Genomic DNA, 114,112 nt, shown 5'->3' on the forward strand with positions numbered 1-114,112 from the left:
CTATTTAGCTTTTATAAATAGAACTGAAAACTTTAAAAAATATCTATCGAATATAGCTAAGACTAACTATAAAGGCTTAATTTATAATATAAAAACATATATGAAAGATTGGCAAGATATGCAAGGTTTTAATAAGCTAAAGGAGCGTTATAGAACAGATAAGATATATCTAACAGAAGATCATATATTATTTGGTTCACTAAAAATAACAAAGCAAGAGCTATACGATCAAGGACTTGATAAGAATTTTGGAGTAGAGCAATCAAAACAACAATCAAATGAGATAGAGGGCAAAGAGCAAAATGTGAAGTCAGAGTATGATGGTTTGGGAAGGTAGATTATCGTAAGCTGTTATAGAAGACAAATTATTAGCATTGTATCTTCTTGTCCTTCTCTCATCCCATAAAACCAAACGGCAATGCAAACATATCATCATCTAGCTTCATAGCCGTATCTCCAGCATAAAAAACTATGCCTTTATCAAATTTGCTTTGTAAATTTTCTTTTAGATGGTAGATATGCTTAAAGTCATCTTTACTGATAGTTTTTGAGGACTTGACCTCTATGGCTATGAGTTTGCCTGATATCTCAAGGATAAAGTCTATCTCTTTTTGATCACTCGTTCTATAGTAGTATATATTTGCTCTTTTTTTGCTACTGGTATTTGCTTTTAGTAGCTCATCAAATACAAATGTCTCATATATGGCGCCTTTATAAGGAGAATTCGCAAGCTCTTGCGCTGATGAAATTTGAAGTAAATGTGCCAGCACCCCTGTGTCGGTAGCAAAAATTTTAGGAGTTTTTATAAGTCTTTTTAGGGCGTTATTAAAATACGGCTGAAGCTTTTGGATCTGGTATGTATGCTCCAGCACGCTAAAATAGCTATCAAATGTCTTATTATCAAGCCCAGACTCTAGACATAGCTCGTTTTTGTTAAAGATATTGCCGCTTCTTAGCATACATAGGCGGTACATAGTGATAAATTTATCCATATTTCTGATGTTGCCTATCTCTTTGGCATCTGATTCTATATATGTTCTTATATATGAGCTAAACCAGAGATATTTTGATTTCTCTGAGTCTATCTTTGTGATCTCCGGGTAGCCGCCGTTTATGATCTTTTCAGATAAGCCGTCGTTGTCATACTTCTTTAGCGCTAGATGGCTTATATCGCCACTTAAAATATCTATCAAATTTTCATCACTATGGCTTAACTCTTTTTGAGAAAGCGGATAGAGTTCCACTATGCCTATCCTACCAGCCAAAGAGTCCGAGATATCTTTAAAGCCTTTTAAATTTGCAGAGCCAGTTAGTATAAACTGCCCGTTTGTTCTATCTTTATCTACAAATTCTTTTATTGCTAAAAGCAGTATGGGCACTCTTTGTATCTCATCTATCACGATAGGCTTCTCGCAATGCTCTATAAAGCCTTTTGGATCGTTTCTTGCGGATTCATATATATTAATATCGTCAAGCGTTACGTAATTTGGTATATCTAAATTTAAAGCAAGGGTTGATTTGCCAACTTGTCTAGCTCCGCTTATCAAAAGCACAGGAAAGCTTTTCATATACTCTTTTATTTCGTCGCTTATGGCTCGTTTGATGTACATAGTATTTTATCCTTAAATATTTAGGAGTATAATACTATGATTTATATAAATTTACAAGGATGGTTTGGTTAAGATAATTGTATATTTAAATTTAATTCGAACTAAAACTGGCAAGATTAAGTCAGTCACTGTGATTTTCCATCACACTGAGTATTTTATTGGTAGAGTTTTAAGCAATATCACCTCAGATTTTCATATTGACAAATGGCAGTCAAATTTTACCTCAAAAGGAGCAGCACAATAACCATTTTTGGAATATTGCACAGGCTCTTTTATACTGCGACCTAACTTCCCAATAAATTTTTACCTCATAACTTTATCCAGTAGTGATTTATAGCTATCCACTACGTCATAGACCACGCTATCGTTGCTTATAGCCTTAAAATGCTCCTTTGCGCAGTGGATTTTGGACTCTTCGACTTGGCGAAGCTGCATAGAGTTCATAGACCCTTTAGTCTCCGCGACAAAATAAATATGCTTAATATCTCCCTCATAAAATGCAATCGCCCTAAAAAGACAAACCTCTCCAGATACATCAGTCATATATATAGACGAATTTAAAGGAAATATAGAAAAAGAGAAATATCAGCTAGCGATGTATGATAAAAACCGTAAACTAGTAGATATATTAAGAAATAGACATTCACAAACAATAAAAAATATAATAAACGAATTTGAAATACAACCACAAGTAGTTGTAATGGATATGTTTAAGCCATTTAGAAGCATAATAAATAGTAATATAGTTCAGGCCCAAATAGTAGCAGATAAATATCATGTAATAAGACAAGGGATATGGGCATTAAGAGATTTAAGAGTAGAATTATTTAACAAAGACAATGAAAAGTATAAGAAGTTAAAAAAATATTGGAAAATACTAAGTAAAAGCCCAATAAGTCAGTTTAGTCAAAGACAAAAAGAAATATTAAAAGAGATATTAAAAGTAGATAAGACATTGAAAAAGATGTATAGAATAATAAAAGAATTTTACAAGATGTTTGAGAGCAAGACAGTAAAGACAATGAGAAGGAGAATAGAGCAATTAATTGAAAAATTGAGAGTATTTAATATAAAGCAAAGTATAAAACTAGCAGATACAATAACAAGTTGGAAAAAAGAGATAATAAATATAGTAGAATATAAAATAAACAATGGGTTTATAGAAGGAAATAACAACAAAATAAAAGTAATAAAAAGAGTATCTTATGGACTAAGAAACTATGAAAGATTTAGAAAATTGATATATTTACGTCTTTGCAATAGATAGAGGTGTTTTTACACCCCCACTATTGACAAAGAACCATAATAAATTTTATCCGCTCTATAAATTTAAAAATTGAATACCCTTTTTACATACATTTAAAAGAAAAATTTATATATAATCCTAAGATAAAAAATTAATAATTATACTTAAGGAGCAAACGTGCAAATTCCTATTCGCTACGGCAAAGATGATATCATCGACCTAAGCGTTCCGGAAAAAAATTTACTGGGAGTTTTTAACCCCAACCCCGTGGCTAAATTCGACGAAGCAGCGCTTATCGCAAAGGCTTTAGCAAATCCAATAAACCAAAAGAGCTTTGATGAGTTTATCGCTGGCGATGAAAAGATCGTTATCATCGTAAATGACGGCACAAGACCTACGCCAACTGCTAAAATTTTAAAGCAAATTTACCCAAAGCTTCGCGATAAAAATAAAATTTTCATCATCGCCACTGGCTGTCACAGAGAGGGCACGCTAGATGAATATAACATGATATTTTCTAAAGAAATTTACCCAGAGATCAGAGCTAAAAACGAGGTTCACGACCACGACTCAAAGCACGATGAGATGGTCTTTTTAGGCGAGAGCAAAAACGGTACGCAGATGTATTTAAACAAGATCGTGGCTGAAGCTAAAAAAGTGATCGTCATAGGTTCAGTCGAACCCCACTATTTCGCAGGCTACACCGGCGGTAGAAAGGCCTTTTTGCCAGGCACTGCCTCATACGAAAGCATCACGCAAAACCACAAACTAGCACTTAGTCCTGACGCTCAGGCGCTGCGCCTTGAGGGCAACCCTGTGCATGAAGATATGATCGATGCGATGAAAGTTCTTTCAAATATCGACGTATTTTCTATACAAACCGTGCTTGATAGCGAGCACGGCGTCTATTATGCGAGTGCTGGCGATCTGAACGATAGCTTTTATGACTGCGTAAAAAAGGCCGATGAGGTATTTTGCGTAAATATCCCACAAAAGGCTGACATCGTGATCTCTGTGGCACCATATCCTATGGATGTCGATCTTTATCAGGCGCAAAAAGCCCTAGATAACGGCAAACTAGCGCTTGCAAAGGATGGAATTTTAATAATGGTCGCAAAATGCCGCACAGGCATCGGTCCAAAACCTTTCTTTGAGCTTATGGCATCGGCCGATACGCCAAAGAAAGTGCTAGAAAAGATAAATTCTGGCTTTAAGCTTGGTTATCACAAGGCTGCAAAAATGGCTGAAATTTCGCTTTGGGCGCAGACTTGGGCTGTGACTGATCTAAGCGACGATGAGATGAAAGCTGTGCATCTAAAGCCGTATCACGACCTACAAAAGGCCGTAGATGAGGCACTGGCACAAAAAGGCAAGGACGCAAAAATAATCATCTTGCCGTTTGGCTCTATGACCGTACCTAAGGTGTGAGTTTGGCTAAAATTTTATACTATGACGCTAGCTGCGGTATTAGCGGCGATATGAATTTAGGCGCGCTGGTGGATCTGGGCGCGGATTTTAGCTATCTTTGCGCCGAGCTTGCTAAGCTAAATTTAGCTAGCGAATTTTACCTACGCAAGCGCAAAGTGCTAAAATGCGGTATCTCTGCAACCAAAATAGACGTCGTTTGCGCGGCAAATCCGAGCCAAATTCCGCTTGGCCTCTTAGGCGCTAAATTTAGCCCGCGTCAAAATTTAAACGGCAAAATTCACGGCGCCGAATTTAGAGCGGATAAGCCCGCCCAAAACCATCCGCGTCCGCGAAATTTCACGCAAATTTTAGAGCTTATCGAGGGTTCTAGCCTAAGCGCTTTCGTAAAAAAAACGGCAAGCGAAATTTTTAGCGTTATCGCGCAGGCCGAGGCCAAAATCCACGGCACTAGCGCAGAGCAAGTACATTTCCACGAAGTGGGCGCCGCGGACAGCATCGCGGACGTAGTGGGTGCGGCTATTTGCTTGGAGGCCTTGGGTGCGCCGCAAATTTTTGCTTCGCCTATCGAGCTTGGCGGCGGTTTTGCGCACTGCGCTCACGGCAGGCTGACCGTACCGGCGCCTGCGGTTTGCGAAATTTTAAAAGGCGCTCAAGTAAGCCTAGGGCGAGCGAATTTCGAGATGACTACGCCCACAGGAGCGGCTATTTTAAAGGCCTGCGCACTAAATTTAAGGGAACAAGACCGCCGTGAGTCGCCGCGAAATTTTAAAATTTTAAGCACGGGCTACGGCGCTGGCGATAAAGACGTCGCAGATTTTGCCAACGCGCTTCGCGTGATACTTTGCGAAACGAGCGAGGATTTAGGCTTGAGAGATGAGCCAAATTTGAGCGTGCAGATCGGCTATGGCGAGCTTTGCGAGCGGATTTTAATCTCCACTAATATCGACGACATGGACGCCGAGAGCTTTGCCTTTGCGTGCGATATTTTGCGAGATAGCGGCGCGCTGGACGTATTTAGCAGGTCTATTTTTATGAAAAAGGGGCGCGCGGGCTTTGAGCTAAACGCGCTGTGCCGCAAGCAGGACGCCGCGCGGATAAAGGGGCTAATTTTCGCGCATACGACGGCGATCGGAGTTAGAGAGTGCGCCGTGAGGAAAACGGAGCTTGCGCGCGAGTTTTGCGAGGTAGAGACTAAATACGGCAAAATAAGGCTTAAAATTTCGCGCGGCCGAGTTTGCGGTTTTAACGCCGAACAAAATTTAACGGACGAAAATTTAGCCCGAAATTACCCCGAAATTTTAAAAATCAAGCCCGAATTCGAGGACTGCAAAAAAGCCGCGCAGAGATTTCAAACGACGATCCGCGAGGTTAGAAACGAGACTTTAAAAAAATATGACGAAACTAGAAATTCTAAAAAATGATATAAAAAAGCTAGGAAATTTAGCCGTTGCATTTAGCGGCGGCGTGGATAGCTCACTACTGCTAAAGGTTGCTGCGGACGTGCTTGGCGAAAATGTGCTAGCACTCACGGTAAAATCGCCCTATATGTCTTTGCGCGAGATAGATGAGGCGGTAGAATTTGCTAAATTTTATGGCATCAGGCACGAGGTATTTGAGGTAGGCATCGCTGATGAGATAAAGCTCAATCCGCAAAATCGCTGTTATCTTTGCAAAAAAGCAGTTTTTTCAAGGCTTCTTGCTCGTGTAAAAGAGCTTGGATTTACAAATTTGGCTGACGGCACAAACAAAGACGATCTTGGCGAATATCGCCCAGGTTTAAAGGCAAAAGAGGAGCTTGGTGTGCTTTCGCCTCTAATAAATTTACGCAAATTTGAGATACGCGAGCTCTCACGTGAGCTAAATTTAGCAACAGCAGACAAGCCAAGCTACGCATGCTTGCTAACTCGTTTGCCGCATGAAAAAGAGATAAGTGTGAGCGATCTAAATTTAGTAGAGGCGGCTGAAAATTTACTGATAAAAAGCGGCTACGCAAATGTGCGAGCAAGGCTTGATGATAAAAAAATGAAACTGCAAATGCCGTTTTCTAGCATGCAAAGCTTTTTAGACGACGTGAAATTTAAGTCTATCGTTAAGGAGCTAGTTGCACTTGGCGCGGCAGAGGTGACGCTTGATCTAAAGGGGCTTAGAGAGGATGTTTTGGCATGAGCGAGGCTGAAATTTTAGAATTTATCGCCAGTATAAAAAATGGCAAGATGAGCGAGCAAGATGCGCTAAAGTATCTAAAAAACTATCCATTTAATGACATCGGATGTGCTAAGATCGACACTCAGCGTGCTTTACGAAATGGTACTGGTGAGGTGATATATGGGGCAAATAAAACAGATGATGAAATTTTGCAAATTGCTAGTGCGATCGGCGAAAAAAATGAAAATATTCTAATCACAAGAACAAATGAGAATGTTTTTGAACGCATACGTGAGATCTTTCCGCAGGCAGATTTTAATGCTCGTGGCAGGGTGATTAGCGTCAAATTTAAAGAACTAGCACCCACAAAAAGCTACATCTCGATAGTCTCTGCCGGAACTGCCGATGGTGCAGTCGTGGAGGAGGCCTATGAGACGGCAAAATTCTTAGGCAACGATGTGAGAAAATTTACCGATGTTGGTGTGGCAGGACTACATAGGCTGGTCGCAAAGCTCGATGAGATACGTGGTGCAAAGGTCGTCATCGCCGTTGCTGGTATGGAGGGCGCGCTAGCTAGCGTGTTAGCAGGCCTTGTAAGCTCTCTAGTGATCGCAGTGCCTACCAGCGTGGGATATGGGGCAAATTTTGGCGGAGTTGCGGCACTGCTAGCCATGCTAAATAGCTGTGCAAACGGCGTCAGCGTCGTAAATATCGACAACGGATACGGTGCTGCGTATAACGCTAGCCTGATAAATCATCTATAAATTTATGCTTGCGTAGCGGCGGATAAATGAGCTAAATTTAAGGAAAAAACGTTGCAAGAGATAAATTTAGGCGATCAAATAAAAACGCAAAGACAAAGCGTACGAACAAGACTAGCCTTTTTAGTCGCGGCTGGCGTGATCTTGGCGGTCGAAATTTACATCGCAGTTTGCGTAAAGGGCGGCTTCGTGCGCCATTATCTGGGCGATGTTTTGGCGGTTATCTTGCTTTACGCGTTTGTGAGAGCTATATTTAGCGCGCCGCCATCAAATTTAGCGCTTAAAATTTTTGCCTTTGCGGCAGCTTTGGAACTTGTGCAGTATTTTGGCGTCGTGCAAATTCTAGGCGTAGAAAATAAAATTTTAAAAGTAATAATCGGCGGAACGTTTGATTTTACCGACCTGCTCTGCTACGCTGTGGGCTGCGTCCTGGCGAGCGCTTATGAAAAATTTGAAAGTAAAATTTAGCAAAGGAGAGGCGATGGATAAAGAAAAAGCCGTGCAAAAGATGACTGAGGTCATGGCGAAATTCGTCGGCTACACGGGCAAGGTGCTGCCAGACGACATGACGGCGAAGCTGCACGAGCTCGCTGAGCGTGAAACGCAACCACTGGCAAAAGAGATCTATAAAACGATGTTTGAAAACCAGCGCCTTGCAAAGCAGCTAGACCGCCCGTCCTGTCAGGATACGGGCGTGATCCAGTTTTTCGTCCGTTACGGCGCAAATTTTCCGCTAATTGGCGAGCTTGAGGAGCTGCTACGAGAGGCGGTGCTGCAAGCGACTCGTGAAGCCCCCACTTCGCCATAACAGTGTCGAGACGTTTTACGAGTACAACACCGGCAAAAACGTCGGCAAGGGCACGCCGAGCGTATTTTGGGAGATCGTGCCAAATAGCAGCGAGTGCGAGATACACACCTATATGGCGGGCGGTGGCTGTAGTCTGCTAGGTAAGGCAACCGTACTGATGCCCGGCATGGGCTACGAGGGAGTCGTGAAATTCGTCATGGACATAATGACCAGCTACGGCATAAACGCCTGTCCGCCGCTATTAGTGGGCGTTGGCGTGGGGACTTCGATCGACGTGGCATCCTTGCTATCTAAAAAGGCGCTGATGAGACCGCTTGGCTCTAAAAATTCAAACGAACGTGCCGCATTAATTGAAAAGTTGCTAGAAGATGGCATAAATAAAATAGGTCTGGGCCCACAAGGCATGAGTGGTGCAAGCTCCGTGATGGGCATACATATCGAAAACTGCGCCCGCCATCCAAGCGTCATAGCCGTTGCTGTAAACGTGGGCTGCTGGTCGCACCGCAAAGGGCATATCGTCTGGGACGCTGATCTAAATTTTGACGTAAAATCGCACAAGGAGTTTGCGCTATGAGTAAGAAAATTTTAACCACGCCTATAAGCGCCGAGGATCTTTCAAATATCAAAATCGGCGATGTGATCTATCTAACGGGGCACATCAGTTTGTAGATTTGGCTAGCACACAAAGAGAGCTAGCAGATGAATTAGGAGCTAAGTTTTTAGAATTTTGTAGTTCATACCTAAATTAAAAATGTGTTATTGCCAAAAGTGAATTTACTTACCAAGAATCTTTTTTGCCAGCAAGCCTAACTATCGAAGCCTACACTAAAAAACCGACTGCTAACACAACAATGGTAGATGCGTACATTGGTAATGTGCATTTTAGGTTAAATTATGATTATGTATATGAAGAGTATGATGATGATCATTTTAAAGATGAATATGCGTATCAATATCTTGACTTTCAAATATAACAAGTGCTATAATACAATCAAGTTACATTTAAAGAAATGAGGGTAAATCATGGCAAACGGAGATTATGAAGTAACTCATAATAGGATTCTTAATAGTGTAAAGAAAAAATATCATTCATACAAAGGTAAAGTAGGCAAGATTGCTGATAATATAATAGACAGAAATTTTAAAGCTGATAAGCCGTTACAAAAATGGAGTACTGATGTATCTCAATTTAACTTTTCATGGAGTAAATGCAACATTTCACCAATACTTGATATGTATACAAATGAAATAATCTCTTATGACTTATCCTTAAGTCCTAATTTAGAGCAAATATCTAAAAAAATTTTGTTAACTTCTTTATATTGAGGATAGGAGACTATATAAAAGATTTTTACTATTAATTAGAAAGAGTGGATAAATGGGGAAAGGTTTCTTTAAGAATAAAAAATTATGCATATTGGTTCTCTTTGTATTGCTATTGCTTTTAATACTAACTTGTATTTGTTTAGGAAGATATCAGGTTAGCCCCTATAAAGCATTTATGATTATATACAAAACAATAACCGGAGATGTTAGCGGCTTAGATGTACATGAAACTAGTGTAGTAATTGACATAAGACTACCTAGAATACTTATGGGAGTTTTAGTAGGTGCAGGGCTATCACTGGCAGGAGCAGCATATCAAACTGTTTTTTCAAACCCTTTAGTTAGCCCGGACTTACTAGGGGTGTCTTCAGGAGCAGGTTTTGGGGCGGCTTTATCTATATTATTATCCCTAGACATGATAGTGACTCAGCATGTTTCTTTGCTTCTGGGGCTTTTAGCAGTTTATATAGTTTTAAACCTATCCAGAGTAAAAAAACGAACAGATTTGTATGTGTTAGTTTTATCCGGAGTAATTGTAAAGTCACTATTTGATGCTTCAATATCATTTATTAAATATATAGCAGATCCGGAAGATAAGCTTCCAACTATCACTATGTGGTTGCTGGGAAGTTTAGCAAGTGTATCCTATAGAGATCTTGTTATTTGTTCAATAATAATAATACCTTGTATTTTCGGCTTCTTTCTATTAAGGTGGAAATTGAATCTTTTATCTCTAGATTCTGATGAGGCTAGGTCTTTAGGAATTAATGTAAAAAAATTACGTATTGTGGTTATCTTACTCTCAACATTGATAACTGCAACTACAGTTTCTGTATGTGGAATTATAGGATGGATAGGTTTAATAATTCCCCATTTGGCGAGAATGGTTATCGGAAATGATAATAGGTATCTTATTCCAACTTGTTGTGTTATGGGAGCAATTTATTTATTAATGATAGATACCCTTTCAAGAGCAGCTACAAGCAATGAAATTCCCATTTCAATATTAACAGCATTTATAGGTGCGCCATTATTCATAACTATACTTAGAAAGAATTCGGGAGAAAGAAGATGATACTCCAAGTTAAAAAAGGTACTTTTTCATATGACAAGAGAAAAATTTTAAAAGATATTTCATTTGATTTAAAAGAAGAAGAAGTAATGTCCATTCTTGGACCCAATGGGGTGGGTAAAACTACTTTCTTAAGGTGTCTTATGGGATTTTTAAAATGGGACACGGGAAAAGCCTTATTGTTCGGCAAAGATATAAATGAATATGCAGAAAAAGAATTATGGGAAAACTTAAGTTATGTTCCTCAAGTTAAGAAAAGTGTGTTTAGTTATGGGGTTTTAGAAATGGTTGTGATGGGTTTAGACAAGGAAAACAGTTTTTTCCATATCCCTACGAAGGAAGATTATGATAAAGCTTATGAAACTTTAAAAGAATTAGGAGTTGAAAAGCTATCAAATAGATACTGTGATGAGCTATCCGGAGGAGAGCTTCAAATGGTTATGATTGCGAGAGCTCTTGTTTCTAATCCAAAACTTCTTATTTTAGATGAACCGGAGTCAAACCTGGATATGAAGAATCAAATTAGAATCATAGAGGCAATTAAACATATAAATGTAAATAAAAAATCTGCTTGCATAATAAACACTCATTTTCCTAGTCATGCATTGCAGATATCTGACAAAACTTTGTTTATCGGTAGTGACTACAAAACAACCTTTGATGAAAGTTCGAAAGCCATTACTGAAGATAACTTACAAAAGTATTTTCAGATCAAAGCTAAAATTTTAATTTTTCAAGCAGAAGAAGTTGAATACAAAACAGTTGCACCTTATAAAGCCATATAGAACTGTTAGAAGGAGGTTAATGAATGGAATATAGAAAATTAGGATCTACAGGCATACAAATTTCAAGAATATCTATGGGAAGTCATCACTTAAAGAATCCCCAAGATATAGATAAACATGCAGAAAATTTCTTCTATGCATATAAACAAGGAATAAATTTCTTTGAAACCGGCGATACTTATGGAAACAATTGTTCAGAACTTATATTAGGTGCAGCCATAAAAGAAATGAAGAAGCATAAAAAACCATTTTATATTATGTCAAAGACACATGCCGGAGATTCTAAAACATTTCGAAAAAATCTTGAAAATTCTTTGAAGAATTTAGGAATAAGTTGTATTGACTCCTTTACTTGTCTTTGGGGTGTAAAATCTTTTGAAGAATGGAGAGGAGCTAAAAACTATGGAGCTATAAGAGAGATGGAAAAAGCAAGAGAAGAAGGACTTATTAAGCATATTACTTTTTCTTCACACTTACAAAATAAAGAACTAATTGAGATGATTGGGGAGTATAAATTTGATTATAGTTTACAGGGCTTTAATATAATTAATTCCAAATACAGATTAAAAGGAATAATGAAGACTCATGAAAAAGATATAGGGACAATAGCTATGAATCCGCTGGCAACAGGAGACTTGTTGCTTTATGAAGATATATTTAACGCTATTCGTATAAAAGAAGACCAAACTTTGGTTCAAGCGGCATATGCATATATTCTGTCCTTTCCTTTTATAGATTCTGTACTGGGAACCTTTAATTCAAAAGATGAAATTAATGAAGCTATTAAAACCCTATATCAAGAACCTTACTCTGCTAAAGAAAGGAGTGAACAAGAAGGAAAATTAAAAGAAAGAATTAATCAAGTTGATTTAGAAAGAAAGATAGAAGTTGGCAAAGCTCTTAGACAAAGACCTCATATATTAAGAGAAGAAGTTGCAGATTTGTTTGGAGTTTATCCACTAAGTGTATAATTTTCAAAGGAGGAAAAATGAAAAGAAGGATTAGTTTATTATTATTTTTAGTACTAGCATTAATTTTAAATGCTTGTGACGGCAGCTCTCAAAGTAATAAAAATGAAATCAGTGAAAACAAGGAAAAAGAAGCTAGTCAAGTGCGAGAAGTTAAAGAGGTAAAAGAAAGCGAATACTCGGTTACTGATGTTAGAGGAAAAACGATTAAATTTGAAAAAACACCGGAAAGAATTGCAACGGTGGACAAGCCTCTTCCGTCTATAATATATGCAATTGATGGAAAGACAGATAAAATTGTAGGATGCAACCCATCTTCTATTAAAGCTTTTGAAGAAAGTGTTTTAAAAAACATGTATCCACAACTAGCTAATGCGAATACTAAATGGTGTTCAAAAGACTCAGTTGTTAACGTGGAAGAGTTATTGAAGCTAAAACCGGATGTAGTGTTTATTTATTCGAATATTGAGAAAGAAATTGAAAAAATGGAAGCTGCAGGACTTAAGGTAGTAGCTTTAAAGAGGGCAGAATTTGACAGTATAAAAGAAAATATAAAAATGATATCTGAAGTACTTCAAAAGAAAGAACGTGGCGACTTATTAGTTGAATATATGGACAAAGGAATTAATGAAGTAACATCAAAGTTAGCTGAAATAAAAGATGAAGATAAACCAAAAGTTATAGAGTTTTATAGTGACATGAAAATAGCTGTAAAAACATACGACCATTGGATGAAACCAAGTGGAGCCTATAATCCGGCCCACGAGCTTAAGGGTAAATTGGCTGAAGTGGACATGGAGCAGATGATTGTATGGAACCCTGATATCATTTATTTAGGAAATCATTCAGACTTAATGCCGGAAGACTTTATTGAAAATAAGCAGGAAGGTAGAGACTGGTCAACAATTAAAGCTGTAGCTAACAAACAAGTATACAAAATTCCTATAGGTGTTTATAGGTGGGATCCTCCTGGGGTTGAAACTCCGCTTACAGTTAAATGGGCTGCAAAAATACAGTATCCACAATTGTTTTCAGATATGGACATGGAAGTAGAGTTAAAGAATTTCTTTGAATATGTATATGATTACAAATTATCAGATGATGAAGTTGCTACAATATTGAGGAAGTAGTTTTAACAAGAAAGGAAGAAACATGGATAAATAAAAGTATTAGAAATATGATTACAAATTATCAGATGATGAAGTTGCTACAATATTGAGGAAGTAGTTTTAACAAGAAAGGAAGAAACATGGATAAAATAAAAGTATTAGAAAAAGGACATGAATTAGAATATAGCTTTGATGATTTACTAAACTATCATGGTGTAGGTTATCCCGGGGGAGTAGCTCATGCATTTCAAGTCATGAGTAGAGCCTTTCCACTTTTAGATGATGGGAAATTATTAGAAAGAAGAGAGATATATCTTATTACAGCATTTCCGGGACCGGGAGGGCTAGATGCTTTTGAAATGGTAACAAGATGCGTAACAGGTGGTAGAATTTCCGTTGATATTAATTTAAAAGAAGCTGAAGAAGTCTTAGAAAGTCCCCATGGAAGATATTATTTTAAATTCAAGTATAGAGATAAAACAGTCGTTATAACCATAAAGCCAGGTTTTGTACTAAAAGAATTTATTGAATTATCAAGAAAAGAAGATAGAAGTGAAGAAGAAGAGACTACTTTGATTCAGATGAAAAAAGATATGGCAGCAAGACTATTGGCCGCTAAGCCCGAAGAAGTATATAACGCAAAAGTTCTATAAAAGAAAAAGAGAAGGGTTTTGATATGTGCCCTCTTTACTGGACAAACCAGTAAGGAGGGTATTTTTTTGAAAATAAAGATGCGTTTGAGTTATTAGTGTTTGGTTCTTATGGAAAAAATACAGTAATTTTTTAGGCTGTATAATAAATATGGGGTTTTAGGGACTATCCCTAACGAGGTATTTTTGTCTGACTTGTCGGACAAAAAGTATCCTCGCCCAGATGAAATACAAGATGGCTTTTTGATAGCAAATACCATATATAGAATATATATGCAAGCTGGTTCAGGTTATGCTTTTCGTTGTTTATTGATCCGTTTAAGATAAATAAAATAACATATAGCAAAATATTAAAAAGTCATAAAATTAAGCATAATTTCAGAATCTTAAATAACCTTAAATTATAAATCAACCTTTACTATTTATGTTAACAATCCCATCATTCTAAATAGTTTACTACGCTCACCCTTCCCCTCCTTGATAAAAATTTACCTCTTCAACTAGATCCTTTAGAATTTTCGGAGTTACTGGCTCCCCATAAGTATTCATAGTGATTTTGTATTGTTGTTCATGCCCTACAAGAGCAGCTATATGCTCGACCCTTTGACCACTTTGAATGAGCTTGTTTATGAAAGTGTGTCTAAATGAATGAAATGTCCTTGTCTTATCACCATCTTTTATAACTTGAGTATTGATCTTCTTTCTAAAATATTCAGAAAAGTCTTTATTGTCACAGCTAAATAGCCTAACTGCTTTGCCACATTTCCTAGCTAGCTTCTTTTTATTCTCTATAAATTCAAACAGCCCAATGCTATTTAACTTAGAATGGATAGGAACAATCCTTACAGAGTTTCTAGTCTTTAAAGTCTTGCTCTTACCTGTTTTTACATCTACTTTTGTATTTAAACTAAAGCATACTATGTTATATTTTTCGACTATGTCATCTGTGTTTAGCTGGATTATCTCATTTAATCTCATGCCAGAGTAAGCTGCTATATGAGTAACAAAAAATAGCTCATCCTTGCTTATCCTTTGGCTTTTAATATCCCCACTTGATCTGATCTTGTTCACAATATCCAAAAGTGCATTTACATCACTATCTTCATAAGGGTTTTATTTGTAACGTCATCTTGGTTTAAATTTATTTGTAGATCTGTAGCTGGATTCTTATCTATATAGTCGCTATCATAGCAGTATTTAAAAAACTCACTAACTCTAACAATATACTTCTTGATAGTTGATTTAGAAATTTTTGGCCTATCTTTTACTAAAGTTATGATCTCATCTAAGCTCTTATCTTTATAGAGACTATTTTGAGAGAGCTTGGTTGGTAGTTGCAGTAAGATATTTCTAAAATTTAGCAAGTCATCTCTTTTTATCTTTTTGATGTCTAGCTCATCGCCAAATTTCATAGACATTAGCCGTCCTACATATCTAACAAGGCCTAATGTGCTATCACTCCAGTTATTTGAAATGCTTGTGTTTGATATATAGTTTTTAAATGCGCTATTTAGCGTGAGCATGTCAGCTTTTATTTCGTTTTTAGCAGTTGAGCCTAGCTGTGATATAAAGCTTTTAGCTCTATTTGAGAATAGCTTTTGAAAGAAATTTATAGCTTCATTAAAAGTCATGTTACTAGCATCACTTGTATCATCTATCACAAGATCTTTAGCCTCAATGTCACTTAAAACTACACCCTTATCTTCATATTTATCTGCCTTATATAGCTTTACCTGACCACCAAAGGTAGGATCATTTAAATTTCCATATCCAAATTTTAGATCTTCACTTAGCTCATTGTCTCCATCTGGCAATAGCTCACAACCAAATATTCTTAGGATATCGTTTTGTGTGAGTGCTCCTTTTTGCTTGGCTAGCTCATTTATAGCATCTCTTAGCTCACAAACAGAGTGTTTTAAGGACTTTTTAGTAAAAGGGAGTACCAAATTCTGCTTTTTTAAAGTCTCTATGTAGTCTTGATAGCTATCTATGTTAGCCTCTTTAACACCTTTTGCTATCTTGTCTTTAGTATTATCATCTAAATTTACACTATTGTGTTTTTTACCAAGTGGTACAAATGCTTGTTGCTTATCATTTAGTAGCTTTTGGTTTTTGCACATCTTATATGATATGTGATTTATGTTATCTATCGTTGCCTCAAGCACTCTTTTACCAAGAAGCTTTTTGGTAAAAGAGTCAGTACAAGATAGCTTTTTGCAGATATCATCGACCTCTTTTGATATGACGCTGGGCAAGCTATCTTCTTTTAAACTCTGTTTTAAAAACAAATTTAGTGATAGTAGTCCATCTAAATTTATATATCTGCCAAGCATATCATGCTCTTTGATACTTTTGGCCTCCTTGGCTTTTAAAAGCATAAGCACCAAGTGCTCTATAAGTTCGCTGCTCAAATTCATCTTCCATGCCTTTTTGATCGCGTTAAAAATTATAGAGTAGATCTTAGCACGATTTTTTGCTGTATCAAAGCGTTTTGTGAGGAAGGAGGTTATGTATTCGGTTTTATTACCAAAATAAGGCCTCAAATATAGAGGAATAGCTACTCTAAAGTAGTATATGCCATTTCGTTTGACTAGATATTGCATCTTTGTTACCTATGCAATATAACTTTGTAGCAAAATGTAGCAGATATTTAGTGTGAAACTGGCTGTGTACCGTCTTTTTGGTGCTTACACAAGGTTTATTGTTAAACCCTCATAAGCCGGAGGTCGGGAGTTCAAGTCTCCCCCGTGACACCATAGATGTCCTACTTATCGATACTTTAACTGCCCTTTTTGCAGTTTCCCTTTCTTTAAAATTTCCTAAAAGTATGGTACAGTTTTTAGATATATTTTGGCTAAGTCTATAAAACAAGCTTATTGTACTGCATATTTTTACCTAATGTTATAAAAATTTAAAGTTAAAGTGATAAAGGATTCTTCATATTATTCGTAAAAAACATTTTTATAAGTTTTTTAAAGCTATTTATGGGGCTTATTGTAAAATAATATCTAATTACTGCCGCTTAGATTGGCTGCAAATTTAAATATTCTATTCTAGTCTTTTTAATATATTAGTATAAGATTTTCTTGGCAAATTTGACATAAATTTTTTCTTTTGCTTTAAATTGTTGATTATAATTAATTTCTTACCTTATAAAAGTTTCATTTTTGAAATATTTTGTATAAAAATTCTTTTTTCTCATTATATTTTAATATTAGATTAAGATTATATCCTTTATAATGTCACTAAATTATTTTAAAAAATATAACTTTATAGTTATTTCCAAGGAAGGTTAAGATGAGAACTCTCTTATCTTTAGGCATAGTGTGTGCTGCGCTACTTGCTAATGAGACTAATCTAAAAAACGAGTTAAACAACGAAGAGATTAGGGCGAATATGGCAAGCTCTTTTAACGAAAGCTCCAACATAAATTTACTTAACGAAAAACCAACTTCAGAAGGTAAGCTAAATTTAAACGAAACTCCATGCTTTAAAATAGATAAAATTTCACTTCTTAGTGAGAATGAAGTAGCTAGCTTTAACGCTAGTAGTGGTGCTGATGAGGCTATAATAAGAAAAGCTTATAATGCAAACTACTCTAAATTTAACTCTATTTTAGAGGCTAGCTTAAACAAGCTTGATTTTAAATCTGGCAGCTGCCTTGGCAAAAACTCTATCAATCTAATCATAAATTCTTTTAACAACGAGATAATAAAAAGTGGCTATATCACTTCAAGTGCGAGCCTAGTTACAAAGAGCCTAAAAGATGCCAAGCTAGAGTTTGTGATAAATCTTGGCCTAATAGATGACATAAGCATAAACGAGCTTGACAGCCAAAGAAATAGAGCGAGCTTATTTAGCGCATTTGGTGAGTACTCTCATAAAAATAAAGTGGCAAATATAAGAGATATCGAGCAGGCTCTTGAGTCACTTCAAAACGTCTCAAAAAATGACGTTAGCATTAAATTCTTACCTTCAAACAGAGCTGGCTTTTCAAACATAGTAATAACTAGAGTTGATAGCTTCCCGCTAAAGGCTGCTATAAGCATTGATAACCTTGGCTCAAAACAAAGCGGCAAATATCAGGGCATGCTAAATTTAAGCACGCTAAATTTACTTGGATTTAACGAAATTTTTAGCTTCTCACGTGGCAAAGATATATTTAAAAAATATGAGGTTACAAATAAATTTAATGGCGCCACTGATCACGGGGCTTCAAATAACTACTATTACGGCTTTAGCATCCCATTTGGCTACTTCATGCTTGAGTATGAAAAGAGTAAATATGACTACGCTCAGATCATAAACGCAGCCTACAACCTCTACACATATAAAGGTAGAAGCGAGAGTGACTCGCTAAGCCTTGCTTATACATTTTATAGGGACTCAAATTTTAAAAATAGCGCTTACGTAAAACTATTTAAGAGAAAAAATAAAAACTACTTAGAGGACTACGAGCTAGATAACCAAGCTAGAAGAAATGCTGGATATGAGGTAGGTGTAAAATCAAGCTGGAATTCTTACAACCAAGCTTTTAGCGCCAAGCTAGCTTACAAAAAAGGCACTGGTATATTTAGATCACAGCCTGATCCTTTAGAAGATAGCGGCGAAGCTACATCTAGGTTTGCTCTAATAAATTTAAACCTAAACTACAAATATAAATTTGAACTTCCACTAAGCTATGATCTAAATATCAACGCAAGATATGGCCTAAATAAGCTAAGCTTGCAAGATAAATTTAGCATCGGCGGATATCACAGTGTTAGGGGATTTGACGGGGAGAGCTCACTTGTTGGAAACCACGGAGTAAGCGTAAGAAATACCCTCTCATATAACTACTATAAGAGTAACTCCATCTATGCAGGGCTTGACGCTGGCATGGTAAGAGCAGCAAGTAGTGGCATAAAGGATAAAAACACCCTTGCAGGATACGCCATAGGTCTAAGAGGCAGCATAAAAGCCTACAACAACCTAAGCTACGACATATCTGTCTCAAAACCTCTTTATAAACCAAAGAGCTTTGAATCTAAATCAACAAATGTAAATTTCATCATAAGCTACGAATTTTAAGGATAAAATATGCTAAAGAACAACCAAATTTCAAATGTACAAAAACCTAGCCTTTTAACCATAGGCTTAAATTTCTACGTAAGTCTCTCTTTGCTACTTGGCACTATGCCTGCCCTTGCAAATGAGCCAAGTATCATAGCTGATCCAGGCGCTAGCAACCGCCCTGATATACTAAAAGCTCCTAATGAGACGCTAATAATAAACATCACAAACCCTGATAGTAAGGGCGTATCTATAAATGAATATAGCAGGTTTAATACGCCAACCACTGGCACTATCCTTAATAACTCTAATAAAAACATAGATACTAAGATAGCTGGCCAGATAGATGCAAACTATAGGCTAAATAAAGAGGCAAGCCTTATTATCAACAAAGTAAATTCGGCTGAGAAATCATCTCTAAAAGGAAATTTAGAGGTTGCTGGTAGTAGAGCTGATGTGGTCATAGCAAACCCAAATGGCATAAGTGTAGATGGTCTAAATATGATCAACTCTCGTTCACTCACACTAACAACAGGTAATATCAATAAACTAAGCCCTAAAGAGATAGAGCTAATATCTGATAAGTCAATCGATATCGTAGGGGACGGCCTAAACGATAAGAGTAGCGACTATACTAACGTGATCTCAAATGCCATAAATTTAAACTCAAATATCCACGCAAATGAGCTAAACATCATCGGTGAAAAGGCGCTTACTTCAAGCAAAGATAGACTTTATAACGACGTAAAAGCTAAAAACCAAGAAAACAGCTTTAGCCTAGATAGTAGCGCGCTTGGCGGCATGTATGCTAATAAAATCAAACTAGTTGGCACAAGTAACGGCGTAGGCGTAAATAATAATGGTCTAGTCATAGCAAATAACAACATAGAGATAAGCCTTGATGGTGATATAGTTAATGCCGGTGCTATCGCTTCTAACAAAGAGGCTAAGATAGAGGCAAAGACTATAACAAACAAAGATGAAGCGCTAATAGCAGCCAAAGAGAGCCTTAATATAAAAGCAGACACTTTGGTAAATACTTCAAGCCAAATTTATGCTAAAGATATAAATGTAGAGGCTAAAAAGCTGGTAAATAACTCAAGCTCGCAGGCTAGGGTGGAGAAAAGCTCATTTGCTAAAAATTTAGCTCTAAAGCAAAGTGGCGAGAATAGATTTAAACTTGAAGAGGTAAATTTAAAAGAGATAAAAGCAAAGATAGAGGCTAAATTTAAAAAACTAGGCAAAGAGCTAAATGAAGAGGAGCTAAATGCTGAAATTTTAAAAGAGGCTATAAGTAAAGATAGCACCCTTTATGCTCTAAATTTACATAAAGACTCATATCTATATGGCACATCGACAAAGGTATTTCATAATCTAAGACTAGACATAGACAAAAACGAAGTAGTACTTGATACTAGCAAAGCAAAAGACCGCGAAGTGCTAAAGAGAATCTACTACTCTATAAACAAAGAAATTTTAAATGAAGATGATAAAGCTAACTTCATCCCAGGTAGCATAGTAGCAAGCAATGATATAAATTTAAAAACAGATGAAGTGCTAAATGATAAGAGCTTTATCTACGCAGGCAACGACCTCGTGCTTGATAGCAAAGATATAACAAACGTAGCGCTAAATTTAAGAAGAGATGTTAGCAGCTTTAACGAATTTAAATGGAAAAAGCAAGAGTGGAAAGGTAAAAGAGGAAAAATCCTTGGTAAAAAAAGATGGGTGACTAAAGGTGGCAAAGGTGCTGTGTTTAACTTCTCATACACAGATGTTGGCTTGCCAGCAGTCTTTGCAGCGGGCAATAATATAGTAGGAAGCACACAAGACTTTTCAAGCTACGCACTAAATGATGATATAAAGCTAGCAAATGTTGATCTGGATAAATTCTATGAGCCAATATTTAATAGCCCAATAATTAAAAACCTAAATAGAAAGGCGAAAAACCAAGGGTATTACTACAGCCTTGATAGTATAAACTCTGCTTATATAGCAAATATCCTTGATGGCTTATATGAAGCAAGAAACGAGAGCATAAGTAAATTTAAAAAAGAGGCCAAAGATAAAAACGTAAAAGCCTCAGCTCTAGTAATGGCAAATAATATAGACCTAGACGCCAAAGGCAACATAAGCCTAGCTGGCAGCGTAGTGGCTGATAATGTAAATTTAAACTCAGAAAATTTAAACCTAAATCACCTAGAGCTAAACTCTAAAGATCTAAATTTAAAAGCAGACGCAGCAAACATCAACTCAAGTGAAATTTCAGCCAAAAATATAAACGTAGATGCAAACAATATAAGCTTAGACAAAGGGTCATCTCAGTTTAGCAAGGCTTCAAATTTAAAAGCAGACGAGAGCCTTAACCTAAACGCTAAAGAAAATTTAAATATCGCTGGCTCAAATTTAGAGGCTGACAAGATAAATTTAAGCGCAGATAATATAAATATAAACGCTAAAGAGTTTGCCTATAGCCATAGCGCAAAAGAGAAGGGCATAAGCTTTAAACAAAACATCCAAACACTAAATAGCGCAAACCTAGACGCAAAAGATATAAATTTAAACTCTAAGTCAAACACACAGATCAGCTCAAGTAACTTAAGAGCTACTAATAAGCTAAACATAGAAGCTGGAAATGATATATATGTAGTAGGCGCTAATACAAACGAGAGCACGCAAACTAAAGAGAAGTCAAAGGGCTTTTTCTCTAAAAAAGAGTCTCAACTAATGGCTATAAATCAAAAGGTCATTAGCTCAAATTTAAACGCAGGCGATATAAGCCTAAAAGCTGGCGGCAATGCAATAGTAACTGGCTCAAATTTAAGTGCCAAAAATGATATAAACATAGATGCGAATAATATAGGCCTAGCTCCAACAGCTTATAAAAATGATGAGGCAAGATCTAGTTCTAAGAAGTCATTTGGTGGATTAAAATCTAGCCTTGATATGCACTCTCTTGATAAGACAAACTTGCAAGGCTCATCTCTAAGCACTAGTCAAGGAGATATAAATTTAAATGCAAACAAAGACATCTCTATAATATCTTCAGATATTAAAGGTGGTAGAAATGTAAATTTAAATGCTGGTAATAACTTGTCTATACTAGCAGCCAAAGAGCAAATAAAAGAAAAAAGCGTTCATAAGAGCTCAAACATTAATATCATCTCATTATTGACATACCCAGGCATGCTGGTAGCTTCTGCGATAGATCCTATTGGGACTGGTTCAAATACATACTTGTTTGAGCAAATGTTTGGAGATACTCTGACTCAAATTTATCGCTCTACATATAACGAAAAGGGAAGTCTTGATGCACTAGCAAAGCTTTCAAATATATCTGCAGCCAAAGAGCTCAATCTAAAAGCAAATGAAGCTACTATAACTGCAAATTTATCAAGTAAAGATGATACTAATATAAAGGCAAATTCTATTGAGATATCAAATGCCAAAAACGAGCATAGTAGCTATGAGATATCTAAGAGCAAGGGTGTAAATTTACCAAGCACTAAAAATCTTACAAATGATCAAAAACCAAAACCTATAAAAGAATTTAAGTATGATACTAGCACTAAGACAAGAGTAGCAGACGCAGAGTATGAAAAATCTACCACCGATATAGCATCAACTAAAGCTATATCGTCAAACCTTGTTTCAGATAAAAATATAAATTTAAATGCAAACGAAGAGATAGGCATCACTGGATCAAATTTGATCGCTAAAGAAGATATAAATCTAATAAGCAAAAATGCAAATATCGATATACTAAATAGCACTGACACTACTGATATATCTAAAACACTAAAACAAGCAAAAGCAGCTCTTTCTATCACTGCCCAAAACGAATACGTAGAGGTGGCTCCTGCTAGTCTTGCTTTGATAGAAGCTATAAAGCAGCTTAAAAAGGTAAAAAAAGAGTATGATAGCTATAAACACACTAGAGATGATCTAAAAGATAAACTACATGAGCTAAAGCAAGCCTATAAAAGTAAAACTCCTGGCATAGATGGCTCAGATATAGAAGATCTATCAGATATCCTTGAAAATGTTAATGACGAAGAGAGATACTATAAGGCAAATATAGCTTTAGCTATGGCAAACGTAGAAGCTAAGAGCCTAGCACTTATAGCTCAAGTAGCAGCAGCTGCAAAGGCAGCATCTAACTGGTATACGTTTGGTTTTAGTGTAGGAGTAGCAGCTAGTGTAAATGGTCACAAGTCAAAATCAAACTCAAATGAAGTTATCTCTAATCCATCAAATTTAAGTGCAAATAACATCAAGATACAAACTCCAAATGATACAACTATCACTGGTTCAAATTTAAGTGCCAATAATCTAATAGATATAAACACAAATAACTTAAATATAAACTCTAGCAAAAACACCTATACATCAGAAAGTAAAGACAAAAGCATAGGTGGAACCATGAGATATACTATGTATGGTGGTGGCGGCGGAAGTGCTGGCCTAAACTACTCTACTAGTAGTAGTGACACAGAGAGCCTAACAAATAACAACTCTCATCTTTACTCAGCTAAAGATATGAATATAAACACAGCTAATGACGCAACCATCAAGGGAGCAAATTTAAGAGCTGATGAGAGATTAAATTTAAAAGTAGGAAATAACCTAAACTTAGAGAGTGTAAGAGACAAATACGCATACAACGAAAGAGGATATAGTGTAGGTGTTGGTATAGGATTTAGTAGTGATAAATCACCAAACTCAAGCTTTGCTAATCCATCTAGCACAAAAGCAACTAGCACCAATGCAAATTTCTCTAGATCAAGCTCAAATACAATAACTAAACAAACCGTACTCTCATCTATAACAGCTAATGAGCTAAACGTAGAGGTAGGCAAAAACACTCATCTAAAAGGATCACTTCTTGCAGCAGGAGAGTATGATAAAGATAATACCTTTATAGATAACCACAACCTAAATTTAAAAACAAATACCCTAAGCTATGAGAACCTATCAAATACAAGCTATGCTAAAGGAACAAACTTTAGTATAGGAGCTAACTATATCCTAGAAGATAAAAACAATAAAGATAGCAGATCAAATAACAATCAAGAAGATAAATTTACAGGTCTTAAATCAATAGATCTATCTAACCATAGAAATTTAAGCTACAGCTTATCTAAAAACCTAGCAACTCTAGGTAGTGGTAACATAGAGATAGCAGATAAAGAAAACTCTGATGATCTAACAAGACTAAATAGAGATACAACTAAACTAACAAAAGATCTAGTAAATACTAGCATAAGCTCAAATGTAGATGCTAGCATGGATTTAAGAGTGCTAACAAAGAGTGGGCAAAAGGATATCAAGGATGAGTTTAATACAGCCACTGCCATAACAAAAGCACTAAATGCCATTATAGAAACTGGTGAGTTTAATTTTAATAGTGAAGTAAAAGAAAATGTTGCACAGTATGAAGCTGGAAAACTATTAGGCAAAGAGCTTGCTCAAAAACTAACAGATGATAGTGTTACCATAGAAGAAAAAGAGGCCTTAGGAAATAAATTTATACAGCTATTTGCAAGTATGTCAGGTCTTGATCTAGATGGCATATCTTTAAGAATAATTGATGATAAATTCGCAAAAGGAAAAGACGATGAAAAATTTCTAGGACATTTTAATAGTGGCTCAATAATACTAAATTTAGCCCATATTAAAAATGTTGATCAGTTTGTGAGCACTCTAGGTCATGAGTTAAAACATGCTATGGATTATAAAGCTGGCAAATTTATACCAGGAGATAGTAAGCAAGATAGATATGCAAAACTAAAAGAAGATAGTTTTAGTGACTATCTAAGCAAAGCTCTAAATTTACAAGATAGTGGCATCAATGCCAAAGATGCAGCTATAAACTATATTAAAAATCAAAGTAGCTTAAATACACTTCTTTTAAATTCTTATATGTTTAATGGACTAGATAAGAGTAAGGGGGATAATAGACAATTTAGTCAGCCAGAAATAGACTGGTTAAAGGCTAATGGCAATAATTTTGCCAACTTCATTAGAGAGAGAACAGGTATAGACATTTCTCAAGATGAAGCCATTTCAAGACTTTCAGTGCAGGCACTAAAGCAAAGTGATAATGTTTGGTCTTTGATGTTTAATAAAGATGATGTCTTAGCAAAAGAGTTTTTGACAAAATCTGACAACAAAGATGGTCTATTTGTAGTTGATAAATTTGATAATAGAAATAATAGATTAAATTTAGATGTAGCAATTAATAATATAGATTTTTACAATAAATATATTCATCCAAACATAGACTCTTTACCACTAGAAACAGTTAAAAATAGTATATTAAACTTGGCATATAATGCAGATAAAATACCAAGCAACTTGCAAAACTGGTATAAAGATCAGACTTTTACAGCCTCTAGCTTGCGTGACGGTGCTATATCTTTGGCAAAAGATATAGCCGTAAACGGAGTAAGTGGCGTAAGAAATATGTACTATAATATATTTAACAACGATAAAAAGATTTTAGAAAAAGTTTATGACTATAATGGCATAAGCGATGATATAGCATTGATATCAGGATTTGATACATCTAGTTTGACTGGTGTAGCAGCAATAGGAAAAGGAGCGGGCGTTGGTCTTGGAAAAGGAGCTGTATATGTAGCTAATGGCCTAAAAGCTCCATTTGTAGAGATGGAAAAGAGAGTGGCTGCAAAAGTAGCAGCCAATACCCCAAAAGGTGGAACATTAGGTAGTGATGGTATACTAAGACACAATGGCAAAGAGTATGTAGCTCGCAGTCTTGATCTATCAGGAAATAAAGTGATATATGAACAAGTAATAAATAAAAAAGGCACTGGAAATTTTAAAACTACCAACGATAAAGGTTATTTCATAACAGTTCGTAAGCCAAAACTGGCTTCACCAGAAGCTCCAGAAAAGGATATTAAATTCTATGATATCTCAAAAACCCCAGGTATAGTAGCAGGTACCACTATAGGTGGAGGCATAGATCTTGGATCACAATATATAAATAATGGCTATAGCTTTAAAAATCTTGACTACACCGAAATAATAATAAACGCATTAGGTGGTGCTTATGGCGGAGCTGCTAGCGGTTTATTCTCGGCAATAGGTAGAGGCGCCTTTGTTAACTCATCTACTGAGCTATACTCTCAGCTTAAAGATAGATCAAAAGATGTAGATGCAGAGAGAGTGATCGGAAAAGGTTTTGCTGGTGGAACTTTTGGTGCATTCGGCAATATAGCAGGAAATTTTGGTAAAAATATAAAAGTCGGCAATGGGGATTTGCAGACCGCAGCTGAAGCTGTGGCAAGTATATTTACTGGAATAGCTCAGGCAGCAGCCGATAGCATGAATAGTAAGGATAGTAAAAACAACAAAGGCGATAAAAAATGAAAAATGGTTTTCTTAAATTTTTAATAATAATTGCTGGTGTGGCATTTTTGCTTATTTGTTTAAGAATATTAGTTTACTTTTTTGGGAAATACTATGTTGATGCCGTAGCCGCATTAATTATACTTACAAATGTATATTACATAATTAAAAACGGTATAAAAAAGAGTGACTTTCGGAAAAAGAATTTTAAAACAATGGACGTCACAATAGGTGGCGTCTCTTTGGTACAAGCCATATTTGTATTTATAATGTGGGTTGGTTACAATGCAACAAGAGGATAAACATAAAAGTAGGTTATCAGTTGTTACAGGAACGGGTCAAGCAGTAGCCGATAGTATAAAAAGCAAAAATGACAAAGACAAAAAAGATAACAAAAAATAAAAAAATTTCTAATTATTTTTTTTGGTAGCATATTATGTCTCGGCTTTATAGTAATCCTAAAACTTCTTTTTGGAGAACACTATATTGATGCCATGGCTGTATTGCTAATATTTGCCAATGTATGTTTTATAATAAAAAACGGTATAAAAAAGAGCGATTTTAAAAAAGAATATATACAAAAAATGGAAATAAAAAGAGGTGGTGTTGCTTTAATCCACTCTTTTTTAGTTTTTGTATTTTGGCTACTTTACAATGCCACAATGGGATAAACATAAAAGTTGACGTTTTGGATAAAACAACGTTTAAATCTGTTAAATTTAAGCAAGAGTTAAATGTATTAATAAAGCCAAACCTAAATTCTTTAGAATTTCTCGATTAAAAAGCCATAGGGAGAAATTTAGGAAATGGATATGATAGTAAATAAAAATGATAAGCAGCACCATCTAACAAATGGACAGTTGGTGTAAAAGTGAAAAATAAATGAATTATTTAATAGGTTTTATTATTTTTGCCGGAGGGCTGTCTATCCTAGTGGATCCGGCTCCACCGATAAATATTTTTGGTCTGCCAAAAGGAGATGTTATCCCTTATGGTCTAAATATACCAGTGGGATCTGTCATGGCGTTGCTTGGCTTGCTTTTTATATATAGGGAGTTAAAAAAATAGTTGAGGAACTGTAAATTTGACCCTTGTTGGCTTAAAGGTAATGAAAAATGAGTAATTTCTTTATATCTATTGGATTTTTGATAACTGCTATTCAAATTTTTGCTAGCAAGAAAATAGCAAGAGCATATGATAGTGCCGACTACTCTTTTATGGGATATTTCTACTTACTTTCTGGTGTAGCGGCATTAGTGGGCGCCATATTATTTTTTTGGCTTGGATATAGGTCTATTAAATTTAAAGATATCAAGAAAGAATTTGAATACAAGTGGTGTGATAACTGTGGCAAAGCCATTAAAGTTGGTAAAGATACCTCTTGGTGCCCAGATTGTGGCAAGCCGCTAACTAAATTTAACGACAAGCACGGTAAAAAAGCATCTAAAGTATAGTGTTCTTTCATTGGCTATGTAAATTTCATATAAATTCATTTAAAAATTTAGGCGATATTACCAAGATAGGAAGTAATATGGAGAAAAGTCAAAGAATAGCTGCGGGTTGTATATCATTTGTAGAGCTTGTTTTGTGTATGATATATGGGAAGTACTATATTAGAGGTTGGAGCGAAGCTAACCTTCTTTCGGTCTCCTTTTTTATTTGTGTTTTTGTATATTGCGCTATGCCCTTTTTCATCAAAGGTAATATTGCAAGTTCATTAATTAAATTTGATATTTTGTCAACAATTACACTTTTTTTAATATATTTGCTTGGTTTTAAATTTATCTATGATAGTTTTGAAGGATACATACGGTATATTGCTATTTTTATACTTATTATTATAGTTATAAAGACATCGCTTAAAATATTTAATAAAAATGGGCAAAAAGATGAATGATAGGCTAAAATACATGATCATCCTAGGGTATTTTTTAGTTATATACTCTGGGATTATAATGGTATATCTTGGCTATTCCTATAAGATTTCTCTACTATTATTTTGTTTATTTAATTTAATTGTTTTCTTAAAAATATTTTATATTATAAATTTTAGAGATGAGCCATTAAAAATTGTTACAGTTTTTCTTAGCATACTATTGTTTGCTGTTTTTATGGTTATTTTTGTATTTGTGGAAAGACTGATAATGAATGCAATTTTGTGCGGGATGGATGGATATGGATATTTGCGTAGGCATGGCTATATAGATTGTAGTTGCGCAGATCTATTGCCAGGCGATCATCTTTTTTGGGATATTTTATCAACTTTGTATTATCCGATATACATATTTATATTCATCAAACCTTTTGTAGGATATTTAAAAAAGAGCACACAAATATCTAAAAAAACATTATAAAATCAAAATTTATATAGAAATAGTAGAAAGTTAAAGCAAGAAAGTAGATAAAAATGAAAAATAATTTGTTAATACTTTTAAAAGTTTGGCTACTACTATTTTTTGTGTATCTTATTTTTAGGATATTTATTTATTTTTTTGGTGAACAAAGAATTTATATGTTGATTTTGTGCCCTATTTTGTTTAACGGATATTATGTGATAAAAAATGGCATTAAAAGAAGTGACATAACTTTGTATAAAATAAAAAACGATCAAGTAAAAAATAATGGATTTGTAGCATTTGTATGGTTTGTTTTTTGCATTTTTGTATTAGTGTTTTGGATAGTTGTTAAGTGAAATAGGTCAAATAATTTTTGTATTAGCATGGAATTTGGTAATATTTGTAGCGATTATTTTTTTGGTTTGTAATGTGGCCTTTAATTTATTTTCTGCTGTTTTTACCGTATATTTAGTGCTTTGCATAGTAAAAAACTGGTTTAATCAGTGCAAAACCAATAAATGGAAATGCAGATGAAATTTTTAAAGATATAACAAAGGGTGGTAAAATTCGCTCAAGTGGTGCTGTTGAAATGCCAGATGGAACAATTATAAATTTACATAAATCATCTAAGACACAAGAACATTTTCAAACAATAGATATTAATAAAAACGGAAAAATATATAAAATTAGGATAGAAGAATGAATAATTTCATAGAAGAAAATAGGTTTTATTCGGATAATGAGTATCTTACGCGAACAGCATATTTTAAAGCTGATGAAAATGTAAATTTGGAAAAATTAAATGAGATAAATTTCTATAAATTATTACAATATAAAGAAAAATTAAAAGATAAAAAATACTTAGGCTTATTGTTTAATTTTAAAAATATAAAAACCAGTGATTTTAGAGAATTTTCAAAAAATGAACTATTAAAATATGTTGAAAAACAGCTTATTGATCTTATTGATTTAGAAATGGAAGTGTATGAAATCGGTGATAAAGAATTAAAGTTTGATAATTTTGATGAAGTATTGAAATATTGCAAACATAATGTCAAACAAATACAACAAGAAAAAGATAAAATAGAAAAATGGTTTTTATATTTTAAAGATACTTTGATGCAGGCTGATAAATATTATTTGCTAGATAGAGAGTGGTTTAAATTTGGTGATGAGCGAGTATTTGAAATAGAATATTTATCGTATGTAATTTATATTTTTGTCATTTGTTTTAGTGAAAATAAGATTTTTACATATGAATTAAGCTGGGATTAATTATGGAAGAACACTACGGTACTTGTCTGTCATCGCCGATAAGACCAAATTGGAAATAAATTATGAAAAAATATTTAACTATAAATGAAGCGTACGTTTACGCATATAGGTTTTTAAGTGGTCTATATTTTTCAAAAATTTAGATGATGACTTAGGTGGTCTTTGAGTAGTATGCCGCCAGAAATTTGGATAGGAGAAAATTCGGCAGTATTTATATCATCAATAGGCTGGACTTAAATAGTCTAGGTGGATTTGCAGTAGGTGGGATTGAAGGACTTACTGATTTGGGAAATATTATCTTACACCCAGTAGATGCTATAAATGGTTTAGATAATGCTTTTTATCACCCTATCCTAACAGCCAAAAATGTAAATGCAAACATACAAGAATTTATAGCTAAAAATTTTGTAGATAGTGTCTTAGGTGATCAAAGCTCTATAAATTATAGAAATTATCACGCACTAGGTGAAAATATAGGTTCTCTTGGAGCAGCTGGTAAAGTAGGACAAATAGCAAAAAATAGTAGAAAACTAGCAAATATCGGTAAAAATGGCGACAATATAGTTAAAAACAATAAACCAAGCGATACTAAATCGGCTACTACAAATTCAAATAATAACGGGAACAATTGGAATAATAATGGCAATGACGGAATAGTTGTTGCTGGGGGAAGTGAGATTGAAAAATTAAATAATAAACTAAATCATATTTTCAATAAGAAAGAACATAAATTAGGTGATTTTTAAATAAATTTGAAAACAATCAACAACAAGCCTATAATGCAACAACTAAGGAACTTGAAAAAGATATGGCGAAAGATAAATTGCCAAATAATTTTACTAGTGGTTATAAAGTTAATATTAAAGGTTTTGAAATTACCGTGCGTGGAGTTATAAAAAATGGAAAACCAGAAATCGGAACAATGTTTATACCTTGATAAATTTACAAGTATTGTAGATATTGAAACTACAATTGTTAAATTGATAAGTGATGATTTGGGCGATTATGCACTTTACGAGCAATTTGAAAATTCAGAAATTATAAAAAGAGAGATTTCGACTGCTGGGTATTATTGTTATTTTGGCTTTAAAAAAGACGTGGAAAAAAGTAAAAACAATGGCTTTGTTGGCAATGTAAATTTAATACTTTCCAATGAAAATATTGGCGGTGCAATGGTATTTTTAGAAAATGGATTATTAAAAATGATAGAGTGCTATTTTTGGCAGAAAAATACTTTTTTTGAAGATATAAATAAGTTTTAGATATTAAACAAATGATGAAGGAGATTTGTGTATATAATAAAAAATTACGAGTTAGACATATAACTATGCAAATTAGACAAATGGTGGAAATTTTAATTAAAAATTCACAAAGTGATAATAAAGATTATAAATTTTCAGATGAAATTTTTTATTTTGAAGATGGTAAGATGGGAAGCTTTGGCTTTGTTTATGGAAGCAATGAGTATATCGGCGGTGGCAGGCATATTTCGGACATAGAGTTTTATGATATTGATGGAATACTTTGTGTGGCTACTATGTTTGCATACGATAATAATTTTGTTGATAGTGTTGATATTTGGAAAGTTGATTTTTCACCACTTATAAAGATACCAACAAATGAGAATGATTTTTTTATACCAAATGAAAAGTTAAAAATAACTACTGAGTAAGAGATTAAAATATTCAAATATTATATATAAGAAGGTGTAAAACCGCGGTTGAAAGTTCGATAAAAAACAAATAGATTTTCATGGTAAAAATAAAATGAGCAGTTATATAGGAATTGGTTTTGTATCTAAATGGACTACCAAAAATATTTTTATTTCAAATATTTTAAAAGCTTTTGATAATGAAATATCTTTATTGGGCTTTGCTAATCCAATTGATATTTTAAATCAATGTTTTGATAATTATGAAAAAGAATTTCGCTTTGATATAAAAATAGATGAGTTTGACTTTACGAATATTATTTTACAAATAGAAAAAATAGAGAACGATTGTATTTGCTTACAATTATGTATAGCTGAAGATGAACTAATAGGGGATAGAAATATTGATATAGTTGAAAATAAAATCATTTCCTTTATTATGAAAAAAGCACAATATTTTGATTTTATTTTTTGTGACAATAATGCTTATTTGGAAAATAATTTTAATGAAATTTGTAACGAACCCTTATTTTCTATATTAGTAATAAACAAAGGTGATAAAGTTGATATAAAATATGCAAATTGGAAAATAGATGGTTTGAGTGAAAGACAAAATATTTAAATAATAAGCCAAGTTAGGTTGTAAATACAGGAAATTAAAAATTAATTCAACATAATTGACAAAAACAAAAAGTCTTATTGGATGGTGATAAATAATGGATATAAAACTAACACCACAACAATTTAAATATCTAATGGAAAATTGTAAATTCTTAAATAGTATATCTGCTATTTGTAACAATGAAAATTCTGTAAAAATTAGTGTGGATATAAATTTGGCAGAAAATATTAGAGAGTGGGCTCTTAATGAATTAGAAATAAAAGGTTTTGATGAAAATTATGAGTTAAATTATCACGGAAAAATTATAGAAGCATTGGTGGATTTATTCCATGTTTAGCGTGCTAAATTTAGAAAATAACTTACAAAATAAAATACAAAATTTGCTAGATAATAGAAATTTGCCAAAACCAAAGGTAATAACAAATCCATTCTTGCAGGACACATTGATTGAAAATGATTTGCAAGGAAAGGATTTGTTTGAACTTGAAAAAGATAAAATAAAAATTTTATCTACTGATTTGCCAATCTTTAATGATGAAGCATTTAGGTATTATTTGCCACAATTTATCTATTTTTATTTGATGTGGTCAGAATTTATAGTCGAAGACATGTTTATACAAGTATTTTTTAAATCGAATTTGCTTAATGAAAAAAAGTATAGATTTTTGCAGTTTAAGATAGATGAAAAAGAGATAATTGTTGAATTTTTGCAAAAAATTTATGATGAAATTTACAATATAACCAAAACAAAAGAGTATAAAGAGCTTAAGGTTTGGGAGCAAGAAGAAGTTATAGTGCCATTTAAGGCTTATAAAACAGAGATTAAAGAAGCCATAGCATTGTGGAAAGTCACAAATTAGATAGTTCTCTTAATACTAAACAAGGTTGGATTTTAAGAATACAAGATACAAGTGGCAATTACTTAGATAATTTTGGAAATATTGGTGGTAGAAAAGAAAATAGAACGCATATACCAATTTATGGAAATCTTAATGCTATTACGGGAAAATAAAAATGTATCAACTAAAAAAATATTATTAGAAAGGCTATTTGAATTAGCTTCTACTGAGTATCAAAAAAAATATATAGACAATGCTACTACTGATAAATATACTTGGGGCGATGAATTAGTAAATGAGATAATTAATCCATTAGAACTTATACAAAGGCCAGAAAATAAGTACTTATTTGATAATAATGAGCTCCTAGCTATAAAAGAATATAAAAATAAACTTGATACTATTTGTAAAAATAATAATACGGATACAGATTTATATGAAATGCCAGAAATTTGGAATAAGATAATTATAAGTTCTGTAAGTTTACTAAATTTATTAGGTTATTCCATTAATGACTTTGATGAAGATGCTAAATTGATAGCCGAGCATAAAATTTAATAATATAGTATTGGTAAAAACCAATAAATTTACTTCCTTGCATTTACTATTTTTAAGATGGTGCTATATAAAACTAGATGAGGGTAAATTTGAAGCGATGACAAGCATTGATAGGCTAAATTTTATACTTAAAGTGGTGGAAAAATAATAGAAAATACGGCTGTAGAAATTATTGGGGATAGTCAAAAATGAGAGAACTTTATAAGATTTATTTAAAGGACAATGCGCAATTAGGGCAGACACCAAAAACAATTCACTATTCTGGCAGCACTCTTTTGCCAAAGCCATTTGCACTAAGTATCGTAAAGTATAGTGACAATGAAGGATATTATTTGCTTTATCTTGACAAATTTGGAGAAGAGCAGGCAGATACATATCATGAGACTTTAGAAGATGCCTTTGGACAAGCAGAATTTGAATTTGGTGTAAAAAAAGATGAGTGGTTTTTGGTAAAAAATCAATAATCTTGCAGGATAGTTCAAAAAAGAGTTTGGAGTGAATAAAAAGTTAAAAATAGTTTTACAAACAGAATTCGCATGTGATAGCGTATTTTGGATATATGATGAATTTGGTGAAAACATAAATGGCGGAACATGGGTAGAGCAAGAAGATGAAACATCTTGGGATAGCAAACTCCCAGACGAACTGTTATCTTGCCCAGATATAAAAAGGCTCTCGACGGAAATTATGAAGCAATACAATAGTCTTTTTATAAACAATGAAAAAGAATTTAGCTATAAGGGCTTTGCTAGTCCAAAATTCGAAGCAAAATATATACAAAAAATCAATGAGCTTAGAAAAATTTTATATGAAAAATGTGGCGACAAATACGAAATAGTAGATGATTTGCGTTAAAATAAACTTTTAAATTATTATTAATAAGCCCCAACTCTCAGGCTCAAATATCAGCGCAGATGATAGCCTAGATATAAAAGCTGATAATATAAATTTACTCCCAGCCTCATATAGCTTAGAGAACTCATCTAAATTTAAAGACTCAGGCTTTGGTGATCTAATAAAGTCAAATGGTGAAGAGAGTAGCTCAAACTATAACCTTGCTACAAGCACACTATTAGCAAAAGATATAAGCCTAAGCTCAAATACCATAAACGCTCTAGCTTCTGTCATAGAGGCTACTAATGTAGATGTAAATACAAAGCTTTTAAATTTAGTCTCATCAAAGAGCACATCTGTAAATACAAGTCTAAGTAACAACGCAGGAGTTTTAATAGCTACTGTAAAGACAAAAGGCAAGATAGAAGAGATAGAGATACCAGCTATCATCAAGGTAAAAGACAAATTTACACTAAATGGCAAGGATATAACTAATAAGCTAGATGCCACAACCTTTAAAGCGATAAATGACTCTTTAAACTCAGAGGAATTTAAAGAGGGAGTTATAAGAGAGTTAAGATCAAACTCAGATACTCCAATAGACGAAGAGACGATAAAACAAGTAAAAGCAGTTTTAGATTCTAAAGAGTGGGAAGATAAGACAACTACTCTTAGTGGAATGGGAGCGCTAATAATAACAGCCATCGTTACATTTCTAACAGCAGGAGCTGGTGGTGCGGTAGCAGCAGGTGTTCTAGGTAGTGCAGCAGCAGCTAGCTCAACCGCAGGTTTAGCCATATCAGCTATGACAACAGCTGTCATAGCAAACTCAACAGTCCAACTAACAAACAACCTCTTATCTCATGGTAAGGTAAAATTTGATGCATCATCCCTAGCTAAATCAGCTATTAGTGCAGGGGTAGGCTCATATGTTAGTAACTACATATCAAGCATAAGCACTCTAAGTAATACCAATATCATAAGCACACCAACTTATACTTTCTCTTATGCAGACCTACTAAGCTCTACATCAAACGCAGCAATAAACTCTGCCATCTATAAAACAAACTTTAAAGATGCACTACTATCAAATTTAATCTCTAAAGCAACAGATAATGCTTACAAGGCAGTAGGAAGCTACTCAAGCAATGAAGCAAATATAAACTCTAACCAATTATTTAAAGAATCAGGTCTAGGTAAGATAGCTCTTCACTCAGCCGTAGGAGCACTATCAGCAAAGCTATCTCATGAAAACGTTGCAGCTGGTGCATTAAGTGGGGCTGTAAATGAAGCAATCTCTTCTGCACTACATAAAGATACATCAAATATGAGCGCTAAAGAGATAGAAGCCTATAATAACAAACGCCTACTAGCATCTCAGCTAATAGGCATAATAGCTGGAGGCATAGCTAATGGCGATGAAGGAGCAAACACAGGCTATAAAATAACTACAAGTGCAGATACTTATAATAGACAGCTTCATCAAAGAGAGATAGACTTTATAAACTCTATGGCAGATGATTATGCTGCTAAAAACAATATCTCTAAAGAGCAGGCTGTTAAAATCAAATATACTGCTGCTAGTGTGCTAATAGATAAAGGTTCATATAATGATTTTGCTTCAAAAGAGAAATTTGAAGTAAGAGATGAAAATGATGAAATAAGTGTAATAAATTACAATGAGAAATTTTATAAATTTAATCAAGGAGATATAAATAACGCTAAAGCATATCTGCTAGTAAATTCTAAAGAAAAATCTTTTAGAGATATATAAAGAGGAATTTACTAAACAAGATTACTTTACTGCTACAAAAGAGCAGTATAATAACAGCGGTTATACGCCTGATAAGAGTGTGGGGCTAGAGGATGGAAGCTTATCATTCTTGCCAGCGCCTATTTTTTCAAAAAGTGCATTTGGCCTTTTTAAAAATACTGCGCTAAAAAACCCATTAGAAAATATAAGTTATACAAAAAAAGTTTTGACCCAAATGTCAAACAAAAGTGATTACTTTCATTCGTTTCCAAATGCAGTAGATGCTTTTGCTAAATATGGCAAAAAATCGGAAATTATCGGTAATGATGGGATTAAGAGAGTAAAGATTGAAATTCAAGGTAGCTACAAAAATCACGATGGAGTGTTTGAGTATATAATAGAGCCTGATAATACGGTTAATCATAGATTTTTTAAAATAAAGGAAAAATAGTATGAATTTAATAAATGATGTGATAAAAATAGAGGAATTCTTTTTTAGCAATATATGTGAAATTGCTTACGACTACGAAAATGCTATAAAGAAGATCGCGGTACTGAAAGCCAAGGGGCAAGTTATTGTCGGTGGTGATGTAATAAAGTATGATGGGCAAGCAGCTGAATATACTTATGACAATTGGAGCTTTAATTCTGAAGAATATACATATGATCTACATGAGTATTCTGCTAAAAAAGCAATTGATTACATAGAAAAATATCATAATATAGATAAAGACTGCTTTTATACTATATATACATCTGGTATGTTGTAGAAAATAATGTTGCTGAGTTTATAAATCATATACGGTTAAAGCAAGGATAAATAAGATGTTTAAACGCATAGGCTGGTCTTTTATTGGATTTATGTGTCTACTTTACTGTATCTCTATGCTAGCTAACAAAAATGTAAAAATAGGTGAGAAGTTTTTTAAATTTGACGATGCTGGCTATTTATATCTTTTGCCAGCACTTGGTTTTTTACTGTTAGGTATTTATGGTTTTTGGATGGCTTTTAGATCATATAAAAACGAAAAGCCAAATTTAAAATACATGTGGTGCAAAAAATGTAGAGAATTTTATCCATTGGGTAGTAAGAAATGCAGGCAATGTGGCGGAAATTTAAAAAAATACTATGTCAAGAATAAATACAAAACCAAATACCTCAAAGATGAAAAAGATAAATGGTCAAATTTTATAATGTGGATATTGGCATTTGCTGGACTTTGGAGTTTGATGATGTTTGTGGGTGGAAAATAAAATATGTTTGGTCGCATGGTCTGGGGCTTCATAGGATTTATGTGCTGGCTTGACTGCATCTCTATGCTGATACATAAAAACGTAAAAGTTGGTGAGAAATTTTTTAAATTTGACGATACTAGAAATTTGTATTTGTTGCCAGCACTCGGTTTTTTGCTCTTAGGTATTTATGGTTTTTGGATGGCCCTAAGAAAAGAGCCACCAGTCGTACAAAGACTAGTTGGCATGTGGTGCCCTGACTGCATGAAATTTTATCATATAGGTGAAACTACATGTGAAAAGTGCGGACAAGAGCTGCTAAAATGCTATAACACACACTATGAAACAAGACCAAAACCAAAGATAGAGCCGCTGTTTAGATCAAAGCCTAGAAATAAAAAGCGAAAGCTAAAGAGATAAATTTATTTTTTGACTTCTGTAGTAGCAATATAAAAAGCATGGGGTAAGTGTAGATAAAATAAAAAAATGTTCATAGAATAGTAGCCAGAAGCGACGGAACATATTATTACTCAAACAACCATTGTAGACAAAATGGAAATGGTATCCCTTTTTATAGAGTTGGTGTATTGCCTAAAGAAACGATAAATAAAATGTTTGGAGGTATTAAATGATAGAAGTTAGAATTGATTTTGATGAAATTGATAAGATTAGAGAATTGAACTATACTTATGGCAATCGTATTCCAGAAAATATAAAAGAAAAGATGCTATATTTTTTATCGCTAAAATTAAATTTACCTCCAACTCATAATTGGGATACATTTAAAGAATTCTATCAATATTTACATTTTAAGGAATTGCAAGAATTTAAACCAGAAGACGGCTGGGCTAGCTATGATGAATTTTTAATGATAAAAGAAGAAGATAATAAATGTGGAGTTAAAAATAAACAAGGCGTTAGGGATAATTTAAAGTTAATTTTTATAAATTTTAATAAATTTTACAAAGAACATAACGAATTAGCAAATAAATTATTGAATTTCATCAGCGATGTGAAAAGTGAAATGTTAAATTACTGTGATAAAAATAATAATGATTTTTTAAATATTACAGTAGTTATCGAAAGTTAAAAGATGAAAATAACTCAAAAAGAATAAGTGAAGTTATAAATTTTGAAGGTGTAAAAAAATGTAGCCTAGCTTAAATTTAAATAATTACTTGATAGATAGTAAGTTGTTTAGCAAATAACAAATCATGGAAGTATATGACTGGTCATTTTTAAATTATGTTAATTTTTTACGTGGTTGGACGTAAAATATTTTTTCTAAAAAGCTAGGACGAAAACCAACATATGAAGAAGTAGGTTTTTTATCTTTATTTAAACGGAATGATATTTGGCTATATCTTCTATTGATGGTGGACCTGAAAAATTTCAAGGTTATAAATTGTGGGATGTGTCATCTGATAAAATGGCGGAATTAGTAAAATTCATTATAAGGAGTAAAATGAAATACAAGATAATAAAAAGTGATAGTGATGGTTGGTCTTTTAATGATGATGTTGAATTGATTAGAAATTTTGGATTAGACGATGATGACACCTTTTTAAAATTTTTAATTCAAATTCCAAATATTACAAAAATTGATATTTTAGAATATTTTGAACTAGCAATTTTGGAATTATGCTATTTCTATGAACCAGATATATCTCGAAATTATTATATACACGAAGAATTAGATAAGAAATTTGGTGAAAATTCTCCCAATGCGACTTACGCAAGTGAATTTTATGCTGTTATGGGGCAACTATTTTTGGCTGGTTTTATTGATTTTGGTATAGAAGATGGTAATTTAGATGAACTAGGAACAGATTTTGATACAAACTTATCCAAAATAGATTTAGACATGACGCTTTATGAAAAATGGATTTATTTTAGAAATAATTATTTTTATAACAAGAAAATTTATAAAAGCGGATTTGATAAAGATGAATACGAAAATATTAAATTTCTTTTTAAAGATATGTGGCGACATCCTTGTACTTGGCTTGCATATATGCCTTGGATATGCATAACAAAAAATGGAGAAAAATATCTAAAAGAAGTTTTATATCCAAAAATTTATAATAAATACAAAAATATAGAAATCGAAATAGATGATAATGGAGAAATTTTATGGCAAGGAGTTACAGAGCTGGACCAAGAAACCACTTAAAAAAGGAGAAGGCGTGAGATATTATGATGGTAAAGGTGGTTCGTTTGAATTAAATCAAGGATATAAAAATCCAAAGGATGATATTCACGGTAATCCGTATCTTAAAGTAACAATCGGTAGTGAAATTGTTCATATTCCGTTAAAGTAGGCAAAAATGAAAAAAGACGATTTAATAGAATTTTTATCTTCAACTATTGAAGAAGATGCGATAATAAGTAGAATTTATAATCTATTTCATAACGAATGGAATTATTCATTAGATGAACTAAATGAAATAATAAATTTTGGTGTAAAAAACGGGGATTTGGTTATAGAAAATGTAAAAGACCCAGCTATACAATATGATACGATAGATTGGCAACTAGATAATGTATATCAAGAAATTTTAATGGTTGATATTTATAAATATATGCCGCTTTTATTTAACGAAAATCCACAAGTGCCAAATGAGTATGAAAAATTTATAAGCGAGTAGGTATTATGAACAGTTATATAGGAGTTGGTTTTATATCTAAATGGACTACCAAAAATATTTTTATTTCACTAGATTAAATGATGGTAGTTACAATATTGAAAGGATAACAATTGTCAAATAGTGCTAGGCATATTAAAAAATGAAAAATTATTGGTGGATGTTTTATTAAAAAAACAAAAATGATTTTTATAAAAATATAGATTTCATCTATTTGGATTTAATAGTAGAATGGGGTGACAAAAGTGACAGTTTTTGATTTTTTAGGGATAGTTCATTATAGTAAAATGGTGCGCAAATAGCGCCTAGCAAACCAAATTAAAATTGATAAGGATTAATTATGGACACCAAAATTCTATTGTCAACCAAAAGAGCACTACAAGGTGAAATTACACAAAATATGCGTGCGTTATATGTAGCGTTGGAAAATTTTACTATTAAACTATTGTTTATATATAATGGTGAAATAACAGACAATGATCAGGATAATATAGGATATATTAGTAGTTTGATTATCGCAGATTTTAACGAATATAAAATCGATGAAAAAGCAATTAGAATAGATTATCCAAAATCATTTGTGCTGTCAAAGAAATATGTTTTAGCATATGAAAGTCAAGAAAATATTGCATCAAATTCGGATAAAATTTTTGTGGATTTGGATAAATTAAAATTGGATAAAGATTGGTGCATTTACAAACTAGACGATTAGCTGTTGATATAAGATATACAAAAGAGCAAAATTCTGATTATATGGATAGACTAATTAGATTTGCCAACTATGGCTAATGGAAAATCAATTCTTTATAAAGAGTATAGGGTAAAACCGATAGTAAATGACAATAATGTTCATAGAATTGTTGTTGGTAGTGATGGCAGTTACTATTATACAAATACTCATTATGGTGATACTATAAGAAATAATAGTAGTAGCGGAATTCCTTTTTACAAAGCTGGCAAATTACCACAAGGAACGATAAAACAAATTTTTGGTGATATACAATGATAGATGTCAAAATTGATTTTGAAGAACTAGAAAAAGATGTAATATATGCTGATAAATTTGGCGAATATAAACTAAAAAATATAATTGAAAAAGTTTATGGCTATTTATCAAAAAAATTAAACCTGCCATTGCGTTTCGGACCAGATGGTTTTAAGGATTTTTTTTGGTTGATTAGATATAAAGAATGGGAAGAATATCGAGAAATAGATGAATGGGGGAGCTATGAAGAATATCTGCAAGAAAAATCAGAAAACTCACAATATGGTTTAAAAAATAAATTTGGTATTAGAGATGATATGACAATACATTTTTTAAATTTTAATAAATTTAAACAGAAATATAAAAATATAGCCAATGATTTATTGGTCTTGCTTAATGATGTCATTCGTGAAACAGCCAAATATTCAACCGATAATGGCAATGATTTATTAAATGTTACAATAGTTATTGAAAGCTAGAAGCCTATAATTCACCATGATTTTAGAGTTAATTAATAACATATCATATAATTAGGCAAAAACACTCATCTAAAAGGATCACTTCTTGCAGCAGGAGAGTATGATAAAGATAATACCTTTATAGATAACCACAACCTAAATTTAAAAACAAATACCCTAAGCTATGAGAACCTATCAAATACAAGCTATGCTAAAGGAACAAACTTTAGTATAGGAGCTAACTATATCCTAGAAGATAAAAACAATAAAGATAGCAGATCAAATAACAATCAAGAAGATAAATTTACAGGTCTTAAATCAATAGATCTATCTAACCATAGAAATTTAAGCTACAGCTTATCTAAAAACCTAGCAACTCTAGGTAGTGGTAACATAGAGATAGCAGATAAAGAAAACTCTGATGATCTAACAAGACTAAATAGAGATACAACTAAACTAACAAAAGATCTAGTAAATACTAGCATAAGCTCAAATGTAGATGGTAGTATAGATGCTAGGGTGTTTAGTAAAGAGGGTAGGAGGGAGATAGCTAAAGAATATAAAGACTTAAATAAAAATATGAATATAATAGCCTCTACATTACCTGACAAAAATGGTGATAACGTTATTGAAAAAGTATTCGGTCATATATTTGAAGGCTTAAATTATATAAGTCTTGGCATAATGCCATCAAAAGAAAATAAGGGTGGAATTTTGGCTAACATACCAGTTTTAACAGGTGTCTTTGATAATTCTAACAGACAATACTTAGTGGTTAATAAGGAAAGTGACAAATACTCTGAAAAAGATTTTGAGAAAATTCAAGATAGTAAATTTTTTAAATCTCTTAGTGATGCCGATAAGGAGAAATTTAAAGATCAACAAGACTTATACATATCAAAAAATCCGTATAAAATTACCAAAGAAACAGCAACCTTTCAAAATTTTACAAATGGTATGATGAATAATGAAGCAGAAGCTATAAAAAATGGTCTTCAGCAAACTGGATTCTGGAATGCTAAGAGTGGAAAAGTAGAGCTTACTGTTAATTATAATCCATCTTATGGTTTTTTGGGTGATTTGTTAGAATCTGCAGTAGATAAATTTGGTGGAACAACTGGAATAGCTAAGCAAACTGGCAATTTTTACAATGATGTAGTTGGTGCCAGAGGCGATGCTGGTAGCAACTTTGCAAACCATTCACAGGGAAATGCTTTGGCAAAAAGCGGTATAAAATGGAAAGTAAGAAATGGTGGGTTTTATACTAATAATGGCAAACATACTATTGTGTCCTTTGGCTCGCCAATAAGCCGTGAAGAAATGTCAAAAACTATTGACCTTGCAAATAGCAAGACAGGAAATGAGCAATTTGTATTTTCTGGCTCATATACTAAAAAAGGTGATTTTGTTGGAGAGGCGCTTGGTGGAAATAGTGAAAATAATAAAGATGCTAGTTTGACCGATAGGTTAAACATCTTAAATGCTATAAAATTATTTACAGATGATTCTCCACATAGTGAATATATATGTGAGTCATATGTGAAGACGGATAATGAAGGAGAAGTAATATGTGGCTACAGATAAGATTTTTATTTATTATCTTATTTTTGTCGGGATGCGGCATTGTTACGAGTGTAGATGATGACAATAAAGAGTCTAAAATTTTGAGTGTAGATCAAAGAATATCTACCAAAGAAGGATTGCTCTCTTTGATGGCACCTATACATAAGGATATAGGCGTTTTTTATGGAGTATATAAAGTAGGGGAAGGCATGGTATTGACTTGGGCTGTAAAAAATATGATGGCTTCAAAGCTTATTATTTCGACAGAGTCTTATCCTGGACATACTTTTGAATCTGCAAAATATCTCAATCCAAAAAATCTTAAAATTTTTGAAGAAGAGACAAAAACTAAAGAGAGTTTTTACAATACTACTACTAGTGCTATATATAAAAAAGCATATCTTGATTATATAGATGGAGTTAAATGCAGGACATTTGTCCATGCGGATTTGAGACAGATTTATCAAAATGTAATAGATGGTGAAAAGACTTATACACAATACTATGATACATATTGTTCATTTTATCAGCCAAAAAACATTAAAAAACCAACAAATATGGTTAGACTACAATATGAATATAGTTTTAATCGCAAATCAAAAGCTTTTACAGATAGCAACAAAACAGAGCAGGAAGTCTTAAATGATATACACAATATATTTAGGCAAGACATACAAGCAATATTTTCTACCATAAAGCTTGGCATGGATAGAGAGAAGATGAGAAAAGAGGGGCTTTTGTTTGATAAACCATATAGGGTTCAGTTTTAGATAAAATTACAACTGCAAACTATATGCAAAGAATTTGATAAAAATGGTGGCTATACATAAAAGAGTGTAGTAAGGTGAAGATACTAATAATTTCATTCTTAATAGCTTTCATAACAGGATGTAGTTTTGATAATACATATAAAAGTGATATATATGATCGCGACTATATAAGTATGGATGCAAATACTACACTTTATAGCTCAAATAAAACATTTTCAGTAAAGTCGCCGATAAATAGAGGCATCTTATTTGAGGGTTTAGACAAATATGATGATTTTACAGTGTTGCAGCGCCGTATTATTGGAGAGATAGTTGAGATGTTTTATCTTGAAATAGATAAGATAGATGTATTATGGGTTATTATTTAAAACAAAATCAGAGGAGATAAAATGGAAATAAAAAAATTAATCATGTTTGCTTTGTTGGCATTTGTTTTTACGGCTTGCGCAGAAAAAGAATATATATGTCAAGACCATGAAAAATATGGCGCAGTATGTGGCTATAGGCCATAAGTAGCCATAAATATTTAGAAACATAGAATTTAAATTTACAGGACGGACTCAATAAATCCTTGTTTTCATGGAAAGTTAGACAAAAAGCAGATATGGCAGATCGCATAAATGTGTTAAATATCCCTAAATTATTTATGGATGATTCACCACATAGTTCTTATGTATGTCAAGATTATGAAAAAGATGGTGCTATATGTGGTGTAAATTTTCAGTAATAAAGCTTATTGTTATAACTTTTATTGCGCTCTTTTCCGGTTGTCATGATATTCCAAATATAACTACAAAGCATCTTAAACCAGGTATTATGCTTTCATCTTTTCAAAATGAAAGCTTTACCTATGTGCTTCCAAGCAGTTTTGCTGATATTGATTGGTATTATTTTCTAGATGAAAAAAATGGCAGAAATGTTTTTGAACGCAATCTGCCGTCTATGTTCAATGAAGAATTTCAGATCAATACTTACAAATATAAAGAAAGAAAGATGTCACGAAGTAAGTTAGAAATTCGCAAGGATAGAGAAGAAAGCATTGATAGGAGTATTTATGATATTTTGACTGGTTGGCAACCTTACGAAAAAGGATTCTTTGCATATATTGATGGCATAAAGTGCGAAGCAGGTTTTTTGATAAGCTCAATAACTCAAATTGGCTCTTCAAACTATGGCATTGATTGTCTTTATTACGATACTAGTGGTGCTGTATCAACTTTAGTTATTGGAGGCACTTTTAGATTATTTTTTGATCCAGTTAAACATAAAAACTATAAAGCAGAAGATATGGCAATACTATTTAAAAATGATATGAGTGAATTTTTAAAATCGATAAAATTAAAAAATATGGATAGACAAAGAATGAAAAAAGAGGGCTTGCTTTTTGACAGAATATATAACCCTAGGGATGAATTTGATGAAATAATCTATGAGTGGTTTGATCCAAATAAATTTGACTGTACAAAGTACCAAAAAGAATATCAGATCTGCAAAAAATCACATCTTTGGAAAGAGATACGTAAAAATAAAAAATTTTTTGATGAGAAATACTATGAAACAGAAAGAAAGATAAGAGGTTAAGATGCTTAAATATAAAAAATTTATTTTTCTTTTTGTAGCTTTTTTGTTTATTGGTTGTTTTTCAGATAACTATCCTCAAGTGAATGAACGAAATGTAATATATAGCTATGATAGAAATTTAAAGGCCTATGCACCAGAAGCAAGAAGAGATAAAGTAAGGCTAGATACAGAAGGGCTAAAAAAAATTATAATAAATAAGATAGGACAAAACTTTGAATATAAAATCAGTGTCTATACTGAAGATGCTGATCATAGCAATGTAATAAAAGCAACAAGCAAAGAGGAGAGAATACAAGATAGAATGGAGTATTTAAAATCTCATGGCAAGATCTTTTCTCTTAAATCAAATAGATACATTAAACTAAGCGATGAGTATCTATCAAATTTATTATGTCTTGCAAAGACAAATATTAACAGTAGTACCTATGTGAATATTGAATATACTTGCCCCTTTTATAGCAAAAATGGTAAGAAGAAATTTCTAATAGCAAAGACGTCATTATCGGATTATGCAAGAGATAAAACTATAAAAACTAAAGAAGAGTTATATGAGTATAAGATAACTCAGGCTTATAGTACCCTTAAACAAGATATTAAAGTAGTAGCTGACTCTCTTTGGATAGATGAGATGGATATTGAAAGAATGAAAAGAGATGGCTTACTACATGAAAATGCCAAATATGGTGCTCAAGACGAAAATGCTGTCGAGTGGTTTAATCCGGACTTCTTTGAATGTAAAAGCATGAACGAAAAAAATCAAATTTGTGATGATAGGCTAAAGTTTAAAACTATACGAGATGAGTTATCAAAAGAAGAGTAGGTGAAACAAAAATTATATGATAAAAAGAAATTCGGAATATATAGATGACGAAATTGGAATTTTATTAGACTTGGTTCATTTTAAAAACAATATAGATACATTAAAAAACATGTTATCCCAGATTGGTTTTGATAGCGAAACTGAGCTCGTTTCTATGTCAAGAGATGATATAGTAGAAATTTTGCAAAGAAGCTTGGATAAAAAGATATCTTTTTTAGAGCTTGAAGAGTGGGCAAATTTGATAGAATGCCGTGAGGGCATAGGTTTTGAAGATAAAAAAATACAAGAAATGATCTTTAAACTAGCAAATCCTTATTTGCATGGAAAGTTAGATGAAAAGCAGGTGCTAAGCTATCTAAACGAATTAGATGAAAAATGTGGTGATAAATATAAAATAGTAGATGTTCTGCGTTAAAAAGTGATGAATTTTCGACCTCACCAGGAACTATTTTCCAAAAAGAAGAGTCAAATAAAAATGATAATATCCTCACTACACCGCAAACAGAGCAATATGATAAAATAACAAATGGCGGTGTAAATACAGACAATTCTTTTAACGAGCCTTATCTTGGTGGAATTGAGGGAAAAGAGCAGAATTTTAAGGATAATGTGATTTATGCAGATAATGATAATAAATTGTTGGGCAACTTTGAATTTACAGACAAAAAACATGCAAATAAGGCAATAGAAAGAGGTTGGAACGAAAAAAGTATAGAAAATGCGAAGCAAAATCCTATTAAAGTTGGAGAAAGTATAAATCGAAATACTGGTAATAAGTCTACCGTTTATTTTGTAGATGACAATCAATATATAGTTATCGATAATGTTACAAATACGATAGTTTAAACTAGTGATTTAAATGATAAAGATTGGAAGGTTGATAGTGGAATTAAAAACATTAGGAGTACAAAATGAAAACAGCAAATTCTATTCTTAATATATTAAATTCTTGGTTTGATAAATCGCCCAAAAAACCTGAAATTTGTGATATAAGAAAAAATAAACTATGGCTTTATTACGAAGATTCAATAAATTTTATTAATTTATTGAAAGAGTATGATATAAAAATTTTAGAAATACAGACTTATACCTATAAAGCCAAAAATGATAAAGAGTTAGATTTATCGTATGATTTTTGTAGAAATTATGATTATGAAATAGTCAAATCAAGATTAAATAATTCTGCGTATGATAAAGACAATATTTTTATGTATGAAAAATTTTTATTATTAGATAGTATGGCTCGTGCTGGTTATATTACATTATTTTCTGTAATCCCAAATTTATCAAATAATATAAATTCGGTAATCGACAATTTAAATTTATGGTTCAACAAATCTCCTAAAATTTATAAAGAAAAAGATATAACAAAGTGCGAATTATGGCTATATTATGAAGATGGTTTATCATTTTTAGGTTTGCTAGAAGAAAACAATATCAAGGTTTTAGGTTGCGAAGCTCTACTTTTTTATCCAGACAAAAAAGGAGTAGAGCCAAATCAATATCATAGCTTTTCACTAGAACACTATCCTTTAGTCAATAAAAATCTGACTTGGTATCCAAAAGAAGAAAAAAGTAAATATGATACTTGTAGAAATTTTTTTTATGATAGATTTGAAATAGTAAAAGAATTGAGAAAAATCGGATACGATATGTTGTTTCAAACAGAACTGGATTTATCTATTGCAAAAATTGATTAATTTGCAATCTAAGGAGACATCAAATGAAAACAGATAATATATGTGAGCAATATTCAAAAGAAAAAATAAAAATAAATACTTGGCTAGAAGATGATGTCTTTTTTATACAAGGAGATACAAAAAGTTTAATATTTTTATCTGACTTAATTAAAGCACAGGCAATGGAATTGAAAAATGATAATATTTGTATTGGTCCAAATTTAGCAGGAAATAAATTTTTTTCTAAAAAAGCTAAATTTGGAATTTTAATTCATAATACGGACAGTGCAAAATAAAAAATATTCTAATAACATCTGGAAAAACAAAAAGAAAGTAGCCTCGATAGTGCAGATAAAACTGGAAAGCATAATGTAGATAAAAAAGAGCTACAAAAACTTTTAAACCAAAAATTAAAATAGGATATATTTATGAGATTAAATAAAAATATAACCGAAAGATTAAATTTGCTAAAAGAAATAGTGAATTTTTTATCTGACGAAAAAAGTTTATCTACTTACTTAAAAATAGCAAATATATACACGGAAGAATGTAGATATAGCTCAGCTATCAAATTTTATAAAAAGGGATTACAAATTTCTAAAAGGTTATTTGGAATAAATAATGTCGAAGTAGCAAAATTTTATAATGATATAGGAAATGTGTTCTTGCTAAAAAAGGATTTTGAAAATTCTATAAAAAATTTTCAAAAATCTCTTGCAATAAGAATTAAAATCTTAGGAGAAATCCACCAAGACACAGCAGTATCATATTATAATCTGGGTGTCGCTTTTTTGAAAAAAGAAGATTATATAAAAGCTTTTGAGCTTAATAATAAAGCACTTGAAATTTATTTAAAGATATGTGGGGATAGCAGTACTAGCGTGGCAAAGTGTTATGCAAATATTGCAGCTATTTGTGAAGTAGCAGATGAGTATAAATTAGCATTAAAAAATTATAAAAAAGCCTATAAGATCAGCAAAAAATTACTGGGAAACAAAAATCCTATGACAAATTTTTACTTTAACAAAATAAGCGACATTTGTAGGACAATGCAAAGTTAACTTTGATTTTAGTGACTACTTAGAAAGCTCTAAATTCAGCAAAAGCTCACATCTTACACTAAGGACAATATCTACTAGTATAAAAAAAGTAAAAGGTGTTGATTTTTTACAATGCTTAGTTTTAGAGATGCTTTTGGTGTGCAGTTTGCATATCGTATATATTTTTCTGAAATTTGATCTATATCGCATCTTTGAGCGATTATTATATGGTTTATTGCAAAGATGAAAGCGAAGAGATAATAAAAAGAATGGCTATAAAATTTGGTCTTTATTTAAGTGGTTTGCCTAAATTTGTTGTGAACTAATAACATAAATATTTTAAAATTTGGAAAATCAAATTTTTAAAAAACATAAATGGAGCAGGCGATTGATGAAATTTGAAAATTTTTATAAAAATGTAAAAACAAGTAAGTATTTTGATAAGGATTCATTTATAGGACAAATAGTTCTTAACGGCATATGGTATGATGATAAATATTGGTGACTAGAAAAAGATCTGCTTGAAATTTATGATACATACAAATATGAAGTAAAAATTCCAAGAGAACTGTTTGCAGGGATAGTGTCTATATTGGATGTTTTTATTATGCATAGTACTCAAGAGCTTATATTTGAGAAAAAGTCTATCAAAAAGCCATATCTATCATTGGAATTTGACCCAAAAGAGAGACTGGAGGTGATAAGTAGCTACATATTTGGAATATATGATGGCGATATTAGAAGTGTTGATTTTGATTACATAGAGGACTTATGAAGTATTTTTATAAAAATTTAGCATATGAAAAATGCTATGATGAGAACTCATTTGTTGCAGGTCTTATGGATTATTTTGAGTGGAGTGATGAGAAGTATTGGCTATTAGAGAGCGACCTTATAGATATATATAAAAAATATCATAAAAAAGAGCTACCGATTAGGATAATGAGGGGTATAGTTTGGCTATTGAATACACCTTTATATCACTTTGGCCCATTCAAGGTAAAGACATGTGAAAGGTCTTTTAAAAAGAAAAGTAACTATCTAATCAGTCCTTTGAGACCCAGCATATCTGATAGAGTTAATAGGCTCAGGTCTTTAATCTTGACCGTGTCTCTAGATGATGATAAATTTTTCTATACAGATTTTATATATGCTCCAAAATAAAAGGTATGACGGTAATCTGATTAAAGGAGGTAAAATGAACTATTTAATAGGTTTTGTTATTTTTGTTGAAGGGCTGTCTATCCTAGTGGATCCGGCCCCACCGATAAATATTTTTGGTCTGCCAAAAGGAGATGTTATCCCTTATGGTCTAAATATACCAGTGGGATCTGTCATGGCGTTACTTGGCTTGCTTTTTATATATAGGGAGCTAAAAAAGTAGTTGAAGAGCTATAAATTTGGCTTTTATCGGCTTCAAAGTAATAGAAAATGAGTGATTTCCATATATATTTTTTAAAATTTAACAAAAATTTTGCTGTATATCGGAGATGATCTCCTCTCCATACTAGACAGAGAGGAAATTTGTGATTAAATTAATTTTTTACTTTTCAAACGCTTTTTGCAAGCTAAATGGAAACGCTTGATAGCCCATAGCATTTGTCATCTTTATCTCGATGCTAGGCTCTTTTGCGCCCCATTCAAACTCATCTATGTGCGGGCTAGGAAGTCCTACTGGGCGACCTTTTGCGATGTCAAACTGCATGCCAGCAACGGCTGAATAGACCATCACGCTATCAAGGTCATCTTGATACTGCGTAAGGCTAGTAACCGAGCTATACCACTCTTTACCGCGCTCTTTGCCGTACTCCCAGATCTGCTCAACGGTCTTTTTGTTCTCATCGATCTTATAAACAACCGCACGAGAGTACTTCATACCAGCGATGGCTGGTTGCTCCATGCCCCTTGTGTCGCCGTTGTCAAAGACGCTTAGATAAATTTCGCCTTTTTTAGACTTGCTATCTATCCTAAATGCTGTGTGCTGCGTCCATTGCCAGTCAAAGCCACCTTTGTCGCTCTCGTATCCTGGGCATTTTGAGTACTCATCTTCGCAGACGATCTTGTTGCCTTTGCTATCAACTGGCTGAAGTAGTTTATCTTTAAATTTATCGCTCCAGCCCTTGTGAGCGCCCATGATCCATTTTACTTGTTTGTCACGGCCGATCTTGATAACTGCGTCTTGGTGGCGGCTTGAGATGATGATGCTATCGTCGCTTGGATCGTAATCCACACTATTTACGTGTGCCCAGTTGCGTCCTGGACCTGCTCCTACGATATCGCCCCATTTATCATGCGTATCCATAGACTGAAGCTCATCAGAGCTTGCTGTGTGGCCTGCTTTTTTAGCGTCGATGTTTAAGCAAACTGCGCCTTGATCAAGCGTTTTTAGCACGATGTCGCGGTAAGGATCGAGGATTTCATATAGTCTAAAGTCATCAACTACGTTGCCATCTCTGTCAAGCTCAACGATCACATCGCGTACTGTTCTTACATTTTTGCCATCAGCCCTTTTGTAGTCGGCATTTGCCACGCGCAAGAAGTAGTGTCCGTTTTGTGCTACGTCCATTGAGTGGGAGAAGTCGTTGTAGCTAGCTGGTAGCTCGCGGTTGAAAATTTCTCTACCCATGATGTCGTATTTTGCGTATCTTTGACCGTAACCCCAAGTCATAGCGCCATCGTCATTTTGCTTAAAGCCCATCATGACGCCAGCGTGAAATGGCTGTTTTAGGTCGTAAATTTTACTTGGCTCAAGATACCATCTAACCTCGCCTTTTGTATCAAGGATGAAGTTATTTGGGCTGTAGTTCCACTCGATCGCACCGCCGGCTGGGTTGTTCCAAACGACTTTTGTGCCCTTGCCTGTTTTATTTACAAAGTTATTTACATAGTAGAGGCGATTTGCAAATTTAGCGCTTGCTGGCTTAGTAACCTCGATCTTGTCAAATAGCGCGCCCTTTTGATTTGGCGTGCCAGCGCTCTCTAGGTAGATAGCTGGAGCGTAAATTTTATAGCTCTCTTTTATATGCTCAGTCTTGCCCTTGTAGCTCTTGTCGTACTCGACCTCAACGGTGTTTTGATAGTCAGGATACATACCAAAAACTGGGATGCCGCCATGTGTGCGAAGATGCTTGTCAGCCACTTTGTAGCTTATAGTTTGACCACCTTGTTTTGGCACGATAGTGACCTTAGCGTTGCTTAGTGTGTAGCCGCCATTTTTGATAACTGCTGTAAGTGGCGCTGTGTCGTATGGATTTACCACTACTTCGCCGATCTGCCCAGTGATAGCGTAGTCAAGTTTAGCTCCGCTTGGACCGCCTATCGCAAAAGCGCTCGAGCAAAGCACAGAGGCTAGTGCAACACAACTCAAAGTCTTTTTCATAACATCTCCTTTAGATAAATTTTATAAACTCTACTCATAAAGCTTATAAAATTTAGAAAAGCCTTGGCAAAAACCAAGGCTTAAATCAGTAAAAGGAATAACAAAAATGATTTACTTTGTGTGTAATTGTAGTAAATCTTTATAACATAAATTTCACGCTAAGATTAATAATAGCTTAAAATTTAAAAATATATTTAAAATTTATTAAATAGCGTATTCAACCTCGTTATCTTCGCCATTTATGAGCAACTAATAATATTTGGCGATAGAGGTACTGGTAAAATTTGAACGAATTCTTTTTTTTAAATTTCAGCCAAAATTTATTCTAGCGTTAAAAGTGCGGTTGAGCTTGGTTGTAGAATAACTCAAAATAAATCATCCAAAGGAGAATATTATGAGTTTTCTATCTAAATTTAGCAAGGCTATCTTTGCAGTTGCAGTAGCTGGTGCGATCAGCGCTAGTGCATTTAGCGAGGGCGAGGACTACGTCAAGCTTGAAAAGCCACTAAGTGTGGGACAAAATACGCTAGTTAAGGTATTTAGCTATGCTTGCCCATTTTGCTATAAGTACGACAAGAGCGTCACTCCAAAGGTAGTTGAGAAAATTCCTGGACTAAAATACGAGCCATTTCACCTAAAGACAAAGGGCGAATACGGCGAGGTTGCGAGCAAGGTTTTTGCCGTTTTAATCGTTATGGACGAGGCAAAGGGAGTGAGCTTGCTTGATGAAAATTCACTATTTAAAAAGGCTAAATTTGCCTACTACAAAGCTTACCACGACAAAAAAGAGCGCTGGGGCGACGGAAAAGACGTTGAGGGCTTTTTAAAGACTGGACTTGACGCAGCTGGCGTTAGCAAAGCAGACTACGAAAAAGAGCTGGCTAATCCAAAAGTAGCCGAGCTTTTAAAAATTTGGGACGAGAGCTACGACGTGGCTAAAATTCAGGGCGTGCCAGCATTTGTCGTAAACGGCAAATACCTTATCATGACAAAGTCAATAAGCTCGATAGATAGCCTAGCAGCACTCATAGAAGAGCTCCTTAAAAAATAAGGCAACCCTATGAAATTTGTAGAAAAAATGGCTAAATTTCAAGACTCACGCTTTCCTTGGGCGCTTTTAGTCTTTGTGAGCGTTGCGCTTGTCGTTATCGCGCACTCGCTCTTTCAAAACTACGCTTATATGCCTCCTTGCGAGCAGTGCGTCTATATACGTTTTGCCTTTTTGTGTATGGCACTTGGCGGCGTGATCGCTATCATAAATCCAAAAAATTTGCTCTTTGCTCTAGTTGGCTACGTCTTTGCCTTTTGGGGAGCGGTGCAGGGCATAATGTATAGCGTAAAGCTAGCCAAAATCCACGACGCGGTGCATGGCGATGATCCTTTTGGCGTGCAGGGCTGCTCGACTGAGCCGCACTATCCATTTGGTCTGCCGCTTGAGAAGTGGGCGCCAGACTGGTTTATGCCGACGGGTGACTGCGGATATGACAGCCCTATGGTGCCTGATGGAGCGGTGCTAAGCGATTTGCAAAAGAGCATAGTCGATCTTTATGCAGACGGCTGGTATCTTGTGCCGTCGTCTAAATTTATGTCGATGGCTGATTGTACGCTGCTTGGTTTTGGCGTTTGCTTCATAGTGCTTGCCGCTATGTTTATCTCAAAACTATTGTCATATTTGAAATTCTAGTTGGCCCAAATTTGGGTCAACTTTAGATATACTGCCGCCTATGCGTATTAATCTAAAATCACAAAATATTAAAATTTACGCGATCATCTTGATCGCCAGTCTCTTTGTCATGCTCCTTGGGCTAAACAGCTACAACAATGCAAAAGAAAAGATCATCGAACTATCTGATAAAAACAACATCGCAGTTAGTAAAAACATCGTTAGCAACTTTCAAATTTGGCTTGATGAGCGCTTAAATTCGCTCATCCGTGCGTCAAAATTTATCCAAAACTCTAATATCATTGATGACGATACTAGGGTGGCAAATTTCATAAAGCTCTTTAAAGAAAATGCGAAAGAATTTGATCTCATGCAGCTTCTAAGAGAGGATGGCGAGATCTTTGTAGATGGGCAAAAGATCTCAGAAGAGGTGATGTCAAAGCGTGAGCGAGCGGGGCTTATCTGGTATGTCGAGACAAAAAATACAAATGCCCCAAGCGTAAATTTCATGCAAAATCACAAAATTTTAAATGACTCTACTTTAAATTTATGCGTGCCAGTTGAAAAAGACGCGAAATTTGAGGCGGCACTTTGCGGCGTCGTGCGCATAGGCACTATCTTTGATAGCATCAAAAACTTTAGCCTTGCGCCAAATTCTTACTCATTTTTAGTAACTCACAGCGGCGAGATCCTCACATCGATGGCCGATGCGACGCTTAAAAGAGAGATAGAGGAGAAATTTAAGGAGCTATTTTTAAAAGATGAGGACATCACTAGCCTAAAGATAGGGCAAAATTTGATCCAAGTAGCCGAGATACCGACGATGAACTGGTTTATCGGAGCTGGCACAAACAACGAAGAAGAAATTTTAGCCATGACAAGAGAGGCGCTAAAAAACGCCCTAAATTTACTATTCGCCTTTGTGGCACTTGCATTTTTGGCAAACAGCCTGCACAACTTCATGTATAACAAGATAAAAAAGGTGCAAGACGAGTACGAGACCTTGCTATCGCACAGAGCCAAGATGAGCGAGGCTGGAGAGCTCATAAGTGGCATAAGTCATCAGTTCATCCAGCCAGTAAATTCGCTAAAACTTATGCTAAGCTCGGCGATAATGCTAAAAAAAGAGGGCAAGCTAAGCGATGAGGAGCTTTTAAATTTATTAAAAAAAGGGCAAAGCTCGATCGAACTACTTTCAAAAACAATCGAAATTTTTAGAAATTTTTACAAAAGCGCTGAAAATGTGAGCGAATTTGACATCCAAACAAGCGTTAGAAATTTAATAACACTTATGCACACAGAGCTTAGCCGTGCAAACGTAAGCGTGAAATTTAGCGGATTTGAAGAGATGAAGGTCTGCCAAATAGAAAACATCATCCAGCAAATTTTGCTAATCCTAATCCACAACGCAAAGGACTCACTAGTTGAAAGCTACAAAGATGAGCCGCTAAAACGCGTCATAGAGCTTAAATTTAGAAGCTTTGAAGATAAGTGCTACATCGGCGTTTATGATAATGGTGGCGGCGTGAGCTACGAGATGAGTAAGAAAATTTTTACATGGCTAAACACGACTAAAAAACAAGGAAATGGCATAGGACTTTACTTTGCTAAAAAGCTCGCGCGCGAGAAGCTAAATGGTGACATCACGCTTGCGCACAACCTAAAGCCAACGATTTTTGAGCTAAGCTTTGAGAAGAATTTAAAGGGTTAAAAGATGCAAGAGGCACTAGAAATTTTAAAAAAAGTATCTATCTTAGTAGCTGAAGATGACGAGATGGCAAGGGAGCTCATCATCACTGGGCTTAAGCCATACTGTGGTCAGGTAGTTGGCGCAAAAGATGGGCAAGATGGGCTGGAGAAATTTAAAAAACAGGGCTTTGACATCGTGATGAGCGACATTCACATGCCAGTGCTAAATGGCTTTGAGATGATGAATGAGATAAAAAAGCTAAAGCCTCATCAGAAATTTATCGTCTTTACCTCGTATGATAGCGATGAAAATTTGATCAAGAGCTATGAGCAGGGGGCGACCTTGTTTTTAAAAAAACCTATCGATATAAAGGATCTTAGATCGATGTTGATAAGCCTAAGCTTTGAGCGAGATGAGAAGCTAGTGCGCTTAAGCGATGAGGTGAGTATAAATTTAAAAAGAGAGAAAATTTATAAAAACGGCAGCGAGCTATACCTTAGCTTTTTGCAAAATAAGATATTTTGGCTATTTGCTTACAACCTAAACAAGCTTGTCACCTACGAGATGATAGAGGAATTTGTCTATGATAGCACCGAGGTGAGCAAGGCTGCGATACAAAATGTCGTGCTTCGCCTAAAACGCGAGCTTGGCGTGAAATTTAAAAACATCAGCGAGAGTGGGTATATCTTAGTTGTACCATAGTACAATTTACAAATCTTTTTCAATATATTAAAATACGTTCAAAATTTTAAATAAGGAAGTAAAATGGCAACAAGGATAGGCGTTATAAAAAGCATCTCACAAGGATCAAGTGTAATCGCAACTGCAAAGGACGGCACACAAAGAGTATTAAAAGTAGGCGATGAAATTTTTCTTGGTGAGACTATACAGACAACTGATATTGACTCAAAAGTAGTCATAACTGCAAACGATGGCAAAGACATTGCGATCATCGGAAAAGATACCCTAAATTTAGACAAGAGCGTAGCTCACAATGAGAGCTTTGGTGACGATAGCGTAGCTGATGTAAGCGCTATACAAAAAGCACTTCTTGATGGTGCAAACATCACAGATCTTGAAGAGACAGCAGCTGGTGGTAACGCAGCAGCTGGAGCTGGTGGAGATGGCGTAAGCTTAGGTGCTGCAAGCTTTGAAGAGGGTGGTCACTACTCAAACATTACTGATGATTATAGAAATTTACCTGATTCAAACAGAGTCTTTCAAACTCCAGAAAACTCAATCGGCGGCTACAACGATGGCAATGACGCAGGCAATGCAACTCCTGTTGCGCCAGTCATACCTCCAATCAGTGTTGATATCAAAACTTTAACTGATGATTTTGGCACTATAACTGGCGATTATAGCCTAGACGCACCAAGCGTACCTCGCACAAATGACGCTACTCCAACCATAAGTGGCACAGTTGAGCCTACTGCTGTAAGAGCGGTTGTTAGCGTGCTTGACAAGAACGGACACGAAGTCTTTACAAAAACTCTAAATCCAAGCGACTATACTGATGGTAAATTTAAATTTACAACTAACGAGTTAAGTGTAAATGGCAATCATGATGGCAATTATGAAGTAAAAATAGTAGCTACTGGAAGAGACGGCAATACTGCAACAGATAGTGGTAGCTTTGTACTTGATACAGTTGCAAAAATAACTATAAACGTTGAAACTGAGATGAGCCTTGTTAAAGAGTCTGAGATGAGCGAGGGACTAAAAGGAAATTTCTGGTTTAACCACATCTACGAGCCAGGCGTAAGCGGTACTGAGCTAAGACCTTATGCTTTTAATAATACAGAATACGCTCATAACGGTAAGAAGCAAAATGACTTTGTCGAATACTATATGAACAACACTAAGCCTTGGGCAAGCTTTAAAGCAAAAGAGCTAAATTTCCAACAAGGCAAAGGTGGCGATAGAGATAACACTGATAATGATGCTGGAACAGTCTCAGGACTAGACGGTGCTCATAATATGGTCGGCAAGATCGATCTTGATGGTAATGTAGTAACTCCAAATAGTGAGTGGGTAGCTCCAAATTTCAAAGCACTTGAGTACTTCATCGACAACGCAAAAGGTAGCGATATCCATATCCTAAGAGATGCTCCTAATGGCAAAAACACGACAGCTGGTGCGATGGTAAATTTAAAAGGCACTATGTATCTTGAGCCAGGGGACTATAAATTTGACGCAAAAAATACTGATGATAGCGTGAGATTTAAGATTGATGGTGTTACTATGGTTGATTATGACACTATCCACTCGGGAAATAGAGCCACAGTTACAACTTTACACGTTGATAAAGCAGGGTACTATGACTTTGATATGAGCTATGCAAACTATATCTACTGGGGCAAGTTAAAACTAACAGTTTCAAAAGATGGCGGACCTGAGAGCATACTTGGCTCAGAGGCAAGTGGCATAAAACTAAATTCAACCGACTTTGACAGCTACGTAGATACAGTAACAAGAAATGTCTATAAAGTAACTCAAAAGATCACAGGAACTGTGGATAATGTAGAAGATGGACAGATCGTAACTGTCACATCAAGCACCGGCGAGAGCCATACGGCTAAAGTGATAGATGGCAAATATGAAGTTGAGTTTAAAACAAGCGATCCAAAAGCGACATACACAGCTAAGGTTAGCGACCTTGTAGGCAACGAGGCGCAGGCATCATCAACTAAGCTAAATGTCGCTAATACAGACCTAATAGACGCTATAGATAATGACGCAAGCAATGTAAGTGCAAATACAAATACAGGCATAAACGATGCAACTAAATATTATAAATATACAACAGATGACATCGCTCAAACTGATAAATTTTCATCTAATGCACCACTACCAGTACTAAGCGACAAGACTCCGACATTTACGGGCAGCATAGATAGCAGCGCAACTAAAGCGATCATCACTGTGCTTGATAAAAATGGACATGAAGTCTTTACAAAAGAGCTTAGCCAAAGCGAATTTGCAAATGGTAAATTTGAAGTCACATCTGATAATTTAGAGGATGGTAGCTATAACATCAAAGCAACTGCTGTCTTTTCAAATGGCGACAAGAGCACGATAGTTAGCGAATTTGTAGTTGATAAGACGCCAGTTACTATAGAAAACATCAAGATCATCGAAAATGACGAAGAGGGGCAACACCATACGATCAATTTTAACCTCAAAAACTATGAGGATGGCGATAAGATCGAGAGTATAAAAATAGTAACAGCTGATGGAAATACTAACGTAATCTCTGTTGGCACAACTAAGCCAACTAATGGTGTGCTAAGCTTTGAGTACGATCACAAGATAAAACTAGGCGATAAGATCGAAGTTGAGATGACTGATAAAGCTGGTACAAAATATACTCATGTAAATGAAATTTTAGTTCCAACTATGACACAGTTTGAAAACGGCAATGATACAACTACAAATGCAAACAACCGCTCGGCTGAGAAGTTGTGGGGTACTATGGATATGAGTGAGAGTGGCTTTAGAGCTGATGGCTCAAGGATCGTTTCAAACGACGCTATACCATACCTAAGAGCTGTGATCCCAGAAGATGCAACAGCTGGCAATGCTAGCAATAATCAAACTGTAAGTGAGTTTTTAAATAGTGGTAGAGGCATATCATGGGGCACTGGCGATGTTAGATTTGTAGCAACTAACGTTGATAAAGGTGTTTCAAAAGATCTATTATCTCAAGCGATAGAAAAACCAATAGGCAATGTAACGCCTGATCACTACAATAGACTTACAGGCTATAACAACAGACTTGATCCCGCTGGCAAAATGGCTGATGGCGTTTATAAAATTTCTATCGATGGTAAATATCAAGGTGGAGATGAGCTACTTTACAACTCTATTAAATTTACGATCGACGCAACAGCTGCAACGATAAAAGACTCAAATTTAAGCTACGATGCAGCTACAGATAAAACCACATGGAGTGGAAATTTAAGTGAAAATGGAGTTGGCGCAAGCTACACACTAAAACAACACTTTGAAGAGGCAGTAAAAGGCATAGCTCTAAAAGATAGCATCACGCTAAGAGGTGCTGATGGACACATCATAACTGCAAATTCTGTAACGCTTGATGACAATGGAAATTTCGAAGCAGTATTTAACGGCGAAGTAAAAGCAAGTGATGTCTATCTACAAATTTCTGATATCGCTAAAAATACAACAGTAGATGCAGAAAATAACAACAATAACAATGTCATCACAACAAGTGAAGGCAACGACATCATCAACGTTGGAAACGGCGATAACGTCATACATGCAGGACGCGGTGAAAATGAAATTCACACAGGCAACGGCAACAACGTAATCATCACTGGTGACAACAACGACGTCATAACCACAGGAAGTGGCAACGACTACATCGACGCTGGCAGAAGCGGCTATACTGGCATGAACAAAGGCGATCTAGTAAATGCTGGCGCTGGCAATGATAAGGTTGTATTTACCTTTGATAATCCAAGAGCAGCTCTATCTCAAAGCCTAGATGGTGGCACTGGTACAGATACGCTTATCATGCGCCCAGTGGCAAAGGATGGCACTATCGACTTTGATAAGATAGACAACAAAGGCTTGAATAACGCGATCAAGAGTTTTGAAGAGATCCAACTTGGCATGGATGAGCATGGCAATGACAACCAAGCTGTTAAGCTACTAAATTTAAAAGCGGATAATGTATTTAGCATCACTGATGATGTAAATACTATCTTAAAAATAAGTGGCGACAACAAAGATAGCGTTTCATTAAAAGGATTTACTGAGGCTACAGATCAAAGTGGTGTCCAAGCTGGATATACAAGATACGAGGGTCAAACAAGCTCAGCTACTCCGACAACTATCTACATAGATGTCGATAACGATATAAATAAACAACTTGTATAAAATTTGGGCTTTTTAGCCCAAATTTCTTCTTTTAAATTTCTATTTTTACTCCCAAAAACGCCTTTAAAAACCATCTTTGTACCAAAGTACAATATACAAATTTAATAAAAAACACTAGAATAAATCAAAAATAAAAGTAAGGAATAAAGATGGCAGCTGTAGCCGGCAAGGTAAAAAGCGTCACATCTGATGTTGTAGCGATAGATAAAAACGACCGTGTAAGGGTTCTAAACGTAGGTGATGAGGTTTATATAGGTGAGAGTATAAAAGGCGAGAGCCAAAGTGCTAGCGTGACTATCACAGCAGTGGATGGTAGCGACATATCTCTAAATGGATATGACACGATATGGCTTGATAGTAGCGTGGTAAGTGCTGATACTAGCGCTGAAAATAGCATCGACACTGATGCACTCTTTAGAGCGCTTCTTGGAGAAAACTACGCTGAGATACTTGATCAGATGAATGAAAAAGTAGAAGATATGTTTGCAAAAACGCAGCCAAATGAGGCTGAAAATAGCTCAAATAGCCTTGAGAGCAGTGAAAATTTAGCGCATAAACATAGCGCAAATGATGAGATTTTATCTGACTCAAATGAGCTAAAAGTAGATAACTCTTACGAGCATGCAAATTTTGACGTAACTACGATATATATCGAGATCGATAACGACTTAAATAAACTTTCATAAAATTTGAGCCTCTTGGTTCAAATTTCTTATCCTAAAAATTAACTAATATCCCTTATAATAAGCCAAAATTTACAAAAGGAAAACGATGAAGAAAATTTTAATCATTGCAGGCTCTTGCAATAGCGGCACAGCAGGACTTCAAGCTGATATAAAGACATGCGCTAGGTTAAATTGTTACAGCGCAACGGCGGTTACTTCGTTAGTTGCTGAGACTACAGACGCGATAAAAAGCGTAGTTTGTCTTGAGCCTAGCTTTGTTAAAGACGAACTTAGCACGCTTGCGGATGAATTTAGCTTTGATGCCATAAAGATCGGCATGCTCTTTAGCGAGGAGATAATGGACGTGGTGCATGAGTTTTTGCTCACCCAAAAGTGCAAGATCGTGCTTGATCCAGTCTGCGTCTCAAAGAGCGGCCACAAGCTCATAAAAGATAGCGCAGTAGAGAAGCTAAAAGAGCTAATGAAGCTTGCCACCGTGGCCACGCCAAATTTAGATGAGGCAAATGTCCTTTTTGAAGGGAATTTCAAAGATCTGCCTTGCGATATCATCGTGAAAAAACATGTAAGTGAGGATAGCAGCATAGATACGCTTTATAGAAAAGATGGCTCGCTGCAAAATTTCAAAACTCCACTTGCTAGTCCGCTTGTGATGAGCGGCACTGGTTGTACTTTCTCAACGGCGCTTGCTTGCTACCTTGCAAAGGGCAAGAGCTTGGAGGAGGCCATAGGGCTTTCAAAAGAGTATATTTGTGAGATTATAAAAGAGAGTATCAATACAAAACTAGGCAAAAACCGCCTACTTTGGCACGGAGCAAAGTAAATTTAAGCTGCTTTTTGCACGGCGGCTGAGTGGGTTATGATGTCGTGTAAATTTAGCTTGTCTTTTCTAAAAAAGCAAAGGCAAAGTCCGATGACGCTAAAGCCAGCAAATGCAAAGCAAATTTGACGCAAGATCGCGTGAAAAAGGCTTAGTTTTTTGCCAGTTTGTAAATTTATAAGATAAATTTCTTGCGCTTTGTAGCCTGGAGTTTGCGCCTTTATGCTAAAAAAGAGGCACATTATAAATGAGATGATGCTATTTACCACAAAGATAGCAAGCTGGTTGTTTAAAAAGGCCTCTTTACCGCCAAGAACGAGATATGTGCTGATGTAAAATATCGGCATACCGATGATAAAAAGATCGATGATAGAGGCCTTTACTCTAGCCCAGATAGGTGCGATTTTTGCCTTTTGTTTTGCCAAGTCAATTTCCTGTATTTATAAAAATTTGGCTAAATTTCTAGTTGTTATCATGCGTGACGAAAAGCACAGTATAAACGCGCGGGACCTCGCACCAGTGCTTATAAATATCAAGCTTTTTTATCTCGCTTTTTAGCACACCAAAACAGCCTATATGAACGCTAAGATTTTTGATCTTAGCAGAAATTCTTGCATCAAACTAGCTCAACACCTTTGCCACTTACTACTTCGCCGATCACGTAGCCATCGCTATTTGCTAGCACAGCATCTACGTTTTCTTTAGGTACAACAAGGATCATGCCAACGCCCATGTTAAATGTCCTCATCATCTCGTTATCTTCTACTTTTTGCGCGAGGATTTTAAAAATTTCAGGCGTTTTTATAGCGCTTTTTTGCACCTTCGCGCCAAGTCCAGCAGGGAAGACGCGAGGCAAGTTTTCAACTATGCCACCACCTGTTATATGTGCCATCGCTGTGATCTTATCTTTTAATCTTAAAAAGTCGCTCACGTAAATTCTAGTTGGCTCAATAAGCACGTCGATGAGTTTCTTATCGCCCACTTTTTCATCAAATTTTAGCCCGAGTTCGCTTACCACTTTTCTTGCAAGCGAAAAGCCATTTGAGTGCAGGCCGCTACTTGGAAGTGCGACTAAAACGTCACCAGATTTTACAAATTTGCTCCTATCGATCTCGTCAGCCTCAGCGATACCCACGGCAAATCCAGCAAGGTCAAAGTCACCCTTTTCATACATCGACGGCATCTCGGCTGTCTCACCGCCGATCAGCGCGCACTGCGCCTTTTTGCAGCCATTTGCGATGCTTTTTACCACCTCTTTGGCGCTCTCTATCTCAAGCTTTGCGGTCGCGTAGTAGTCGAGGAAAAAGAGTGGTGTGGCGAAGTTGCAGATGAGGTCATTTACGCACATAGCGACTAGATCTTCGCCCACGCCGTCAAATTTCTTAGCGTCGATAGCTAGGCGAAGCTTCGTGCCAACGCCGTCGGTCGCACCTAAAATGGCTGGATTTTTATATCCGCTTGGCAGTCTGACCGCACCTGAAAATGATCCGATGCCGCCTATGACGTTTGGTGTTTGCGTAGATTTTACGAAAGGCTTGATCGCCTCAACAAAGCTATTTCCAGCATCTATATCGACTCCGGCATCTTTATAACTTATCATTTTCACCCTTTTGGTTATTTTTTAAAACTTTAGCCAAAAGTTGCTAAAATTGTTATCAATTTTCAAAAATGGAGCGAGTTTGCAGAAATTTCCAAACGCCTACGTCATCACAGGCTCGATCGCTAGCGGTAAAAGCACGGTTGTAAATTTACTAAAAGAGCGAGGTTTTAGCGTGATAGATGCGGACCTCATCGCGCACGAACAGCTTGAAATTTGCAAATGTGAGATAGTAAATGCTTTTGGCGAGCAAATTTTAGATGAGACTGGTAAGATAGATCGCAAAAAACTGGGCGCTATCGTCTTTCGTGAGCCAAAAAAGCTTAAAAATTTAGAGCAAATTTTGCACCCAAAGATAAAAGCTGAAATTTTATCAAAGGCCTTGCAGCTTGAGCGCTTGGGGCAGGTTTATTTTGTTGATATTCCGCTATTTTTTGAAAAAAGGGAGCGTTACGCTGAGTTTAAAAATGTAGCCGTGATCTACGCTCCAAAAGAGCTTTTGCTAAGCCGTCTAATTAGCCGAAATAGACTAAGCTTAAATGAGGCAAAAGCTAGAGTAGAGCTTCAGATGGACATCGAGCAAAAGAGAGAAATGGCAAAATTTGTTATCGATAATAGCAATGACAGGGAGAATTTAAAGCTGGAGCTAGAGAAATTTTTAAAGCAAATTTGCGCTATTTCTTGATAAATTTACTAGCAAATTTATATGTTTGCATGGTCTCTTTACTACCCAAATCCCAGCTATCAAGCTCAGCTTTTACTAAATTTGGAAATTTCTTGCTTATATCTTTTAAGGCATTGCCGACCGACTTTCTAAGATACTCGCTCTCGTCTTCTTTTAGGCTGGCAAGCCGCCTAATGGCCTCATCTGGGTTATCTTTAAAATAGGGCCTATTTGTCCATATCCTAAGCCCCTCGCTTACGGCTCTTTTTGCATTTGCGTTGCCATTTTTTAGCCACTCATCGATGGCAAAAAGTGCCTGCTCGTAGCCTACTTTTTTACAAAACTCATCAAACGCCTTTGCTAAAATTTCTTGAACTCGCCAGTTTTCATCTTTTGAAACTTCATCTCTCATAAATGCCAAAATTTCTTCACGATCCGATAGGTGTCCAAAGAGAAAAACGGCGTACATCCGCACTTGATAGAGCTTCGAGCCGTATGCTAGGTATGCAAGCTCTTTGCAGTGCGCAGCTCCCTTTGCTTTATAGTCAGCCAAAGCCCTTCTTTCTTGCTCTTTAAAGCCATTTTCTATCAAAGAAAACTCTTTTTCTAAATTTAAGATGTAGCTTTTCAAAGTGACTCCTTTAAAATCACTAATAACTCTTATCTAAATTTTAGTAAAATCACGCAAAAAATAAAAGGATGGCTCATGCAAGTCTCAAAATATAACGCTAGCGGCAACGATTTTGTCATATTTCATACATTTTTAGGCAAGGATAGAAGCGAGCTTGCAAGGCAAATTTGCAGCCGAACAAACGGCGTGGGAGCTGATGGGCTCATCGTGCTTTTACCTTACGAAAAGGGCGTGAAATGGGAGTTTTACAACAGTGACGGAAGCTACGCTGCGATGTGTGGCAACGGCTCGCGCGCGGCTGCTAGATATGCCTATCTAAACGGTCTTGTAAGTTCAAACGAATTTGCTCTGCTAACTGGTAGCGGCGAGGTGATGGCAAGCGTGAAAGATGAGCGCGTTGAGGTCGTGCTAACAAGTCCAAAAATTTTAAGCGAACCGCTAAATGAAGGTGGCAAAACTTGGTATTTTTATGATACTGGCGTGCCTCATCTTGTAAATTTCACGCAAAATTTAGATGAATTTGACGTCAAAGAGTGCAGGGCACTTCGTCAAAAATACAATGCAAATGTAAATTTAGCCAAATTTGAGGGCGGCGTTTTAAAGGTGAGAACTTATGAAAGAGGCGTGGAGGACGAGACGCTAGCTTGTGGCACTGGCATGGCGGCTTGCTTTTACGGTGCTACTTTAAATTTAAACGCAGCGCAATGTCTAAAAGTCTATCCAAAAAGCGGCGAAGAGCTTGGACTTAGGCTAGAAAGCGGCAAAATCTTATTTAGCGGAGCGGTGAAACACTGCTTTGATACGAGTATCGAAATTTAGTTTTTTTGGCTGTGGGTAGTTAAATTTGACTAGCAGTTTGTAAAAGTCGCGGGTAGTAAATTAAAACAAAGAGTTTTATAGAGTTTTTGTTATTAAATTTTAAAGTGTATAAAAAAGAAGATCTCCGCCGAAGCGGAGAAAAGGTGTTATTTCAAAGCATCTTTTGCTTGTTTTGCAAGTGCCGCAAATGCCTTCGCGTCATTCATAGCCAGATCAGCTAAAATTTTTCTATCAAGTTCGATCTTAGCTTTGTTTAAGCCGTTGATAAATCTTGAATAGCTAATGTCGTTTAGTCTGCAAGCTGCGTTGATACGAACGATCCATAAACGTCTGAAATCACGTTTTTTCTGGCGTCTGTCGCGGTATGCGTAAACTAAACTTCTCTCTAGTTGCTCTTTAGCTTTTCTAAAGTGTTTATGTCTAGCACTGAAAAAGCCACGTGCTAGCTTTAAAACTTTCTTATGGCGTCTTCTTCTAACTACGCCTGTTTTTACTCTTGCCATATTTATCCTTTTACAAATTGGCGCTCACAAAGTGAGTCTTGCCCCTAAATTTGGGGGAGTTTGAATGACTTTTTTGTCAAAAACTTAAATCTACAGCTGCTTATACGCCGAGCATTTTGCGAACGGCTGGGACATTTGTGCTGTCCACGTATTTTGGGCCACGCAAATCTCTCATACGCTTAGTAGGTTTTTTTGTTAAGATGTGGCTTCTAAAAGCAGAGCCTCTTTTTATCTTATTTTTACCTACTTTAAAGCGCTTAGCAGCACCGCGAACGGTTTTCATCTTTGGCATGCTAATCCTTTTTGAAATTTTATACGCAAGTGCGTAAGTTTTGGATTATAGCGAAAAATCCTTTAGAAAATTTAAATTTCACTTAGACAAAATTTGCAATAAATTTACATTAAACTTAAAAGAATTTTAAAATTTATAATTAAATTATTAAATTTGGCATATAATCACATATAAGAAATTTATTTTACTAAAGGAGTAAAAATGAAAGGGAAAATTCTCGCATCAATCGTCGCTATGAGTGCGATTTTAGGCACAAGTAGCTTGGCATGCACTACCATTTTAGTAGGAGATAAAGCTTCAAATGACGGCTCTATGTTAGTGGCTAGAAGCGCTGATAGCAAAGCTATAAAGGCTCAAGTCTTTTTGATACATCCAGCTACGAAAAACCAAACTGGCATGCACAGCTCAAAGGCACATGACGGTGCAAATGACTTTACATATCCGCTCCCAAAAGATGGCATGAGATACACAACTATCGCAAATTCACACACAAAACTTCACGGAGCAGTCGGCTACAACGAGGCTGGCGTTGGACTAAGCGGCACTGAGACTATCTATGCAAAAGATGAGCTTTTAAAAGTTGATCCATACAACGAAGAGACCGGCATCACAGAAGATGACATCCCAGACGTACTTTTGCCACGTATGAAGAGTGCAAAAGAGGGCGTTAAGCTTCTTGGCGAGATAGTGGAGACAAAAGGCGCTGGCGAGGGCTTTGGCGTGGTATTTGTCGATGCAAATGAGCTTTGGTACTTTGAGACAGGCACAGGCCACAAATGGATCGCTTCAAAGATCCCACAAGATGAGTATTTCGTCACTGCAAACCAAGGCAGACTTCACGCTTACAAAGAGAATGATCCAAATTTCATGGGCGCAAAAGATGTCATCAAATTTGCGATTGACAACAAGACTTATGACCCTGCAAAAGATGGCGAATTTAACTTTACAAAGGCCTATACAAGGGACGATGAGAGAGATGTGACTTACAACTACCCACGTGTTTGCTGGGTTCAAAGTATGTTTAACCCAAGCCTAAAACAAGACTTCGCCGATGGTCAGAAATTCCCAGTATTTTTAAAACCAGAGAAAAAACTAAGTATTGAAGATCTAAAAGCTGCGATGAGAGCCCACTACGACGGCACTGCGTTTGATAACTACGCTAGCAAAGATGAAGATAAGAAAAACATCTACCGCGCTATAAGCGTCTTTAGAACATACGAGTCTCACGTCATGCAGGTGCGCCCTTGGCTACCAAAAGAGATCGGCCGCGTGACCTACGTCGCTCTTGGCATGGCTGATCTTAGCGTTTATTTGCCGTATTACGAGGGGCTTGATGGCTTTATAAAAGGTTACTCTGATGGTTCATACGATGCTGATGACACTTCGATTTACTGGGTTTATAGAAAGCTTCAAACCCTTGTGATGACTGATTATGAGAAGTATTCGCCAGTGGTTAAAGAGGCATACGCTAAATTTGAAAAAGAGTTGGCAGTAAAACAGGCTAAATTTGAAGATGAGTACGTAAAACTTTATAAAAAAGATAAGAAAAAAGCGGACAAACTCTTAAATGAATTTAGCCAAAAGACAATGCAAGAGGCTAAAGATCTAACACAGGAGCTTACAAATAAGGTCTTTACTATGCTTACAGCTGATATGGATGCTAAGCTAAAATCCCTAAATAAAGGCAAAAAAGACTAAATATTCTGGGCGTGAAATTTAGTAGCGCCCAATCTTTAAACAAAAATTTGGCAAAGAGCGTTTATAATGCGACAAAAATTCACTACAAAGGAAAAACGCTGATGCCTTGTCCCATGCGTAAAGCTCATTAATCTCGGCAAAAAACATATCAGCGATTTTCAAAAAACACGCAAATTTTTAAATGATTTTACATTTTTTCACATTGAGATAAATCCATTTTTGCTAGCAGGTCCGCTGCATTGTAACTGCATTTTTAATAGCAAAGCTAAGCAATGCTTGAAATTTGGCAAGGATCTTTTTAGCAGGGTTTTTTATAAATTTTACTTTAGTTTAAGAAGAAGCGGGTGTCATCCACCTCGTTTGAGGTGATTAAATTTATTGTTTGAGCCGTGATAGTGAAAATTTGGCTTTTGGTGGCAGAAGGGGTTTCTGCTTACGGTCTGCTTGCAGTTGCGAGCTTGCGACGCAAAACGTCGCCCCTTCCGCCCCCAAACCCCCCACCTACCCCACTGCACGTTCAAGGTGGCTGCGCCTTGCGCAGTTTTAATTAAAAAATAGAAATTTAAAAAGGATAAAAATGATAAAAAGTTATGTTTTAGGTTTTCCAAGAATCGGAGAGAAAAGAGAGTTGAAGCGCGCATTAGAGGGCTTTTGGGCTGGTAAAGAGGGCTTTAGTGAAGAGAATTTGCAAGAGACTGCAAAGACGCTTCGCCAAAGACACTGGAAATATCAACAAGACGCTGGCATTTCAGCTATTAGCGTTAATGATTTTTCATTTTACGACCTAATGCTCGATAACATCATCGCTTTTGGCGCTACACCTCCAAGATTTGCAAATTTAAGCGGCTTGGAGCAATATTTTGCTTGCTCAAGAGGCAACAAAAATGGCGTTGCGATGGAGATGACAAAGTGGTTTAACACAAACTACCACTATATCGTGCCAGAGCTTAGCAGCGAGAGCAAATTTAGCCTAAAAGCGGACAAAATTTTAAATGAATACAAAGAGGCGAAGGCTAACGGCGTAAAAGGCAAGGTAAATTTGATCGGCCCTATCACATTTTTGGCTCTTTCAAAGACGACTGACGGCAGCTGCCCATTTAAGCACCTTGACGCGCTTGTAGGCGAGTACAAAAAGCTACTTGAGCAAATTTCTAAGCTTGATGATGAAATTTTAGTGCAGTTTGACGAGCCGATCTTTGTAACTGACAAAAACGAAAGCGACCTTTTACCACTTATCACAAAGGTTTATAACGAGCTAACAGGCGTTGCAAACAATGTTAAAATCGTATTTGCGACATATTTTGAGCATGCGATCAAGGCAGTTAGCGAAGTGGCTAAAACTAAAATTTATGGTATCGCACTTGACTTCATCCACGGCAAGAGAAATTTCGAAGTACTTGAGACTATCAAAAATAGCCATTTAACGCTATTTGCTGGCGTGATCGACGGCAGAAATATCTGGAAAAGCAACATCGACGAGAAGGTAAAACTTGTTCGTGAAATTTCAGAAAAAATAGGCGGCAAAGACTTTTACATCGGCACTTCATGCTCACTTCTACATGTGCCTTATACATTAAAATATGAAGAGAATTTAAACCCAGAGATCAAAAGCTGGCTAAGTTTTGCGGTTGAGAAGCTTGATGAGATCAAGATCATCACAAAACTAGCAAACGGCGAGAAGCTAAATGAGGCTGAGTCAAAAATTTACGAAGAGAATAAAAATGCAGTTAAAACTCGCGCCACTTCAAAGCTCATCCACTCTGAAAGCGTTCAAGAACGCATCAAAAATTTAAGCAAATTTGAGCGTGACGAGAAATTTGAAGACCGCATCAAAATTCAACGCGAAACCCTAAACTACGGCATATTGCCAACAACAACGATAGGTAGCTTCCCTCAAACGGTTGATCTTCGCGTACTTCGCCAAAATTTCAAAAAAGGCGAGATTGACGCGGCCGCTTATGAAGCAGGCATCAAAAAATATATCGATCACTGCGTGAAATTCCAAGAAGATATCGGCCTAGACGTGCTAGTACACGGTGAGCCAGAGAGAAACGACATGGTCGAGTACTTTGGCGAGCAGATCAGCGGATATGCATTTAGTCAAAATGGCTGGGTGCAAAGCTACGGCAGCCGCTGCGTCAAGCCACCACTTCTCTTTGGTGACGTAAGCCGCCCAGAGCCTATGACTGTTAAGTGGATGAAATACGCTCAAAGTATCACAAAACACGTAATGAAGGGCATGCTAACAGGTCCTGTGACTATGCTAAACTGGAGCTTTGTGCGTGATGATCTTCCAAGAAGCGAGGTGGCAAAACAGCTCGCACTTTGTATCTATGACGAGATCGCAGACCTTCAAGCTGCAGGCATCAGAGTGATCCAAGTCGATGAGGCAGCGTTTAAAGAGGGCTATCCGCTAAGAGCTGAAAATATCCCAGCTTATGAGAAATTTGCGGTTGATTGCTTCAAGCTTTCAGTAAGCTCGGCTGAGGCAAAAACTCAGATCCACACGCATATGTGCTACTCTGAATTTAACGATATTATTAAAACTATCGAGGCAATGGATGCTGATGTTATCAGTATTGAGACTGCAAGAAGTGGCAACGAGCTACTTAAAATTTTCAAAGCCGTTGGCTACAAACAAGAGGTTGGACCTGGCGTTTACGACATCCACAGCCCACGCGTGCCAAGTGTCGAGGAGATCGTCGCTCAGATCAAAGCCCTGCTTGAAGTCTTGCCAAAAGAGCAACTCTGGATCAACCCTGACTGCGGCCTAAAAACTAGAAAATGGGAAGAGGTCGAGCCGAGCCTTAAAAACATGGTAGAAGCTGTCAAGATCGTAAGAGGTCTATAAAATTTAATTAAAAAGGATTTGAAAAATGAAAAGGATTTTTCTATTTGTAATATTAGTTATATTTGCGTCCGGATGTAGTTCTGGACGCCACTCTATACCACTCAACAAAGGTGCGTACAAGCAAACAAATATCTATAGTATCAGTGAGGCTTTAAATTTAGAAGCTGCCAAAAAAGAGCTAGCAGGCTTTGAAAATGTGAGGCTTGAGTTTGGCTCAAACGACCAAAATAAAAGCGTAATAAAGGCAAATGTAAAGGTTCAAAGATTTATCACTGATAGCGGAGATATAAAGGGCTATTGCCAAGAGGCTTTTGTCGCCGTCATAAAAAGATATATGATAGCTGCTAAAAAGCAAAATGCCGACGTGGCAAATATCGTAAGCTTTTGGCGAGCCGACGCGAAATACCTAAAAGACGAGTTTGTCTGCATGTCGTCAAAAAATTCTGTTGGCGTGGTGATGAGGGCTGATCTAGTTCAAAAGTGAGAAAATGCTAAAAGAAAAAATTTTAAATAAAGAAAAAGGGCTCGTGCTATATGGCCTCACGCCGCCAAAGGCTGAATTTGAAGAGGCAAAGCTACGTGAGATCTCAGAGCGCTGGACGGGGCGGATAAATGATATCAAGGCCGACGGGCTCGTGCTTTACGAGGTGCAAGACGAGAGTGAGAGAAATGATAGCGAGAGGACATTTGAGTTTAGTGGGACGCTAAGCCCAGAAATTTACTACAAAAAGTACCTAAACGTCGCAACACCTAGCATATTTTACCGCGTGGCTAGCGGATACGGCGAGGATGAATTTCGCGCAGCGCTTAAGGCTCAAAGCTCAAATTTAAACGTGCTAGTGGGGGCAACTTCAAGTACGCAAAAAGTGAGGCTAAATTTAGCTCGCGCCTACGAGATCGCTGGGGAATTTGGGGACTTGGCGGTTGGCGGTGTCTGTATCGCAGAGCGTCACGGCAAAAAGGGCGATGAGCCACAAAGGATGCGTGAAAAGATCGCAGCTGGAGCTAAATTTTTCATATCGCAAGCGATATTTGACGCACAGCTAGCGCGTAAATTTTTAGAGGATTGCGCGGCTGCAAAGATAAGCGAGCCGATATTTCTTACATTTAGCACAGCGGGCAATGCAAAAACACTTGAATTTATCAAATGGCTCGGAGTGAGCGTGCCAAACTCGGTCGAAGAGAGGCTAAATTTCAGCTCTGACTACCTAGCTAGTAGCTGCGAGATCATCAAAGAAATTTGGTGCAAGCTAAAGAAATTTGGCGATGAAAATGGGCTAAATTTAAGCATAAATATAGAAAGCGTCATGGCAAAACGCGCCGAGATCGAAGCGAGCTTGGAGCTAACAAAAAGCATAAGAGAGTTGGTGTAACGCCAGCTCTTGCTATAAATTTATAAAATTCTTTCTTGATGGTGCAATGCCGCCACAAATCCACACAAAAAAGCCGTTATGATTAGCGATCACAAGCTGTTTTAAAGGTCAGTTGGCTATTGCTTGACAAATTTCAAAAATTGCTATAGCAAAAACGATATGGCTTTATGTAAGAAATTTGACGAGATATACGAATACGGCAAACTGCTAAGAGAAAAAAGGCGGTGCTTTGGCAAGGTAAATTTATCAAAGCTGCTGTAAAAATCGTTGCAATAAAATAGCCAAACAAGACAAAAGTTTTTGCAAATTAAAGCAAATTTGATCCAAAAGTATAGAAATTTAGCTTCAAATAATATCTAAATTTGACTAACCCCCCCCCTCGCTCCACCTTATATCCAGTGCCTCGCACGGTTTTTAGGCAGATAGTTGGTATCTTAGCTCTTATCTCTCGCACGAGCGATCTTGTGCGGTCTTGCGATAAGGTTTCGTTTTTATATAGGCGGTGATCTATCTCGTTGTAAGTGACGACGTGGGGCGAGTTTTTGCATAAAATTTCAAGTAGCTCGCTCTCTTTTTTGTCAAATCAGATTTTCTTATACACTGGGAGTTTTTGTCAAAGATTTAGCTCAAATTTAGAGCCTAAAAGCACCTTGCAAAGCCTAAAAACATGAAATAAAAACTAAATGGCTTAATGATAAAATCATTAACCCTAGCGTAGTAAATCCTCTTAAAAACGCTAGGGACGCTAACGCCCTGCAAAAGCATAATGGGAGTGATGTTTTGGCTACCTCTTATAAATTTAACCAGATCAAGGTTTAAATTTCTTTATCCATTGCCGCGCTCAAAGTCTTTGATGACTTCGCTGGCGCTTTTTAGCTGCATCATCCTAAACCCAAAGCGGTAAAGCGATGCATTTAGGATGACATTTTGCTCAAAGTCGCTTGAGAGCAGCAAGATCTTCTTCATCAGCCAGCTAAACCACCAGCTGGTTTTTTGGCGTCTTTTTCAGCCTTTTGTTTTAAAAATTCCTCTTCGTCTTTTGTAGGTTTATACTCATCTTTGAAGAATTTTTGCTTAGTTTCGATCCTCTTTTCGATCATCTTTTTATCATAAATTTTATATGACGGCTTCCAATACTCAAGATAGTTTCTAAAGCCAGCGCTGTGACCTGCGTCATAGTGGCAGCTTACACATTTTAGCTCTTTAGGGGTGTCAAGGAGCTTTTTGTAGTGAGCGTGCATCTTTTGAGCTTGCGCTGAGGTGTTGTTGCTATCTATCACGTTTGTGTGGCAGCTTGTGCAGCCGTTGTCAAAGACGAAATGCTCGCGGTTTTTGAGGTTTTTGTGCCAGTCAATTGCGCTAGGATCGCCAAAGAAATGCACCCAGCCCTCTAAAATGCCGTTTTTCGCCTTTGTTAGGGCGTATTTTGCGATGTTGTCATGCGGTATGTGACAATCCACGCATCTTGCTTTGATGCCTGTTTTGCCGTTTCCGCTGTGGACGTCGTCATTGTAGGCGATGACCATAGGGTCCATCTCGTGGCAAACGATGCAGAATTTATCCCCACTCGTCTCATCAAGCGCGTAATGAACTGGCAGAACGACTAAAAATCCAACAATTCCGCTTATGAAGATTATAAGCGCTAGTAATTTTTTTGAAATTTTCATGGTGTTACTCCGTTCATCCATTGTGGCACCTCGTGTTCATGGCACTCAGCGCACATGTTTGTAGATGGTTTGTGCTCGTTGTGGCACTCGTCGCAGTACAAAGTCGGACCATCGTGAACAGAGTTGTGAGGATTTGCCTTTAGAGTATCCATAAATTTTAGCCTCTGGGCTAAGAGCTTTTTGCTCTTGTGACAGGATAGGCAGCCAGCGTCGCCGATCGCTTTAAATTTGCTAGGATCATCGCCCTGGTTTTGGTGACAATCAACGCAGTCAAAGCTTAGGTGTTCATGATGAGGTTTGATCTTATATTTGGCTCTTAGCTCATCAGAGACTACTACTTTTGTGACGTTTAGATCGCCCTTTGGTATATCGGCACCAAAGAGATGAAGCGAAAATAAACAGGCAAAAATAGCGATGAATTTAAGCTTATTCATACCCTTTTCCTTTCTATTAAGATTTTATAAACATCAAATTTCAATGAAAAACTAATATTTTTATTTAAACTTATTTTTATAAAATTATAGTCCTTGTTTGATTAAATCTGCATTAATAATATTTTAGAGTACTAAAATATAGACTAGTTTTATAAAGTTAAATTTTAAAGAAAATGGCAATTAAGCTAAATAAAATGGAAAATAAAATATAATCCCAAATCTTTGGTCCCGTAGCTCAGTTGGTAGAGCACTACCTTGACATGGTAGTGGTCGATGGTTCGAGTCCATTCGGGGCCACCATTTCTATATAAACTTCCCCAAAACGTAAAATCCAAAAAATAAAATTTAAAAATATTTTTTTGTAACTATACCATTTTTAAATTTTAAACTAAATCCCTAAAATACGGCAAGCTATTACTAAATTTAACTAAAAAATTTATAACTTCATATTTCTAAAATGTCACAACTGTACCAAAGTACAATAGTAAAGAACTAAAATATTTACTTATAATTGCAGCATAAAAACTAAAAACATAAAAAGGAAATGTTATGAGTAAAGTTAAAGGATTAATAAAATCAATAATCGGCACGGATGCCATCGTCGCAGTTGATGCTAATGGAAATCAAAGAACTCTAAAAGCTGGCGACGTGATCTATGACAATGAGGTCATAAAAGAGCAAGACGGTGTAAAGGTCGAGGTGCAAGCTGCGCAAACTCAAAATGAAAATGCTAGCGATGAGACTGGCAAAGAGATAGCATCGCTACAAGAGCAACTACTAAATGGTAAAGATATCTCTGATCTTGAAGAGACTGCAGCTGGCGGTACTCAATCAGCAGGAGGAGTAAGCTCGAATGGTGTTAGCCTTGGCGCTGCTGGCTTTGCAAATGGTGGTCATGAGTCAAACGTAAATGCAAATTTTGGCGATCTAAGCTCTCAAGCAAACGCTAGCGCAGAGGCTTTTACAAATGTAAGTGGTGGCGCAAGCGAGGAGGGCTTTAGTCTTGATACACTTGCGGCTGCGATAGATAATGCATATAACAATATATTGCCACAGCCACTAGAAGTAACTGTCACAGCAGTTGATGATAACGTAGTGACTGGAAATACAGATCAGGCAGTAAGCAGCAACCTTGACATCGAGGGCAATATCTTAGAGCATGAAAATTCACAAAGAACAGGTCTGCATATCACAAATGATAACACTCCAACTTTGGTAGGTAAGGCTACTTCAAACGCTACTATAAGTATATTTGATGGTGAAGGTGAAAATGCACCACTACTTGGCACGACAACTGCTGATAATGATGGCAACTGGTCATATACACCAACTTCACCTTTAGCTGATGGAGATCATAAATTTACTATCGAAGCTAGCAAAGTAGCTGCAAACGGCGAAGAGCTAAAAGCTACAAGCACGCAAGAGATAACTATTGATACAAACAATAACACCTTGTCTATCACAAAAATATCTACTGATGACTTTTCTGACCTGTCACACTATAACACAATGTATGATAGCAATAAACAATATGACTTTTCACCAACTATCGAAGGTAAGGCTGAGCCATTCGCTGATATAAATTTGGTTATCAAAACTGCTGATGTGTTTTACAATGATGGCTTAGGTAACTCTTGGCTAGGCAAAGCAGCTCAAGTGGTCGAAGAACTAAGCGCTAAGGCTGATGCTGATGGTAACTGGAAAGTCGAGAGTAGCGTTTTAAACAATAGGGATTTTGAGTACACAGTCCAAGCATCATCGGTAGATGAAGCCGGTAATAAATACGCAGAGCCTCAAGCATCAACGTTTTATTTACCGACAGAGCCTATATATCTAGCTCCAACTGACCACCTATAAAACATAAAATTAATGTGGAGAGCCTCTCTCCACACACTCTTAAATCTACTTCAAATACTCTTTTACGTCGTACTCTTTGCCAGCGTCGTGATCTTTTAAAAGCCTTGCTACGACGGGGCTTAGAAGGATTATAGCAATCAAATTTGGCACAACCATAAGTCCGTTAAACATATCAGCCAAGCTCCAGACAAAATCAACCTTTTGCAAGCTGCCTAAAAAGACAAAAACAACAACTAAAATTTTAAAAATTTTAACCGCCTTTGCACCAAAAAGGTAGCGAACGTTGATCTCAGCGAAGTAGTACCAGCCAATGATCGTCGTAAATGCGAAGAAAAATAGGCAGATCGCCACAAAGCTATAACCGCCAGTTTTGCCAAAGATATGCGACGAAAACGCCTCTTGCACCAAGGTGATGCCTGTAAAGACTGCCTTGCCGTTTTCAAAGCTGATGACGTTTGCGGTTAGCACCACAAAAACGGTTATATTTAAGATGACAAAGGTGTCTATAAAGACGCTCATTATGCCAAGGACGGCTTGATCGACTGGGTGTTTGACGTTTGCAGCAGCGTGTGCGTGTGGAGTTGAGCCCATGCCAGCTTCGTTGCTAAAAAGTCCCCTTGCGATGCCGTATCTCATAGCAGCTGCGATGCTAGCGCCAGTTGCCCCACCCCAAGCAGCCGAAGGGTCAAACGCAGCTTTAAATATTAGTGAGATCGCCTCTGGGATTTGATGAAAATTTAAAGCGATGATAACCACGCCAACAACGATATAAAGTAGCGCCATTAGTGGCACGATCTTTTCAGCGACCCTTGCGATCGCCTTTACGCCGCCTATGAAAATTAGCGCGCAAATGAGAGCCAAAAACGCCCCTGTTAGCCACTGCGGTATGCCAAAAGCGCCGCTAAAGCCGTCTGATATGGAGTTTGCTTGAACCATGTTGCCGATAAAGCCAAGTGCGATGATGATAGCGATAGCGAAAAATCCAGCTAGAAATTTCGCCCATTTGCCCTTTAATCCGCGGCTTATGTAAAAGGCTGGACCGCCTATCGTATGACCGCTGTCGTCTTTGGTGCGGTAAATTTGAGCGAGGCAAATTTCAGCAAAATTTGTAGCCATGCCCAAAAAGGCTGCGCACCACATCCAAAAAATGGCTCCAGGGCCACCCATGATAAGCGCTGTCGTCGCACCCACGAGGTTGCCCGTGCCAACTTGCGCCGCGATAGCGGTTGCTACTGCTTGAAACGAGCTCATACCAGCCTTGCCAGCAGCCTCGCCGTGAAGTGAGAAATTTCCAAAAAGCTTGCCTAAACCCATCTTAAATTTAAAAATCTGAACAAAGCCAAGTCTAATGGTGAAAAATAGTCCAGTGCCACAAAGTAGGGCGATGAGGAAGTATGGACCCCAAAGAAATGAATTTATACTTTCAACGCAGTTATTTAAAATTTCAGCAAAATTTGTAGGCATTTTTTTAACTTTCGTGATTGATTTGGATCTAAGAAGTATATTTGAATAAATATAAAATTTAAATTAATAGCTAAAAAATCATGGCCGAACTAAATTTTTACAAAAGCGCCCTGCAAAACCATGCGTGAATAGTAGTAAAAGCTGTAAAATAGCCTATCGTCATAGTTTAGCTCGTCTTGATCCACGATCTCAAGATACTTTGGCTCTAGCATTTGCTCCATTTTTGCAAGTGGCTTTGCATGATCCATCTGTTCTATTTTTTCGCAAATTTCAAGCATAAATTTAAAAAACTCTTCAAGCTTACGTGAGATAAATTTAGCTGCTTCGCCTTTTTCGCCTAGCGCACTTTTATAAATTCGCACCAAAAAAACGAGCGCAAAGGGCGTTGCGTGCCAAAATGTCTCTTGATATTCACACTCACCAAAGATCTCATCAAGCAGCCCGCTAAGCTCTTTTTCATCAAATTTGCTCTTTTTTACAGCCTTTGTAAGTGTGTTTAAAATTTGCGCAAAAAGCTCCGCCGTGCCGTAGCTGCAGCTTAGTCTATCCCATGGCACGTTTTTTATCTTTAAATTTGCTATATATTCTAAATTTTGCTCGTTCATGCGCGTACCTTTAAAATTTCGAAAGAGTAAGGCCTAAATTTAGCCCTTTGATCTTATCTTTTCTAGCCACTCATTTAGCGTTTTTTCAAAGCCTATGCCCTTGCTTTTGTAAAAAACGAGCGGTTTTTCTAGGTATTTTTGCTCGACCCAGCCGCCAAAATCATGCGGATAAAGGTAGTCTTTGCTCTCTTTTGTGTGATTTTTTAGATATGGTGGGATCTTTAAAATTTCTTCGCTTTGCACGTATCTTAGGGCGGCATTTATCGCGTTGTAGCTGGAGTTTGACTTTGGTGAGCTGGCTAGATAGACGGCGCACTGAGCCAGTATGATCCTAGCCTCTGGAAAGCCTATCTCTTTTACGACGCTTAGCGTGCTGGCGGCTAAATTTAGCGCATTTGGGTTTGCGTTGCCGATGTCTTCGCTGGCAAATATCGCCATCCTTCTAGCGATGAAGTCCGCGCTCTCGCCAGAGTCTATGAGCCTTGCGAGATAGTATATGACGGCGTTTTCGTCGCTTCCGCGCAGGCTTTTTATAAAAGCGCTTGCTAGCTCGTAGTGCGTGTCATCCTCTTTTGCTCCCTCTTTTAGGGCGTTTTGGCGAAGTGTTTTTAAATTTTCTAGGCTCACATTTTCATCAAGCGTGACGGCAAATTCTAGTAAATTTAGCATAGCTCTTGCGTCGCCGCCGCTACTTTTAAAGAGATACTCCTTCGCCTCCTCGTCAATGCTAAATGAAATTTGCTCTCTTATCTTGCCAAGAAGCTCCTCAAAATCGCCACTGCTAAGCGGTCTAAACTCAAAGAGCATCGAGCGGCTTCTGATGCCTGAGCTTAGCGTGAAAAAGGGATTTTCAGTACTTGCACCGATGACTAGGGCTTTGTAGTTTTCCATGGGGATGAGTAACGCTTCTTGCTGGGTTTTGCTAAGGCGGTGGATCTCGTCTATGAAAAAGAGTGGCTTGTTTAGGGCGTTCTCGTAGTTTTTTAAAATTTTGCGAAAGTCATCTATCTTTAAATTTCCGCCGTCAAACTCGTAAAAGTCGTAGTTTGCCCCGCTTGCCACTGCCCTTGCAAAGCTCGTCTTGCCACAGCCTGCTGGACCATAAAATATGGAGTGCGGTATCTTACTGGTGGCTATAAATTTTAAAAATGCCGCTTTAACCGCCTTTTGTCCGCAAATTTCATCCAAATTTTTTGGTCTAAACATCAGTGCAAGTGAGCTCAAATTTACTCCTTTACCGCTTTTGGCAAAATTTTGGCCTTTGCGCTAAGGCTCTCTATCTTTAGCTCGTAAATTTTCATGTTTTTTAGCCCATACTCGGCTGCCACGTCAAAAGTGCTCATCGCGTAGGCGGTGTATTTTTGACTGAGAATTTTTAAAATTTCATATCTTTTGGCTTCATCTTTCACTTCGTAGGCTCTTGTATTTGCAATGGCGCTTTTGTATTCAGTAGTAAAGACCTTGCCGCCAAGCGCCTTGCCGTCGTCTTTTATCATTTCTAGCTCGCTATCATTTAGATGTGGGACTTTGTTGAAACTAACGCAGACAAACTCCACTTTTCGCCCATTTTGAAGTAGTTTTGCCTTACTGCCAGCGGTCGCTCCGTGGATAAAAATGCTCTCACCAACCCTAACTGGCGAGATCGGCACGCTAAAAATTTCTCCCTCATCATCCACGCATGAGATCACGCCGTATTCGCAATTATCGATGATCTCAATCGCCTCTTCACGACTAAGCTCTCTATCTTTTCGCCTCATTTTTCATCCTTTTTTTGCAAAATATTTTAAAATTTAAGTGCTTAAAGGCTAGTATAACGCAAAAATTTCAAGGAAAAATATGAAAAAATCTCTAATTTTTGCCCTTTTGCTGGGTGTAAATTTATTTGGTGCAAGCGAGGTTTGCAAGGAGTATGTCAAGCAAAGCAGGCTCTATCTTGACGAGCTTTACGCCAAAGAGAGCAAACGACTTGCAAGTGATGAGAAGGCGCTAAGGCTTTTTGAGCTTAAATTTGATGAGTTTAAGCAAAGACAAAGCGGCCAAGAGGCGATGATAATGCAAAATAACGATGAGAAATTTTGCAAAAGCGAGCTAGAAAAGGTAAATAAACTTCTTTCTGAGCTTAAAAAATAGCTCAAATTTGAGCGTTTAAGTCCCACTCTATGGGCGTTTTGCCGTGGTTTGCTAGGTAGATATTTGCCTTTGAAAAGTGTCTGCAACCAAAAAATGCTCCACGAGCTAGCGGACTTGGGTGGGCTGCTTCTAAGATGAGGTGCTTGCTGGCGTCTATTAGTGGTGCTTTTGCCTTGGCTGGGTTGCCCCAGAGCATAAAAACTACGTTTTGTAAATTTTCGCTTATCTTTCTTATGACGGCGTCTGTAAAGCCCTGCCAGCCAAAGCTAGCGTGAGAATTTGCCGCTCCAGCACTAACGCTTAAAGTAGAGTTTAAAAGCAGCACGCCTTGCTTTGCCCACTTTGTAAGATCACCGCTATTTGGCTCTTTTATGCCAAGGTCGGCGTAAATTTCTTTGTAGATATTAACAAGACTTGGTGGCACTCGCACACCACTTGGCACTGAAAAGCTTAGCCCCATGGCTTGATTTGCGCCGTGATATGGGTCTTGACCAAGGATAACCACCTTGACATCGTGAAATGGCGTTAGGTTAAATGCGTTAAATATAAGCCCGCTTGGTGGATAGACGACGCCAGCGCTCTTTGCTTTTAAGAAATTCTCTTTGATGCGTGCGAAATTTTCACTCAAAAACTCATCTTTTAGCACCTCTTTCCAGCTTGGCTCGATCTTTACATCATCTAAATTTATCTGCATTTTCCTGCCCTTTTTGGTTTTAGCGCTATAATTTTAACTAAATTTATCCAAAGGAAAGAGCTGTGTCAGAGCAAATTTTTAATAAAATCCACGATCTTCTTAGCAAAAATGGGGCTAAATTTAGAGTGATAGAGCATGAGAGCGCGAGGACTTCAGAGGAGGTCGCTAAGATAAGGGGCACGAAGATGAGCCAGGGCGCAAAGGCGCTGGTGTGCTCTATAAAAGGCATTGATGAAGTGAAATTTAGAGAAATTTTTAAAGATGAAAATGTGCTCGAAGGCTACTTGCTAGATGACGAAAAGCCAGCGATGAAGGCTGGTAAAATTTACTTGCTCGCGGTTTTGCCAGCGGACGAGCAGGCTGATCTTGACGCGCTTACGCAAAAATTTGATGGTAAAAAAGCAAGCCTTGCTAGCCCAGAGGAGGTTACGGCCTTGGTTGATTGCGTATTTGGCTCGGTTCCGCCATTTAGCTTTCATAAAAATTTACACCTTGTTGTGGATGAGAGTTTGCTAGAACACAACGAGGAGATCGCCTTTAATGCGGGGCTTCTTGATAGATCTATCGTCCTAAACGCAAAAGACTACGCCAGGATAGTAAAGCCGGTGCTTGTTAAATTTGCAAAAGAAAAAGTGCTAGGCTAACCACTTCCTAGCACTAAATTAGTCGGGAGAAAAATGAATTTAAGTAATGCAAAGACGAGAAATTACTAAATTCATTTCAGGAGCAAATATTATCAGGGATAATCTTAAAGTATAATAAATTATATTGATAAAATATGCATATTTTAGGGATATTTATCTTTATATAAAAAAATATATTTTAAAATCTAAAAATTTTGGCTCAAATTTTACTAAATTTAAAAAGAATTTATAAAAATTTGCTTAGCAATTATTAAGTTTAGCTTAAAGCCCATTTCGATAAAATCCTTAATCGTTCTTTTATCGTAAAAAAGACAATTTGATATAAGGAAAAACAATGAGCGATATCATCGCATACAAACTAAATGGCGAAATAGTCGATACTCAAAGTATCGCAGGGCGTGAGAGTAGTGCTGAGCCTATCTATTTTGACAACTCAAAAGAGGCACTACACGTTATCAGACACTCCTGTGCGCACCTAATGGCACAAGCTATCAAATCACTCTATCCAAAGGCGAAATTCTTTGTCGGACCAAACGTAGAAGATGGATTTTATTATGATTTTAGAGTTGATGATGAGGGCACGAAGCTAGGCGAGAGCGATCTAGCAGCGATCGAAGATAAGATGAAAGAGCTTGCTGAGAAGAAATTTGACATCGTTAAAACCTGCTCAACTAAAGCTAATATGAGTGAGAAATTTAAAAACGACGACCTAAAACAAGAGGTCTTAAAAAGAATTCCAGATGGCGAAGTGAGTAGCTACGCACAAGGCGATTTTGAAGACCTTTGCCGCGGACCGCACCTACCAAATACTAAATTTTTAAAATTCTTCAAGCTTACACGCGTGGCTGGCGCATATCTTGGCGGCGATGAGAGCCGTGAGATGCTAACTAGAATTTACGGCACAGCTTACGCAGACAAAGAGAGCCTAAAAGAGCACATCCGCATCATCGAAGAGGCTAAAAAGCGCGATCATAGAAAGCTTGGCGTCGAGATGAAGCTATTTACATTTGATGAAGAAGTGGGTGGCGGTTTGCCTATCTGGCTACCAAATGGCGGACGCTTAAGATCAAAACTAGAGCAACTTCTATACAAAGCTCACCGCGACCGCGGCTACGAGCCAGTGCGAGGTCCTGAGCTTTTAAAGGCTGATGTGTGGAGAAGAAGCGGTCACTACGCAAACTACAAAGAAAATATGTACTTTACAACGATCGATGAGACAGAGTATGGCATCAAGCCGATGAACTGCGTTGGTCATATCAAAGTCTATCAAAGTGACATCCGCTCTTACCGCGACTTGCCGCTTAAATTTTTTGAATACGGCGTCGTTCACCGCCATGAAAAAAGCGGCGTGCTTCACGGACTTTTTAGAGTTCGCGAATTTGCACAAGATGACTCACATATCTTTTGTATGCCAAGCCAGATCAAAGAAAATATCTTAGAAATTTTAAAATTTGCTGGCACGATAATGGAAAATTTTGGCTTTCACTATGAGATGGAGATATCAACCAAGCCAGCCAAAGCGATCGGTGGCGATGAAATTTGGGAAACTGCTACAAAAGCGCTAAAAGAAGCTCTTGATGAAAATGGCTTTAAATACGGCATCGACGAGGGCGGCGGCGCATTTTATGGACCAAAGATCGACATTAAGATAACTGACGCGCTTAAGAGAAAGTGGCAGTGCGGCACGATACAAGTCGATTTTAACTTGCCAGAGCGTTTTGATCTTGGCTACATCGACGCAAATAACGAAAGACAGCGCCCTGTAATGCTTCACAGAGCCTTGCTTGGCAGTTTTGAGAGATTTATAGGAATTTTACTTGAGCACACTGCTGGCGAGCTACCATTTTTCATAGCTCCTACGCAAGTCGTCATCGTGCCTATTAGCGACGCGCATTTAGACTATGCAAAAGAAATTTCACGCGAGCTAAGAAAGATCAACGTCGATAGCGAGATTGCAAGTAAAAATGAGAGTTTAAATAAGAGAATAAGAACGGCAGAAAAACAAAGGGTGCCTATGATAGTCGTGCTAGGAGACAACGAAGTAGCGAACAAGAGCGTTGCGCTGCGCGACAGACAGGCTAGGACGCAGAGCGATATGAGCTTGGCGGAATTTATAAATTTAACGAAGGAGAAACTTAGTGAGGTACATTTTTGAGTAAGGAAAATGAAGTATTGCTCAATGAGGACATAAGGGCGAGAGAGGTAAGATGTGTAGGGGATGATGGCACAGCATACGGTGTCATCTCAAGAGATGAGGCTTTAGAGATCTCAAATAAGCTTGGGCTTGATCTAGTGCTTATAGCGCCAGATGCGAAGCCGCCAGTTTGCAAGATAATGGACTATGGTAAATTCCGCTATCAGCAAGAGAAAAAGCAAAAAGAGGCCAAGAAAAAGCAAAAAACCATCGAGATAAAAGAGATAAAACTCTCTGTCAAGATCGCCCAAAACGATATAAACTACAAGGTTAAACACGCAAGCGAGTTTTTGCAAGATGGCAAACACGTTAAATTTCGTGTATTTTTAAAGGGTCGCGAGATGAGCACCCCAGAGGCTGGCGTAGCCATGCTTGAGAAGGTCTGGGAGATGATCAAAGATGAAGCTGACCGCGACAAAGAGCCTATAATAGAAGGTCGTTATGTAAATATGCTTGTAACTCCAAAAAAGGGTTAAATTTTCACAAAGAGCAGGCTAGGGCTTGCTCTTTTTTATTAAATTTTTAATACAAAAACTTACAAATAACTATTTTCAAAAATTCTATCATTTTTTATATCTTCTAAATTTGCACAAGGGCGTTTGCGGTTGATGTGGCTTGTGAGTTTGTAAATTTAAGTGTTTGTGCGAATGTTTTAACCCAAATTTTGTCTAATTGCAGGCTAAATTTGGTAAGAAACTTGATTATTTGTAGCTTAAATTTAGCAAATTTTAATCATTTGCTATCGCTCGCGCGGGTTGCTTTATTGAAATTTGACCAAGCAAACGCAGCCTATTAGAGTAAATTTGAAGTTCTTGTGAGTAAATGCGGTGCGGGTGTTTTAAGCTAATTTTCGCCTAATATCTAGCTAAATTTGGCAAGAGAAATATTGTTTTAATAATACTTTTTATGTGGTGACTAAAATTGATAAGAAATTTGCTTATTTGTGGGTTAAATGCAGTAAATTTCAATTTTCGCTTACCAAAATTTATCCCACCTTTTTCTGCGAACCCTTACACGAGTGATTTGTTGAAATTTGACTGGATAAAGCCGTCTAGTAAAGTAAATTTGATAACCCTCTGTGAGTTTATAAATTTATGGTGCGTGTGCGAGTGTTTTAGGCTAAATTTAGTAGGAAATTCGCTTGTTTGTAGTTTAAATTTATAAAAGAGATTTTAGGCTGGACGAGCCTAAATTTACTAAATTTCATAAGCCGTTTCTTGTCAAAAAAAGTGCTTTTTATCTGCTTGAGAAATTTTAGGTTTTGCTCGCTTTCTGGCAGGATTTTGTCATTTAGCTTTACTATGTCGAAGTTGCAAGCGCTATGAAAATTTCTCTCTCGCAACTCATTTGCTGCAAATTTCTTTATCGTCAAACAAGCCACGCATAGACCGCACCACTCGTGCAATCAAGCAAAATATCAACAGGATGCTCCACAGCAAAAACTTTCAATTTTACTGCTCAAACCTCGCCACTCCACCATTTGTCGCCATATCAGCTATTTTGACAAAATTTCTATTAAATGCTCTAAAAAAGTGGTCTGCTCGCCACTCTAGTGAAATTTAACCAAGCTTCAAATTTATATCTACCACACCAGCGCAAATTTGTCAAAACGAACGCCGCATAAAATGCATAAAAGCAGCATAAATTTGATAGCTAGCTAGTAAAATTTGCCGTGCAAAAGGCAAATCCTATTTTGGCTAAAAACCCTAGCCAGCCTTATATTGATTTACGTCCAAATTTAGCTTGGACGTAGTAAATTTACAGAGCCAAATTGGCCTACACATATCCTTGATCTATCATCGCATCAGCCACTTTTCTAAAGCCAGCGATATTTGAGCCAAGCACTAGGTTGCCCTCATCGCCAAACTCTTTACTTGTTTCGTAGCTTAGCTCAAAGATGTGGTTCATGATGCCATGAAGTCTGCGATCGACCTCCTCGAAGCTCCACGAAGTCATGCCAGCGTTTTGCATCATCTCAAGTCCGCTCGTGCCCACACCGCCAGCGTTTGCTGCTTTTGCTGGAGCAAAGTGAAAGTCTTTTTGAGCAAGCATGAAATTTATCGCATCAAGCGTGCTTGGCATGTTCGCGCCCTCAGCCACGAAGCGGCAGCCATTTGCGTAAAGCACTTTTATGTCGGCTAGGTGAAGCTCGTTTTGTGTCGCACACGGGAAGGCCCCATCGCATGGCACGTCCCAGACGCCGTTTCTGCCCTCTTTGTATTCGCTCACGCTTACATATTTTGCATTTGGTCTAAATTTTGTGTATTCGCTAAGGCGAGCGCGCTTCACTTCTTTTAGCTCTTTAAGCACCGCTAGATCGATGCCCTCAGCGTCATAGACGTATCCGTTTGAGTCAGAGACGGTGATAGGCAGTGCGCCTGCTTGATAGAGCTTTTCGACTGTGTAGATGGCGACATTTCCGCTACCGCTGACGCTGCATTTTTTGCCCTCAAGCGATAGACCAGCTTTTTTTAGCATGTTTTGTGTGAAATATACTAGTCCGTATCCAGTAGCCTCTGTGCGCGCTAGACTGCCGCCCCAGTTTAGCCCTTTGCCAGTTAGGATGCCATCAAATCTGCCAGTTAGTTTTTTATACTGGCCAAACATATAGCCGATCTCTCTAGCGCCAACGCCGATGTCGCCTGCTGGCACATCCACGGTGTTGCCGATGTGGCGATATAGCTCGCTCATAAATGCTTGACAAAAGCGCATTATCTCGCCCTCGCTCTTGCCCTTTGGATCAAAGGTGCTGCCGCCTTTTGCGCCGCCAATATTTACGCCAGTGAGCGAATTTTTGAAAATTTGCTCAAATCCAAGAAATTTTAGCACGCCAAGATCGACGCTTGGGTGGAGCCTTAGACCGCCTTTGTATGGGCCAACGGCTGAGTTAAACTGCACGCGGTAGCCGTTATTTACCTTTGGTCTGCCATCATCGCCCGTGTATGTCACGCGAAAGATCACCGTGCGCTCAGGGATGACGATGCGCTCTAGGATCGCGTGTTTTTGGTACTTGCTCTCTCTTTTGATAAGCGGCTCTAGGCTGTTTAAAACCTCAGTCGCAGCTTGGACAAAGACGCCTTGACCTGGGTTGGTCTTCTTTATCCACTCCATCGTTTGTTCGATGTACTCGCTCATTTTTGCTCCTTTTTCCTTTTTTTGTAGTTAAATATTAGCTCGGCTAGAAAAAATTTTTATTTAAAGATATTTTAATATTTTTATTTTGGGCAATGAGTGTTACATATCGAAACTAAATTTATAAAATTTACTAAATTTGCGCCATCTCTTGCCAAAAAGGAAGTGCCACGTCGTCTGCTTGGACAAAATTTAGGAAATGCTCGGCTGATGGTAGGGTTTCGTCATTTAGCCTTGCTATATAGGTGCTGGCAAGCGCTATGAAAAATTTTTCAAAGTCACTCGCAACGCGTCTGCTGCAAAGCTTTTTATCTTCAAGTAGCCACGCATAGACCGCGCCACTCGTGCAATCAAGCAAAAATATCCAAGGATCTCCCACGGCAAAAACTATCAAATTTGCTGGGCGAGCTTCACCCTGCCACCATTTGCCACCAAACTCATCTACGCTATTTAGGCGCACTAGCTCGCTCGCGTAGTCGCCTTTACTGCCAAAACTGACATTGCAAATTTCAAAGTTGTCAAGCTCAAATTTGCTTAAAAGCTTTGTAAATTTAGCTGGGAAATTTACGCCAAGGCTCTTTTGTGCTTGCATAAACGCCAAAGCATCCTTTTGCGGCAAAAGTCTCATACCAGTTATGCCCTCTTGCTCTAGTGGCAAGAAAATTTGATCTAGTTTTCTAGCGATCTCGTCTAGTTTTAAAAACATATCGCTCCTTAAATTTGCTAAATTTGGCAAATTTTATCAAATTTAGCCTAGTGCGCTTTGAAATTTGGGTTATAATCGCCATAAATTTAAGGAGCTAGCGTGGTTAGATCATATCCTCTTGATATGCCTGGCGTGGAGTTTCGCGGGCACGGCGTGACTGGCATTTACGAGATGGACGAGTGCATTGCATTTGTGCATTTTGCTTTTGGCGTGCCTAGCGAGCTAGAGATAGCTCAAAAACTAACGCCAAACTACGTGCTACTAGATACATTTTCACGCGACTTTAGCGAGCATAAAAGATCAGTGCTAACCTACAAACAAAGCGAAATTTTTATAGCCAGCAATGCGCGTTGCTACCCAGAAAATGGCTACTTCGTGCTAAATACTAGATACTACAAGGGCTACATAAACTCCCCAGCAAAGCTTATAAAGATAAGTGACGGGCTGATGAGCGAGCTTGGCGTTGCTAAGGAGCCTGTAAAAGAGATATATAACGACGCTAAAACGTATGAATTTGATGGCTTTTGCGTGCGCATGAGCTCGCCATTTATGATGGAGTGCAAAGAAATTTTGGACGGTACAGAGTTCAAAAGCGAAGCAAAAGATGAAAATTTAAACGCTAATTTGCCGCCCAAAGAGCAGGGCGCAAGGATGGGCAAGACCATCTGGCGGCTAAAGCTTGGCGCATATCTCTATACGCCAGTTTGCTTGCACGATGGAGTGCTTTACTTTGGCACCGCTGGCAAGGGCGGCGATATATACGCCGTGGATGCAAAAAGTGGCGAAGTGGTGTTTGAGTTTAAAACCAGCGGCACGGAGCATTTTATTTGGGTCGAGAGTCAAATTTTGCTCGCGAACCGCAAAAATAAGCCAGTTTTGATAAGCGCTAAAGATGGCTTGCTATTAAAAGAGATAGAGTTTGAGAAATTTAGACTTAGCGCAGATCAGATCATGCTAGTAAGCGGTGGCAGGCTCTACGCTGTGGCAAATGACGGAGCTAAAATTTACGCAGTTTGCGCGGAAATTTAGCCTTGGCGAAATTTATCGCCAAAGCTATAATGAGATAAATTTATCTCTTCTTTTTATATCTTTTTATCGCCTCTACGATGACCTCTTCTAGGTCGTCATTTGGCTCTTTGTTCATATCATCGTAGGTGTTTTCAAGGATAGTTTTTAAGTTTTTCTCAACGTAGCTAGTATCGAAAAATCCCCTTCTAAACTCCTTACTTTTGCTGATCGTTAGCAAAAATGGGATGATAGTTCGCACGCCCTCGATGGTAAATTCTTCAAGTGCTCTTTCAAGCTTATTTACAGCAAGATCATAATCAGTCGCCTTTACGATCAGCTTTGCGATCAAAGAGTCGTAAAATGGCGGTATAGTGTAGTCTTTATAGACGTGGCTATCGACGCGCACAGATGGGCCAAGAGCTGGGTAGTAGCCCTCGATCGTGCCTGGTGCTGGGATGAAATTCTCCCAGACATTTTCAGCCGTGATCCTTGCTTCTATCGCGTAGCCGCGCGGCTTGATGTCGCTTTGCTCGATCTCTAAAATTTCACCCGCTGCTATCCTTATCTGCCTAACGACAAGATCATGTCCTGTGATCTCTTCAGTGATGCCGTGCTCCACTTGGATACGAGTGTTCATCTCCATGAAGTAAAAGTTGTTGTAGTCATCTAGCAAAAACTCGATAGTTCCTACGTTTGAGTAGCCCACAGCCTTTGCAGCGGCCACTGCGGTCACACCCATGATCTTTCTTAAATTTTCGCTGATAGAAGGGCAAGGTGCGATCTCGATGATCTTTTGGTGGCGCCTTTGGATAGAGCAGTCACGCTCGCAAAGGTGGATAATGTTGCCGTAGTTGTCACCTAAAATTTGAAACTCGATGTGGCGAGGGTTTACGACAAGCTTCTCCATAAAAACTTCATCGTTGTTAAAGTATGCCTTTGCCTCTCTGGTGCACGACTCAAAGGCATCTTGCATATCTTCTTCTTGCCAAACCTCCCTGATGCCGCGGCCGCCACCGCCACCGCTTGCTTTTAAGATGACTGGATAGCCGATGCGTCTAGCGTGCTCTTTTATGGCGTCCATACTCTCGTCATTTAGCTTTTCAGTGCCTGGAACTATCGGTATGCCGTTTTTCTTCATCAGATATCTAGCGATGTTTTTATCGCCCATTTTCTTGATGACTTCAGCCTTTGGACCGATGAAGATAAGCCCAGCATCCTCGACTGCCTTTGCAAATTCGTAGTTTTCGCTTAAAAAGCCGTATCCTGGGTGAATGGCGTCAGCTCCGCACTCTTTTGCAAGCTTTACGATAGCTTTGGCGTCAAGATAGCCCTTGATCGGATCTTCGCCCACTTGATAGGCCTCGTCAGCGATCCTGACATGCAAGCACTCGCTGTCTGGCGCTGTGTAAATTCCTACGCTTTGGATGTGTAAATCCCTACAAGCTCTGACTATCCTAACTGCGATCTCACCACGATTTGCGATAAGAATTTTATGTATCATAGGCTATCCTTTTTGAGTTTTTCTTATCATATAACTATTCGTTTTATTTTTAGATAAATTTGTTAAGTCTGGTTTTAAAATTTGAGTGCAAAGGCTAAATTTACACTCAAATTTCTTTATTTGTTGATGATTTGTGGGAAAGGTGTGGCTAGGGCTTTTTTGCTAAAGTCTTGCGACTCGATCGTGAAATTTGTAGCAAATCTTTGAATGCCCTCTTTTTTATAAGCACGCCTTTGGATGGTAAAAAGGACTAAATTTCCGCCTTGTTTGGTGTAGCGATATATCGAGTGCTCGGCTGTTGGCACGCCATTTAGGTTTGAAAATATCGTGATATCAAGATAAATTTCATTTGCCAGCGAGCCCTTTTTATAAGCCACTTTTAGCCCTTTTGCTTTTAGCTCTTTTAGATCATTTATCTTTTGCTCGACCGCTTGCTCTGGCGTAGCGTCAAATTTAAGGGTATTTAGCGAGAGCATGTAGCTAAAACTATCTATCTTCTCGCCAGGGAGCAAGTACTCCTGCGTGAATAAATTTGGCACAGGCTTGGCTGAGCCTGCTAGCGAGTAGAGTCTGTTGTCAAATTTTATCTGCATCGGCTCAAAATACTGAGTTGCTGCGAGCAAGAGCGCTGGCAAGGCGATAAATGCTAAAAATTTCTTCATCAAATTCCTTTAAAATGGATTTACTATCATTACCCAGATGATGATGAGCATCGCGATAGTTGGCACTTCGTTGTAAGCTCTAAAGAAGATGCCACTTTTGTTACAGCGTTTCTCCTTAAGCTGCTTCATGTAGCGTCCAAGGTCTAGGTGATAGATAGCCATTAAGATGACAACTAAAATTTTGACATGGATGTGACCAGTTTTTATAAGATCAGGCATCGCAATAAGTATCAATATACCAGTTACAAATGAGCCAATTAGTGCTACCCAGCCGATGTAGTGATACATCTTGTACTCCATCACCTCAACCACTTTTACAAAGTCTGGCTTGTCCATATTTTCTACGTGATAAACGTAGAGCCTTGGCTGATAAAACAGCACTGCCATCCACGAGATGAAAAACAAATAGTGGAGGTATTTTAAGTAAAGATAATATTCTGCCATAACGTCTCCTTATCTAAAAAGTATCTCTTTTCTAGCTTCAAATTCAGCCTTGCTGATCGCACCACTCTCAAAAAGCTCGTAAAGCCTTTTTAAGTCATCCTCTTTATCTTTTAGTTTTAGTCTCTCTTTTAGCTCGACTTTTTGTAAATTTTTCTCAACATAAGCGCCAACTAAAAATGCATCGATAAGCCACCAAATGCCCCAGATAGCTAAGAATGGTATGCCTATAATGAAATAAAACGTAGAGTAGCCAATGAAAAATAGTCCCATCATCAAAAAGCCAGTGATAAATTTACCAAGGTAAATTCTATGCGCCCCAAGCCAGCCAGTAAGTAGCCAAAGCGCGTATGCGACGTAGATATTATTTCCCACTCTCTCTCCTTTTTCTAAAACTTTGCCAAAGTATCATCACAACGCAAAGATCGATCATCACATCAGCAAAGTTAAAGACCGCAAAGTTAAACCACTTATGCCAAAAGACGTAATCCACGACGCCGCCATGGATAAATCTATCTGTGATGTTTGAGCTGCCAGCTCCTAGCAAAGCTCCAAGCCAAATAGCATGCGAGCAAAGCAATTTTTTTTCAACGACTAGATAGACAAAAACGCCTAAAATAAGGGCTATCTGGATAAATTTAAGCCACTCATCTAAAAAGGCAAACATCGAAAATGCAACGCCCTTATTATATGTAAGAACTAGCGAGAAAAACTCGCCCACCCACGAAAAACCATCTATAAATATCATTTTTATCGCTTGATCAACGATAAAAATGAGAAAAAACGCGATGAAAAATTTAATCAAATTTTTACGCATTTAGGGCTTTTACAAAAAATTTCTCAACTTCATCCATGCGTTTTTCAACTAAAGTTTGATTTTTACCTTCAAGTAAAAGTCTGATCAAATTTTCAGTGCCAGAGTATCTAAAGAGCGATCTTATGCCCTCTTTTGCGAGGCTAGCCTCAAGCTCTTTTAGCCCTTCTATCTTATCAAGCGGCTTTTTCTCTGTGATCTTTAAATTTAGTAAAATTTGTGGATACGGCTTTAGCTCGCCAAAAATTTCACTAGCTTTTTTGCCTTTTTTAAGCATCATCGCAACAACTTGCATCGAAGTAACAAGGCCGTCGCCAGTCTTAGCGTAGTCGTTAAATATGACGTGGCCGCTTTGCTCGCCGCCAAAATTTATGCCATTTTCTTTCATCATCTCAAGCACGTATTTATCGCCTACGTTTGAGCGAAGTAGCTTGATCTTGTGAGCTTTTAGATAGTCATCAAGTGCGGCGTTACTCATCACTGTAGCCACGATGGCTCCACCTTTTAGCGCCTTTTGCTCGTGCAAAAATGCAGCTAGTGAGCCAAGTATCGCGTCGCCATGCACAACTTCGCCATTTTCATCGACAACGACAAGTCTATCAGCATCGCCGTCAAATGCAAAGCCGATGTCGGCACGAAGCCTTTTTACCTCGCTTGCTAGATCCTCTGGGTGAAGCGCACCGCAGTTTTGGTTGATGTTGCTACCATTTGGCTCGTCATTTATGACGATGACATCAGCTCCAAGCTCGCTAAATACAGTTGGCGCAACCTTGTAAGCAGCTCCGTTTGCCACATCTAAAACTACTCGTAAATTCTTTAAATTTAGCTCTTTTGGGAATGAATTTTTGATCTGCACGATATATCTGCCGATAACATCGTCGATCCTCTTGTTTGCGCCGATCTCTGTCATTGTCTTTTGGGCGTTTGCGATGAGCTCGTCATCGTAGAAGATTTTTTCTATCTCGGCCTCTATCGTCTCATCAAGCTTGTTGCCAAAGCTATCAAAAAATTTGATGCCGTTATCGTAGTATGGGTTGTGTGAGGCGCTTATCATTATGCCAGCATCACAGCGCATATTTTCTGTTAAAAATGCGATCGCAGGTGTTGGCATAGGGCCTATTTGAAGGACGTTGTAGCCAACTGCAGTTAGCCCTGCAACGATGGCGGTTTCTATCATATAGCCGCTTTTTCTAGTATCTTTTCCGACCAAAATCACATTTGTCGCTGAGGTCTTTCTAAAGTAAATTCCAGCAGCCATTGCAAGGCGCATAGATGTTTGAGCTGAAAGCTTTTCGCCAGCCTTCCCACGAACTCCATCTGTTCCAAAAAGTTTCATCAATTTATCCTTTTTATTATAAAATGGTGCTATTTTATCAGAAATTATCAAATTTAAAATCTAAAATTTTATTTGTTTTAAAGCAGACTTAAATTCAGTTACAATTAAATATATTTTTCATATAATCACGGACTAAAATTATCAAAAAAGGTATATTATGGCAAACCATAAATCTGCTGAAAAAAGAGCTAGACAAACTATAAAAAGAACAGAAAGAAACAGATTTTACCGCACTAGACTTAAAAACATCACAAAAGCAGTGCGTGTAGCTGTAGAAGCTAAAGATCTAAATGCTGCAAATGAAGCTTTAAAAGTTGCTAACAAAAGCATCCACAGCTTCGTAAGTAGAGGCTTTTTGAAGAAACAAACTGCTGCTCGTCGCGTTAGTCGCCTTGCTCAATTAGTAAACACTCTAAAAGCTGCTTAATCTATTAAATTTTAATGTTTGCTGATAAACTTCATCCATTTTTGGATCGCTATGATGAAATTTCTACGCTTCTAAGCGATCCAAATATAGCAAACGATATCGAAAAGATGACAAAGCTCTCAAAAGAGCAATCATCTATCGAACCAGTCGCAACTGCTGCAAAAAAATATCTACAAATTCTAAACGACATCGAAGAGAATAAAGCCTTACTTGAGGACTCTGAGCTTGGCGAGCTTGCAAAAGATGAGCTTAAAAATTTAGAAATTTCAAGAGAGAAGCTTGAAGAAGAGATCAAAATTTTACTTCTTCCAAAAGATCCAAACGATGATAAAAATATATTTTTAGAAATTCGCGCAGGTACTGGTGGTGACGAGGCTGCACTATTTGTTGGAGATCTTTTTAACGCTTACATCAGATATGCAGAGCTTCGTGGATATAAATTTGAGATTGTTAGCCAAAGCGAGGGCAACACTGGCGGCTTTAAAGAGATTATCGTGCTTATAAAAGGCAAAGGCGCTTATTCTAGGCTAAAATTTGAAGGTGGCACACATAGGGTTCAGCGTGTACCAGAGACTGAGAGCCAGGGTAGGGTGCACACCTCGGCTGTGACTGTGGCTATCATGCCAGAGGTTGAAGATAGCGAGATCGAGATCAATCCAAATGATATAAGAGTTGATGTTATGAGAAGCTCGGGCCACGGCGGTCAGTCAGTAAATACAACTGATAGTGCTGTTAGGATCACGCACATACCAACAGGACTTGTTGTCACAAACCAAGACGGCAAGAGCCAGCACAAAAACAAAGAAGCTGCGATGAAGGTGCTAAAAGCTAGACTTTACGAGATGCAAGAGCAAGAGAGGCTTGCTAAAGAGACTAGCGAGCGCAAGAGTCAAGTCGGTACTGGAGACCGCTCAGGCAGGATAAGAACTTATAACTATCCGCAAAACCGCATAAGTGATCACCGCATAAATTTAACACTTTACCGCCTTGATGCGATCATGGCTGCAGGATTATTTGACGAGATTATCGAGCCGCTTATCACTCACTATCAAGCAGAAGCTATGCTTGAAGCTGGCATCTAAGCGCAAAATTTATAAATTCTCACCAAATCATTAAAAATCAAAAATCTACAAACTAAGATCTAAGGTCATCTGATCTTGAAACGATCTTAGTTTGTATGTTTTATAATAAAAAATAATATTTATTTATATATTTTTCAAAAATAATTTAAATTAAATTTTTAGATTTTAGTTCATTTTGTGCGATATTTTGGGCTTTGGTAAATTATAAATCTTTACTTGTGATATTAAAAAATTTTATTAATTTATCATAAGTTTGCATTAACAATAATACTCTATAATTCTGAAATATTAAATCAAAACAAGGAGAAAATATGTCACTAAGTGCAAGAAATCAACTAAATGTTGAGATATCAGAAGTAAGAACAGGTGCGGTAAATTCGCTAATAGCTGGCAAACTAGCAGGTGGTGAAGTGCTAAAAGCAACTATTACAGTTGATAGCGAGAAAGCTCTTGATCTTAAAGTTGGTAAAAAAGCTATATTTTTATTCAAAGCTTCAAGCGTTATCGTTTCAAAAGATGACAGCATAAAACTTAGCGCAACAAACCAAATTAAAGGCGTTGTTAGCGAGATAAAAGACGGCGCTGTAAATGCTGAGGTTATCATCGACGCAAATGGCAGCAAAATTTCAGCTATCATCACTAGAGAGTCAGTTCAAAATTTAGCTTTAAAAGTAGGCGACAAAGTAACTGCTATCATTAAAGCAACTCAAATAATAGTTGGCGTTAAATAATTTCTCGGAGCAAATTTGCTCCGATCTCTCTTTAAACTAATATTTTTTATTAAGCTATAAAAGAAAATCCTCTCAAAAATCTAAAAAAATTGATCTATAAAAAATTTAATTCATATTCATTTCTGGCAAATTTTAAAATTTAAATTTCTAAACTTTATGCTAAATTTACTTTAAATGCCTATTTTACGTCAATCCAAAGTCAAATTTGGATAAAAATAGTGTCAATAAATATTACCAAACTACGCTCTAATCGCACTTAGCTTTAATAAAATTTAATTTTAAAAATTAATTAGACTATTTTAATAAAAAAATCGTATAATCTAGTTAGTGAATATCTTACTTCAAAGGAGAGAGCATGAAAAATTCAGGTTTATCTAGAAGAGATTTTGTCAAATTTAGCGCTATCGGTGCTACGGCACTAGGCATGGGCGCAACAAATTTAATGGCCACACCAATGAACGAAAAAGATGTCAAATGGGACGAGGAGTATGACGTAGTCATCATCGGCTCAGGCTTTGCAGCTCTTGCAGCTGGCGTGACATCAGCCAAAAAAGGCAACAAAGTCGTTCTGATCGAAAAAATGGGTCGCACAGGTGGCAACTCTGTCATCAATGGCGGAATTTTTGCCGTTCCAAACAGCGACATGCAAAAGAAAGCTGGCATCAAAGATAGCACCGAGCTATTTATCAAAGACTGCTTGAAAGCAGGTCGCGGCATCAACCACGTTGATCTTTTGGCAAAGATCGGCGAGAGAGCGCAAGATGCTTACAAACTCACAATTGATTGTGGTGCAAAATATATCGACCAGATCACTCACGCGGGCGGTCACTCAGTGCCAAGAAGCCTTCAAACAGAGGTCGGCAGCGGCGCTGGCATCGTGCTCCCTATGACTGCGACATTTGAAAAGTTAGAGGGCGCATCGATCAAAAAAAGGACAAAATTTGATGATTTCGTCTTTGACGACAAGGGCGCAGTTGTGGGCGTCATCGTCAGAGAAAACTACAAATTTGATGGCAATTTGATGAGTGACGATGTCGAAAACAAAGGCGGCGATACAAAATATATAAAAGCCAAAAAAGGCGTCGTACTAGCAGCTGGTGGCTTTTGTAGAGATAAAATTTTTAGGCGGCTTCAAGATCCAAGGATCACACCTGAGACAGACTCGACAAACCAACCAGGCTCAACAGCGGGCGCACTTTTAGCGGCATTTAGAGCGGGTGCTTATCCAGTTCAGCCAAGCTGGATCCAATACGGCCCTTGGGGATGTGCTGATGAGACAGGCTTTGGCGTGGGATCGATGTTTAACGTAAATGGCGCTTTTCCGTTTGGAATTTCAGTCAATCCAAGAACCGGCAAACGCTACATGAACGAGCTAGCTGACCGCAGGACAAGAACAGAAGCTATGTTTAAAGTCATTCATGAAAAAGGCGAAGACGATAAAAATTTCCCTATCAACTTCTGTGACTCAAGAGCACTTCCTCACATGCTTCCAGCTCACTATGAAAAGGCTATCGCAGCTGGAATTTGCAAGAAATTTGACACACTTGATGCCTTGGCAGCTGAGTATAAGATCCCAGTTGATGAACTCAAAAAAACAGTCGCAAGATACAACGAATTTGTCAAAAAAGGCGTCGATGAGGACTTTGGCAAGCCAGTTGTTGCGACTACGACAAAGGGCATTGATATCTCAGTCCCGCCGTTTTACGCAGAGCGTGGCACGCCAAAAGTTCACCACACAATGGGTGGCCTAAATATCAACACAAAAGCTCAAGTTATGAACTCTCAAACAGCTATGCCTATACCAAATTTATATGCAGCTGGCGAGATCACAGGTGGCGTTCACGGAGCCAGCCGTCTAGGATCAGTTGCGATAACTGATTGCTTGACATTTGGTATGATCGCTGCTGAGACTATTGGCTAAAACAAGTAGTGGCAGGCATTTGCTTGCCACTATAAATTTTTAAATCTATAAACTCCGTTTTTTACCCGCTCGAAAATTTTCTTCTCTTCAAGCAGCTTAAACGTGCTTATCACGGTTGGTTTGCTCACATTTAGCTTCTCGCAAATTTCTGAAATTTTAAGCATGATAAAGCCATTTTCATCGCTTAGCTCGCAAAGTAAATTTATGATCTCTACCTTTTTCTCGCCAAGAAGCGCCTTGTAAATTTGCTCTTTCACGCTAGCTCCAAATTTTATAGCACACAGCCACGCACCAAAGCGCGCCACATAAGAAATTTGCGATCATCACAGCCGCACTTCCAGCGTCCTTCGCTGCCTTTGCTAGGGCATGATAGTCCGGGCTTGCAAGATCAGTCACTCGCTCTAGGCTCGAGTTTAGGCACTCGCAAACTAGCACAAATGCCATGCTAAAGATCAAAAATAGGTTAAAAATAAGGTCAAATTTCCAAAAAAATAGCGAGATCGTAGCTACCAAAAATATACAAATTTCTATGCGAAAGCTCTTTTCGTTTTTAAAAATTTCAGCCAAACCCTCTCTTGCGTAGCCAAAATTTTTAAAAAATTTATACGTTGGCTGGTTTCTCATAACTTTCCTTTTTGTGATTTTTGGCATAATTATAATTAAAAAAAGGATGAAATTTGAAACTTATTAGCTGGAACGTAAATGGGCTGCGCGCAGTCGTGGCAAAAGATGGCTTTGGCTGGCTTGATGAGGTTAGGCCTGATTTTTTGGGACTGCAAGAGATCAAGGTCAAAGAAGATGACGTGCCAAAAGAAATTTACAACCTTGGCTTTAAAGATATCAGTGTAAATTCAGGCGCAAGGGCTGGCTACTCTGGCGTGATGAGCCTTGCTAAATTTGACGTGCAAACGCAAAAAGCGGCCTTTTTTGACGACACGGAGGGACGAGTTTTGGAGCATAGATTTGATGATATCGTGCTTTTTAACATCTACTTTCCAAACGGCCAAAAAGACGATGAGCGCTTGGCATTTAAGATGGACTTTTACGAGAAATTTTTAGCTTATTGCAAAGAGCTTGTAAAAAGCGGCAAAGAGGTGATATTTTGTGGCGACGTAAATACCGCTCACCGCGAGATCGATCTGAAAAATCCAAAGGCAAATTCTAAAACTTCTGGCTTTTTGCCTATCGAGCGAGCGTGGATAGATGAGGTGCTAAAAAGTGGCTTTATAGATACCTTTAGAGCCATAAATGGCGACGTTGCGGACGCTTACTCGTGGTGGAGCTACCGCTTTAACGCAAGGGCGAAAAATGTCGGTTGGAGGATTGATTATTTCTTTATTTCACAAGGGCTAAAAGATAGGCTAAAAGACGCCTTTATCTTGCCAGAGGTCACCGGCAGCGACCACTGCCCAGTTGGCATAGAGATAGAAATTTAGTCAAGTCTATGTGGCTTTCCTAGTAAAAATCCTTGTGCATAAGGAATTCCAAAATTCTTTATTTGGTTTAAAATTTCTTCTGAGCTTACGAATTCGGCTACTATTTTGTAGTTTTGCTTTTTGGCAAAACTTACTATGGTTTCAACTAAAACTCTTGCATTTTCATCAAATGGGAGCTTTTTTATGATTGACCCATCGATTTTTATAACATCTATATCAAGCTCTAAAATTCGGTAGTAGTTCGAGTAGCCAGAGCCAAAGTCATCTATGGATATTTTGCAACCATATCCTTTGATACGTTTTATAAATGAATTTACTACCACATAGTCGCTAAGCTCCTCGCTCTCTAACATCTCAAAGCAAATTTTACTAGGGTCTTTGCATTCGTTTAATTTATTTTCTATAAGCTCTCTCATACTAGCATCGGCGATATCTGTATTTGATAGATTTATAGAGAACATATACTCAGGGTGCTTTTTAGCTAGATCAAAAGCATGGCTTATAACTTTTTTTGTGATTTGTGGATAGAGTTGTGTCTTCATCGCGATATCTAAAAATTCGCCAGGATAGTGTATTTTGCCATTTTGATCGATAATGCGAACTAGCACTTCATAGTATTTTGCTTCTACTTCATTTTCTTCTATATTAAATATTCCTTGCGCTTCAACTATGACTCTATCGTTTTCTAGCGCATCTTCTATCAACTGAACTACTAATTGGTTCTTGTGATATTTCATTTCGATAGCATCGTTTTCCATGTAGTAGTAGATGTTGTTGCCGTTGTCGATAGCAAGTTGGTTTGCTAGGACTGATTGCATTAGGCGGTTGGTTTGCGGGGTGTCATTTGGTAATGAAACGCCAACCACCATTTTTGCACCTGGCAAATTTTCAAATTTACCATCTACTACTACGTTTATTCTATTTGAACTAAAGTACTCTTTTATATACTCTATATCTCGTACTATATCATCACCCTCGTACCAGATGTAAAATGCATCATCTTGAAACCTGTATAGTTTTGCTTTGATATTAGAAGCGTCTACGCAAAGCTTTAGCGTATCTGCAACAGCCTTTAGCATCGCATCTATGACCTTATTTTGGTAAAAGAATCTTAGCATTTTAAAATTTTTGATGCTTAGGCAGATTAGTATCCCGTCTTTTTTAGCTTCTAAAATTTCTGTTAATGCAAAATAGTTGCCAAAACCAGTTAGCTTGTCTATTGAAGATTGTATTTTTATCTGCTCATTTTTTTGTGTTAGCTCGTTAAGCATCAAAGTTTCTTTTGTTCGGTCAAGCTTTATAGCGATATAGCCTTCTAGTTTGTTCCTAAAGAAAAAGGGATAAAATTTCACCTTTTCATATAAAAAGTCACCACTTTTTGTTTTACTTATTAGCTCGTCGCTTTCCCAAGTTTTAGCATTTAGCACAGCTTCTTTTATAGATGCGTAAAAACTTTGAGGATGCATATATGATTTTAGTATTTTAGGATCTTTACCTCTGATCTCTTTTAGTTTATATCCAGTCTTTTCTTCGAAGGTTTTATTCACGTATACAATTTTGTTATCGTTATCACAAAAGACGATAGAACTATGTCCGCTATCAACAGTAGTTTTTAAGAGTTTTATTTGCATCATATGCCTAACAGCTAACATTGTTTGATAGGCGCTAAGTATGCAAAATATTATAAAAGTGATCAGACAAAGTATTTGAACTATTTTTGCATCATTTACTAAACTTGATTGTATCGTTAGAATTCTATCTCTAAATTTCTCTATTTTATTATCAAGATTTAGCTTGTTAGCTTGATATGAAATTTCTTGTAAAGTTTTTATGTGCTGAGTAGCATAGAGCATTTTATCTAGTATGATCTGAGCTTTAGCATCATTTTTATACTCATTTTTATATGTTTTTAACTGATTTGATATGTTATCTATAAGTGTTGGATCAAGAGCTAGCGCGCCCTTTATCGCATAAAATATAGGCTCTAATTTATTTGATATGTTTAGATTACGTACTTCATATTGACTTACTAACATATACGAATTTATTGATGAGCTTACATAGTTTGCCCTTCGTGCTAGATATGCTTTTTGGTTAAATGTCTCTTTTATATCTTGTATATATTTTTTTATCTCACTTTGATGAAACAACAAAACCCCATAACTGAGCATCGATAACTCACTCAAATTTTCATCAAATAAATTTATATCTGCATTTAGATTATCGTAGTTTGTTATGCTGGCACTATTACTTAGAGAGTAGTTTATTTCATTATCTATAAATTTTAGATCTAAAATTTTATCGATAAATTTGTTATTTGTGTCAATTGATGCATTTGCCTTATATATAAAAAAAGCACTAAAGAAAAATGTGACAGCTAAAACGCCAAGTATGATTTTTATCTGCTTAGTACTCATTTAGTATCCTTGGGCGTTTGCCATTTAGCGTTAGTAAAAAAGCATATAGCGCATCCATCTCATCTTTACTAAGTTCGTGTCCAAGCTGATAGTAACTAACATAACGTAATGTCTCTTTTAGGTCGCTCATCTCTCCATGAGATAGATAAGGGGCTGTTTTTGCGATATTTCTTAGGGAAGGTACTCTTCTTAGCCTTTTATTTGTATCTAGGGCGGAAATTTTATTATGCCCAAGGTCTTGCATCAAATTCCCTCCTAAATTCCTACCGTTATGGCAAGCGACACAACCTATTTTATTAAATATATCAAAGCCTTTTTTAGCTTCGTTACTTATGGCATTATCATCACCAGATATAAAATGGTCAAATGGCGAATCAATACTTAAAACTGCTTTTTCAAACTCAACTATCGCATCAATAATATTATTAAGACTGATGCCGTCCTCATAAATTTCTTTAAATAAAATTTTATACTCAGAGATGCTGTTTACTGTATCTACTACCTTATCGTTGTTTGAGTTTAACTCTATTCTTGATGTTATAGACTCTTTTACCTGATCCTTTAGGTTTGTCTTTTTTGCATCGTTATAAAACAAATAATTTGCTGCTGCATTTAAGATACTTGGAGGATTTAGCATACCTTTTTCTGTGCTGCTTTGATTGCTTCCACTCAAATTCCAATATAAGTTATGGCAAGTTTGGCAAGAGTAGTTTTCATTTGGGCTTAATCTCTTATCGAAAAAAAGCTTTTTACCAAGCATGGCTTTTTCTTCATTGTATTTTGTGACCGTAAGTGGCTCATATGATGAATACTCGCAAAATGATATGGTAATGGTAAAAATACAAAGTATAAGAACTCTCATAAAACCTCTATTTTTATTTTTCATTTTTCTAATATCGGCAACTTTTTAAAAATTTATATCCCATTTACATATAGTTGCATTTTCTAAAATTTATGATACAATTCGCTCGAAATACACAAATTTCAAGGAGGAGTCATGAGAAAAGGTTTTACAATGATCGAGTTGATCTTCGTGATCGTTATTTTGGGTATATTAGCCGCAGTTGCTATACCAAGACTAGCTGCAACAAGGGATGATGCAGAGATAGCTAAAACTGCTACAAATATACAAACACTTATTTCTGATTTGGGTTCTTATTACACTTCACAAGGTGAATTTGCTAGTGATGCTTCTAAAATGTCAAACGTAAAAAGCCCGATAGAAATAAAAAATAAAAAGTGTTTGACAGTAGGTACTGGAAATTCAACAAGCGGAGAGATAGGACTAACCATAGGAGAAGATGGTCTTTGTGCAAAAGTTTGGGAATTACCAGGTCTAGCAAATGTCAAAACATTAATTAAAAGCAGTGACAATAAGACAACTGACACGCTTAAATTTGGTGGCATGGGTATAAATTACAATAAATAAATCTTATGTCTTTTGGCAAGGATAAATTCCTTGCCACTCTTCTTTAACTTAATTTCAAAATTTATCTTTCATTTATAAAAATTCTAGCTATAATCTCGCAACTTCAAATTTCAAGGATGAAGTAATGAAAAAAGCTTTTACTATGATCGAGCTGATCTTTGTAATTGTTATTTTAAGTATCATAGCAGTAGTTGCCGTGCCAAGACTAGCTGCAACAAGAGATGATGCTGAGATAGCTAAAGCCGCTATGAATATACAAACTCTCATCGCTGACATTGGCTCATACTACACTGCACAAGGAAAATTTTCAGCAAATATCTCTGATATGTCAAATGTCTTGCAACCCATATATGCTAAAAGAGACAAATGCTTAGATATAACTACTTTAAATAGTGCAAATGGCACAATAAGCGTTAATCTATCAACCAGTGGTCTTTGCGAAAAAGTATGGAGTTTGCCAGCACTTGAAGCTACAAAAGAGCTGATCGCTGGTACTGCTGGTGGCACTAAGGATGTGAATACTATAAGATTTGGTGGTACTGGCATAAAGTATCAATACTAAAAATTTTTACTTGAAAATTTTAAATTTAAGTCACTTTCTTTTACAAATCTTAAAGATAAAAATGTAAAATCCTGCTATGGATTTATTAAAAGACCCGCTAAATAAACTAATCATCTCGCTCTCGCTGCCAGCTGGAGTGGGCATGATGTTTAACACCCTTTACAACGTCACTGGCACATTTTTCGCCGCTAAAATTTCTACCATAGCCGTCGCTGGCATGGCGATGAGCTTTTTGCTCTATCTAAGTATCGTTGGCATCGGGCTTGGCTTTGGCTCGGCACTCACCGCGCTAATAGGCAACAGCCTAGGCGCAAACAAACCAAAAATGGCTAAACTTTACGCCTCAAATGGCATCATCTTTGTGCTAGTTTTTGCCATTTTTATGGGGCTTTGTGGCTACTTGCTAGCGCCAAATTTACTAATCCTTTTAGGCGCTGATCACCACTACATCAAAGAGGCACTTGACTACGCTGGCGTCATCTTTCTTGCAGCTCCATTTTTCTTGCTTATAAAATCGCTTAACGGCGTTTTAGTCGCGCTTGGCGATACTAAAAGCTACCGCAACTGGCTATTTTTAGGCCTTTTTATCAACGCATTTTTTTGCTATCTTTTTGCCTTTAGCTTTGCTCTTGGCGTAAAGGGCCTTGCTCTAGCAACGGCTAGCGTGCAGTTTTTAGGCATGATCTATCTCTTTCTTAAAGTAAGAAAGAGCAAGATGATAGATCCTAGAAATTTAGGCTACTTCGTACCAAATTTCGCCGTCTGGGCAAAGATACTAAAGCAAGCCTTGCCAGCTTGTCTAAACTACCTCTCAATGTCGCTTGGCTCGCTCGTGCTTTTAAAATTTGTGAGCTTTTACGGCGTCAATGCAGTGGCAGGTTATGGCATAGCCTTAAGGATCGAGCAAATTTTAGTGCTTCCAACCATCGGCATGGCAGCAGGAGTGCTTAGCATCATCTCAAGAAACTACGGCGCTAAGAGCTTTCAAAGAGTATTGCAGTGCTACAAACTATCGCTTCTTTTTTTGCTCATCTACTGCGTCTTTGCCTACATCTTTATAAGGCTTTTTGGCGAGAGCGCGATCAGGCTCTTTGACAGCACGCCAGCCGTGCTTGAGGTAGCCAAACTCTACCTTGGCATCAACTCACTTGCCTACATGGCTTACGGCACGATAAACATCTCAGGCAGCACTTTGCAGGCGATAAAACGCCCAGTGGCGATCTTTTTGCTAAATGGCTTTAGACAGCTCGTGCTTCAATGCTCGCTCTTTTACGCGGTGGTCTTTTGGTTGGGGCTTGAGATCAAATTTATGTGGCTGGCGCTCTTTTTTAGCGTCTATTTTACGGCGATTTGCTTTTTGGCTTGGACGCTTTTTAGGTTAAAAAGAGCTACGAGCGCAAGCTTTTAAATTTAAAGCTAAACGCAAAAAAGCAAAGCGAGGCGACTAAGATGATGCTAGCTCCGCCTGTGAGGTTAAAGTAAAAGCTGATCACAAGGCCGATAAAGCAAAAAATGATAGAAAAAATGGTTGAGATTAGCATCATTAGCCCTAGTCTTTTGGCAAAAATTTGCGCAATATATGGAGGTATGGTAAGTAGCGCGATTACAAGTATGAGCCCCACCACGCGGATCGTAGCCACCACGCAAAGCGCCATCATACAAACTAGCAGATAGTGAAAAAATGTCGTATTTACCCCGCGAAGTTTTGCAAATTCCGCATCAAAGCTGATCGCCACAAACTGGCGGTAAAAAAGTGCGATAAGAGCCAAAAACAAGAGGTCTAAAACGCTCATAAACGCGATATCTGTGCCGCTAACTGCAAGTATCGAGCCAAAAAGATAGCTCATAAGATCGGCGTTATAGCCAGGCGTTAGATCGATGAAAATGATGCCAATCGCCATGCCAATCGCCCAAATAGCGCCTATTACAGAGTCGATGTTTGTCTTATCTTTTAGCGTGATCGTGGCGATGATGAGCGCTAAAAATAGTGAAAATATGCTCGCTCCAAAAAGTGGCTCGAGTGAGAAGAAAAATGCAAGCCCTATGCCGCCATATGCGCCGTGTGCAATGCCTCCAGCGATGAAAGTCATCTTATTTATCACGACAAGCGAGCCTATCATGCCGCATATTATGCTTACTAAAATGCCAGCAATAAAGGCATTTTGCATAAAATTTAACTCTAAAATTTCACTCATTTTCTCTCTTTAAAATTTAAAAACATTGCTCTTTGTTTTTTCGCAGCCGCACTCGCCAAGTGCGATCTCGACATCACAAAAATGGCTATGCGTTCTAGCTAGATGCTCGATAAATTCCCTCTTTGCAAGATTTTCATGCGTTTTATGGATGTGTAAATTTTTACTCACGTAAGCGATCTTTGTAGCATAATTTAGCACGATATTTAGGTCGTGACTTACCAAAACCACGCCCACGCCATTTGCGTTTATGCCCTTTAAAATTTCATAAATTTCAGCCTGTCCTTTTGTGTCGATGCTTGCCGTTGGTTCGTCTAAGATAAGCACTTTTGCGTTTGCGCAAAGCGCTCTAGCGATATAGACACGCTGTCTTTGACCGCCACTTAGCTCGCCGATTCTCGCGTTTGCAAACTCCCTCATACCAACCTTCTCAAGGGCACTTAGCGCTAAGGCTTTTTCATCTTTTGAGTAAAAGCCAAAGATTTTTTTATCGATTAGCCCCATTAAAACGACTTCTAAAACCATCATCGGAAAACTTTGATTTGAGAGGAAATTTTGCGGCACGTAGCCTATAAATTTACTAACCTCGCTTGGCTCTTTACCAAAGAGCTTGATCTCGCCACTTTGAGGCTTAAGCAGACCCAAAATGAGCTTTAAAAGCGTGCTTTTGCCACCGCCATTTGGGCCGATTATCGCTAAAAACTCGTCGCTACTATAGTCTAAATTAATATCCTCTAAAACGACTTGTTTATCGTAGCTAAAGTTTAAATTTCTAATTTTTATAATATCTTTCAAAACAGACTCTTTTGCGTAAATGTCGTGACAAAAATGAAAAGTCCAAGCCAAAGCATGATGCCAAGGGCTGCAAATTCTGCGTAGATTTTAAACTTTTTTAGCTTAATGTTCGTGCTGATCTTTGAGCCAAAAACTGCCGCTACAAATATCACCACGCTCATGCCAAGCGCCATAAATACGCCACTTATCACGCCTGCAAAGTAGCTACCTATCTCATTTGCCAGCACAAAGACTAAGATCGTGCCTGGACAGGGCACCAGAGCCGCAGCAGCCGCTACTAGCCACTCTTCTTTGCTCTTTGGCTTTTTAGTTGAGCAAATTTGACAGCCACATTCACTTTTAAATTTTGTATTTTTACTCAAATTTTGGCTTAAATTTGATCTAAAAATATAAAATTTAGTCTCATTTTTGTTTGAAAGGTAAAATTTAATCTTTTTAACGAGCATAAAAATCGCCACAAAAAAGATCACAACTCCTGAAAACGCAGTCGTTATGCTAGCAGTGTCCTTTGTGAGGTCGCTGCTTACTTCACGAAGCAGTAAAAAGCTAGCAAAGACAAAGACAAATGCGCCCACGACGTGCAAAAAGCCGATCTTTAAGGCAAATAAAAACGCCCTTTTGTAGCTGCCTCCAGTTGCGGCAAAATATGAGCTTGTTAGCACCTTGCCATGGCCTGCTCCAGCAGCGTGCAAGAAGCCATAGCCAAATGATATAAATGCCAAAAATAGCAGCGCAAGTGGACTTTTGTAATCCACGCTTCTTAAAATTTGCTTTAGCCTATCAAGCAAGCTTAGGCTAGTTTTTGAGACGATGTCAAATTTCGCCTCATCGATCTTATCTATCTGGCTTAAATTCTCATCGCTCGCGCCTGCTACTGGCTCTTTTAGCAGCTCTTTAAGCGCTGGCTTCTCGTTGTGAGCTTTGGCTGCTTCTTTGCTTGAAAATGTAAAAAATATCAAATTTGAGTTTGAATTTGGTATCGCCCAGAAGCTTTTACCCACCAAAAATGCGTTATTTTGCGTGAATTTGAAGTTAAAATAGCCCTCCTTGTCCTCCATATCAACCGACACGACAAGGTCGTCAGCGATCAATAAATTTGTCTTAAAGCTCACGTCAAATTTAAGCCTGCCCTCGTCAAAATAGAGCTTGTACTCATTTAAATTTAGCTCGATTTTCGTGGCATTTTCGTCTTTGTAATAGTACTCAATGTCCGTTAGATAGTGCCTTGGCACGAGGTAGTCTAACAAATTTAAGCGGATCTTTCTAAGCTCTTTTTCATCTATCTTTTCATCTTGATTGAGGTCAAAATTTTGCTTCATAAGATCTGAGAAATTTTGCGAAAAGGTCCAAGTAAAGGCTATCTGCGTGATGTTATTTTCGTGTGCGACAAATTTCGCGCTAACGTGAGCTGTTGGGCTATAAAGCGAGCATAGAGCACACCCGAAGGCATTTATCGCAAGTAGGCAAATGACGATCAGGCGTGCTAACATTTTTATAGACTTTTTGCGAAAATTTCAGCCGTTTTTTTCATCTCGGCTAGCCAGTTTTCAGGCAGTTGGTCTATCATGACGACCTTTGAGCCAGTCTCTTTTGCGATCAAATTTGCAGCCTTTGTTGGAAATTGTGGAGCTACGAAAATGACCTTTACACCATGCTCTTTAGCCTCTTCGATGAGCTCTTTTAGCTCAGCTGGCTTTGGCTCTTTTCCCTCTATCTCGATGGCTATTTGCTCTAAGTTATAGCGCTTTGCAAAGTAGCCCCAAGATGGGTGATATACGATAAATTCGCGAGTTTTGACATCTTTTAGCTCGTTTTTGATAAAGCTATCAAGCTCGTCAAGGCTAGCTTTAAATTTAGCCAAATTCTCCTCATAAAGCTTTGCATTTTGCGGGAATTTCTCTATTAGCGCCTTTGCGATGTTATCAGCTTGAGTTTTTACTAGGATAGGGTCAAGCCAGATATGCGGATCAAGACCGTCATGGTGGTGATGATGGTGCTCGCCCTCGTGGTCATGGTGCTCATGCTTATGCTCACCCTCGTGCTTGTGCTCGTGGTGCTCTTCATGTTCATGCTCCTCGCTCATAGCGATCTTTTCGATACCCTCTTGCGTCTTTACGATGCGTAAATTTTTAAACGTCTTTGAGAAGCGATCCAGCCACGCGTCCTCAAACTCGATGCCGATAGCAAAGTAAAGCTCGCTCTTTTCAAGCTCCTTCATCTGCTTTGGCTTTGGCTCATAAGTGTGCGGATCAGCGCCTTTGCCAACCATCGCATTTACATCTAGCGTATCTCCAGCGATCTGCTCGACAAAAAATTTCGTTGGCAGTATGCTAGTAGTCACAACCGGCTTTGCAAAAAGAGACAAAGCACAAACAGCTAAAAAAACGATAATTTTTCTCATTATCTCTCCTTTAAAAAATAATTGCGAAGTTTAGCAAAATGCAACTTGGTTGCAACTTAAAAAGCAAATGCCTAAATTTAGCCTTTTCTTTTAAATATAGTTTAAATCTTTTAGCGTTAATATACGAAAAATGAAAAGGGCAAAGATGAACGCGAGAAATTTCTTAGAAGAGCACAATATCAAGGCTACAACGCTTCGCATAAAGCTTGTTGAAATTTTGCAAAACACCAAGACGCCGCTAAGCTACGATGAAATTTTAGAGAGCCTTGACGCAAACAAGACGACCTTTTATAGAAGTATGGAAATTTTTGAAAAAGAAAATCTCGTGATAAAAACAGAAAACAACCACAAGAGCTACTACGAGCTGGCAAATGAAGCCAAAGCCTACTTCATCTGCGACATCTGCCACAAGGTGACAAATATCGACATGCCACACCTAAGCGTCGCTAAAAATATAAAAAGCGCCGTGATAAAGGGCGTTTGCGACGAGTGTGATCACGAGTAAAGTGCGATGATCTCGGCCGGGATAGCTTTTGGGTGGTTTGTCTTTAGATCGATATAGACAAATTCTGTCTTGCCAGTTGCTATTAGCTCGCCATCTTTTTTAAACTCGAAATATCTGCAAGATGTCGCCTTGCCCTCAGTCTGCGTGTAGGTGTGAATTTCTATCTTATCCATCAGCTTTGCGCTTTTTATATATTTTGCTTCATTTTTTCTAATGAGCCAAATTTCACCCCTTTTATACTGCGCCTCGACCGTGTCGCCAACAGCGGCGGAGTGGGCAAATGCGGCCTCTTGCATAAGCGTGAAATAATAGATATTATTCATGTGACCATGCATGTCGATGGCTTGTGGCGGGATGGTGACGTGATATATAAAATCTCTCATTTTTGACCTTTTTTGCTAAAATTATAACCAAAAAGAGGAGCTAAAATGCAAAATTTATGGGATAAAAAGGCGTCAAACTACCAAAGATTTGACGGCAAGATCAGCGCTATCCAGCAGCAAATTTTTGGTAAAGCCTTGGCTTGGGGAGTTGATTTTAGCGGCAAAGATATCCTTGATATCGGCTGTGGCACTGGCGTTTGGAGCATATTTTTATCAAAAACGGCTAAGCATATAACTGGCATCGATAGCTCAGAAAAGATGATAGAAATTTTAAATGAGGACGCAAAGAGATTTGGCGTGACAAATTTAACCAGCGAGGTTTGCTCGTGGAGAGAATTTAAGCCCCTTAGACACTTTGATATCGCCATTTGCACGATGAGCCCAGCCATTGCAAGCGATGAAGATTTTGCTAAATTTCAAAACTGCGCCAAGCAAAAGCTCTATCTTGGCTGGGATAAACCTAGAAGCTCTGATCTACTTGAGCCATTTTTTGAAAAATTTGGCCGCGTGCTCTCTCAAAAAAACGTAGTAGATAGGCTTGAAGCGTGGCTAAACGAGCAGGGCATCGCTTATAAGAGTCAAATTTTAAACGAAACTAGGATCGCTAGACGAAGCGTGCAAGAAGCAGCTGAAAATATCTGCTGGCACCTTGAGATAAACGGAGCTAAAAACTACGATGAAAAGACGGTTTTAGCGATGTTAAAAGAGAGATTTGAGGGCGAGTTTATAGATGAGAAAATAGACTCACAAATGAAGCTTTTTGTCTTTTAGAGCTTAAATTTAGAGCAAATTTGCTTGCCAAATTCGCTAAAAATGACGCCAAAGATGATGAGCATTGCTCCAAAAATTTGCCAGATGCTAAGTAGCTCGCCTGCAAAAAAGTAGCCAATTAGCCCAGCAGAGACTGGCTCTAGGCAGAAAAACAAGGCCGCCTTGCTAGCGGTCGTGTATCTTTGAGCGATCGTTTGCACAAAATAGCAAAATATAGTGCCAATCACAGTCGTGATAAATATCGCTATGAAAAATTCCCTATCAAATTTTGGCACGATACTGCCCTGAAAAAGTGCAAAAACAAGCGAAAGCAGGGCATTTGTGAGAAATACCACAAAAACAAGCAGATAAAGCTCGCTCTTTCTTACAAAGTGGCCATTTAGCGTAGTATAAAGTGCGTAAAATATCGCACAAACAAGCGCTAGTGCCTCGCCGCTCCCAAGTGCTAGCGTGGCGCCACTTAAGAGCCAAAGCCCAAAAATAGCGATGATCGCGCCAAAAATAGCAAAAATGCTTATCTTATTTTTAAAAAAAATAGCCGCTATAAAAGGGACTATCACGCACTCAAGCCCCGTGATAAAGGCGACGCTCGAGCTAAATGTGAGCTTTAGGGCGTAAGTTTGCGTGGCAAATGACAAAAAGAGCACCACACCAAGGATAATGCCGTAGAAGACGCTCTTTTTATCAAATTTCTTAGCAAATTTAAGCGCGACAAAGCCCATAAAGATAGCCGAGAGAAAAAACCGGCAAAAGAGCATGACAAAGACGCCATTTGTCTTTAGCGCGTTTGCCATGGGTAAAAACGTAGCGCCCCAAACGATGGCAACTACGATAAGAGCGATGTCGGCTTTGTTTTGAGCGCTTAAATTTCTCATTTAAAGATCGAGTCAAGCACCTTTTTACCGCTATCTAGGCTAAAGCCGCTTCTTAGCCCCTTTTCTTTCTCGCTCATCACGTTAAATAGCCCATCTAGCGTCTTTCTCGTGATATATGCGTTTAGATCCTCGCCTTCATCTGGCACATATTCGCTTGCGCCTAAATTTTTAGCTAGGCTTTTGACTGATTTTATCGTTTCGTTGTTTTTTACTGAGCCGCCGATGAAAGAATTTAGCCCATTATAGGCTGTTGCAAAGCTATTATCGCTCATCATTTTATCAATTATCGGCGTAAATGCCGCCTTTAGCTTTTGGCTGGAGCTTTGCTGCAAATACTTCGTAACGCTATCGCTGCCGCCATTAAAGAGCTTTTTGACATCAGCTTCGCTCATATTTTTTATGCTCTCACTAAAAATTTCAGCAGCCTTTGGCACGGCCGTGGTCGCAGCGTTGTTTATCGACTTGCTAAGGTCCTGCGCCCACTTCTCTCCGCCCACTTTTTTGGCTAAATTTGACGCCATTTCAAGGCTTTTTGGAAGCGGAATTTTAGCTGTAGCGTTATTTATAAAGCCCTCTTTTGAAAGCTCGCTCACAGCGGCATTTAGCGCCTCGCTAACTAAGCTTTTATAGTCGCCGCTTGATGCGTGAGTGGCGATTTTGACGCCTTTATTTATAATATCATCCATGCTTGCAGCTTGCAGATTTAAAGCAAGCGCGCCACAAAGTATAACAAGAGATCTTTTCATCTTCTCTCCTTTTTTAAATTTAAAGCAAAATCATACAAAAAATATCTAAACGCTTAAAATAAATTTAATATTTTTGCACTAAAATTCACCCTTTTTTGAGAGGAATTTATGCAGCTTTTACTTCTTAGCTTCGCTCTTAGCATGGATAGCGCGGCTCTAAATATGGCAAACGGCGCAAGGTATAAAAGTCTTGGCTTTGGTAAAATTTTATTTATCGCTTTTATGCTTGGCTTTTTTCAGTTTCTCATGCCGCTTCTTGGTTATTTTCTTGGCATTAGCTTTGCTAAATTTATAAGCTCTATCGATCACTTCATAGCATTTTTTATACTTTGTTTTCTTGGCTTTAAAATGCTAAAAGAGGTCTGTAGCAGAGAGGCTGGCGAGTCCTTAAGTATGGATACTAAGACCATTTTTGTGGGTGCATTTGCCACGAGCATCGACGCGCTTGCCATTGGTGTCACGCTTAGCTTTGAAGCGGTTAGTATATTTGAGAGTGCGCTCATCATCGGCGTAGTCTGCTTTGTGCTAAGCCTAGCTGCCTTTTACATCGGTAAATTTATGGGTGAAATTTTAGAGAAAAAGGCGCTTTTTTTAGGCGGAGCGATACTTATATTTTTAGGCTTTAAAATCCTCATCACCCACCTGCTAGAAGAGGGGGTAATTTAAAAATTTTAGAAATTAAATAGTTTGAATAGTTGAAAATTTGGATTAACTAGATTTTAAAGCTTATGTGGATAAGATTTTGTCTTTTAGAAGTGGTGACCCATACGAGACTCGAACTCGTGTTACCGCCGTGAAAGGGCGATGTCCTAACCGCTAGACGAATGGGCCACGGTCGGTTATGAAGTTGGGATTATATTACTTTTTAACTTAAATTTACATAAAAGGACAAATCGTTGAAGAAATTTTCACTTGTTTTATTATTTGCTCTCATTTTTTCAGGCTGTGTTGCGACTAAAACACCGCAAAGCTCACAAGCTTTTCAGGTCACTTTATTTTCTCCGATGATAAAGATAAATGATGTTGGATTTTTTCACACTTATAAAAATGATCTAAATTTGCAAATTTATAGCTCTGGCGTAAATACCGCAAATATCAATATAAAAGAGAAAATTTGTGTAAATGGCGCTTGTTTTAAAAAGACTGAATTCAACGAGAAATTTTTTCTAGCGCCACATTATGAGAGCCTTTTTGAAGAGATTTTGCAAAGGCAAAAAATTTATGACGGCAAGGGTCTAAGCACCACAGAGTGCGGCTTTAGACAAGATCTAAGTTCTTATTTTATAAAATACGAAGTTTGCGATAACTACGTCAAATTTATCGACAGCAAAAATAAAATAAAAGTGATAATAAAAGAGTTAAAATGAGATACATAGGAGCTCACGTAAGTGCGGCTGGAGGCGTATCTAACGCACCGATAAATGCTGCAAAAATAGGAGCAAATGCCTTTGCGCTTTTTACAAAAAACCAACGCCAGTGGAGCGCAAAAGAGCTAAGCGAGGGCGAAATAGAGCAGTTTAAAGCAAATTTAAAAAACTCTGGCATAAGCGCCGATCACGTCTTGCCACACGCAAGCTACCTCATAAATTTAGGCCATCCAGAAAAA

General features: G+C 37.2%; 129 protein-coding genes, 2 tRNA genes and 3 pseudogenes (2 of these 134 only partly in view). 92 read left to right on the top strand and 42 right to left on the bottom strand.

Annotation, left to right across the window (positions count from 1 at the left end):
- Nucleotides 1-337: the 3' portion of an aminotransferase gene (locus tag CVS89_RS00275; RefSeq protein WP_107848040.1), read on the top strand. 2,114 nt of this gene lie to the left of the window's left edge; the window shows 337 of its 2,451 coding nt (coding positions 2,115-2,451); the start codon falls outside the window, past its left edge; its stop codon occupies nt 335-337.
- A 58-nt stretch (nt 338-395) separates the two neighbouring features.
- Here the strand turns inward: CVS89_RS00275 and CVS89_RS00280 are convergent, their stop codons facing one another.
- Nucleotides 396-1,610 carry an ATP-binding protein gene (locus CVS89_RS00280; protein WP_103578014.1) on the bottom strand — a complete coding sequence of 405 codons (1,215 nt, stop codon included), beginning with the start codon at nt 1,608-1,610 and terminating at the stop codon, nt 396-398.
- A gap of 303 nt (nt 1,611-1,913) precedes the next feature.
- On the bottom strand, nt 1,914-2,153 hold the full coding sequence (locus CVS89_RS10095) for a hypothetical protein (protein WP_087580539.1): 240 nt from the start codon (nt 2,151-2,153) through the stop codon (nt 1,914-1,916).
- A gap of 4 nt (nt 2,154-2,157) precedes the next feature.
- Here CVS89_RS10095 and CVS89_RS00290 point away from each other — a divergent pair, with 4 nt between their 5' ends.
- From CVS89_RS00290 to CVS89_RS00355, 13 genes and pseudogenes are all read left to right on the top strand, one after another.
- Nucleotides 2,158-2,877, top strand: coding sequence for a transposase (locus CVS89_RS00290; protein WP_258030415.1), 720 nt, complete (start codon nt 2,158-2,160; stop codon nt 2,875-2,877).
- Nucleotides 2,878-3,033: 156 nt separating this feature from the next.
- Complete coding sequence (larA, locus tag CVS89_RS00295) at nt 3,034-4,284, top strand: nickel-dependent lactate racemase (protein WP_196376814.1); 1,251 nt, start codon at nt 3,034-3,036, stop codon at nt 4,282-4,284.
- Between the two features lie 2 nt (nt 4,285-4,286).
- Nucleotides 4,287-5,705, top strand: a complete 1,419-nt coding sequence (larC, locus tag CVS89_RS00300) for a nickel pincer cofactor biosynthesis protein LarC (protein WP_103574092.1) — start codon at nt 4,287-4,289, stop codon at nt 5,703-5,705.
- Nucleotides 5,677-6,450, top strand: a complete 774-nt coding sequence (gene larE / locus CVS89_RS00305) for an ATP-dependent sacrificial sulfur transferase LarE (protein WP_107892586.1) — start codon at nt 5,677-5,679, stop codon at nt 6,448-6,450. The genes larC and larE overlap by 29 nt, the downstream gene beginning before the upstream one ends.
- Nucleotides 6,447-7,193: a nickel pincer cofactor biosynthesis protein LarB gene (gene larB, locus CVS89_RS00310; protein WP_103601088.1), complete on the top strand. Its 747-nt coding sequence runs from the start codon at nt 6,447-6,449 to the stop codon at nt 7,191-7,193. Before larE ends, larB begins: the two co-directional genes overlap by 4 nt.
- 51 nt (nt 7,194-7,244) lie before the next feature.
- Nucleotides 7,245-7,658, top strand: coding sequence for a DUF2809 domain-containing protein (locus CVS89_RS00315; RefSeq protein WP_103606159.1), 414 nt, complete (start codon nt 7,245-7,247; stop codon nt 7,656-7,658).
- 13 nt (nt 7,659-7,671) lie between these two features.
- A pseudogene (gene ttdA, locus CVS89_RS00320) lies at nt 7,672-8,572 on the top strand (L(+)-tartrate dehydratase subunit alpha).
- Nucleotides 8,573-9,021: 449 nt separating this feature from the next.
- Nucleotides 9,022-9,324 (top strand): hypothetical protein, encoded by a 303-nt coding sequence (locus CVS89_RS09875; protein ID WP_198425265.1) that lies wholly within the window; start codon nt 9,022-9,024, stop codon nt 9,322-9,324.
- A gap of 52 nt (nt 9,325-9,376) precedes the next feature.
- Nucleotides 9,377-10,399, top strand: coding sequence for a FecCD family ABC transporter permease (locus CVS89_RS00335; protein WP_107848452.1), 1,023 nt, complete (start codon nt 9,377-9,379; stop codon nt 10,397-10,399).
- Complete coding sequence (locus CVS89_RS00340; RefSeq protein WP_009295486.1) at nt 10,396-11,181, top strand: ABC transporter ATP-binding protein; 786 nt, start codon at nt 10,396-10,398, stop codon at nt 11,179-11,181. Before CVS89_RS00335 ends, CVS89_RS00340 begins: the two co-directional genes overlap by 4 nt.
- A gap of 23 nt (nt 11,182-11,204) precedes the next feature.
- A complete protein-coding gene (locus CVS89_RS00345) occupies nt 11,205-12,152 on the top strand; it encodes an aldo/keto reductase (protein WP_021086681.1) in 948 nt (315 codons plus the stop codon).
- 17 nt (nt 12,153-12,169) lie between these two features.
- The gene (locus tag CVS89_RS00350) at nt 12,170-13,279 is read left to right on the top strand and encodes an ABC transporter substrate-binding protein (RefSeq protein ID WP_103578053.1); all 1,110 of its coding nucleotides are present in this window, start codon (nt 12,170-12,172) and stop codon (nt 13,277-13,279) included.
- Between the two features lie 119 nt (nt 13,280-13,398).
- Nucleotides 13,399-13,911: a hypothetical protein gene (locus CVS89_RS00355; RefSeq protein WP_034965947.1), complete on the top strand. Its 513-nt coding sequence runs from the start codon at nt 13,399-13,401 to the stop codon at nt 13,909-13,911.
- A 459-nt stretch (nt 13,912-14,370) separates the two neighbouring features.
- Here the strand turns inward: CVS89_RS00355 and CVS89_RS09935 are convergent, their stop codons facing one another.
- The 3 genes and pseudogenes from CVS89_RS09935 to CVS89_RS10180 all read right to left on the bottom strand — a co-directional run.
- Complete coding sequence (locus CVS89_RS09935) at nt 14,371-14,979, bottom strand: tyrosine-type recombinase/integrase (protein WP_232523981.1); 609 nt, start codon at nt 14,977-14,979, stop codon at nt 14,371-14,373.
- A gap of 17 nt (nt 14,980-14,996) precedes the next feature.
- Nucleotides 14,997-16,325, bottom strand: coding sequence for a hypothetical protein (locus tag CVS89_RS09940; RefSeq protein WP_233091257.1), 1,329 nt, complete (start codon nt 16,323-16,325; stop codon nt 14,997-14,999).
- Between the two features lie 96 nt (nt 16,326-16,421).
- Nucleotides 16,422-16,511: pseudogene (locus CVS89_RS10180) on the bottom strand (DUF6538 domain-containing protein); the annotation flags it as partial.
- Nucleotides 16,512-17,205: 694 nt separating this feature from the next.
- On the opposite strand from CVS89_RS10180, the gene CVS89_RS00365 reads away from it, so the two are divergent.
- The 18 genes from CVS89_RS00365 (at nt 17,206) to CVS89_RS00435 (ending at nt 34,470) form a co-directional block, all read left to right on the top strand.
- The gene (locus CVS89_RS00365; RefSeq protein ID WP_107848453.1) at nt 17,206-18,978 is read left to right on the top strand and encodes a ShlB/FhaC/HecB family hemolysin secretion/activation protein; all 1,773 of its coding nucleotides are present in this window, start codon (nt 17,206-17,208) and stop codon (nt 18,976-18,978) included.
- A gap of 9 nt (nt 18,979-18,987) precedes the next feature.
- Nucleotides 18,988-26,355, top strand: coding sequence for a hemagglutinin repeat-containing protein (locus tag CVS89_RS00370; RefSeq protein WP_107848454.1), 7,368 nt, complete (start codon nt 18,988-18,990; stop codon nt 26,353-26,355).
- Nucleotides 26,352-26,636: a hypothetical protein gene (locus tag CVS89_RS00375; protein ID WP_107848455.1), complete on the top strand. Its 285-nt coding sequence runs from the start codon at nt 26,352-26,354 to the stop codon at nt 26,634-26,636. Before CVS89_RS00370 ends, CVS89_RS00375 begins: the two co-directional genes overlap by 4 nt.
- 192 nt (nt 26,637-26,828) lie before the next feature.
- Nucleotides 26,829-27,005 carry a hypothetical protein gene (locus tag CVS89_RS09945; protein WP_159071021.1) on the top strand — a complete coding sequence of 59 codons (177 nt, stop codon included), beginning with the start codon at nt 26,829-26,831 and terminating at the stop codon, nt 27,003-27,005.
- A 211-nt stretch (nt 27,006-27,216) separates the two neighbouring features.
- Nucleotides 27,217-27,402 (top strand): hypothetical protein, encoded by a 186-nt coding sequence (locus CVS89_RS09950; protein ID WP_107848456.1) that lies wholly within the window; start codon nt 27,217-27,219, stop codon nt 27,400-27,402.
- Between the two features lie 47 nt (nt 27,403-27,449).
- Nucleotides 27,450-27,788: a DUF2614 family zinc ribbon-containing protein gene (locus CVS89_RS00380; RefSeq protein ID WP_103581271.1), complete on the top strand. Its 339-nt coding sequence runs from the start codon at nt 27,450-27,452 to the stop codon at nt 27,786-27,788.
- Nucleotides 27,789-27,865: 77 nt separating this feature from the next.
- The gene (locus CVS89_RS00385) at nt 27,866-28,231 is read left to right on the top strand and encodes a hypothetical protein (RefSeq protein ID WP_103590207.1); all 366 of its coding nucleotides are present in this window, start codon (nt 27,866-27,868) and stop codon (nt 28,229-28,231) included.
- Nucleotides 28,232-29,369: 1,138 nt separating this feature from the next.
- The gene (locus CVS89_RS00390) at nt 29,370-29,945 is read left to right on the top strand and encodes a hypothetical protein (RefSeq protein WP_107848459.1); all 576 of its coding nucleotides are present in this window, start codon (nt 29,370-29,372) and stop codon (nt 29,943-29,945) included.
- A gap of 185 nt (nt 29,946-30,130) precedes the next feature.
- Nucleotides 30,131-30,691: a hypothetical protein gene (locus CVS89_RS00395; protein ID WP_148789459.1), complete on the top strand. Its 561-nt coding sequence runs from the start codon at nt 30,131-30,133 to the stop codon at nt 30,689-30,691.
- A gap of 62 nt (nt 30,692-30,753) precedes the next feature.
- Complete coding sequence (locus CVS89_RS10105; protein ID WP_262367836.1) at nt 30,754-30,882, top strand: hypothetical protein; 129 nt, start codon at nt 30,754-30,756, stop codon at nt 30,880-30,882.
- A gap of 43 nt (nt 30,883-30,925) precedes the next feature.
- A complete protein-coding gene (locus CVS89_RS00400; protein ID WP_233091258.1) occupies nt 30,926-31,207 on the top strand; it encodes a hypothetical protein in 282 nt (93 codons plus the stop codon).
- Nucleotides 31,208-31,221: 14 nt separating this feature from the next.
- Nucleotides 31,222-31,617 carry a DUF6984 family protein gene (locus CVS89_RS00405; protein ID WP_159070860.1) on the top strand — a complete coding sequence of 132 codons (396 nt, stop codon included), beginning with the start codon at nt 31,222-31,224 and terminating at the stop codon, nt 31,615-31,617.
- 94 nt (nt 31,618-31,711) lie between these two features.
- A complete protein-coding gene (locus tag CVS89_RS00410; RefSeq protein ID WP_107848463.1) occupies nt 31,712-32,218 on the top strand; it encodes a hypothetical protein in 507 nt (168 codons plus the stop codon).
- Between the two features lie 94 nt (nt 32,219-32,312).
- Nucleotides 32,313-32,555, top strand: a complete 243-nt coding sequence (locus tag CVS89_RS00415; RefSeq protein ID WP_048809727.1) for a hypothetical protein — start codon at nt 32,313-32,315, stop codon at nt 32,553-32,555.
- On the top strand, nt 32,548-33,078 hold the full coding sequence (locus tag CVS89_RS00420; RefSeq protein WP_107848464.1) for a hypothetical protein: 531 nt from the start codon (nt 32,548-32,550) through the stop codon (nt 33,076-33,078). Before CVS89_RS00415 ends, CVS89_RS00420 begins: the two co-directional genes overlap by 8 nt.
- A gap of 84 nt (nt 33,079-33,162) precedes the next feature.
- Complete coding sequence (locus tag CVS89_RS00425; RefSeq protein ID WP_159070861.1) at nt 33,163-33,615, top strand: hypothetical protein; 453 nt, start codon at nt 33,163-33,165, stop codon at nt 33,613-33,615.
- A gap of 188 nt (nt 33,616-33,803) precedes the next feature.
- Nucleotides 33,804-34,079 carry a hypothetical protein gene (locus CVS89_RS00430; RefSeq protein ID WP_103616454.1) on the top strand — a complete coding sequence of 92 codons (276 nt, stop codon included), beginning with the start codon at nt 33,804-33,806 and terminating at the stop codon, nt 34,077-34,079.
- 31 nt (nt 34,080-34,110) lie between these two features.
- Complete coding sequence (locus CVS89_RS00435) at nt 34,111-34,470, top strand: hypothetical protein (RefSeq protein WP_187424663.1); 360 nt, start codon at nt 34,111-34,113, stop codon at nt 34,468-34,470.
- Between the two features lie 192 nt (nt 34,471-34,662).
- Here the strand turns inward: CVS89_RS00435 and CVS89_RS09955 are convergent, their stop codons facing one another.
- Nucleotides 34,663-35,154 (bottom strand): hypothetical protein, encoded by a 492-nt coding sequence (locus CVS89_RS09955; RefSeq protein ID WP_159071026.1) that lies wholly within the window; start codon nt 35,152-35,154, stop codon nt 34,663-34,665.
- Here CVS89_RS09955 and CVS89_RS00445 point away from each other — a divergent pair.
- The 27 genes from CVS89_RS00445 to CVS89_RS00560 all read left to right on the top strand — a co-directional run bounded on the left by CVS89_RS00445 (nt 35,129) and on the right by CVS89_RS00560 (nt 50,360).
- Nucleotides 35,129-36,223, top strand: a complete 1,095-nt coding sequence (locus tag CVS89_RS00445; RefSeq protein ID WP_107892638.1) for a DUF637 domain-containing protein — start codon at nt 35,129-35,131, stop codon at nt 36,221-36,223. The two genes, CVS89_RS09955 and CVS89_RS00445, sit on opposite strands and share 26 nt — an antisense overlap.
- Before the next feature lie 79 nt (nt 36,224-36,302).
- The gene (locus CVS89_RS00450; RefSeq protein ID WP_198425266.1) at nt 36,303-36,653 is read left to right on the top strand and encodes a hypothetical protein; all 351 of its coding nucleotides are present in this window, start codon (nt 36,303-36,305) and stop codon (nt 36,651-36,653) included.
- Between the two features lies 1 nt (nt 36,654).
- Entirely contained in the window at nt 36,655-36,972 is a 318-nt protein-coding gene (gene imm40 / locus CVS89_RS00455) for an Imm40 family immunity protein (protein WP_103597929.1), read from the top strand.
- Nucleotides 36,973-37,027: 55 nt separating this feature from the next.
- On the top strand, nt 37,028-37,456 hold the full coding sequence (locus tag CVS89_RS00460; RefSeq protein WP_107848466.1) for a hypothetical protein: 429 nt from the start codon (nt 37,028-37,030) through the stop codon (nt 37,454-37,456).
- Nucleotides 37,457-37,459: 3 nt separating this feature from the next.
- Nucleotides 37,460-37,855: a hypothetical protein gene (locus CVS89_RS00465; protein WP_148789454.1), complete on the top strand. Its 396-nt coding sequence runs from the start codon at nt 37,460-37,462 to the stop codon at nt 37,853-37,855.
- Between the two features lie 208 nt (nt 37,856-38,063).
- Nucleotides 38,064-38,525: a serine hydroxymethyltransferase gene (locus CVS89_RS00470; protein WP_107848468.1), complete on the top strand. Its 462-nt coding sequence runs from the start codon at nt 38,064-38,066 to the stop codon at nt 38,523-38,525.
- 375 nt (nt 38,526-38,900) lie between these two features.
- Nucleotides 38,901-39,608 (top strand): hypothetical protein, encoded by a 708-nt coding sequence (locus CVS89_RS00475; protein WP_148789455.1) that lies wholly within the window; start codon nt 38,901-38,903, stop codon nt 39,606-39,608.
- Nucleotides 39,609-39,621: 13 nt separating this feature from the next.
- The gene (locus tag CVS89_RS10110) at nt 39,622-39,756 is read left to right on the top strand and encodes a hypothetical protein (RefSeq protein WP_262367835.1); all 135 of its coding nucleotides are present in this window, start codon (nt 39,622-39,624) and stop codon (nt 39,754-39,756) included.
- Nucleotides 39,757-39,762: 6 nt separating this feature from the next.
- Nucleotides 39,763-40,083, top strand: a complete 321-nt coding sequence (locus tag CVS89_RS00480; RefSeq protein ID WP_107848470.1) for a hypothetical protein — start codon at nt 39,763-39,765, stop codon at nt 40,081-40,083.
- 337 nt (nt 40,084-40,420) lie between these two features.
- A complete protein-coding gene (locus CVS89_RS00485; protein ID WP_107848471.1) occupies nt 40,421-40,792 on the top strand; it encodes a hypothetical protein in 372 nt (123 codons plus the stop codon).
- Nucleotides 40,793-40,861: 69 nt separating this feature from the next.
- Nucleotides 40,862-41,086: a hypothetical protein gene (locus tag CVS89_RS00490; protein WP_107848472.1), complete on the top strand. Its 225-nt coding sequence runs from the start codon at nt 40,862-40,864 to the stop codon at nt 41,084-41,086.
- Nucleotides 41,083-41,544, top strand: a complete 462-nt coding sequence (locus tag CVS89_RS00495; RefSeq protein ID WP_107848473.1) for a serine hydroxymethyltransferase — start codon at nt 41,083-41,085, stop codon at nt 41,542-41,544. Before CVS89_RS00490 ends, CVS89_RS00495 begins: the two co-directional genes overlap by 4 nt.
- Before the next feature lie 498 nt (nt 41,545-42,042).
- Nucleotides 42,043-43,107, top strand: a complete 1,065-nt coding sequence (locus CVS89_RS00500; RefSeq protein ID WP_107848474.1) for a hypothetical protein — start codon at nt 42,043-42,045, stop codon at nt 43,105-43,107.
- Nucleotides 43,092-43,856 carry a hypothetical protein gene (locus CVS89_RS00505; protein ID WP_107848475.1) on the top strand — a complete coding sequence of 255 codons (765 nt, stop codon included), beginning with the start codon at nt 43,092-43,094 and terminating at the stop codon, nt 43,854-43,856. The genes CVS89_RS00500 and CVS89_RS00505 overlap by 16 nt, the downstream gene beginning before the upstream one ends.
- 74 nt (nt 43,857-43,930) lie before the next feature.
- Nucleotides 43,931-44,224 (top strand): hypothetical protein, encoded by a 294-nt coding sequence (locus CVS89_RS00510; RefSeq protein ID WP_107848476.1) that lies wholly within the window; start codon nt 43,931-43,933, stop codon nt 44,222-44,224.
- A gap of 21 nt (nt 44,225-44,245) precedes the next feature.
- Nucleotides 44,246-44,368 (top strand): hypothetical protein, encoded by a 123-nt coding sequence (locus CVS89_RS10115; RefSeq protein WP_262367810.1) that lies wholly within the window; start codon nt 44,246-44,248, stop codon nt 44,366-44,368.
- 92 nt (nt 44,369-44,460) lie between these two features.
- Nucleotides 44,461-44,583 carry a hypothetical protein gene (locus CVS89_RS10120; protein WP_269819619.1) on the top strand — a complete coding sequence of 41 codons (123 nt, stop codon included), beginning with the start codon at nt 44,461-44,463 and terminating at the stop codon, nt 44,581-44,583.
- Nucleotides 44,562-45,437, top strand: coding sequence for a hypothetical protein (locus CVS89_RS00515; RefSeq protein ID WP_107848477.1), 876 nt, complete (start codon nt 44,562-44,564; stop codon nt 45,435-45,437). Before CVS89_RS10120 ends, CVS89_RS00515 begins: the two co-directional genes overlap by 22 nt.
- Nucleotide 45,438: 1 nt before the next feature.
- Entirely contained in the window at nt 45,439-46,257 is an 819-nt protein-coding gene (locus CVS89_RS00520) for a hypothetical protein (RefSeq protein ID WP_107848478.1), read from the top strand.
- A gap of 16 nt (nt 46,258-46,273) precedes the next feature.
- Nucleotides 46,274-46,672, top strand: a complete 399-nt coding sequence (locus CVS89_RS00525) for a hypothetical protein (RefSeq protein WP_107848479.1) — start codon at nt 46,274-46,276, stop codon at nt 46,670-46,672.
- Between the two features lie 194 nt (nt 46,673-46,866).
- Entirely contained in the window at nt 46,867-47,103 is a 237-nt protein-coding gene (locus tag CVS89_RS00530; protein WP_159070863.1) for a colicin E5-related ribonuclease, read from the top strand.
- A gap of 65 nt (nt 47,104-47,168) precedes the next feature.
- Nucleotides 47,169-47,957, top strand: coding sequence for a hypothetical protein (locus tag CVS89_RS00535; protein WP_107848481.1), 789 nt, complete (start codon nt 47,169-47,171; stop codon nt 47,955-47,957).
- 23 nt (nt 47,958-47,980) lie between these two features.
- Nucleotides 47,981-48,232, top strand: a complete 252-nt coding sequence (locus tag CVS89_RS00540; protein WP_107848482.1) for a hypothetical protein — start codon at nt 47,981-47,983, stop codon at nt 48,230-48,232.
- Between the two features lie 132 nt (nt 48,233-48,364).
- Nucleotides 48,365-48,997: a tetratricopeptide repeat protein gene (locus CVS89_RS00545; protein ID WP_107848483.1), complete on the top strand. Its 633-nt coding sequence runs from the start codon at nt 48,365-48,367 to the stop codon at nt 48,995-48,997.
- A 496-nt stretch (nt 48,998-49,493) separates the two neighbouring features.
- Nucleotides 49,494-49,751 carry an Imm41 family immunity protein gene (locus CVS89_RS00550; protein ID WP_107848484.1) on the top strand — a complete coding sequence of 86 codons (258 nt, stop codon included), beginning with the start codon at nt 49,494-49,496 and terminating at the stop codon, nt 49,749-49,751.
- Nucleotides 49,748-50,140, top strand: coding sequence for an Imm41 family immunity protein (locus tag CVS89_RS00555; RefSeq protein ID WP_051267842.1), 393 nt, complete (start codon nt 49,748-49,750; stop codon nt 50,138-50,140). The genes CVS89_RS00550 and CVS89_RS00555 overlap by 4 nt, the downstream gene beginning before the upstream one ends.
- A 34-nt stretch (nt 50,141-50,174) precedes the next feature.
- The gene (locus CVS89_RS00560; protein ID WP_107848485.1) at nt 50,175-50,360 is read left to right on the top strand and encodes a hypothetical protein; all 186 of its coding nucleotides are present in this window, start codon (nt 50,175-50,177) and stop codon (nt 50,358-50,360) included.
- Nucleotides 50,361-50,519: 159 nt separating this feature from the next.
- Here CVS89_RS00560 and CVS89_RS00565 read toward each other — a convergent pair whose 3' ends face one another.
- On the bottom strand, nt 50,520-52,355 hold the full coding sequence (locus CVS89_RS00565; RefSeq protein ID WP_021087507.1) for an aryl-sulfate sulfotransferase: 1,836 nt from the start codon (nt 52,353-52,355) through the stop codon (nt 50,520-50,522).
- A gap of 394 nt (nt 52,356-52,749) precedes the next feature.
- On the opposite strand from CVS89_RS00565, the gene CVS89_RS00570 reads away from it, so the two are divergent.
- From CVS89_RS00570 to CVS89_RS00600, 7 genes are all read left to right on the top strand, one after another.
- Nucleotides 52,750-53,406: a thiol:disulfide interchange protein DsbA/DsbL gene (locus tag CVS89_RS00570; RefSeq protein WP_107848486.1), complete on the top strand. Its 657-nt coding sequence runs from the start codon at nt 52,750-52,752 to the stop codon at nt 53,404-53,406.
- Nucleotides 53,407-53,415: 9 nt separating this feature from the next.
- Nucleotides 53,416-54,039 carry a protein-disulfide oxidoreductase DsbI gene (gene dsbI / locus CVS89_RS00575; RefSeq protein ID WP_107848487.1) on the top strand — a complete coding sequence of 208 codons (624 nt, stop codon included), beginning with the start codon at nt 53,416-53,418 and terminating at the stop codon, nt 54,037-54,039.
- 40 nt (nt 54,040-54,079) lie between these two features.
- Nucleotides 54,080-55,729: a sensor histidine kinase gene (locus CVS89_RS00580; protein WP_107848488.1), complete on the top strand. Its 1,650-nt coding sequence runs from the start codon at nt 54,080-54,082 to the stop codon at nt 55,727-55,729.
- 3 nt (nt 55,730-55,732) lie between these two features.
- The gene (locus tag CVS89_RS00585; RefSeq protein ID WP_009295214.1) at nt 55,733-56,410 is read left to right on the top strand and encodes a response regulator transcription factor; all 678 of its coding nucleotides are present in this window, start codon (nt 55,733-55,735) and stop codon (nt 56,408-56,410) included.
- 63 nt (nt 56,411-56,473) lie between these two features.
- A complete protein-coding gene (locus CVS89_RS00590; protein WP_107848489.1) occupies nt 56,474-60,613 on the top strand; it encodes an Ig-like domain-containing protein in 4,140 nt (1,379 codons plus the stop codon).
- Between the two features lie 149 nt (nt 60,614-60,762).
- Nucleotides 60,763-61,299, top strand: coding sequence for a hypothetical protein (locus CVS89_RS00595; protein WP_107848490.1), 537 nt, complete (start codon nt 60,763-60,765; stop codon nt 61,297-61,299).
- 85 nt (nt 61,300-61,384) lie between these two features.
- Complete coding sequence (locus CVS89_RS00600) at nt 61,385-62,119, top strand: hydroxymethylpyrimidine/phosphomethylpyrimidine kinase (RefSeq protein ID WP_107848491.1); 735 nt, start codon at nt 61,385-61,387, stop codon at nt 62,117-62,119.
- Nucleotides 62,120-62,121: 2 nt separating this feature from the next.
- Here the strand turns inward: CVS89_RS00600 and CVS89_RS00605 are convergent, their stop codons facing one another.
- Both CVS89_RS00605 and purM read right to left on the bottom strand, forming a co-directional pair.
- Entirely contained in the window at nt 62,122-62,541 is a 420-nt protein-coding gene (locus tag CVS89_RS00605; protein ID WP_107848492.1) for an RDD family protein, read from the bottom strand.
- 191 nt (nt 62,542-62,732) lie between these two features.
- Nucleotides 62,733-63,716: a phosphoribosylformylglycinamidine cyclo-ligase gene (purM, locus tag CVS89_RS00610; protein ID WP_107848493.1), complete on the bottom strand. Its 984-nt coding sequence runs from the start codon at nt 63,714-63,716 to the stop codon at nt 62,733-62,735.
- Between the two features lie 79 nt (nt 63,717-63,795).
- On the opposite strand from purM, the gene coaE reads away from it, so the two are divergent.
- Nucleotides 63,796-64,398, top strand: a complete 603-nt coding sequence (coaE, locus tag CVS89_RS00615) for a dephospho-CoA kinase (protein WP_107848494.1) — start codon at nt 63,796-63,798, stop codon at nt 64,396-64,398.
- On the opposite strand, the gene CVS89_RS00620 is transcribed toward coaE, so the two are convergent.
- Entirely contained in the window at nt 64,388-65,008 is a 621-nt protein-coding gene (locus tag CVS89_RS00620; protein ID WP_107848495.1) for a DNA alkylation repair protein, read from the bottom strand. The two genes, coaE and CVS89_RS00620, sit on opposite strands and share 11 nt — an antisense overlap.
- Before the next feature lie 75 nt (nt 65,009-65,083).
- Here CVS89_RS00620 and dapF point away from each other — a divergent pair, with 75 nt between their 5' ends.
- The gene (gene dapF, locus CVS89_RS00625; RefSeq protein ID WP_107848496.1) at nt 65,084-65,827 is read left to right on the top strand and encodes a diaminopimelate epimerase; all 744 of its coding nucleotides are present in this window, start codon (nt 65,084-65,086) and stop codon (nt 65,825-65,827) included.
- 146 nt (nt 65,828-65,973) lie between these two features.
- On the opposite strand, the gene rplT is transcribed toward dapF, so the two are convergent.
- Together rplT and rpmI are read right to left on the bottom strand one after the other, a co-directional pair.
- Entirely contained in the window at nt 65,974-66,330 is a 357-nt protein-coding gene (rplT, locus tag CVS89_RS00630; protein WP_004317321.1) for a 50S ribosomal protein L20, read from the bottom strand.
- 100 nt (nt 66,331-66,430) lie between these two features.
- A complete protein-coding gene (gene rpmI, locus CVS89_RS00635; RefSeq protein ID WP_004317422.1) occupies nt 66,431-66,622 on the bottom strand; it encodes a 50S ribosomal protein L35 in 192 nt (63 codons plus the stop codon).
- A gap of 201 nt (nt 66,623-66,823) precedes the next feature.
- Here rpmI and CVS89_RS00640 point away from each other — a divergent pair, with 201 nt between their 5' ends.
- From CVS89_RS00640 to CVS89_RS00655, 4 genes are all read left to right on the top strand, one after another.
- Complete coding sequence (locus CVS89_RS00640; protein ID WP_107848497.1) at nt 66,824-68,320, top strand: C69 family dipeptidase; 1,497 nt, start codon at nt 66,824-66,826, stop codon at nt 68,318-68,320.
- 577 nt (nt 68,321-68,897) lie between these two features.
- A complete protein-coding gene (metE, locus tag CVS89_RS00645) occupies nt 68,898-71,171 on the top strand; it encodes a 5-methyltetrahydropteroyltriglutamate--homocysteine S-methyltransferase (protein ID WP_107848239.1) in 2,274 nt (757 codons plus the stop codon).
- Between the two features lie 25 nt (nt 71,172-71,196).
- Nucleotides 71,197-71,655 (top strand): hypothetical protein, encoded by a 459-nt coding sequence (locus tag CVS89_RS00650; RefSeq protein WP_107848240.1) that lies wholly within the window; start codon nt 71,197-71,199, stop codon nt 71,653-71,655.
- 4 nt (nt 71,656-71,659) lie between these two features.
- Nucleotides 71,660-72,544: a methylenetetrahydrofolate reductase gene (locus tag CVS89_RS00655; RefSeq protein WP_107848241.1), complete on the top strand. Its 885-nt coding sequence runs from the start codon at nt 71,660-71,662 to the stop codon at nt 72,542-72,544.
- A 307-nt stretch (nt 72,545-72,851) separates the two neighbouring features.
- Here the strand turns inward: CVS89_RS00655 and CVS89_RS10245 are convergent.
- The 4 genes and pseudogenes from CVS89_RS10245 to CVS89_RS00675 all read right to left on the bottom strand — a co-directional run.
- Nucleotides 72,852-73,109 (bottom strand): annotated as a pseudogene (locus CVS89_RS10245) (helix-turn-helix domain-containing protein); the annotation flags it as partial.
- Nucleotides 73,110-73,369: 260 nt separating this feature from the next.
- Nucleotides 73,370-73,510: a hypothetical protein gene (locus CVS89_RS00665; protein ID WP_180543854.1), complete on the bottom strand. Its 141-nt coding sequence runs from the start codon at nt 73,508-73,510 to the stop codon at nt 73,370-73,372.
- Nucleotides 73,510-74,211 (bottom strand): cytochrome c3 family protein, encoded by a 702-nt coding sequence (locus tag CVS89_RS00670; RefSeq protein ID WP_107848242.1) that lies wholly within the window; start codon nt 74,209-74,211, stop codon nt 73,510-73,512. Before CVS89_RS00670 ends, CVS89_RS00665 begins: the two co-directional genes overlap by 1 nt.
- Nucleotides 74,208-74,645, bottom strand: a complete 438-nt coding sequence (locus CVS89_RS00675) for a cytochrome c3 family protein (protein WP_107848243.1) — start codon at nt 74,643-74,645, stop codon at nt 74,208-74,210. Before CVS89_RS00675 ends, CVS89_RS00670 begins: the two co-directional genes overlap by 4 nt.
- A gap of 224 nt (nt 74,646-74,869) precedes the next feature.
- On the opposite strand from CVS89_RS00675, the gene CVS89_RS00680 reads away from it, so the two are divergent.
- Nucleotides 74,870-74,945: transfer RNA gene (locus tag CVS89_RS00680), tRNA-Val, on the top strand.
- A gap of 249 nt (nt 74,946-75,194) precedes the next feature.
- Nucleotides 75,195-76,502 (top strand): Ig-like domain-containing protein, encoded by a 1,308-nt coding sequence (locus tag CVS89_RS00685; protein ID WP_107848244.1) that lies wholly within the window; start codon nt 75,195-75,197, stop codon nt 76,500-76,502.
- 45 nt (nt 76,503-76,547) lie between these two features.
- Here CVS89_RS00685 and CVS89_RS00690 read toward each other — a convergent pair whose 3' ends face one another.
- The 4 genes from CVS89_RS00690 to CVS89_RS00705 form a co-directional block, all read right to left on the bottom strand.
- Nucleotides 76,548-77,966 carry an alanine/glycine:cation symporter family protein gene (locus CVS89_RS00690; protein WP_107848245.1) on the bottom strand — a complete coding sequence of 473 codons (1,419 nt, stop codon included), beginning with the start codon at nt 77,964-77,966 and terminating at the stop codon, nt 76,548-76,550.
- 89 nt (nt 77,967-78,055) lie between these two features.
- Nucleotides 78,056-78,571, bottom strand: coding sequence for an ATP-dependent DNA helicase RuvA (locus CVS89_RS00695; protein WP_107848246.1), 516 nt, complete (start codon nt 78,569-78,571; stop codon nt 78,056-78,058).
- A 39-nt stretch (nt 78,572-78,610) separates the two neighbouring features.
- Nucleotides 78,611-79,777: a replication-associated recombination protein A gene (locus CVS89_RS00700; RefSeq protein WP_232524014.1), complete on the bottom strand. Its 1,167-nt coding sequence runs from the start codon at nt 79,775-79,777 to the stop codon at nt 78,611-78,613.
- Between the two features lie 20 nt (nt 79,778-79,797).
- Complete coding sequence (locus CVS89_RS00705) at nt 79,798-80,328, bottom strand: pyridoxamine 5'-phosphate oxidase family protein (protein ID WP_107848248.1); 531 nt, start codon at nt 80,326-80,328, stop codon at nt 79,798-79,800.
- 79 nt (nt 80,329-80,407) lie between these two features.
- Between CVS89_RS00705 and CVS89_RS00710 the strand changes: the two genes are divergently transcribed.
- Nucleotides 80,408-80,701, top strand: a complete 294-nt coding sequence (locus tag CVS89_RS00710) for a hypothetical protein (protein WP_103646308.1) — start codon at nt 80,408-80,410, stop codon at nt 80,699-80,701.
- Nucleotide 80,702: 1 nt separating this feature from the next.
- On the opposite strand, the gene ung is transcribed toward CVS89_RS00710, so the two are convergent.
- Nucleotides 80,703-81,395: a uracil-DNA glycosylase gene (gene ung / locus CVS89_RS00715; protein WP_009295107.1), complete on the bottom strand. Its 693-nt coding sequence runs from the start codon at nt 81,393-81,395 to the stop codon at nt 80,703-80,705.
- 62 nt (nt 81,396-81,457) lie between these two features.
- On the opposite strand from ung, the gene CVS89_RS00720 reads away from it, so the two are divergent.
- From CVS89_RS00720 to infC, 3 genes are all read left to right on the top strand, one after another.
- A complete protein-coding gene (locus CVS89_RS00720) occupies nt 81,458-82,039 on the top strand; it encodes a YbaK/EbsC family protein (protein ID WP_107848249.1) in 582 nt (193 codons plus the stop codon).
- 334 nt (nt 82,040-82,373) lie between these two features.
- The gene (gene thrS, locus CVS89_RS00725) at nt 82,374-84,194 is read left to right on the top strand and encodes a threonine--tRNA ligase (protein WP_103573649.1); all 1,821 of its coding nucleotides are present in this window, start codon (nt 82,374-82,376) and stop codon (nt 84,192-84,194) included.
- Nucleotides 84,191-84,709 (top strand): translation initiation factor IF-3, encoded by a 519-nt coding sequence (gene infC / locus CVS89_RS00730; protein WP_009295104.1) that lies wholly within the window; start codon nt 84,191-84,193, stop codon nt 84,707-84,709. The genes thrS and infC overlap by 4 nt, the downstream gene beginning before the upstream one ends.
- Before the next feature lie 638 nt (nt 84,710-85,347).
- Here infC and CVS89_RS00735 read toward each other — a convergent pair.
- The 3 genes from CVS89_RS00735 to CVS89_RS00745 form a co-directional block, all read right to left on the bottom strand.
- Nucleotides 85,348-85,638, bottom strand: a complete 291-nt coding sequence (locus tag CVS89_RS00735) for a hypothetical protein (RefSeq protein WP_149709435.1) — start codon at nt 85,636-85,638, stop codon at nt 85,348-85,350.
- 371 nt (nt 85,639-86,009) lie between these two features.
- On the bottom strand, nt 86,010-87,368 hold the full coding sequence (gdhA, locus tag CVS89_RS00740) for an NADP-specific glutamate dehydrogenase (RefSeq protein WP_004317349.1): 1,359 nt from the start codon (nt 87,366-87,368) through the stop codon (nt 86,010-86,012).
- Nucleotides 87,369-87,498: 130 nt separating this feature from the next.
- Complete coding sequence (locus CVS89_RS00745) at nt 87,499-88,071, bottom strand: SMI1/KNR4 family protein (protein WP_103597830.1); 573 nt, start codon at nt 88,069-88,071, stop codon at nt 87,499-87,501.
- Nucleotides 88,072-88,170: 99 nt separating this feature from the next.
- Here CVS89_RS00745 and CVS89_RS00750 point away from each other — a divergent pair, with 99 nt between their 5' ends.
- On the top strand, nt 88,171-89,100 hold the full coding sequence (locus CVS89_RS00750) for a PQQ-binding-like beta-propeller repeat protein (RefSeq protein WP_107848251.1): 930 nt from the start codon (nt 88,171-88,173) through the stop codon (nt 89,098-89,100).
- A 40-nt stretch (nt 89,101-89,140) separates the two neighbouring features.
- Here the strand turns inward: CVS89_RS00750 and CVS89_RS00755 are convergent, their stop codons facing one another.
- The 6 genes from CVS89_RS00755 to glmM form a co-directional block, all read right to left on the bottom strand.
- A complete protein-coding gene (locus tag CVS89_RS00755; RefSeq protein ID WP_004317286.1) occupies nt 89,141-90,580 on the bottom strand; it encodes an acetyl-CoA carboxylase subunit A in 1,440 nt (479 codons plus the stop codon).
- Between the two features lie 116 nt (nt 90,581-90,696).
- Nucleotides 90,697-91,242, bottom strand: coding sequence for a hypothetical protein (locus CVS89_RS00760; protein ID WP_107797475.1), 546 nt, complete (start codon nt 91,240-91,242; stop codon nt 90,697-90,699).
- 9 nt (nt 91,243-91,251) lie between these two features.
- Nucleotides 91,252-91,686: a CopD family protein gene (locus CVS89_RS00765; protein WP_004317437.1), complete on the bottom strand. Its 435-nt coding sequence runs from the start codon at nt 91,684-91,686 to the stop codon at nt 91,252-91,254.
- A gap of 9 nt (nt 91,687-91,695) precedes the next feature.
- On the bottom strand, nt 91,696-92,058 hold the full coding sequence (locus tag CVS89_RS00770) for an NINE protein (protein ID WP_107805591.1): 363 nt from the start codon (nt 92,056-92,058) through the stop codon (nt 91,696-91,698).
- Entirely contained in the window at nt 92,048-92,500 is a 453-nt protein-coding gene (lspA, locus tag CVS89_RS00775; protein WP_107848252.1) for a signal peptidase II, read from the bottom strand. Before lspA ends, CVS89_RS00770 begins: the two co-directional genes overlap by 11 nt.
- Nucleotides 92,493-93,833, bottom strand: a complete 1,341-nt coding sequence (gene glmM, locus CVS89_RS00780; RefSeq protein WP_021086624.1) for a phosphoglucosamine mutase — start codon at nt 93,831-93,833, stop codon at nt 92,493-92,495. The genes lspA and glmM overlap by 8 nt, the downstream gene beginning before the upstream one ends.
- A gap of 157 nt (nt 93,834-93,990) precedes the next feature.
- Between glmM and rpsT the strand changes: the two genes are divergently transcribed.
- The 4 genes from rpsT to CVS89_RS00800 all read left to right on the top strand — a co-directional run bounded on the left by rpsT (nt 93,991) and on the right by CVS89_RS00800 (nt 97,994).
- On the top strand, nt 93,991-94,260 hold the full coding sequence (gene rpsT, locus CVS89_RS00785; protein WP_004317319.1) for a 30S ribosomal protein S20: 270 nt from the start codon (nt 93,991-93,993) through the stop codon (nt 94,258-94,260).
- Nucleotides 94,261-94,274: 14 nt separating this feature from the next.
- Entirely contained in the window at nt 94,275-95,342 is a 1,068-nt protein-coding gene (gene prfA / locus CVS89_RS00790) for a peptide chain release factor 1 (RefSeq protein ID WP_004317452.1), read from the top strand.
- Between the two features lie 311 nt (nt 95,343-95,653).
- Nucleotides 95,654-96,073, top strand: a complete 420-nt coding sequence (locus CVS89_RS00795; RefSeq protein WP_107848253.1) for a TOBE domain-containing protein — start codon at nt 95,654-95,656, stop codon at nt 96,071-96,073.
- A 355-nt stretch (nt 96,074-96,428) separates the two neighbouring features.
- Nucleotides 96,429-97,994, top strand: coding sequence for a flavocytochrome c (locus tag CVS89_RS00800; RefSeq protein WP_107848254.1), 1,566 nt, complete (start codon nt 96,429-96,431; stop codon nt 97,992-97,994).
- Between the two features lie 29 nt (nt 97,995-98,023).
- Here the strand turns inward: CVS89_RS00800 and CVS89_RS00805 are convergent, their stop codons facing one another.
- On the bottom strand, nt 98,024-98,251 hold the full coding sequence (locus tag CVS89_RS00805; RefSeq protein WP_021092590.1) for a winged helix-turn-helix domain-containing protein: 228 nt from the start codon (nt 98,249-98,251) through the stop codon (nt 98,024-98,026).
- 1 nt (nt 98,252) lies between these two features.
- Nucleotides 98,253-98,618, bottom strand: coding sequence for a diacylglycerol kinase (locus tag CVS89_RS00810; RefSeq protein WP_103590891.1), 366 nt, complete (start codon nt 98,616-98,618; stop codon nt 98,253-98,255).
- Nucleotides 98,619-98,671: 53 nt separating this feature from the next.
- On the opposite strand from CVS89_RS00810, the gene CVS89_RS00815 reads away from it, so the two are divergent.
- Nucleotides 98,672-99,430, top strand: coding sequence for an exodeoxyribonuclease III (locus tag CVS89_RS00815; protein ID WP_107848255.1), 759 nt, complete (start codon nt 98,672-98,674; stop codon nt 99,428-99,430).
- Here CVS89_RS00815 and CVS89_RS00820 read toward each other — a convergent pair.
- Nucleotides 99,427-101,847 carry a GGDEF domain-containing phosphodiesterase gene (locus CVS89_RS00820; RefSeq protein ID WP_107848256.1) on the bottom strand — a complete coding sequence of 807 codons (2,421 nt, stop codon included), beginning with the start codon at nt 101,845-101,847 and terminating at the stop codon, nt 99,427-99,429. The two genes, CVS89_RS00815 and CVS89_RS00820, sit on opposite strands and share 4 nt — an antisense overlap.
- Nucleotides 101,837-102,709 carry a cytochrome-c peroxidase gene (locus tag CVS89_RS00825; RefSeq protein ID WP_103644015.1) on the bottom strand — a complete coding sequence of 291 codons (873 nt, stop codon included), beginning with the start codon at nt 102,707-102,709 and terminating at the stop codon, nt 101,837-101,839. Before CVS89_RS00825 ends, CVS89_RS00820 begins: the two co-directional genes overlap by 11 nt.
- A gap of 135 nt (nt 102,710-102,844) precedes the next feature.
- Between CVS89_RS00825 and CVS89_RS00830 the strand changes: the two genes are divergently transcribed.
- From CVS89_RS00830 to CVS89_RS00840, 3 genes are all read left to right on the top strand, one after another.
- Nucleotides 102,845-103,276, top strand: coding sequence for a type II secretion system protein (locus CVS89_RS00830; RefSeq protein WP_103644014.1), 432 nt, complete (start codon nt 102,845-102,847; stop codon nt 103,274-103,276).
- Between the two features lie 124 nt (nt 103,277-103,400).
- On the top strand, nt 103,401-103,838 hold the full coding sequence (locus CVS89_RS00835; protein WP_107848257.1) for a type II secretion system protein: 438 nt from the start codon (nt 103,401-103,403) through the stop codon (nt 103,836-103,838).
- A gap of 76 nt (nt 103,839-103,914) precedes the next feature.
- The gene (locus CVS89_RS00840; RefSeq protein ID WP_103575552.1) at nt 103,915-105,246 is read left to right on the top strand and encodes an MATE family efflux transporter; all 1,332 of its coding nucleotides are present in this window, start codon (nt 103,915-103,917) and stop codon (nt 105,244-105,246) included.
- Here CVS89_RS00840 and CVS89_RS00845 read toward each other — a convergent pair.
- Genes CVS89_RS00845 through CVS89_RS00860 form a run of 4 tightly spaced genes read right to left on the bottom strand, consistent with a single transcriptional unit; the run spans nt 105,227 to nt 109,226 of the window.
- Nucleotides 105,227-106,033, bottom strand: coding sequence for a metal ABC transporter permease (locus tag CVS89_RS00845; RefSeq protein WP_103579174.1), 807 nt, complete (start codon nt 106,031-106,033; stop codon nt 105,227-105,229). The two genes, CVS89_RS00840 and CVS89_RS00845, sit on opposite strands and share 20 nt — an antisense overlap.
- Before the next feature lie 9 nt (nt 106,034-106,042).
- A complete protein-coding gene (locus tag CVS89_RS00850) occupies nt 106,043-106,825 on the bottom strand; it encodes a metal ABC transporter ATP-binding protein (RefSeq protein ID WP_021086647.1) in 783 nt (260 codons plus the stop codon).
- A complete protein-coding gene (locus CVS89_RS00855) occupies nt 106,822-108,315 on the bottom strand; it encodes a nickel/cobalt transporter (RefSeq protein ID WP_103580916.1) in 1,494 nt (497 codons plus the stop codon). Before CVS89_RS00855 ends, CVS89_RS00850 begins: the two co-directional genes overlap by 4 nt.
- A gap of 2 nt (nt 108,316-108,317) precedes the next feature.
- Entirely contained in the window at nt 108,318-109,226 is a 909-nt protein-coding gene (locus tag CVS89_RS00860) for a metal ABC transporter solute-binding protein, Zn/Mn family (RefSeq protein ID WP_012001005.1), read from the bottom strand.
- A gap of 145 nt (nt 109,227-109,371) precedes the next feature.
- On the opposite strand from CVS89_RS00860, the gene CVS89_RS00865 reads away from it, so the two are divergent.
- Complete coding sequence (locus tag CVS89_RS00865; protein WP_107848258.1) at nt 109,372-109,731, top strand: Fur family transcriptional regulator; 360 nt, start codon at nt 109,372-109,374, stop codon at nt 109,729-109,731.
- Here the strand turns inward: CVS89_RS00865 and CVS89_RS00870 are convergent.
- Nucleotides 109,722-110,114 (bottom strand): acyl-CoA thioesterase, encoded by a 393-nt coding sequence (locus CVS89_RS00870; RefSeq protein WP_107848259.1) that lies wholly within the window; start codon nt 110,112-110,114, stop codon nt 109,722-109,724. The two genes, CVS89_RS00865 and CVS89_RS00870, sit on opposite strands and share 10 nt — an antisense overlap.
- Nucleotides 110,115-110,159: 45 nt before the next feature.
- Here CVS89_RS00870 and CVS89_RS00875 point away from each other — a divergent pair, with 45 nt between their 5' ends.
- Nucleotides 110,160-110,885, top strand: coding sequence for a class I SAM-dependent methyltransferase (locus CVS89_RS00875; protein ID WP_004317394.1), 726 nt, complete (start codon nt 110,160-110,162; stop codon nt 110,883-110,885).
- On the opposite strand, the gene CVS89_RS00880 is transcribed toward CVS89_RS00875, so the two are convergent.
- Both CVS89_RS00880 and CVS89_RS00885 read right to left on the bottom strand, forming a co-directional pair.
- Nucleotides 110,882-111,760, bottom strand: a complete 879-nt coding sequence (locus tag CVS89_RS00880; RefSeq protein ID WP_004317357.1) for a DMT family transporter — start codon at nt 111,758-111,760, stop codon at nt 110,882-110,884. The two genes, CVS89_RS00875 and CVS89_RS00880, sit on opposite strands and share 4 nt — an antisense overlap.
- Nucleotides 111,757-112,506 carry a DUF4197 domain-containing protein gene (locus CVS89_RS00885; protein ID WP_107848260.1) on the bottom strand — a complete coding sequence of 250 codons (750 nt, stop codon included), beginning with the start codon at nt 112,504-112,506 and terminating at the stop codon, nt 111,757-111,759. Before CVS89_RS00885 ends, CVS89_RS00880 begins: the two co-directional genes overlap by 4 nt.
- Nucleotides 112,507-112,614: 108 nt before the next feature.
- Here CVS89_RS00885 and CVS89_RS00890 point away from each other — a divergent pair, with 108 nt between their 5' ends.
- Entirely contained in the window at nt 112,615-113,172 is a 558-nt protein-coding gene (locus tag CVS89_RS00890; RefSeq protein ID WP_107848261.1) for a manganese efflux pump MntP family protein, read from the top strand.
- Nucleotides 113,173-113,262: 90 nt separating this feature from the next.
- Here the strand turns inward: CVS89_RS00890 and CVS89_RS00895 are convergent.
- Nucleotides 113,263-113,337 (bottom strand) — tRNA-Glu (locus tag CVS89_RS00895).
- A gap of 65 nt (nt 113,338-113,402) precedes the next feature.
- On the opposite strand from CVS89_RS00895, the gene CVS89_RS00900 reads away from it, so the two are divergent.
- Both CVS89_RS00900 and nfo read left to right on the top strand, forming a co-directional pair.
- The gene (locus CVS89_RS00900) at nt 113,403-113,873 is read left to right on the top strand and encodes a hypothetical protein (RefSeq protein ID WP_107848262.1); all 471 of its coding nucleotides are present in this window, start codon (nt 113,403-113,405) and stop codon (nt 113,871-113,873) included.
- Nucleotides 113,870-114,112, top strand: partial view of a deoxyribonuclease IV gene (gene nfo / locus CVS89_RS00905; RefSeq protein ID WP_103590877.1) — the start only. Its footprint extends 609 nt past the window's final position; only the first 243 of its 852 coding nucleotides appear in the window; its start codon is at nt 113,870-113,872; its stop codon lies off the right edge, out of view. Before CVS89_RS00900 ends, nfo begins: the two co-directional genes overlap by 4 nt.

The organism is Campylobacter concisus (assembly GCF_003048615.2).
Lineage (GTDB): Bacteria > Campylobacterota > Campylobacteria > Campylobacterales > Campylobacteraceae > Campylobacter_A > Campylobacter_A concisus_C.

Excerpts from the sequence above, each read along its gene's own strand:
- CVS89_RS00865 (WP_107848258.1), top strand. The coding sequence starts at position 109,372 with ATGAACGCGAGAAATTTCTTAGAAGAGCACAATATCAAGGCTACAACG.
- CVS89_RS00525 (WP_107848479.1), top strand. The coding sequence starts at position 46,274 with ATGATAAAAAGAAATTCGGAATATATAGATGACGAAATTGGAATTTTA.
- CVS89_RS00535 (WP_107848481.1), top strand. The coding sequence starts at position 47,169 with ATGAAAACAGCAAATTCTATTCTTAATATATTAAATTCTTGGTTTGAT.
- CVS89_RS00685 (WP_107848244.1), top strand. The coding sequence starts at position 75,195 with ATGAGTAAAGTTAAAGGATTAATAAAATCAATAATCGGCACGGATGCC.
- CVS89_RS00675 (WP_107848243.1), bottom strand. The coding sequence starts at position 74,645 with ATGAATAAGCTTAAATTCATCGCTATTTTTGCCTGTTTATTTTCGCTT.
- CVS89_RS00365 (WP_107848453.1), top strand. The coding sequence starts at position 17,206 with ATGAGAACTCTCTTATCTTTAGGCATAGTGTGTGCTGCGCTACTTGCT.
- CVS89_RS00470 (WP_107848468.1), top strand. The coding sequence starts at position 38,064 with ATGATAGAAGTTAGAATTGATTTTGATGAAATTGATAAGATTAGAGAA.
- CVS89_RS00565 (WP_021087507.1), bottom strand. The coding sequence starts at position 52,355 with ATGAAAAAGACTTTGAGTTGTGTTGCACTAGCCTCTGTGCTTTGCTCG.
- imm40 (WP_103597929.1), top strand. The coding sequence starts at position 36,655 with ATGAATTTAATAAATGATGTGATAAAAATAGAGGAATTCTTTTTTAGC.
- CVS89_RS00695 (WP_107848246.1), bottom strand. The coding sequence starts at position 78,571 with ATGAACGAGCAAAATTTAGAATATATAGCAAATTTAAAGATAAAAAAC.
- CVS89_RS09940 (WP_233091257.1), bottom strand. The coding sequence starts at position 16,325 with ATGAATTTGAGCAGCGAACTTATAGAGCACTTGGTGCTTATGCTTTTA.
- CVS89_RS00665 (WP_180543854.1), bottom strand. The coding sequence starts at position 73,510 with ATGAAGAAGATCTTGCTGCTCTCAAGCGACTTTGAGCAAAATGTCATC.
- CVS89_RS00640 (WP_107848497.1), top strand. The coding sequence starts at position 66,824 with ATGAAAGGGAAAATTCTCGCATCAATCGTCGCTATGAGTGCGATTTTA.
- CVS89_RS00590 (WP_107848489.1), top strand. The coding sequence starts at position 56,474 with ATGGCAACAAGGATAGGCGTTATAAAAAGCATCTCACAAGGATCAAGT.
- CVS89_RS00370 (WP_107848454.1), top strand. The coding sequence starts at position 18,988 with ATGCTAAAGAACAACCAAATTTCAAATGTACAAAAACCTAGCCTTTTA.
- purM (WP_107848493.1), bottom strand. The coding sequence starts at position 63,716 with ATGATAAGTTATAAAGATGCCGGAGTCGATATAGATGCTGGAAATAGC.
- dsbI (WP_107848487.1), top strand. The coding sequence starts at position 53,416 with ATGAAATTTGTAGAAAAAATGGCTAAATTTCAAGACTCACGCTTTCCT.
- CVS89_RS00475 (WP_148789455.1), top strand. The coding sequence starts at position 38,901 with ATGAAATACAAGATAATAAAAAGTGATAGTGATGGTTGGTCTTTTAAT.
- CVS89_RS00670 (WP_107848242.1), bottom strand. The coding sequence starts at position 74,211 with ATGAAAATTTCAAAAAAATTACTAGCGCTTATAATCTTCATAAGCGGA.
- CVS89_RS00875 (WP_004317394.1), top strand. The coding sequence starts at position 110,160 with ATGCAAAATTTATGGGATAAAAAGGCGTCAAACTACCAAAGATTTGAC.
- CVS89_RS00465 (WP_148789454.1), top strand. The coding sequence starts at position 37,460 with ATGTTTGGTCGCATGGTCTGGGGCTTCATAGGATTTATGTGCTGGCTT.
- CVS89_RS00490 (WP_107848472.1), top strand. The coding sequence starts at position 40,862 with ATGGCTAATGGAAAATCAATTCTTTATAAAGAGTATAGGGTAAAACCG.
- CVS89_RS00810 (WP_103590891.1), bottom strand. The coding sequence starts at position 98,618 with ATGAGAAACCAGCCAACGTATAAATTTTTTAAAAATTTTGGCTACGCA.
- CVS89_RS00340 (WP_009295486.1), top strand. The coding sequence starts at position 10,396 with ATGATACTCCAAGTTAAAAAAGGTACTTTTTCATATGACAAGAGAAAA.
- CVS89_RS10120 (WP_269819619.1), top strand. The coding sequence starts at position 44,461 with ATGGCAGATCGCATAAATGTGTTAAATATCCCTAAATTATTTATGGAT.
- CVS89_RS00375 (WP_107848455.1), top strand. The coding sequence starts at position 26,352 with ATGAAAAATGGTTTTCTTAAATTTTTAATAATAATTGCTGGTGTGGCA.
- CVS89_RS00380 (WP_103581271.1), top strand. The coding sequence starts at position 27,450 with ATGAGTAATTTCTTTATATCTATTGGATTTTTGATAACTGCTATTCAA.
- CVS89_RS00460 (WP_107848466.1), top strand. The coding sequence starts at position 37,028 with ATGTTTAAACGCATAGGCTGGTCTTTTATTGGATTTATGTGTCTACTT.
- CVS89_RS00355 (WP_034965947.1), top strand. The coding sequence starts at position 13,399 with ATGGATAAAATAAAAGTATTAGAAAAAGGACATGAATTAGAATATAGC.
- CVS89_RS00840 (WP_103575552.1), top strand. The coding sequence starts at position 103,915 with ATGGATTTATTAAAAGACCCGCTAAATAAACTAATCATCTCGCTCTCG.
- CVS89_RS00415 (WP_048809727.1), top strand. The coding sequence starts at position 32,313 with ATGGATATAAAACTAACACCACAACAATTTAAATATCTAATGGAAAAT.
- CVS89_RS00345 (WP_021086681.1), top strand. The coding sequence starts at position 11,205 with ATGGAATATAGAAAATTAGGATCTACAGGCATACAAATTTCAAGAATA.
- CVS89_RS00745 (WP_103597830.1), bottom strand. The coding sequence starts at position 88,071 with ATGTTTTTAAAACTAGACGAGATCGCTAGAAAACTAGATCAAATTTTC.
- CVS89_RS09945 (WP_159071021.1), top strand. The coding sequence starts at position 26,829 with ATGGCTGTATTGCTAATATTTGCCAATGTATGTTTTATAATAAAAAAC.
- CVS89_RS00520 (WP_107848478.1), top strand. The coding sequence starts at position 45,439 with ATGCTTAAATATAAAAAATTTATTTTTCTTTTTGTAGCTTTTTTGTTT.
- CVS89_RS00405 (WP_159070860.1), top strand. The coding sequence starts at position 31,222 with ATGAAGGAGATTTGTGTATATAATAAAAAATTACGAGTTAGACATATA.
- CVS89_RS00515 (WP_107848477.1), top strand. The coding sequence starts at position 44,562 with ATGTGGTGTAAATTTTCAGTAATAAAGCTTATTGTTATAACTTTTATT.
- ung (WP_009295107.1), bottom strand. The coding sequence starts at position 81,395 with ATGCAGATAAATTTAGATGATGTAAAGATCGAGCCAAGCTGGAAAGAG.
- CVS89_RS00835 (WP_107848257.1), top strand. The coding sequence starts at position 103,401 with ATGAAAAAAGCTTTTACTATGATCGAGCTGATCTTTGTAATTGTTATT.
- CVS89_RS00830 (WP_103644014.1), top strand. The coding sequence starts at position 102,845 with ATGAGAAAAGGTTTTACAATGATCGAGTTGATCTTCGTGATCGTTATT.
- CVS89_RS00755 (WP_004317286.1), bottom strand. The coding sequence starts at position 90,580 with ATGATACATAAAATTCTTATCGCAAATCGTGGTGAGATCGCAGTTAGG.
- CVS89_RS00545 (WP_107848483.1), top strand. The coding sequence starts at position 48,365 with ATGAGATTAAATAAAAATATAACCGAAAGATTAAATTTGCTAAAAGAA.
- CVS89_RS00710 (WP_103646308.1), top strand. The coding sequence starts at position 80,408 with ATGAAAAAATCTCTAATTTTTGCCCTTTTGCTGGGTGTAAATTTATTT.
- CVS89_RS00540 (WP_107848482.1), top strand. The coding sequence starts at position 47,981 with ATGAAAACAGATAATATATGTGAGCAATATTCAAAAGAAAAAATAAAA.
- CVS89_RS00760 (WP_107797475.1), bottom strand. The coding sequence starts at position 91,242 with ATGAAGAAATTTTTAGCATTTATCGCCTTGCCAGCGCTCTTGCTCGCA.
- CVS89_RS00890 (WP_107848261.1), top strand. The coding sequence starts at position 112,615 with ATGCAGCTTTTACTTCTTAGCTTCGCTCTTAGCATGGATAGCGCGGCT.
- CVS89_RS09875 (WP_198425265.1), top strand. The coding sequence starts at position 9,022 with ATGGCAAACGGAGATTATGAAGTAACTCATAATAGGATTCTTAATAGT.
- CVS89_RS00700 (WP_232524014.1), bottom strand. The coding sequence starts at position 79,777 with ATGTTTAGACCAAAAAATTTGGATGAAATTTGCGGACAAAAGGCGGTT.
- CVS89_RS00690 (WP_107848245.1), bottom strand. The coding sequence starts at position 77,966 with ATGCCTACAAATTTTGCTGAAATTTTAAATAACTGCGTTGAAAGTATA.
- CVS89_RS00765 (WP_004317437.1), bottom strand. The coding sequence starts at position 91,686 with ATGGCAGAATATTATCTTTACTTAAAATACCTCCACTATTTGTTTTTC.
- CVS89_RS10095 (WP_087580539.1), bottom strand. The coding sequence starts at position 2,153 with ATGACTGATGTATCTGGAGAGGTTTGTCTTTTTAGGGCGATTGCATTT.
- CVS89_RS00570 (WP_107848486.1), top strand. The coding sequence starts at position 52,750 with ATGAGTTTTCTATCTAAATTTAGCAAGGCTATCTTTGCAGTTGCAGTA.
- CVS89_RS00600 (WP_107848491.1), top strand. The coding sequence starts at position 61,385 with ATGAAGAAAATTTTAATCATTGCAGGCTCTTGCAATAGCGGCACAGCA.
- CVS89_RS00820 (WP_107848256.1), bottom strand. The coding sequence starts at position 101,847 with ATGAGTACTAAGCAGATAAAAATCATACTTGGCGTTTTAGCTGTCACA.
- CVS89_RS00650 (WP_107848240.1), top strand. The coding sequence starts at position 71,197 with ATGAAAAGGATTTTTCTATTTGTAATATTAGTTATATTTGCGTCCGGA.
- CVS89_RS00445 (WP_107892638.1), top strand. The coding sequence starts at position 35,129 with ATGGGAGCGCTAATAATAACAGCCATCGTTACATTTCTAACAGCAGGA.
- rpsT (WP_004317319.1), top strand. The coding sequence starts at position 93,991 with ATGGCAAACCATAAATCTGCTGAAAAAAGAGCTAGACAAACTATAAAA.
- CVS89_RS00350 (WP_103578053.1), top strand. The coding sequence starts at position 12,170 with ATGAAAAGAAGGATTAGTTTATTATTATTTTTAGTACTAGCATTAATT.
- CVS89_RS00555 (WP_051267842.1), top strand. The coding sequence starts at position 49,748 with ATGAAGTATTTTTATAAAAATTTAGCATATGAAAAATGCTATGATGAG.
- CVS89_RS10115 (WP_262367810.1), top strand. The coding sequence starts at position 44,246 with ATGGAAATAAAAAAATTAATCATGTTTGCTTTGTTGGCATTTGTTTTT.
- CVS89_RS00495 (WP_107848473.1), top strand. The coding sequence starts at position 41,083 with ATGATAGATGTCAAAATTGATTTTGAAGAACTAGAAAAAGATGTAATA.
- larE (WP_107892586.1), top strand. The coding sequence starts at position 5,677 with ATGACGAAACTAGAAATTCTAAAAAATGATATAAAAAAGCTAGGAAAT.
- CVS89_RS00705 (WP_107848248.1), bottom strand. The coding sequence starts at position 80,328 with ATGAGGCGAAAAGATAGAGAGCTTAGTCGTGAAGAGGCGATTGAGATC.
- gdhA (WP_004317349.1), bottom strand. The coding sequence starts at position 87,368 with ATGAGCGAGTACATCGAACAAACGATGGAGTGGATAAAGAAGACCAAC.
- CVS89_RS00800 (WP_107848254.1), top strand. The coding sequence starts at position 96,429 with ATGAAAAATTCAGGTTTATCTAGAAGAGATTTTGTCAAATTTAGCGCT.
- metE (WP_107848239.1), top strand. The coding sequence starts at position 68,898 with ATGATAAAAAGTTATGTTTTAGGTTTTCCAAGAATCGGAGAGAAAAGA.
- CVS89_RS00860 (WP_012001005.1), bottom strand. The coding sequence starts at position 109,226 with ATGAGAAAAATTATCGTTTTTTTAGCTGTTTGTGCTTTGTCTCTTTTT.
- CVS89_RS00845 (WP_103579174.1), bottom strand. The coding sequence starts at position 106,033 with ATGAGTGAAATTTTAGAGTTAAATTTTATGCAAAATGCCTTTATTGCT.
- rplT (WP_004317321.1), bottom strand. The coding sequence starts at position 66,330 with ATGGCAAGAGTAAAAACAGGCGTAGTTAGAAGAAGACGCCATAAGAAA.
- CVS89_RS00420 (WP_107848464.1), top strand. The coding sequence starts at position 32,548 with ATGTTTAGCGTGCTAAATTTAGAAAATAACTTACAAAATAAAATACAA.
- rpmI (WP_004317422.1), bottom strand. The coding sequence starts at position 66,622 with ATGCCAAAGATGAAAACCGTTCGCGGTGCTGCTAAGCGCTTTAAAGTA.
- CVS89_RS00385 (WP_103590207.1), top strand. The coding sequence starts at position 27,866 with ATGGAGAAAAGTCAAAGAATAGCTGCGGGTTGTATATCATTTGTAGAG.
- thrS (WP_103573649.1), top strand. The coding sequence starts at position 82,374 with ATGAGCGATATCATCGCATACAAACTAAATGGCGAAATAGTCGATACT.
- CVS89_RS00280 (WP_103578014.1), bottom strand. The coding sequence starts at position 1,610 with ATGTACATCAAACGAGCCATAAGCGACGAAATAAAAGAGTATATGAAA.
- CVS89_RS00855 (WP_103580916.1), bottom strand. The coding sequence starts at position 108,315 with ATGTTAGCACGCCTGATCGTCATTTGCCTACTTGCGATAAATGCCTTC.
- CVS89_RS09955 (WP_159071026.1), bottom strand. The coding sequence starts at position 35,154 with ATGGCTGTTATTATTAGCGCTCCCATTCCACTAAGAGTAGTTGTCTTA.
- CVS89_RS00880 (WP_004317357.1), bottom strand. The coding sequence starts at position 111,760 with ATGAGAAATTTAAGCGCTCAAAACAAAGCCGACATCGCTCTTATCGTA.
- CVS89_RS00430 (WP_103616454.1), top strand. The coding sequence starts at position 33,804 with ATGAGAGAACTTTATAAGATTTATTTAAAGGACAATGCGCAATTAGGG.
- CVS89_RS00595 (WP_107848490.1), top strand. The coding sequence starts at position 60,763 with ATGGCAGCTGTAGCCGGCAAGGTAAAAAGCGTCACATCTGATGTTGTA.
- CVS89_RS10105 (WP_262367836.1), top strand. The coding sequence starts at position 30,754 with ATGGCGAAAGATAAATTGCCAAATAATTTTACTAGTGGTTATAAAGTT.
- CVS89_RS00825 (WP_103644015.1), bottom strand. The coding sequence starts at position 102,709 with ATGAGAGTTCTTATACTTTGTATTTTTACCATTACCATATCATTTTGC.
- CVS89_RS00585 (WP_009295214.1), top strand. The coding sequence starts at position 55,733 with ATGCAAGAGGCACTAGAAATTTTAAAAAAAGTATCTATCTTAGTAGCT.
- CVS89_RS00795 (WP_107848253.1), top strand. The coding sequence starts at position 95,654 with ATGTCACTAAGTGCAAGAAATCAACTAAATGTTGAGATATCAGAAGTA.
- CVS89_RS09950 (WP_107848456.1), top strand. The coding sequence starts at position 27,217 with ATGAATTATTTAATAGGTTTTATTATTTTTGCCGGAGGGCTGTCTATC.
- glmM (WP_021086624.1), bottom strand. The coding sequence starts at position 93,833 with ATGAAACTTTTTGGAACAGATGGAGTTCGTGGGAAGGCTGGCGAAAAG.
- CVS89_RS00485 (WP_107848471.1), top strand. The coding sequence starts at position 40,421 with ATGGACACCAAAATTCTATTGTCAACCAAAAGAGCACTACAAGGTGAA.
- lspA (WP_107848252.1), bottom strand. The coding sequence starts at position 92,500 with ATGCGTAAAAATTTGATTAAATTTTTCATCGCGTTTTTTCTCATTTTT.
- CVS89_RS00505 (WP_107848475.1), top strand. The coding sequence starts at position 43,092 with ATGTGGCTACAGATAAGATTTTTATTTATTATCTTATTTTTGTCGGGA.
- CVS89_RS00580 (WP_107848488.1), top strand. The coding sequence starts at position 54,080 with ATGCGTATTAATCTAAAATCACAAAATATTAAAATTTACGCGATCATC.
- larB (WP_103601088.1), top strand. The coding sequence starts at position 6,447 with ATGAGCGAGGCTGAAATTTTAGAATTTATCGCCAGTATAAAAAATGGC.
- CVS89_RS00390 (WP_107848459.1), top strand. The coding sequence starts at position 29,370 with ATGAATAATTTCATAGAAGAAAATAGGTTTTATTCGGATAATGAGTAT.
- CVS89_RS00335 (WP_107848452.1), top strand. The coding sequence starts at position 9,377 with ATGGGGAAAGGTTTCTTTAAGAATAAAAAATTATGCATATTGGTTCTC.
- CVS89_RS00410 (WP_107848463.1), top strand. The coding sequence starts at position 31,712 with ATGAGCAGTTATATAGGAATTGGTTTTGTATCTAAATGGACTACCAAA.
- CVS89_RS00870 (WP_107848259.1), bottom strand. The coding sequence starts at position 110,114 with ATGAGAGATTTTATATATCACGTCACCATCCCGCCACAAGCCATCGAC.
- dapF (WP_107848496.1), top strand. The coding sequence starts at position 65,084 with ATGCAAGTCTCAAAATATAACGCTAGCGGCAACGATTTTGTCATATTT.
- CVS89_RS00560 (WP_107848485.1), top strand. The coding sequence starts at position 50,175 with ATGAACTATTTAATAGGTTTTGTTATTTTTGTTGAAGGGCTGTCTATC.
- CVS89_RS00480 (WP_107848470.1), top strand. The coding sequence starts at position 39,763 with ATGAAAAAAGACGATTTAATAGAATTTTTATCTTCAACTATTGAAGAA.
- prfA (WP_004317452.1), top strand. The coding sequence starts at position 94,275 with ATGTTTGCTGATAAACTTCATCCATTTTTGGATCGCTATGATGAAATT.
- CVS89_RS00655 (WP_107848241.1), top strand. The coding sequence starts at position 71,660 with ATGCTAAAAGAAAAAATTTTAAATAAAGAAAAAGGGCTCGTGCTATAT.
- CVS89_RS00885 (WP_107848260.1), bottom strand. The coding sequence starts at position 112,506 with ATGAAAAGATCTCTTGTTATACTTTGTGGCGCGCTTGCTTTAAATCTG.